This window comes from Lysinibacillus sp. GW247-5R2A, assembly GCF_059424475.1.
Map to the genome: position 1 here is coordinate 1 of NZ_JBWKZL010000011.1, position 114407 is coordinate 114407.

Genomic DNA, 114407 nt, shown 5'->3' on the forward strand with positions numbered 1-114407 from the left:
TTTTAAACATAAGGACCCTTCTTTCTGTATAATTTGGTTGTGGTGACTTAATTTTATCAGAAGTGGTCCTTATTTTTATGAAAAAATGTAAAGCGTGTGAAATTTTACTGACGGTAAAATTTCACACGCTTTTTAATTTAGAGGTGGGTTTTGTCCCAGCCTCTTTTTTATTTGAATAATGATAGGAATTGGCCGTAGCCTTCTTTTTCTAGATTTTCTTTTGCTATGAAGCGAAGGGATGCTGAGTTAATGCAGTAGCGTAGGCCTCCTAGTTCGCTTGGGCCGTCTGGGAAGACATGTCCTAGATGGGAGTCTGCTTCTTTACTGCGTACTTCTACTCGGCGCATACCGTGGGTTGTGTCGAAGTGCTCGGTTACTTCTTCTTTTTCGATGGGCTTCGTAAAGGCTGGCCAGCCACAGCCTGAGTTGTATTTGTCCAATGAGCTGAATAGTGGTTTTCCAGAAACGATATCTACATAGATGCCCTCTTCAAAATGCTCATCGAACTCATTGCGAAACGGTGGTTCTGTGCCATTTTCCTGTGTCACATAATATTGCATGTCTGTCAGTTCTTTTAAACGTTGTTCTTTATTCATGTTTATTCCCCCAGTGATGCTCTTGATACGCTCGGCGACCGCTTCCAACCGAATAGCGTTCGTAGTGCATTGGATTTTTCTTATAATAATATTGGTGATAGTCCTCAGCCGGGTAAAATATGCTAGCAGGTAAGATTTTCACCATGATCGGTTTATCAAATTTTCCAGAGGCTTCTAAATCAGCCTTTGAACGCTCTGCTAGTTGACGTTGTTCTTCATTATGATAGTAAATGGCTGTTGTGTAGGATTCGCCTCGATCATAAAACTGGCCACCTGCATCTGTCGGGTCTATCAAGGTCCAATAGATAGACAGTAGTTGCTCATAGCTATAAAGATCATCATCGTATACGATTTGCACGGCTTCTGCATGTCCAGTAGTTTCTGAGCACACTTGCTCATAGGTTGGATTGACAACATGTCCACCTGTATAGCCTGATAGCACCGATTCAATGCCAGGTGTTTCGTCAAATGGCTTGACCATACACCAAAAACAGCCTCCTGCAAATGTTGCATATTGCTTTGCCATTCATTTCACTCCTTATTCACCAGGGACAATAATTTCCAATAAAATTTTGTCATTTGGCAAGTCTAATTCTTTAGCACGGACGCGTGATCCAGATGCAATGTTAATGCGTGATAAATCAATATAGATTTCTGCTTTATTGGGGTTCACGGTAATCCATGAAGGGAATTCCACCGAATCCCGCATAATTTTCATCGTCGTCTCCGGCGGAATATTTAATAGCCCGACATTCATCCCCGTTTGCTTTAAAATAATATTGCCCTTGTCATCTACAATGGGTTCAAAATTCATGGAAATCGGGATTTCCGTGTAAAACACCGTGAGCGTGCTTCGTAATTGAATATCATCGCCGATTGTAAAATCAAGTGGTAAAGGCGAGCCTTTTGCTGCATCCTTTAAATATTTTTTGGAAATCGATTCTAATTCCTTTGTTGTGGTTTGCACCACGAGTACATTTCCTTTGCTTTCACTTTCACCTGCTGAACGCTTGGCAACATCGACTCCATCTACTGGTCTAGTTGCTAAAAAAACGACGAGGAGGATGGCAAAAAGCACTGTGCCTGCTAAGGCGAAAAACGCGACTTTCCATTTATTCATTTTGTCACTCCTCGAAGCCTATTGCCTTGTTAATCTTTTCTTCCATACCACACTGCTCCATTGCCGCTAGTATACGTTCTGTCATTTTTTCATATCCCTTTGCATTGGGGTGGAAAAAATCTGTATGATAGACGAGCTCTTCATTTGAATCAAATAAATCCTCCACCGATACATAGCAAGCATTGGAATCTTCACTCGCTACTTCCTCAATCACATTATTCCATTCTGTGATAATTGTATCGAATTCATTCGCCTCATTGGTCACAATCGAAAACGGATTATAGAAACCAATGAGTAGGATGGGCACTGTCGGATTTTTTGCACGAATGCCTTCAACGATTTTGCTATAGCGCTGCTTATACGTCCGCAATTCTTTATCGAATGCGTCACGCTTTAAATTAAACAAATCCTGTTTAACAACTTTCATGACATCATTGCCACCCATTGTTAAAGAAATGAGCTGCGCTTGTTGCAACTCTTCATCATAATGCCCTTTTTTCACTAATTTTAGTAGCTGATCACTACGTCTACCACGTTTGCCACGATTATCAACATCTACCTCGGAAATCGAGGGCCACGTAAGCAATGAATCTGTTAATCTTCCTACATAACCGTCTTGATTATACTCATCACCGACACCATCTGTTAATGAATCTCCTAGTGCCAGATAATGCAGTTGTTTTGCATTTTCTTCATCAATTTGCGATAAATCCTCTGCTGATGGCTCAAAAAAATGTTCAAAAATTTGCGTCAACATGTTCTTGGAGGTTTTTTCCTCTTCTACTGTTTGTTGCTCATCCTGCGTCATATCTTGCTCCGTTTCTGCTTGCTCACCGTCAGGCTCTGCTTGCGGATTCGGCTCATCGATTGATATTGCACAACCACTAAGTACTAAGACGGCCAAACATGACAACATAAATCGCCAAATGTCCATTTGACCACCTTCCATCCCTTTCTGTACCTTCTATTATAGAATAGTTCATACCCTAATGAAAAGTGACTTACTCTCTGTTCTCCATAATTTTGTGTTGTTGCCAAAATTCCTCTTTTCCAATTAGCCGTACAAGTATCCAGCTAAAAGGGCCAAAACGAAAAAAAGCCACTACATTTACTTATGTAGTAGCTCCTCACTATTATTCTGCAAAATAAATAAATCCGATGGCACCCGGTCCAGTATGTGTCGAAATAATTGGAGATGTAAAGGCAATCTCCACGTCATTAAAGCCAGTACCTTCGATTAACTCTTTTAATGGATTCCCCATAGTGATGAGGCCATCTGCGTGAGAAATACCGACAGCTTTGACTGTTTTCCCAGCCGTATCTGCTTGGAATTGTTTAAATAAGTAATTCACTACCTGTTTATGGCTACGCACCTTGGAAACAGGATTGTAAACGCCACCCTCTAAATTAGCAATAACTTTGATGTTCAGCAATGAACCGATAAAGCCTGTTCCTTTACCAATTCGACCGCCTTTAATTAGATTTTCAAGCGTATCCACAATTACATATAAATGTGTGTTTGCACGTACTTTCTCCAGACGAGCTACGATTTCCTCAACGGTTGCTCCAGCATCGCGCATTTTAATAGCCTCACGTAGCTGTATCGCTAAACCGATTGCAATAAAGCGTGAGTCAATCACCGTCACATCTGCGTCTGTCATTTGAGCCGCTTGTCGTGCTGACTCTACCGTACCACTCATACCACCTGTCATATGGATGGAGATAATTTGATCGCCATCTTTGCCTAGCTCATCATATAATTCCTTAAATTTACCTGGTGCAGGCTGTGAACTTTTCGGCAAATTTTTAGCATTTTTCATCAAGCCTAAAAAAGGTTGTGGCTCTAAATCCACACCATCTATATATGTTTCACCATCAATTTGAATTGTTAATGGCACGATATGTATGCCATGCTGTGCTACTTCTTCTTTTGTTAAATCACAAGTTGAGTCCGTTACTATATGAATTCGTCCCACTTCGACACATCCTTTTACTTCATTAAAATTTATTATATAGACTAATGAATCATTATGTAAACATGACATTTGTCATTAGGCCAAGCCTTGATTTCTTGAGAATGTAAACGCTACCTTTGATACTATAGCGTTTCCTTTATCTCTTGTCTATCAAAGCCCCTAAAAGAATATGACAGCCTTATGACATTTTTGATATGAAATATATGACAAATGTAAATGTTCATGTATAAATTATTGGGGTATAGTAAATACATGAACGAAAGGAGTGTTGTAAATGATTGATTCATTTGACTATAAATCTTGGAAGGAAGAACTGTGGAATGCCATTACACACGGTATTGGTTTTATTGCAAGTATTCCGGCTCTAGTTGTTTTACTGCTTACAGCTGTGCAAACAGGTAATGCTCTACATATTACTACTTTTAGTATTTTTGGTGCCTCTGTCATCATCTTGTTTTTAATGTCCACTTTGTTACACAGTATGCCAGAAAAATATAAACACTTTTTCGCTATTTTGGACCACTCGTCCATTTACATTTTAATTGCCGGTACGTATACGCCGTTTTTATTAATTGCTGTGGGTGGTACCCTAGCCATTACTTTATTATCTATTATTTGGTCACTCGCAATATTAGGTGTTCTTTTTAAATGTTTCTTTATTAATCGCTTTGAAGTGCTATCCTTAATTTTTTATATTGGCATGGGCTGGCTCATCATTTTTGCTATTAAGCCTGTTTATTTATACTTAGGATTTTATGGCTTTGCTTTACTACTTGCAGGTGGACTGTTCTATACGATTGGAGCTATCTTTTATGCTTGGCGCTCTCTACCTTATAACCATGCAATCTGGCATCTTTTTGTGCTAGCTGGCTGTGCTTCCATGTACGCTTGTGTGTACTTCTATTTATAAAAAAGTCGCTCCCTTCATAAGAGGGCACTGAAAAACTTATGTTTTCAAAGCGAACCTTTTTCAGATAAAAATATAAGGCACTTCTTGTTCAATTTTGAACAGGAAGTGCCTTATTTCTGTCTCACTGGATCTTCTGTTGCCATAGCCAAGAAATAGTTGAATGACATATCATACTTTGAGCGCTCTACTAGGTCGACGTCTGATACATCATTAATCGCTTTTAATAATAAGTACTTAAACATGCGAATTGGAGGAATGGTATTACGTCCATTGTCTAAACAATATTTTGTTTTTAGCTCTTCTAAAAAAATTGAAAATTCAACAAGTTCATTGATCTGGCGAAGCATATTATCTTTTGGCACAACAATATCGTAGATTGCCATGTATGGACTTAAATTAAGGGTTTCCTGATTTGAAATCATTGGGGCTCCACCTACATATTCATTCTTTTATTATAAAGGAAAGTGTGACTAAAATAATAGTATGATACATTGCGTTGTTTGCAGAAGCATCGCTCGACTCCTGCGGGAAAGCGAGACAGACGAGACCCCGCACGAAGCGAAGCGTTGGAGGAGACTCGGCACTCGCCCACGGAAAGCGAGCGGAATGCTTCGGAAAACAACAGTAGAGTCACAGTGCCAAATGAAAAAAAAGATATGGACTTTTACAGTGCCCTTCTTCATAAGGAGCGATTTTTTATGGATTCTCTTAAAAGCTCAATAGCTTCCCTTACTTCTTTTTCATGCTCCTCATTACTCATATTATTTCTAGCATGAAGTAATACTGGCCTCAAGGATTCAACGGATCGCCCAAATGCATTCATCCATTCATAGCGGGGCACCATCCAAGTATGGAAATGATGAGTCGTATCTTCGTTGTAAAAATAATAAACGTATTCAATGCCCAATACTTCCCTTTGAGCTTGTCTAATTTTTGTTAAGAGGTTGATGTAATCCAGTTTTTCGTCATTATTTAATTCATCCAAGCAATGGATATGACGCTTTGAAGCTAAAATAACTAATCCCTTAATTGGATAAGCTACATCCTGGTGGGCGTGAAAATAATCCGTTTCAATGACAACACCACCATTGGGCTCGACCTGTCCACGTATGATGGCACAGCTCAAGCAATCAACCTGAGCAATTGCACCACTTGATAAACGTATGTTGCGCATCAATATCTCCCCCTAAATATAGAAATAGCACGGTCTATTGAAACCGTGCTTCTCCCCTATTATTTACGCTCAAAGATTTGATATTGGAAAGTATAGCCTTCTGAAGCTGTTTCCGGCTGTTCAGCAGAAACCTCTACAAATTCCTCCTCATAGCTCGGAAAAAAGGTATCGCCCTGAAATGAATAATTGATTTTTGTAATATATAAGCGATCTGCCATTTCCATTGATAAACGGAAAATTTGCTCGCCGCCAATAATCATGATTTCCTCTACATCCCCTGCTATCGCTATTGCTTCTTCTAGGCTTGTCACAGTTTCAATGCCTTCTGCGTGATAATTTTCATCTCGTGTAATAACAATATTGCGACGTCCTGGTAGTGGACGCCCAATGGATTCAAACGTTTTTCGTCCCATAATCATTGGCTTGCCCATTGTTTTGTTTTTGAAATACTGCAAATCTCCCGGTAAATGCCAAGGCATTCCATTATTATAACCAATTACATGGTTGTCATCATGTGCCACAATTAAAGAAATCATACTGTCCCTCCAAATACTTTCTTCCCTTTTATTATAAACACAATTCGCTGATTTCACCTCTATTATGAAAGAATTTTCTTTTTCTAAAATTAAATCCTAGTAAAATTATATGAATAGTTTATAATAGAAGTAATAAACGTCACGATAAAGGACTGATGAGGATGACTACTTTAAGAAAAGAAGCTGTTCATTATATTCAAGATCAATATGTTGGTAAACCTTACTATCAAGTTACACCACAGGAAGCTCGCGCGATGCGTACGGTTACGCCATGGCAATCACCCCATAAGCCAACATTAGCGTCGATGCAAGATCAATCCATTACCGTGCGTGATGGGGCTCAAATTACGCTACGGCTTTATATACCTACTCATGACCATCCATTACCTGTTATTGTTTATTATCATGGCGGTGGCTGGGTATATGGCAATTTAGAGTCTGTTGATGCTGGCTGTCAGCTTTTAGCAGAGCAAGCGCAAGCAATTGTCGTTTCAGTGGATTATCGTTTGGCTCCTGAATTTCCTTTTCCAACACCATTACAGGATGCCTACGATAGCTTAATATGGGTACATGACCATATCGAAGCATTTGGCGGCGATGCTGCTCGGTTGACAGTGGCTGGGGACAGTGCCGGCGGAAATTTAGCAACGGTCGTGGCCTACTTAGCTGTAACCTCAGGTGGACCGTCATTGCAAGCACAAGCACTCATTTATCCTGTTACGAATGTGGATTTTACGACCGTTTCCTATCAGGCTTATGGAGAAAAGTTCGGCCTAGATAAACAGGGCATGCAATGGTTTTCTCAACACTATACAGATGACTCGAACTTTACAAATCCATTAGTGTCTCCCCTACTGCTCGAGGATGTAAGACATATGCCTAAAACTCTCCTCATTGCAGCAGAGGCAGATGTTCTCTTTGATGAAGGTTTAAGTTATGCCCAAAAACTGTCCGACGCTGGAATACCTGTGGAACATATAACCATGTCGGGTTTAATTCATAGCTATTTTAGCAAAATGAATTATTTTGAAGATGCAACAATCGAAACGGTGGCAAAAATTGCTGAATTCCTGAAATAAGTTTGGCTATCCCATCCAAACAGTGCGATAATAGAGCAAAACGTTTTTAAAGGATGACAACATGACACAAACAATTGTACTACAAGTAAAACAGCCTTTTGCTGATCAATTAAAAAAAGGCTACCCATTAATTTCAAAAGATGCAGTGGATGCACGACAACTACCTTCCGAGCAAGGGACTCTACTTAAGCTGATGGATCACCATAATCGTTTTATAGGTACAGGTTACTACGGTATTCAAAATAAAGGGATTGGCTGGGTCCTAACGACAGATATAAATGAAACCATTGATAAAGCTTTTTTCATTAAAAAATTCAAAAAAGCCATACAGCTCCGAGAAGCATTCTTCCAGAATGAACAGACAACAGCCTTCCGTGTTTTCAATGGTGAGGGTGATGGGATTGGTGGCCTAACGATTGATTTCTTTAATGGCTACTATATGGTGAGTTGGTATAGCGAGGGTATTTACTCATTGAAAGAAGTCGTTTATGAGGCACTTGCTGAAACTATCAACTACCAGGCCATTTATGAGAAAAAACGATTCGATAGTAAAGGGCAATATATGGAACAGGATGATTTTGTCATGGGGACTCCTGGCGAATTTCCAATCATGGTTAAGGAAAATGGGATGACCTATGCAGTCCATTTAAATGATGGTGCGATGACTGGGATTTTCCTTGATCAACGGGAAGTACGATTAGCTATTCGTGAGCGCTATGCGAGCACAACAAATATGCTAAATACCTTCTCCTACACAGGGGCATTTTCTGTAGCAGCCTCGCTTGGAGGAGCTATTAAAACAACAAGCGTCGATGTTGCAAAGCGCAGTTTAGCCAAAACGATTGAGCAGTTTAGCGTCAATCAAATTGATTATGAAGCGCAGGATATCAAAGTAATGGATGTTTTTCATTATTTTAAATATGCACAGCGTCACGAATTAAAATTTGACCTTGTTGTATTAGACCCACCAAGCTTCGCCCGCACAAAGCAAATGACCTTCTCAACGGCAAAGGACTATCCAAAATTACTGAAGGATACGATTGCGATTACAGCCAAAAATGGCATTATTGTGGCTTCTACAAACAACGCAAGCTTCGGCATGAAAAAGTTTAAAGGGTTTATTGACCAAGCATTTAAAGAGACTCGTACACGCTATAAAATTGTAGAAGAATACGGTTTACCAAAGGATTTCCGTGTACCTCGTGAATATCCTGAATTTAATTATTTGAAGGTCGTTTTTATTCAAAAAATGGACTAACTCATCTGGAATCACACTTGGCTGTGATTCTTTTTTTCTATAAAAAAGGCTTAAGAAGTATGTTCACTTCCTAAGCCACCGCTTTTTTAAAGTTTTTCGATAAACCAATCTCGTATATATTCCAGACGATTAATTCTTAATGTTGGCTTTCCGCTTCTTGACAGTTCATGATTTGCTTCAGGGAATCGGACGAATTTCGTTTCTTTTTTCCGATACTTCAAGGCGATAAATAATTGCTCCGCCTGTTCAATCGGACAACGATAGTCTTTTTCACCATGTAAAATGAGCAATGGTGTTTCAACATTGTCTACATACTTCAATGGCGAATGATGCCATAGCTTCTCAATATTTTCGAGCCCTGCTTGAATTTGCCAGTCTGTAAAGTAATAGCCAATATCACTCACTCCTGCAAAGCTAATCCAGTTCGAAATAGAGCGTTGTGTAACTGCTGCCTTAAAGCGGTTGGTATGGCCAACAATCCAGTTGGTCATAAAGCCACCATAGCTTCCACCTGTTACACCTAGTCGAGTTGGATCAATGAAATCATAGTGCTCTAAAGCATAGTCTACAGCGGCCATCAGGTCTTGATAGTCATTGCCCCCATAATCACCACGTACGGCATCCACAAATGTTTGCCCATAGCCATGACTTCCGCGCGGATTTGTATATAGGACTGCAAAGCCTTGAGCAGTCAGGATTTGGAATTCATTAAAATAGGTGTTGCCATACATCGCATGTGGACCACCGTGAATTTCAAGAATAAGGGGATATTTCTTTCCTTTTTCATAGCCCACTGGCTTCATAATCCAGCCGTTGACCTTCCAGCCCTCAGCCCCTTCAAACTCAATGCTCTCTGGCACAGCTAACTCTTTCGTCTTTAAAACGTCTTCATTGACTGTCGTCAATCGTTCTTTTTCACCCGTTTTTAAGTTAACGTAATATAAATCGCCCGGATTCGTTGTCGTACTTATGGCGACAACGGCTTGATCATTTTGAGCATCTAATGAAAAGCCATAAACGTATTGATCATCGTGAATAGCTGGATAAATTTCACCATCTACATTGCCAAAGTAAATTGCCGCATTGCCGTGATCCGTTACTTGGAAATAGAAACTATGATTATCCTTCATCCATTGTACACTTGGTGCTGCTACCCCTTGCAGGAAATCACCGATGACATAGTCTCCGACAGGGGCATCAAATTCACTTGTTGCACAGTTTAGCAGATTTTGTTCCATATCATAAATCCATAGCTTTGCTTGTGTGGCATTTTCAAACTCACGTTTTCCTCCAACAAAGGAAAGGAAGCGGCTATTCGGCGACCAGGACGTTTGATAATAGGAGCCAATCCCCTCTGTTACCTTGCGACTCTGTTTTGTTTCTAGATCAAATAAATAAATATCCGCATTAAACGAAAAATCTAAATCCTCTGCTTGATCTGCTAAGTACGTAAGATAACTGCCATTTGGCGACCATGTACTCAGATGAAAATCTTCGTTCACTTCTGTCACTTGCTCTAAGTCACCAGATTTTAAATCGACAATGGCAATGTGAGTATGCTGGTCCATATCCATAAATCCACCCGCATCTGACTTATGTTTCATCTTATCGATTTCGAGCGGCTTGAGTTCTTTTTCTTCTTTCTTGTCATCTTCAGCTTTATCTAAAATAGTTTCATCTTTACCTAACATAACTGAAAAGGCAATTTTCTCTCCACAAGGAGACCAGACAGGCGTTGACGCACCGTTTTTGCAATACGTTACTTGCTTCGCCTCTCCCCCTGTTTTCGACAGTACATAAATTTGCGGCTTGCCTGATCTTGTCGAAGAAAAAGCAATTTGACTGCCATCTGGCGACCAGACAGGAGAGCTTGTCCGATCGTCACCATATGTCCATTGCTGAGGACGTTTGTCTTTTAAATTTACATAAAATAAGTTAGATACATAGTCTTTTTTCTTCTCATCAATACGTGACTCTACATAAACTACCTCAGTCCCATCAGGTGAGAGCTGTGGATCTGCTACTGATTTCAAGCGATAAAGATCTTCTGGTTGAATCCCTTGTTTAGATGTCATGTTCTTGCTCCTTTGTATTGTCATTTTCTATGCTCTACTACAATATTTCGACACCCTAAGTATTATTCCTGCTACTCTATCGTTTTTTTTACTAGTTCCCAATCAGCGTTCAATTTTGTTCTGCGATAAAACTTATAAAAGGGTTCATTGGAACGAGCTTGGTTCTGATAGAGACGAATAATTTGTAGCAAAAAATCCTCAATATGATCACTCCCTACCCTTTTGGCGAAGAGAGTACCCGCCTGTGCCTTCGTCCCCATAGGGATGGCTCCTAAATAAACATCAAAGCTCTCATGCTGATAGACTAAACCAATATCATCATAGGTAGGATTATAGCAAGCCGATGCACAGCCATTCACATTGACTCGTACTCTTGCAGGAACAGTTATACCGTCCAACGCCTGATAGAGTTGTTCTGTTTGAGGGACTGCCTCCATTTTTTCACCATCACAAAAATCACATGCCTTCATGGCAATATGAGGTCCTGAGGAAGCAACAAACAGTCCAGCCTCCTGTAAGGCATCGGTCGCTTCTGTCAGTTCGCTAGAGGGGATCGATAATAATATGCTATAGGAGGCCGAATATTTAATGGCCCCCTTCTCCCCAACAATTTCAGCTATTTTTTGAAATTGAGCTGGCGTATAATGCTTATTAATAATGCCAGGGCTTACCGCTAATCGTGAATAACTTCCTTGCTGATTTAGAGTTTCAAACGTTTTATCTGGTATGTTTTGACGAAATGCATTCATTGTGATCGCTCCTTAAGAAAAAGGAGCTAGCAAAGCGCTAGCTCGAATGTTTTTAAAAATTGGCTGGGTAGAAGCCCTTCGCTAAAATTTGAATGGCGTCTGCAGCACGTACCCCTTCAGATGCCGCTGAAAGTGGAAGGATGACAAAGTGATCTTTTTTGACGGCATCCATTTCCTTCAATGCTGGATCATTTTTTAAGAATTTTATCTTTTGTTCAGCAGTTGTTTCACCATAATCAATGACAACCACCACCTCTGGATTGCGATCTACTGCATCTTCCTTCGATACCGTTGTCCATCCTGACTCCACATCTCCAAAGATATTTTGACCACCAGCGATTGTTACTAGCTCATTCATAAAGTTTTGACCAGCCGTGAATACATCTTTATCACCACTGTCAAAGACTAGCACACGTAAATTTTCACTGTCTTTTGGTAATTTCGCTTGAACTTCTTCTACATCTTTTGTCATTTGTTCAATTAATGCTTCGCCGCGATCTTCCACTCGGAATATTTCCGCGATATGACGAATATCCGTGAAGATATCCTCTAATGTTGGCTTTGTCATATTGGAAGCCGTATGTAAATACGTATGAATTCCTAATTCCTCAAGCTCCTCTGGTGTTCCAACACCTTTTTCACCAAAGCCACTTTTCCAGCCTGCATACAAGAAATCTGCCTCGGCATCAATGACTTGCTCCTTTGTTGGGTATTGATCTGAAAGAACTGGAACTTTATCGTAGGCTGCTTGAAGCGGCTCATAGATTTTATCATCTAAATAAGCTGTCCCTACCATGGAATCCTCTAAGCCTAATGCAAGCATAATTTCTGTTACATGCTGATTTAGGCTAATGGCCTTTTTAGGTGCTTCCTTATAGGTTTGGGTAGTTTCATTGTTTTCAATGATAACCTCAGTTGTTGACGCCTCAGACGGTTCAACTTTTTCAGCTTGCGTTGCTGATTCAGGCTTGTCCTTTGCGCCACACGCTCCTAATACAGCGATTAAGGCGATGACCATGACTAGCCATATACTTCTCCATTTTTTCATGTCCTTTTCTCCTTTGTTGTCATAAATATAGAAAGAAATCAGAGACTTCTTTGCTACTAGGATAATTGGAAGGGCATAAAAAAACCCTCTTGTCGCCAAGAGAGTTGCATAGTGAAAAAACGGTATTAGTCCCTTTATCACTATCCCCATCCTCGTGGTTCTTAGTTAACATACATATACTGGCAGGTATCCTGGCTTAGGTTCATCATCTATACGCCTTCCCATAGTAAAACTACAGTGGCATACCGTATAGACTCCCCATTTACAGTTGCGGGACAGCATCGGAATTGCACCGATTTCCCTTTTAAGCAAATGACAAAGGCCATTTGCACCAATATGTTCTATTTATGCTATTGATAGACTAGCAGTTCATGTATTAATTCGCAATCAATAATAGAATGCAAAAAATATAATCATCATTATATTAGCACTATTTCGACAAAAAGACGAATCATTTTACAAGAAATAGTTGTGCTAGTATTCTGATACAATGAGAAGATAGCTACTTAAAGAAACGAGGATTTATTATGTACAAGACGATTGGGGTTCTTGCTCATGTTGATGCAGGAAAAACAACCTTTTCTGAGCAAATGCTTTTTCATACAAATAGTATTCAAGCGCGGGGACGTGTTGATCATCAGGATGCCTTTTTAGATAATCATGAGCTTGAGCGCAAACGGGGCATTACGATATTTGCCGAGCAGGGACGCATGATTATTGGTGACGATACATATACGTTGATTGATACACCAGGACATGTCGATTTTTCCCCAGAGATGGAGCGTGCCATCCGTGTCATGGATTATGCCATCATTATTATTAGTGCAGTAGAGGGTATTCAAGGTCATACCGAAACAGTATGGCAGCTTTTACGAAGCTATCATGTCCCTACCTTCTTTTTTATTAATAAAATAGATCGTGATGGAGCAGATGTAAGGGCTGTGATGACCCAGCTCCATAAAGATTTTTCGGAACATGTATTGTTTGTAGATGAACCGCTTCAGGAAAATCATGTTTCCGGCACAATCATGGAGTGGCTGGCGGAGCGTGATGAAAAGCTACTGGATGCCTTTTTGAATGAGACATTGGAGCATGGCCCGTGCATCAATCAGCTACTATCGATGATTAAAAATGAATCCGCCTTCCCCTGCTTTATAGGTTCGGCATTAAAAGATGAAGGCATTCAAGATTTGATTGCTCAACTTCCACTCATAACGGGTACTCACTTCGAGCCGGAAGCACCATTTCAAGGAGAGATCTTTAAAATACGACATGATGGCCATCAGCGACTAACATTCATCAAGGCTTTAACAGGCAAATTACAGGTTCGAGATGAATTTACGTTTGGAGACCTTACAGAGAAAGTAACAGAAATCCGTCTTTATAACGGCAGTCGATTTGAAACTGTTCAGCATGTTGAGGCTGGTGAAATCTTCGCTGTTAAAGGGCTCAGCCAGGCAAACATTGGCGATCGCATTGGCAGTAACATGCTATCACAGCCCTATGAGCTGGTCCCTACATTACAGGCAAAAGTTCAATATGAGGGTGAGCAACATATTAAAGAGGTATTAAGGATTTTCCGTCTATTAGAGGCCGAGGAGCCCTCTTTGCGTGTCGTATGGCAAGAAAAGTTTCAGGAAATCCATGTGCATATAATGGGTGTCATTCAGCTAGAGGTACTGATTGAAGTATTATTGAAGCGCTTTACATTCAACATCACTTTTGGAGAGCCACAAATATTATATATGGAAACAATTGCGACAACCGTTACAGGCTACGGACATTTTGAACCACTTAAGCATTATGCAGAAATTCATTTATTAATGGAGCCGAATGAACGTGGGACAGGCATTACCTTTAGCAATGCCTGTCATGCAGATGATTTATCAGTGGGCAACCAACGCCTCGTAGAAAAGCACTTGTTTGAACGTGATCATCACGGCTTACTCACAGGCTACGCAGTAACAGATATTCATTTTACGCTCTTAACGGGACGTGGACATAATGAGCATACGTCTGGCGGTGATTTCCGAGAAGCCACTTTCCGAGCACTGCGCCAAGGACTGGAACAAGCACAGAACGTCCTACTTGAGCCCTATTATCGCTTTAAAATGAAGGCTTCCAATGACTTTATTGGCCGTATGATGACCGACATTCAACAGGCTGCTGGCACCTTCGACGACCCTGTACTCACTGAAACAGACGTTGTATTAACAGGACGTGCACCAGTAGCGACCTTCATGAGCTATAACACAATTTTTGCCGCCTATACAAATGGGAAAGGTGCGCTTACCCTTCAATTTGATGGCTATGATGTGTGTCATAATGCAGAAGAAGTAATAACTCAAATAGGTTATGATAAAAATGCCGACCCTGAATACAGTTCTTCCAGCATTTTTTGCGCAAAAGGCAAAGGCTATTCTGTCCCTTGGCAAGAGGCGCAAGCAGCCATGCATTGTCAGAGCTAAGTTTCATGTACTAGCACGGAAAATCTGTTGGACTAGTATTTCAGATGAAGGTAGAATAACCATACAAAAAATAAAGCAAGCCCTCCGCTTCATGGAGGGCTTGCTTTTATATGGCACCAACAGCTTTCTTTGAAGGCTTGTGCACCGGATAGGCAGGTTCAACCACCACATAACCTTGCGTATTCGTGAAGTCGATAACTACTTTTCCAGGCTGACTTTTTAATATTTGTAGCTGATCAATTAATGTTAATAATAGCTCGTGGCCGTTCCCGCGTGGATGCCAATTAAAGTGAAAATCATTTAAGTCCTGAACGGCTTGAAGAAACTGCGTGTATTCCTGCTGCGCAAATGCAATTAGTTTATCCTGATGAGGAATTTGCTCTAAATCGTTCATATACGTTTCATAAAAACGTATGACAATTGAGCATAGTAAATCATTGACACGTGCAGCGCTTAACACTGGATTGGGCTCCTGTGAAAGACGGTCAAGATTAGGCTTTGCTCGTGTTGAATCAATGCGTGTAATTAAGTGGTACTGCTCCCCATTCACCTCATAAACAATAGGGTTCGTTGGCATATACATCATAAAGCTATTCGTCTTCGTTTTCAGTTGATCTGTTAAATTCGCCTGAGCAAAAAGATGGCCCTCTACCTCCCCATTTTGTATCCAAATAATGTCTTTATTATATAAGATTTGCTCAAAAAAGCGATCGTTGCGAATCAGTTTCGTTGCTAATAATTGATCAATTAGTGATTCGACCACCATTCTTGTTTTCGCTTTCTTGGCAATTTCTGTCCGTGGCTGCTTACAAATCGTCATATCTACAAAAGGTGTTTCCTGTGTTGTCGTTGCATGAATATTCATCCTCTGTGCATCCCCTTTGCGTACATATTTTCAAAACAAAAAGGACTTCCTACTATGTTTGAGGAAATCCTTCGCTTTAATGTGCTTCATCACACAATGCCAAACAAACCCTAAGTAAATGCGAAGGAGTTCTAAAGTGAACCCTTTCATGAACTTTGGGCGTTTGACGTACTGTGACGAACAGAGCATTCTGTTTTGTCAACATGCCACCTCCTATTCCTCGTAGGTTTATGGTGTGTACTCGTAACTAGGCAGGTATCCTGACTCATGGTCATCGCCACTTTTCCCCTTCCCATCATTTGACAGTGGTTGCTGAAAAGTCGCTCACATTTACAGTTGCGGGACAGTGTCGGATTCACACCGACTTCCCTTTTAAGCAAATTGCACGCAATTTACACCTAGTACTACACGCTATTCAGTTGTGAAGGAATGCTGTGTTTTATACATTCCTTGTAGACTATTAAACTCAATTGTAAGGTAGTCTTTTTCCGATGTCAAATAACATAAAATCTTCCAGTTTCTATATTACTATCTTGCAATCTATTTAACTCAGATTGAAAAGACACTTTTTACTTGTTATTCTTTTGCCTCATAATGCGTTCATACGGCTAAATCGCATGCATTCCTACTAATTTTTAGATTACAATACGCTTACTATATAAAAATTATGACGATCATCATTGCCAATACTGTAGTTTGCGATTAACCGCCCCAGTTATAGAGACATTTTTTGAGGTCTACTAGTAAGCTAAAGCACCTATTAGTAAATAAGAACCTGCAATATTAACTTATACTGGTTAATGAATAAAATGCAATAATAGACAATACTGCAAAGGTTTGAATGATAATCCCAATCACGTTACAAATTAAACCAGAAATGGCTAGCCCTCTACCATTTTCATTTCTTTTAGAAATTTCCTTTGTTGCTATTCTTGATAAAACTACTCCAATAATCCCAAAAACTAATCCAATAAGTGGAACTATGATTGAAAGAATGCCAAGAGTTAATGAAATTATAGATTTACTATTCGTTTCTATTTTTTCAACGATTTTTCTCACCCCTCCCTACAAGGTTTTACTATTCACACTTCTTCAACGAACCAGTTCCGTTAATTGAATTTTAACAATCCATTTGAAAAATCCATTATTTAACAATATAAATAGGTTATGTGCAAAGTAATAAGACTAGAAAGCACCAATCAGCCTAGAGGCTTTTGAGTCACGAACTTTCAACGCAAAAAATCAATCAAGATTATTTGCATAATCGTTAATCAATTTCGCTTTTCGTTTTCTTCTTTTTCTCGCTAAAGTTGCGACTGAAATTCCCAGCTTTGCTTCGACTTCATTACAACTATTCGATTCCAATAGTTGCATTGCAGTGTCTAACAGTTTCTTATCAAATTTCTTTGGTCTACCTTCCCAAAAATCATCGCGTTGTTTTGCAATTGTTTTACCTTCTTGCGTTAGCTCTAAGATTAAATCGCGTTCTTTTTCAGCTATAGCCAATTACGAAATAAGGAGTTTTTTGCACTATTTTAAAGCTAGTTCGTAAATTCTCCTTTGTTTTAAACGTTCTAGCTTTCATATGATAAATACGTCATATTGCGAAATGAAGGCATTAAATTCGCTACTATATATACCCGAACTCAAACACGTTTACGGATGCGATTCCCTTGAACAACACAATTTTTACTATAAATGGTGGTATACTGTAACAAAGGAGGGAATACATAGTGGAATTTAAATTTGGTGGCGGTTCTGTTTTTCTACCACCCTTACAAATTACAATTATCGCAATCATCGTTATTTTCTTTTTAGTAAAGTGGAGCAAGGAATTAGAAACAAGACGTTTTACTATTTACTTTTACTTTCTAATTAGTACTTACATTGCACCAATCTTTTCTCGCAGCACAAAAGATGGTATCTTTCAGCTTTGGATTCCTTTAGGATTTATAGTAGTATTCTTTTACTTGTTTCGGAGTAAAAAAAATCATCCAGCTAAAATGAAAGCTAGTATTTTAGGACTTTCCATAGCATTATATAATATCATTCTTCAATATTTATGATGGATTTTCCTATTCCATTAAAGAATATTCTGCTTATTAGAATAGAAAAACTAGGAATTTGGGCACCTAGTTTTCAATAATCACTGTCGGCGCAACGATCCTTCATATTCATAGCTGGCACTGACTCTAGCATAATTATTGTCCATCATGTTGGTGCAAAACGGAGGACTCAACTCGTTGGCGCGTGTATGTTTCAGTTTAAGTTATTACTTTAGGTGATTGTGCAAGGTCGCTAGCAATTCGATAGGTTCTGCTGTATCTAATTCGGAACAGATTGAACGTGCCCTATCATCCCAGTGGAATATAATTTCATCATCATCGATATACATAATCGCATCATTCTTCATATGGTGACTACTTAAATACTTTATAAAATGAATATCATAAAATAATCATTGATTTTAAATCGAAAAATCAAAATAAAAAAGGCTTTAGTATAAACAAGGCGCTCTTTTAACTGTCTTTTTCGTGTCTTTTTTAAATAGTGGCGTACCAACCTTTTGGGAATGCCTCCACGTTCTTTTAACGAATAGAAAATCTATTTAATTTTGCCTCCGTAGCAAGCATGACCGTGTGAAGCTCATTCTGTCGGCTATCTTGGCCTCTTCTGAAGTAGAGACTACGTATAAAATTCTTGTTGTTTACGCGGGTAATTACCTGACTGCGGCTTCTCGGCAAAGTACAACATTGCGCTAAGCTACTAATCCAATCTACGATTTCTTGATGTGGAAGTAGCTCATTGTCAATGATCCCATCCACGATGTTGACCAATCGCTCATCATCCTCATCGCTAAAAATATGTCTACCATTATTGAGCTTCTCAGAAATAGCGACAAGAATCTCACCCCGCATGACGGTGCTGCACTCTTTACACTGCACCAGCTCGGCAAGAACATCGGCACCGTGAGACGCGCTGTGAGCCCAGCCTCCTTCTGAAAGGTAACCTCGTAGATCCTTCTCTTCTTTATAGTAACGGAGCATTGTATGTAATAATTGCTCAATCTCCACTTGAGTGAAAAATGGATTTTGTCTATGGCGTTGGACAATCAAAGCGATAGGCAAGGCAGAGAATGTCCTTGTAAAAACTGACTGATCCTCCTCGCTGCCGATATGATAAAACAAATGGTTCTTATCAGTCAAAACAGATAAGAAGCTACGCAACTCCTCTTCACTGAACCTATTCTCTTCCTTTATCCACATATAAAACATCGGATAAATGAGATTATCTCGTAATTCTGGCTGAGGATCACCGATAAATTGAAGTAACAAAGGGACGTAATCTTGATGCTGCTCACCTTCGCGTAACTGATACTCGTCCTTCTCTATTCTTTGCAAATCGAGCATCAATTTAGTTCTTATATCCTCACATGTTCTTTTTTCTTCCAACATAAAAATCCCCCTTTGGATAATATTACCTAAGGTAGTAAAAACGAGCAACTTTTTTCTTAGATAAATACCTCTGACATATCATAAATTGCTTTTAATGCAAAAATATATGTAATACGAAAGTTTCCATATACTTTTAACTACATCTAACAATATGGTCTTCCCTCTAAGCACAAAAAAAGCCTCGCATATAGGCGGGCTTTGGATGGGTTTTGCTTTTGATACGATAGTATACCATTAATTCGAGCCTAAAACATACTGTGCTAAAACACTTTGCACCTTATAAATATTGGTCGCCTTATTGAAGTTTTTTTGGATGGGTAATGAACTGCCTGATACCCATATTTTTAACTCCGCATCTAAATCAAATGTACCAGCCGTTTCTACTGAAAAATGGACAATATTTTTATAGGGGATGGAATGGTATTCCGTTTTCTTGCCAGTCACTCCTTGCTTATCAATGAGGATTAATCGTTTATTCGTAAAAATAAATATGTCTCTAATAATTTTATAGGCATTTTTAATGGTTTCGTTTGGAATTAGTAAATCATTGACCTCCTCCTGTAATTTTTCAAAATTCACCTCGCTTGCATTGCCAATTAATCCATCAAATAAACCCATGCTTTATCCCCTTTCAGCTTTTGTTTGTTTACTATATTATGATGAAAACTGGGCTACGACCCTCGTTTTTGTAATATTTATTCTATAAAGGAGATGGCTTATAGCGAACATTGCTAGTCATAGTCATGTCCCTATTAGCCATTGTTGTTTTAGGCTGTACAAATGAGGAGCTTGCAGGTGGGAAATTGGCTAAGATCAGCTTTTCTAACAGCGTTGAATTTGGTTTTGTGCATAGTGATTTTATGAAAGAATATGAGGATGAGAATTGTCTCAATCTATTCCAGGAAGGAATGACGACAGCAGTAAGAAATAAGGGAATTGTCAATATGGCTATCCCACAATTTGACGTACAAGTAGTGTATACGGCTGAAAACCAATATGGCTTTCATCTTTGGTTAGGGGAAGTAGATCAACAGAACGTAAAGGATACCTATACAATTTATAGCATCACTGAGGATTTGACCGCCCCACTCAGATCATTGATACAAAAATAAAAAACACCTTCCATTCAAAAAAGGAAAGTGTTTTTCGGTTTATTTTCATATTATTCGTTTTCTACGGCTTGGAAGAGCATTTGCGCATACTTGTCTGTAAAAGCAAAGCCACCTTCGCATTTACGGCTCTCATCAACAATTTCACCCGATTTCATCACGTAAATGCGATTACACAAATAAGAAACTGCCTTTAAATCATGCGAGATAAATAAAATCGCCACGTTTTTTTCTTTATTTAAAGTCACTAATAAATCGATTATCTCTCGTTGAATCAAGCGGTCTAAGCTCGAAACGATTTCATCACATACTAATAGTTGAGGTTCGACTAAAATCGATCTTAGTAAATTAACCCGTTGTCGCTCCCCTCCACTTAGCTCAGAAGGCAGGGCTTCTAAAATATCCGATGGGAGCTTTACCATTTCAAGCATTGTCTGTAGTTCGCGGTCCGTGAAGGACTTGTGTGCCACCTGTATGGGCTCGCGCAACAATTCCCTGACGGTCCACACGGGGTTTAAGGCAGCCGTAGCATTTTGAAAAATGATTTGGCAATTTTCATAAAAATACGAGCGATTTTGCTTCGTCATTAATTGATCTTCAAAAAACAGAGCCCCTTTTTCAGGCTTTTCTAGCTGCATAATTAGTTTGGCCAAAGTACTTTTTCCACTACCGCTTTCTCCCACAAGCCCTACGATTTCACCTTTTCCAACTGTTAGGTTTATATTCTTCAATATTTGCTGTCCTGCTCGATAGCTTTTATTCACCTGGTCAACATGAAGCAACAATATCAACGCCTCCTAAAAATGATGAGCGACAAGCCGCTTCGTATATGGATGCTTGGGCTCCTTAAAAATTTCCGATACTTGCCCACTTTCTACAATTTCACCATTTTTCATCACCAGCATGGAATCAGCAATCTTAGCAACCCCTAAATCATGGGTAATAAAGAGAATGGTCGTCCCAAGGCGGGCATGGAGATTTTTTAGCAATTTGATAAATTCTTGTTGATGGAGCATATCTAGAGCAGAGGTCGGTTCATCTGCCATTAAAACATCGGGTTCATTATAGAAGGCGCAGGCAAGCATGCAGCGTTGTAGCATACCGCCAGAAAGCTCAAATGGATAGCGTTGTAGCACATCCTCCGGTAAGTTTAATTCCTTTAAAATTGCCATGATTTTACTTAAAAATTCTTCTTCCTTATGTCCCACCCTCGAAGCCGTCAACCGATAGAGTTGCTGCTTCATTTTTTGAGTTGGTGAAAAACTATTCGTGGCATCCTGAAAAATGCTAAAGAAATGCTTTTTCCGTAGCTCCACACGCTCCTGTTCAGACATGTCCATGAGGTTTTTTTCATTAAATAAAATCGAGCCTTCCATACTTGCTCGTGCTGGCAGCATCCCAAGCAGAGCTGAAAGAGTCGTACTTTTACCACTACCACTCTCACCAATGATAGCCGTAATATGCCCTTTAGGCACAGTAAAAGTCAAACCTTGAATAAGGGATTTGCCGGATAAGCGAACAGCCAAATTGTCAACCTTAAACATGCGATCGGCTCCCTCCTTGTTTGAAAGTACCTCCAATAACTTGCACACATAAAATCGTTATAAAAATTAACAGCCCAGGGAAAAGCCCCATCCACCAAGCCCCCACAAGTAAATCATTTTGCGCTGTGTACAGCATTGTTCCCCATGATGGAGTAGCTGGTGGGACACCAATTCCTAAAAAGCTTAAGGAAACTTCAGTAAAAATAGCCCCAGCAAAATTAAAGATGGTCACCACAAATAACGCAGGGATACAATTACGCAATAAATGCCCAAAGAGAATTTTCCACAGCGGCGTGCGGAACATTTTCGCCATCTGCACAAATTCTTGTTCCTTTAACCGGATAAACTCAGAGCGGACGATACGAGCAGTAACAAACCAGCCTGTAAGCCCCATAATCATTGCCATTCGCCACACACTGCCCTGCATAATTGCCTGTAGAGCTAAGACGATCACTAATGAAGGAATGGTTAAAAAGGCCTCGAGAATACGCATCATTACAACATCAATGACACCGCCGAAATATCCGCTTATGCCCCCATAAATGATGCCAATTATGCTAGATAGCACAACGGACACAGTGGCAATGAGGAGCGTCACCTTTCCTCCGACTAATAAGCGCGAAAGTACATCTCTCCCTAGCTGGTCAGTTCCTAATAAATGAATGGCATTCGGTGCTTGATAAATTTGATTCATATCCATCATATTCGGCTCAAAAGGAGCTACTAATGAAGAAAAAATAGTCGTTGTACAAATGAGAGCTAAAAGTACAAGCCAAAATATCGGGTACTTCCGCTGTTTTCTCATACAAATCCCCCTCTTCTTAATCGAGGGTTCAAGCCAATCATCAAAATATCAATGACAAATAAACAGATGACCACAACAACGCCGATGATCAATATAGCCCCCATTAAAACGGGAAAATCCTTGAGCATGACGGATTTTACCAAAAGCTGTCCTAAGCCTGACCAACCAAATAATGTTTCGACTACAATGGAGCCTCCGAAAAATGATGGGATGGTCACACCGACATAGTTAATATAAGGAATGACAGCATTTCGTAAAATCATAGTTCGAATTTCACGTTCAGATACTCCATTCGCTCGTGCCACTTGTACATAGTAGCTATGATTCTCTATTTTCACACTATCCTGTAAAAAACGGGCAAAGATGCCCACATGAGAAATAACGAGAACTGCTAGCGGGAGTGCCATATGATATAAACGATCCACGAACCCTCCATCGCCCCGCACATCATTCATTCCCGAAGATGGGAACCAGCCTAATGTTATAGCAAAGACCATGATGAATAGTATACCTAGCCAAAATGGTGGTATCGCGGAGCTAGCAATACTAAAGATAGAAAGTCCACGGTCGAGTAATGAGCCCTCCCTCATGCCAGCCTGTAAGCCAAGCCAAATAGAGGCAATCGTTACTAGGACTAACGTTAAAACAACGAGCTGTAGCGTATTCGGTAAGCGCTCCAGTAAAATCGTCAAGACAGGTCTTCCTTCTTTAGCTGAGTACCCTAAATTACCTTGTACTGCTTCCCCCAACCAAGTCCCATACTGTATGAGTACGGGTTGATCGAGTCCAAAGGCTTGTTCAATACGTTCTTTCTCTGCCGTCGTTAATGTTTGGGCATTGCCTCCATAATAAGCTGCTGCGGGATTGCCAGGAGCGGCGTGCATCATGCAAAAAGAGAGGAAGCTCACGATAATGAGGACAATTGTCCCCATTATCACTCGCTTCCCAAGCCATTTAGCGATCATTCCATTTCCACTCCTCGACATTCCATAGGAAGCCTGCTCCATGGTGACCTAAAATTCGCTCTTTAACACCGCTAATTTGTTTATCGATACCATAGACAGCATCCACATAAGCAAAGTAGGCAAACGGTGGATCTTGAGCTAGCTCCTCCTGCAATGCCATATAGACTCTCTTCCGTTGCTCAGGATCGACCGTAGTACGACCTTCCTCTAGCAATGCGTCCACTTTTGCATTGGCATAGCTGCCGTAATTATAGCCAGCACTCGTGAGACTGGATTCTCCAGAATGGAAAAGGCTGTACGTATGATGGTCTGCATCATATGGACTTCCCCATCCAACCATAAAGGCTTCTGTTTCTTCAATAACAATATTGCTCCAATCCAGTGCAGCCACTTTCACATCTGCCCCAACAGCTTTATAGCCCTCCGCCACATAATTGGCCATATTCACACGCACAGTATCCGTAATGGGCGCGGTAATGGTAAATGTTAATTTTTGACCTTCTTTATAGCGGAAACCGTCATCAGCTAATTGCCAGCCTGCTTGCTCGAGCAGCTCATTTGCTTTTTTTACATCGTAAGTATAATGTTCGATTTTTTCATTCACAAAATTATGTTTTTGTAGTGGCGAATAAGCTTCTGTGCCGTAGCCATGTAAAATACCTTTTACGATGCCAGCTCGGTCCGTTGCATAGCTAATCGCCTTTCTTAGTGAAACATCCTTCCAAATCGGATACTTCATATTGAATAGAACGCCGCGATAATCAGCGGATTCAACCTCGTACATTTTTAAATGTTCTACTTTTGATAGTTCCTCAACCTGATTTGGATCAAGTAATGCAATATCCACCTCACCTGATTTTAGCTGTAAGGCACGCACATTGCTATCAGGAATAAATTTAAAAATGACCTGCTCAATTGAAGCTTTTGTACCATAAAAAGTAGGAAATGCTTTGAGTGTCAAGCTTGTCCCTTTATCCCATTGTTCAAACATATAAGGACCGGCACCGATTGGTTGTTGATTAAATGATGCAGTTCTCATTTCCTGTCCTTCGAAGGCATGCTTTGGCAAAATAGGCACAGTTAATTTGTCTAGCATCGGCGTAAATGGTTCATCTAATTGGAGGGTCATTGTCGTGTCGTCGATTTTTTTCATGCCCGTCACATGGATAAAATCAGATTTTAAATAGGAGCCGTTTGCATCATCAAGAATACTTTCGATGGTGAAAATAATATCGTCGACTGTTAAAGCCTGCCCATCATGAAATGTCACCTGATCATTTAACACAATTGTATAAGTCATCTGGTCATCTGATATATTAATACTTTTAGCCATATCAAATACAGGTACATTTTGTTCATCGAAGCGCATCAAACCTCTAAATAAAAAGGCATCCAAATTCGTTTCCTCTAAAAGTGGATTTAAACCTGCAAACTCTGACTCAGAAGCAAAAACAAGCTCATTCGCCTGAGAAGCTGACGAAGCAGATGACTGTTTCTCCTCGCCTTGACTGGACTCTTTCGTACAGCCTGCAAGACAAAGTATCATTAGAAGTATCCATACTGAAAACTTTTTCAATTCACTATCTCCTTTATCACAAGAAATTACAGTAATGCTGTCATATGTTCAAACATACGGTTTATTTCCTTGTGAAGTGTTCGTTGCTCTTTGGCGAGCCATCTACAATGAATCGCCTGATCTGTTAGCTTTGTTACGCTTGCCTGAAGAGATTGCTCCTGCTGAATCAAAGCCTGTAAATCTCTCATGTTTATATTATTCACAAGTGGTGACACAATCCATAAGGAACCGATATAGAGTGCCTTTTCGAGCAGGCCAAGCGCTGCAAAATTCATTTCCTGTGGTTTAAAATGGATGGAATCAAACGCAATAAGTTTATTCTCTACATAAACCTTATATTTAGATTGGTAGTCTTGATAATCAAAGACTTCTCCCCGCATTTCTCGGCCTGGTGCGATAATTTCACCCCAAATTAATGTCGAGCTCTCCTTCATGTGAATAGTTGTATCCGCTTGAAACTTGGCTCGTTCAAATGGAATGGTCACTTCAGGAAGCCATTCTAACCGTGCTTCATCAGCAATTTCAACCGTAATAGCCTGGGTACAATGATCACCTGTATGCGAAGGATAGATTTTCAATGCTGATTGTTGCTTAAGCCTTACTCGACTTTCTGGTGCCAGTTTGACATTGATTTCATTGCGGTCTCCCGCTACCATCCCACCAGAGGACTCCATCAAAAATACTGTAGCAGTTGGATCACTACCTTCATATAATTCACGGCTAGCCTTTAAGGGAGGCTGCTGGTACACATGAACTAGTCGTGTATAGCCCCTCCTAGGCTCAAAGGCCATTGCTAATTTGCCGAAATGATTGATCTTTTGTTGATTAGGCATGGTTGTCAACAGCTTCGGCACCTTCAAGTAGCATATGGTGCTGAATCCATTCAACCACCTTATCTACATTCGTTTGTGAACGAACATCTGCAAAAATATAGGGACGGCCACCACGCATTTTTTTCACATCCTGATCCATTATTTCTAGATCAACCCCAACATGAGGCGCCAACGATGTTTTATTGATTAATAGTAAGTCTGAACGCGTTAGCGCTGGACCGCCTTTACGTGGGATATCCTGTCCTTCTGCCACATCAATTACGTAAATATAGCCATGCACTAGCTCAGGACTAAATGTTGCAGATAGATTATCGCCACCACTTTCAATGAAAATAATATCTAAATCTTGGAAGCGTTTATTTAAATCATCAATCGCTGCAAAATTCATCGATGCATCCTCACGAATAGCTGTATGAGGGCAACCACCTGTTTCCACACCAATAATACGCTCCTCCTCTAAAACACCATTCGTTATTAAATATTGAGCGTCTTCCCTTGTATAAATATCATTTGTGATAACCGCTACATGATAATGCTCATGCATCACACGTGTTAATTGATCTACTAAAGATGTTTTTCCTGACCCAACTGGGCCGCCGATACCAATACGTATTGGTTTCATTGTTATCCTCTCTCTTTCTATGAAATAAATAATCTGGCATATAAAAACTCATGTTTCATGGATGCCAATTCAATCCCTAACGCATTATTCGTTAAATCATCCATCGTTAATGACATCACTGTTTGCGTTGCTTCTTCTACTGAAATCAATAGCTCATTCAATGCTTGGACACCTGTATTCTGACCAAACGGTACTGCACGTACAGCATTTTGTACTAGGCCGCTAATTGATGCATACATAAAGGTCATCACTGCGTGAAAGACATTGACACCTAGCGCCTCGCAATAGATTCCATAAAGCACGGCGTATTGTCCCTTCACTTCTTCACGCTCGATTTTCTCCTTCCACTGCGATAAAAAAGGATATTCCATAAGCGGTGTCACAGTTCGTACAAATTGCTTCCCTACATTAACACTCGCCTCTTTAGATTCCTTAGCAAGCTTCATAGCCCCACAAAGTTCATCGAGCTCTGTCAGTCGAGCAATATCCCTGTCTTTAGCTGCATGGAATGCTTCTTGAATAAGAATCGCATCTCCGTGCACTAAATTATGAAATAAATAGCCCTGACAAAATTCGATTAATTGTTCCTTTGTGCGAATGAGATCTTCTTGAATATACGTTTCCATACCATAGGAATGTGTATATGAACCTATCGGGAATGCCGAATCGTGAATTTGTAAAAGTTGCAGTATCGATAAATTAGTGAGAGTGTCCACGGTATTTGAACGGCTGCTTGAAACGTCTTTCTGTTGTTTCATAGTGCACCCCTATTTCATCTAATAATGGATTAATCGTATGATCTGCTCGTACGATGATTTCATTGTTTTCAATTAGGCAAGGTGTATGACGATTTCCTAATTCGAAAGCTGATTTTCCCATTTCATGCATGTCTTTGGGCGTAATAACAATGACAGGCTCTAATTTTGTACGAATGGCTATACGACGGTGATCATCCTCAAATAATAAATCGCCATATTTTAATGGTTCATCACCTTCTAGACGTAAAGCAATGTCTGTACCTTGATCTGTTTCTGTGCGAAAAATTCGTTTGCTTAGTTCCTCCCATTCTAGCTCAATCCATTCTGTTGTCTTTTGTTGATGTTCTTCTTCGTGGGCAATATTCCCAATGATTTTTTCGATTAACATATGTTTAGCACCTCAATATTTTTTTATTGGCTGTTACTCTCACTTTAATTGCTTAGAATAAGAAATATCGTTGAGCCATTGGTAGTACATCTACCGGCTCACATGTTGCTAATTCACCATCAATTTTTACTTCATATGTTTCTGGGTTCACATCAATTTCTGGCGTCTCGTTATTAAGTTTCATGTCAGATTTACGAATATTTCGGCAATTCGAAACCGTCCCAATCATTCGTTTTAAGCCTAATTTCTCTGGCAAGCCTTCTTCAACCGCAATTTTCGGTAAAAATGTCATGCCACAATTTTGAGGTCCTTGTCCATAGAAGCCATAAGTCTGACGGCCTTTCATTGGCTGTGGTGTAGGAATAGATGCATTTGGATCACCTGTAATACCATAAACGGCTATACCAGCCTTGATGACCACTTCTGCCTTTACGCCAAAGAACGCTGGTTCCCATAGAACAATATCGGCTAATTTTCCTTCTTCCAGTGAACCAACCTCATGGCTAATACCATGTGCGATTGCTGGGTTAATATTTAGCTTTGCCATATACCGCTTAACGCGATAATTATCGTGTTCCTTGCCCTCATCCTGTGACAAAGGTCCACGTTGCTTTTTCATTTTGTCCGCAGTTTGGAACGTCCGTATCGTCACCTCTCCCACACGACCCATCGCCTGTGAATCCGAAGACATGATGCTCAATATTCCTAAGTCCTGCATAATATCTTCTGCAGCAATTGTTTCAGGTCGGATACGTGAATCTGCGAATGCGACATCTTCTGGCACATCATGCTTTAAGTGATGGCACACCATCAGCATATCTAAATGCTCATCAATCGTGTTCGTCGTAAATGGTTTCGTAGGATTCGTCGAGGCTGGCAAAATATTTGGTAAAGATGCCATTACTAGCTGGTCAGGCGCGTGTCCACCACCAGCACCTTCTGTATGGAAAATATGAATAACACGGCCATCGATGGCATTGATTGTATCTTCCACAAACCCTGCTTCATTTAATGTATCGGAGTGCAGGGCTACTTGAATATCGTATTCGTCTGCAACGGTTAAGCTTTGATCCAGTGCGGAAGGTGTTGCCCCCCAGTCCTCATGAATCTTCAAACCGATGGCACCCGCACGAACTTGCTCGATAATTGGTGCTGGGTCTGAGGCACTACCTTTTGCAAGTAATCCCACATTCATTGGGAAGCCTTCCACAGCTTGTAACATGCGATGTAGATGCCATTCACCAGCAGTTAAGCTTGTCGCCTTTGAACCTGCCGCAGGTCCTGTTCCGCCACCAATAAAAGTTGTTGTTCCTGCTAATAGGGCCGTTTCAACTTGATCGGGACTAATGAAGTGGATATGTGTATCAATGGCACCAGCTGTTGCTATAAGCCCTTCCCCTGCATAAACCTCTGTGCCTACGCCGATAATCATATCCTGATCGACGCCGTCCATACTATTTGGATTGCCTGCTTTGCCAATGCCAATAATTCGGCCATCTTTAATACCGATATCAGCTTTCACAATACCTGTATAATCGATAATGATGACGTTAGTAATGACTGTATCTAGCACACCTTCATTGCGTGTATTTTTACCATTTTGCCCCATTGAAACACGCAGTGATTTACCACCACCAAAGACACCTTCATCTCCATAGGATGTATAGTCCTTCTCAATTTCGATCCACAAATCCGTATCGGCTAAACGCACTTTGTCGCCAACTGTAGGACCGAACATTTTCGCGTAAGCTTCATGTGTTACCTTCATTTTTCTTCCGCTCCTTTAAAGCCACCTTCAATTGCCTTGTCTAAAATTTCATCTTTATGGTGAGTTGACCCTTCTGTTAGCTTATTTAAGCCAAAGACATGCTGTTTCCCACCAAATTCGACAAGCTCTACTTCCTTTTCTTCCCCAGGTTCAAAGCGAACTGCCGTCCCTGATGGAATATTTAAATGCATACCGATTGCATCTTCACGATTAAATTCTAGAAATCTATTTACTTCGATAAAATGAAAATGTGAACCTACTTGAATCGGACGGTCACCTGTATTGGCTACTAGAACCTTTTTTGTTGCCCTGCCCACATTGATTTCAATCACACCATTTTTCGGTCGGATTTCTCCAGGAATCATCTGCCAACACTCCTTTACTGAATTGGACGGTGAACTGTGACAAGCTTTGTCCCATCTGGGAAGGTACATTCTACCTGTACATCTGAAATCATGTCACCGACACCTTCCATTACGTCCTCTGCTGTCAGAACATGCTTAGCATCACTCATTAGCTGTGCGACAGTTTTTCCATCTCTAGCACCCTCCATGATGAAACTACTAATAAGGGCAACAGCTTCTGGATAATTTAGCTTTAAGCCGCGAGCTTTTCTTTTCAGCGCAAGTTCTCCTGCCACATGGAGGAGTAGTTTTTCTTGTTCTACTGGTGATAGCTTCAAATCAATCTCTCTCTTTCCTATATTCAGAATTATCTTTCAATAATATTTTTCCAAGCATACTTCCTTTCAATTACATGAGCTTTTTACTACCATTTAGTTTTTTTAGCATTTAATTGTTGTCTTACAAATTATGATTTCGCAAGGGATATGCGAAGAGAAATAGAAATGACTTGTTGACCCGGCGAACGCGGGTTGCAATAGTTGAAGTGAGTAATAGAGGTAACAGCTAGTCCATTATAAGAAACTAAATTAAAAAATTCAACATTTTTATTTATCTGTGAATTTACAAGTTTTATAAATAACTCATAAAAAAAGAGGCTTATTTTACAGAAAATTGGTCAACTGTAAAAAAGCCTCTTATCCTATGGAGTAAAGGAACAATAAAATTATACTAAAAAACTTGTAAATTTATTTGTTTCGGATCATTATTTCAGGGCTATAAACCCTTGAAATTTCCCATGGGCCTCTTAAGCACCGAATTGATTGGTTAATTTTTGTAAACTATCAGCCTGCACACTTAAATCCTGTGTGACGTGATTGACAGCCTGCATGGAAGCAGTTTGCTCATCCATTGACTGCAAAACAGACTCTGTGTAATTCGATAATCGGCCCATTCCATCCGCAATAGTTATGACCGTTGATGCCACTTCATTTGCGCTACTGGAAAGCTGTTCGGCTGTTGCGGAAATGTCTTCAAGCTGGTTATTCATACGACTTACATGCTGTGTGATCGTCCCGAATGATTTTGTCGCCTCATCAATGACATAAACACCTTGCTGAACATTTTTCAAATCCTCCTCCACCGATGAAGCGACTTGTTTTGTATCATGTTCAATGCCTACTACTAAGTCAACAATTTGCGTAGCAGATTGCTTCGATTGCTCAGCTAATTGACGGACCTCTTCTGCTACTACTGCAAAGCCTTTACCATGCTCTCCAGCCCGTGCGGCTTCAATGGCAGCATTTAAGGCTAATAGATTGGTTTGATCAGTAATGGCTGTAATCATATCGGTCATTGATTTAATATCTGACATTTTTGTGGATAGTTGCTGCATCAGACTACTTGTTTTGTCAGTTGATGATGAAATAAATTGCATTTGTTCCTTTGCTACATGTAAAATGGCTACCCCATTTCCTGCAATTTCATTGGCCTCTTTGGCATGACTAAAAACATCCTGTGTAGCAACGGTAATACGTTCAATTCCATCGACAGTTTCTTGCATCGCCTGAGCACTATCACTAGCAGATTGTGCTGCTTGCTTCAAGCCATCCGATGTTTTCTCTATCTGCTGATCTACTTCCTCCACAGCTAGTGTAATTTCACTTGTACTTGCTGATAGTTCTTCAATACTTGTTGATAAATCCGTAGAGCTATTCGCAATTTTTTGTGTCATTGTTCGTAATTGATTTTTCATGTCTAAAAATGATTGTGCTAGCTGAGAGATTTCTCCATTATCATGTACCTCAATGACAACTGTATCCAATTTGCCTGAGGTAATCCCTTGTGCAGCCTCCGTTAGCTGTTTGATAGGCTGTATCACTTTAAAATGGACATAGACTGTGTACGAAAGTGTAATGGCAATTCCTAAGATGGTTAAAACGGTTGCAAGCCATTCTAATGTTGTTACATCGGCCAAATCTAAAAATAAAATAATAATCATTAACACATTTAAAGCTGAAAAGCCAAGTAAACTCTTATTGCGTAAACTCATAACAAATTCCCCCAACTAAAATATTACTTCCATACCAGTATTATAGTTGAATAATCCTGAAAAACATAAGAAAAAGCCCCCTTTTATATGAGTAAAGTTCTAAAAACTGCATAAAAAAACTGTAGACAGCCATAAAGGCATATCTACAGTCCATATGATTATTTTAAGTTCATGATGCTTGAGCCAGCGATACCTGGATGTGTCATTTCATAAGGGTCTAAAATTAGGTCCAGTTGTTCTTTTGTTAAAACACCCGCTTCAATACAAAGCTCACGGATTGAACGACCTGTTAGAATCGCTTCACGTGCAAGACGAGCAGCAACTTCATAGCCAATATGAGGGTTCACAGCAGTAAGTACCCCTACACTTTTCTCTACATATTCTTTCATACGTTCTTCATTTGCTTCAATATCTTTTAAGCAGTTTTCTGTAAACGCACGGAAAACATTATTCATAATGCTGATAGATTGGATTAGGTTAAATACTAATACCGGCTCCATAACATTTAACTCTAATTGACCAGCTTCAGAAGCTAATGAAATTGTATGGTCGTTACCAATCACTTGGAAAGCCACTTGGTTCAGTACTTCTGGCATAACAGGGTTTACTTTACCTGGCATGATTGAAGAACCTGGTTGGCGAGCTGGTAAAAGGATTTCCCCTAAGCCGGCACGTGGACCTGAAGCCATTAAGCGTAAGTCATTAGCAATTTTCGACATATTAATCATACAAATTTTTAACGCACCCGATACTTCTGTATAAGCATCTGTATTTTGTGTAGCATCTACTAAATGTGTCGCACCCTTTAATGGTAAACCTGAGATTTCTGCAAGATGCTCATCGACAGATTTAATATAATCTGGGAAAGCATTTAAGCCTGTACCTACAGCAGTTGCGCCCATATTTACATCATATAAGTTTGGACGTGTTTGACGAATACGTACAATATCACGGTTGATGACACGGCAATAAGCTTCGAACTCTTGTCCTAAACGAATTGGCACTGCGTCCTGTAAATGCGTACGTCCCATTTTAATGACATGTGCAAATTGCTCTGCTTTTTGATGGAAAACAGATTGCATATAATCCATCGTTTCTAATAATTCATCTATTAAATTTAACACAGCGATATGAATGGCTGTTGGGAAAGCATCGTTTGTTGATTGTGACATATTGACATGACTGTTTGGACTTACTGTATGATAGTCACCTTTTTCTTTCCCTAAAATTTCTAGGGCACGATTGGCGATAACTTCGTTTGCATTCATATTGATGGATGTACCTGCTCCACCTTGGATTGGGTCTACAAGGAATTCTGCATCCCATTTGCCATCAATTACTTCTTGTGCTGATTCGACAATTGCCTCACCAATTTCTTTTGATAATAGGTGTACTTCCATATTACTTAACGCAGCTGCTTTCTTCACAATCCCCATCGCTTTAATAAGTGAAGAGTGAATTGTGTAGCCTGTAATCGGGAAGTTTTCCGTTGCACGTAGTGTTTGAATTCCGTAATAAGCCTCTGCTGGTAATACGCGCTCACCTAAAAAATCTTTTTCTATACGTTGTGTTGACATCATTGTCGTCTCCTTTTATGTAATACTCACACTTGATAGTAGCTAATAAAAGTCGTATTGTAAACAGTCATTTTTCTGTAAACGAAAAAAATCCTTCAAAAAAGCAAAGAAATCGCTAAAAACCGAGCACATTTTAATAATGTCCTAGCATTATTAGCCGATAAAGGTTCGATACAATATAACTAGGCAACTGTATGCGATAGCGTTAAAAATTTCATTGTGAATCAAAAAAACCAATAGAATAACCGATTAGGTCCATTCTATTGGTTTGTTCATTCTTCTATTATTTATGCGATGTTACAGTAAAACGGCTATTTTGATGCTGAGGATTTTCAAGCTCATCCAATACTGCCACTGCATAATCTGCGTAGCTTACATAGCTTTCACCAGCTTCATTTACTAATAAATGATCGACTCCTGTTGTATAGTGACCCGTACGTGGACCTTCTGGATCAAAAAATGCTGATGGACTTAAAAATGTCCAATGGATAGCAGATTGTTGTAGGTCCTGTAGATTTTGTCCTTGATTTTGCGCAGTTGCTAGGAACATAGCTGGGAAATCAGGTGTTTCCATTACACGGATTTGTTTTTCAGGATCTACAAAAAGACTACCTGCCCCTCCCACAACCAGTAATTTTGTTTCAATGCCTTCGAAAATTCCGATTAAATGACGACCCGCTTTCACATGTAAATCTTCCTGACCAGCTGGTGCGCCAAATGCATTCACTACTGCATCGAAGTCTTTCACGTCAGCCTGTGTTAATTGAAACACGTCTTTTTCTATTACGGGGATAGCTGTTGTTACTTTTGCCGCAGAACGAACGATAGCTGTTACTTCATGACCACGTTGCACCGCCTCCTCTACTATTTTTTGTCCTGCTTTACCTGTTGCACCAATGACAGCAATTTTCATTGTATGTTCCTCCTTAAATTATAGTTGTAACCATTTTAGTTACAGGTTAGATACAGATAGACCATCTTCGCTTAAGTACGAAGCTGATCTAGCACATCCTGCAAAGTCTGTGCCTGTAGCTGTGCTTCCATTGCCTGCCAAATAGATGTGTACACATCTTCCAAAGTATGTTGGATTTCTCGTCCCACTGCACACGCTGGATTCGGCTCATCATGAATCGCAAAAAGCTGTTCTGGCCCATCGATTGCTTGATAAATTGCTAAAAGTGTTAAATTCTTTGGTTCCACTAAAAGCTCATACCCCGCAACCCCTGAATGTGATAAAAGTAAGCCTGCCTTTTTCAGAACACCAATCATACGTCTTACGACCACTGGATTTGTATTTACACTTCCAGCGATAAAATCGGACGTAAGTAAGCTTTTATCAGATGTTGTAGCAATTAGCGAAAGAATATGGATCGCCACCGAAAATCGACTGTTCACCATATGTATCACCACCTGTTGTAACTATTATAGTTACAGGTAAATAAAAAAGCAAGCACATTGCTTTTCGCTACCTGTTTTTATAGTTCCGTTTCTTGATTTATCTATACATACATTTAGATTTTATTGACATAAATCACTAGTTCCTGGCGTATTTGCCCATTGTCCTCATAAAAATCTAGATTATGAAATTCATATTTAAAATGACCTACTGGAAAAGTCACGCTTTCCCCCTGTGCTGCCGCAAGTATACCTGCCACGTCTTGTGATACCATATGTAATAATTCATCACCCGTGACTGAATCTATAAAGATTACGTTCATAAAAAAACACCTCCTCAGCCATTATAGCTTAGAAGGCGCTTACATTTATAGTCTTTCTTTATAGCCTTTAATACGGATTTCTTCAATCACTTGCATCATGTCGAACAGTTGTTGCCGGGATAAATTGGAGGTATTAGCGTCCTGCGCTTGTTGCTCGGAAACCTTTTTTCGTTCTAGATGATCGGACTGTTGCTCATTTTCTTCTACTTCCTGAAGGACCATTGTTTTCTTCACAACTTTCACCTCTACCATAAATTTGACCGACTACCCATTCCAAATAATGCTAACAATCCCACAATTACTATAATCAACTTCCTAGCTATCAGTCATCCAACTACTAGCCTATTTAGTAAAACATATATTTTGACCTAGTTATAGCTCCCAAAAAAACAGCAACCAAAATGGCTGCTGCTAATGTTAGACGGCTATCGGAGCTTTAATAGCGGGATGCGGATCATACCCCTCAATTGATAAATCCTCAAGCTCTATATCAAAAATCGATGCTTTATTTGGATTGATGTGTAACGTTGGTAGTTCCTTTGGCTCCCGAGCAAGCTGTTCTTTTACTTGTTCCACATGGTTCGCATAAATATGCGCATCCCCAATGCTATGAATAAATTCGCCTACCTCTAATCCACACTCATGTGCAATCAAATGTGTTAACAATGCGTACGAAGCGATATTAAAAGGACAGCCTAATAATGTGTCCAAGCTTCTTTGCATGAGCTGACAGCTTAATTTGCCATTAGATACATAAAATTGGAACATAACATGACATGGTGGCAATGCAGCTTTACTGCCCTTCGCACCTGCATTGATAACATCCTCAGGGTTCCACGCATTGACGATAATACGGCGTGAATCGGGATTATGCTTGATTTGATGAATGACATCCTGCAACTGGTCGATACTTTCCCCAGTAGAAGTTGTCCAATGCCGCCATTGCTTGCCATAGACATTGCCAAGCTCTCCGTATTTTTGAGCAAAGTCATCATCTGCTAAGACACGCTCACAAAATGAGGCTAACTCTTGCTGATACAATGTATTAAATGCGTCATCCACTAAACAACGTCGACCAAAATCCGTCATATCTGGTCCTGTATAGTCATCTGATTCAACCCATTTTTTAAATGCCCATTCATCCCAAATATGATTATTATGTTGCAATAGATAACGGATATTCGTATCCCCTTTAATGAACCATAATAATTCGCTCGCGACAAGCTTAAAAGGTACGCGCTTTGTCGTTAAAAGAGGAAATCCTTTACTTAAATCAAAACGCATTTGATAACCAAAGACGCTATATGTACCCGTCCCAGTTCGATCCTCTTTTTTCGTGCCATTTTCGACTATATGTTGTAGTAAATTTAAGTACGCCATTTCTGGATGCGTCATTTTTCTTCAACAGCTCCTTCCAGTTTGCTGTTGACCATTATACCATTTCATCACGTATTTTCGTATGATGAAATTATTTCATTAGAATCCAGAATGAGAAGAAGTGTTCTTCAGCTCTCTTGAAATTTCACTCTCTGTTGTGACAAAAAAGGTAGGAAGCAAGATGATATTTAATAAAACAGGTCCAACAATAACTAATAAATCGATGCCAGGACTAAAATAAAGACCGAATGCCGTAATCAAGCCCGAAAGTACAAGGAATACAATTTGCGCAACAATAATCATGATTGGCAATGATTGGTACATGTAATTTAGTTTACGGAACTGATGTAAATTGGCTGGGTTGTTGATGACTTTCTTTTTTAAGCGTCTTGATAAAATAAAACAAGCTAGCAATTGCACTACCATAAAACTAAAATAGATGATCGCGTAAAGAATAAATGGACGTTTCTGAATCGACCCATCAAAATGACCTACTCTTTGGTTCAATAAATCATTAACGGCTCCTTCATATACATATTGACGTTCACTTAAAAAAGTAAATGGCTCCATAAAACCGAGCGCTGTCCAATCCTTTGTGTTCACCGTCCAATTCGATAACTTACTCGCTAAAATTTTCAATTGAATCGGATCTTGCTCTCCAAACATCCCTACCAAAATACTATAGGGAATGGCAACTTTTAGCTGCCCATCTTGCTTTTCTTGGAATAAATCCTGAATGTAAAAAGTATAGGAAACATCCGATTTATTCGTGTCGTAACGAGCTTCTTCAATTTCCCAATGACTGGCTAAAGATGCTTGTATGCCATTTCTCATCTCCGTATAGGGTATATCTTTATGTAATCTCTTTGGAATTTTATAAACAAAATGGTTATCACTACCAATTAGACAAATTTCAACCTCGACTTTATCTTCATGAACCATTTTAGCCTTCGTGGTCAATGGGATCGTAATCAAAGCGATTAAGAAAAAAAGAATTAGTGTTAAAACGACTTTTTTCACGTCATCGTCCCCCTTTTCGTCATAATTATTAAACTTACACTATCATAGCCATGTCCGAAAAAACTATTTCGTCATTCCGAAAACGCAATAGTGGTTTTCCGAAAGCCTCTATTTCGGTATTCCAAATTTATCAATAATTAGCGATAATATATAGGAGTTTATTATCATCTAGCAAACAGAGGTTTCAAAATGAAAAAATGGACATATTGTATTTTTCTTACCTATTTAATGCTTGGCATCTACGTATTAGCGATTGCCATAAAAACACCGTTTATTAGTCTCACCCTTGATACAACAAATGGGCAAGCAGCTATTTTGGATAGCTATTACACTTCATGGGCTCATCAAAAAAATATCGAACGGGGTGATATTGTACTAGCTATTGATGGGCAGCCAGCTTTGGAAAATCGCTCTGTGCGATTATTCTCACTGATTAGAAGTGCTAAACAATTAACTATCCAAAAGGCTGATGGGACCATTCAAACAATTGATGTGAAGCATATTGATATGCCAGAAGAATTATATTTGCAAATTCTATTCCCGATCTTTTACTTTCTTTTAGCATTCGGTGTGGCCATTTATTTATGGCGACGCAATAAGGATAACCCTCCGACATTTTTATTGACTTTATTTTTGTTAACCTGTTCGTTGGCCTATATTAGTACAGGGGCATCGGCAAGGGGCAATCTTATTGGCCAGATTGTGATTGGCATATGTATTATTTTATGCATGGTGCTGTTCATTCATTTTTTACAGCACTTTTTCCGTTACCTTCAAATTAAATGGACTTATATGGACAGCAAATGGCTTTATTTTTCATCACTGATCATCCCAGGTTGCTACTTCCTGGAAGTTTTTAAACCTTCATTTCGAGAGATTACGCCTCTCCTGAACTTAGGTATATTCGCCATCCTTGTGCTATATGCTATTTATATTTTATTAACTAGTTATTTACGGACAAAAATGGCTAAAATTCGGTTGATTGCCATTGCCTTTATCATTCCATTTTTGCCATTCCTGATTTTTTTTGTGACACCTGAAATTTTAGGTCATAAGCCGTTATTACATGCTGATATTGCCGCGTTATTTTTATTATTTATACCTTTTTCATTTCTGTTCATCCAAGTGAATGAACGATTATTTGATATTGAATACCAATTATCACGATTACGTTATTATTCAACGCTAGCGTTTTTCAGTGCCCTTCTACTGACTACTGGCATCGCCCTTTTGTTTATGGGTCAATTATCTATTGTCCATGTTACAAGTATTTTTTTACTAGTATTCATGGTGATAATGGCTAGTTTTTACATTAAGGAACGTATTGATTTTAAGTATCGAAAAATAATTTTTTCTTCTACTGGAAATTATGTACATAATTTATATGGCGCCGTGCAACGTATGGGTAAGGCTAAAAATCAACACGAATTACTGGAACGCTTTAAGTATGAAATTACTGAAAAGTTAGGCACGACAGCCTTTCTTATCAGTACAGTCACAGAGGATACACCAGCTCCCCTGCTCGGAAGCCACTACACAAAATTGCTGCTGCATGATGCAGGTGACGAAAAAATAATGTTAGAAATAAAGCATACGCTGCAAAAGGAAGAATTATTATGGCTAGAGCTACTCGCACTGTATGTTTCAATGTCTATTAATAATTTACAGCAAATTGAAGATTTAGTACTCGAAGTTCAACATATGAAAAACACCAGTGATACACCGCTTCCTTGGCTTGATAAATTATTATGGAATATTATTGAGAAGGAAAAGAGTATTTTAGCACAGGAACTACACGATACAATTTTGCAGGAGCAGCTACATTTAGCAAGAGAACTTGATGTCCTAGCTGGCACCCCTATTATTCAAAAGGACACCATATTGGATATTCGTGAACAGCTCCTGAATGCCACAAAGGATTTACGAGAGTATTGTGAGAATTTAAGTCCACCATTACTGGATACTTTCGGCTTACAAATAGCCCTTAAAAAATTAATACAAAAGGTAAAAATACGGGCAGACTTTTTAGTAAGCTCTCAAATTGAACGAGTGGAATTTCACGATGCCACGCTCCATCTAGTCGTCTATCGCCTAGTACAGGAGCTATTAAATAATGCGATTAAACACGCTAATGCTACAGAAGTTTCACTAACTCTACGAGCGATACCTCGAGGCTTTATTCTACAATATGATGATAATGGGGTAGGCTGTGATATTGAGGATTTAATTCAGTCCTCAGCTTCCATGGGCATTAATGGAATTCGTGAGCGTGTCCGTGCCTTTAACGGGGACATCACCATCCAATCTAGCATCAATGAAGGCATGCATATTTTTATTCAAATACAAGAGGACGGGGATTCATATGATGAACATACTTATTATAGATGACCATCCTGTCGTTTTAGATGGTACAAAAACATTGTTACAGGATTTAGTCAATGTCCAGATTGAAACAGAGCAGGATAGTGCAGCAGTTTTACTAAGAATGGATACAGAAGCCTTTCAGTTATTTCTTATTGATATTAATATGAAACCGATCAACGGTATCCAGCTATCGGAAATGATCAAGAAAAAACAACCTGAGTCCCTCATTATTCTCTATACAGGCTACGAGCTTGCCGATTATTATGAGCTATTAATTGAGAAAAAGATTGATGGCTTATTATCAAAACTAGCAACAAAAGAGCAAGTCATCCAAACGATTCAAGCAGCCCTACGTGGCGAAATATTACTGGCAGCTGACTTTTTAGATTTTGTCCAGCAACGATCCAATTTGCCGAATACCCAGCAGGAAGTATTACTCAGCGATAAAGAACAGGAAATTTTACAGCTCGTCGCTCAAGGCTGTACAAATAAAGCCATTGCGTCTGCTATCGGTGTGACCCAAAGAACCGTAGAGAATTATTTATCGAAACTATTCGTTAAATTAAACGTTGAATCTCGTGCAGAGGCAGTTATTGTAGCGAAGGAAAAGGCTTGGATTGACTAATTCTAGAAGTCCGTTTCATTACTAATTGATGACAATTGTAAATTTTTCCTTACTAAAAACGGAATTTACTGGATATACAAACAATTCTGTACTATAATAAAGCTAATAATTACATTACTTCATTGCTACGATTAAAAACCTGTATTCAAAGGTAATACGGCTTTTGAACACGCTTTTTATATGTATTGAAGAAATTGATTGTTGAATTTTTTTGGGAGGGTGTTTACATGACACAAGGGACAGTAAAATGGTTTAACGCAGAAAAAGGTTTTGGCTTCATCGCAGTTGAAGGTGGCAATGATGTATTCGTACATTTCTCAGCGATCCAAACAGATGGCTTCAAAACTTTAGACGAGGGCCAAAAAGTTGAATTCGGCGTAGAAGAAGGCAACCGCGGACCTCAAGCAACGAATGTAGTGAAAATATAATATTCACCAAACATAGACGAGCAAATGAAAAAAGAGACATCCACTTTGAAGATGTCTCTTTTTTCATGTCCTTGCGCCAAGACTTATGATGGCAATATACAACGGATATCCCCCAAGCATGACCAACAGAATAAGCCCTTGCATAGGTACTGGCATATCTCCTCGATCGGAAATGGGAAATAAATAGGTAAAAGCCATTGTGAAAATCACAGTATACGGTAATCATAAAATCATTGTTGCATAAATCCAGCGATGATGCCCAAGCCATCTAGCGGCGAGCTTATATAAAAATATCGTCGCTACGCTAAGGCCTACTAATTGAACAAGAAGCAAGAAAAGATCCAAATTATCCGCTGTCCAGCCTGTAAGTCGTAGTAATCGATAATAATGGAGTTGCAATGCCATACATATAAAGAAAATCAAACCGTACAGCAGACTAACCATATTCAATTTTAGAAAAAAGGGCATGGTCATCGAGTTTTTCCTTTCATCGTATGGCTTCGCTTGAACCGGTTCAAGGTGTCCTTTCTATTTAAATGCGTTACTCCTTCTGCATCTAATGAATGGGTCCAGAGTCCCTACGCATAAGAATGCAAGCCTGCAATCACTAGATTAACAAACACCTGATTAAACACAATGATACCAAAGCCAATGATGGCAAGCCAGGCTGTTTTCTCCCCTTCCCAGCCTTTGGATAAGCGGAAATGGAGAAAGGCTGCGTAGAATAAAAACGTAATGAGGGCCCAGACCTCTTTAGGGTCCCATCCCCAATATCGGCTCCAAGCTATTTGTGCCCAAATCATGGCAAATAACAGCCCACCTAATGCAAATAGTGGGAAGCCAATGACAACTGCTCGATAGGAGATTTCATCCATTAATTGTGGCTGAACGCGACTTGTCCATGGCTTTAATATGGCACTCACCGATTTCCTTGTAACCAAACGAATGGCAACATAGAAAAGCGTACCCATCATAAAGGCCCAGACAATCGAATTTAACTTTTTAGCATCTATTTTATTTGTTATTTCGATTAAACCAGCTGCCTCACCATTTTCTGTGACTGCTCCTTTATTCACGATTAAGGGTTTCATGGAATAGACTGCTTTTTCTGATTGACCTTGCGCATTCTCAAATTGTACTTGTAGGTCATCCGCTGTTAGGCTGAAAAAAGTCGAAATGCCGATAAATCCAATGACGACGACCAAGCAATACAAGACGAATTCTAACGAATATGTACGGATGGATTTTTTGGTAACATCCAATGTTCTTAATAAAAATATTAATCCAGTGGCAAAGGACACTGATAGAATCGCACTGGAAAAAGCGACGGTCATCACATGTATCGTTAACCAGTGACTCTGCAAGGAAGGTACAAGTGGTGACACTTCTTTCGCGAAAACGCTTCCATAGCCAAGAATGATTAAGGACACAGGAATTGTAAATAAGCCCACTACGAGTTGCTTGTATAAAAAATGGATGATGAGATAACTCGCTGTAAGCATGATGCCAAAGAACGTCATAAATTCATACATATTGCTGACGGGTGCATGATCTACAGCTACCCATCTCATCACAAAATAAACGAGCTGCAGGACAAAGGCTGCATAAGTAAGGAGTATACCTAGCTTGCCAAACATCCTACCTTTCGATTTGACAGCAAGCCCTAATGGCACAATCGCAATCAGTAGTAGAATGAAGGCAATAAATAAGGCATTGCTACTAAAGGATAATAAGGTTTCTTGATTCAACTAAATCCCTCCAACGTCTTTTATTACGGAATTTGCTTCCAAATAATAAGAACGCTATAGATGACAAGAAGTGCCATATTTTCCTTTTAAATTTTTTATTTTTTAAAAATTGTTACATTTTTATGGCAAAAAAGGAAGAGGAGCAAGATGATGACAAGACATTTGACGATCTCTTGATTATCTGGTGAAACGGTCATACGCTGTCCATCCCCTAAGTAAAAGACATTCATCATTCCATGAAAAATAGCAACCGGCACAATAGATTGACCTACTTCTCGTATGATTGAAAGCACGATGGATAATCCAAAAAGGAGCAACAAATACGCAGGTATTCCTACTGCTGGCATTATATAGGTCTTATATAGTACAGCTATGGGTAGATGCCATAAAGACCACCCTACTCCAGTAAGGATAGCGGTCGGCCAAAAGCTATAGCGTTGCCGCAAATATACATGAAAATTGCCTCGCCAAACGACTTCTTCTAGTAAAGCCGAGCCTGTACTAATGGTGAGCCCTATTAGTAATAGCATACTCAGTTGAGATGGAGTGATGATGAGAAAAGATTGGTGATGCGTCAAGTAAAAATAACTATGAACTAGGAGACCTAACGAAAAAGGGATAAAAATACTGGCTAGGAGCCATGACCATTTAGGCTTTGTGAAGGAAAACGTTGATAAAATAGGTAGCTGGGTGAAAATCTTTTGAACAATAATCACTGATAGTAGTGGGATAATCATGGTAATGCCAAGAAATGCTCTACCATGCTCTAGGAAAGTCAGACAATAATGCGTCAAAACTGTGAGGCTATATATACAAAACATCGTCATGAGTAGAACATAATTTTTCATTAGTTTCCTCCTCAAAAAACAAATCAAACATTTGTTAATATATGGAATTCACTCATTATTAGATGATGGCATGCCTCTACCTACATCTTACAAAAATTTGGATTATAAGTCTATTTCTTTTTTGTATAGCATGGGAAAATAAGAGTGCGCACAAATGACATAACGTTATGTTTCACAAGGTGGAGGTTAAAATGAAACAAAATATTTATGACAACCCTGAATTTTTCCATCAATACAAGGAATTACGGCAAAGACCATCTAATTATAATCGCTTATTAGAGCAGCCTACTATGAAATCATTACTGCCCACTTTAACGGATTTAGAAATACTCGATATTGGCTGTGGCATGGGAGAATTCGCCCAATACTGTATCCAACACCACGCCAAGCATGTGACTGCTTTGGACGTTTCCAGTAATATGCTATCTATCGCTCAGTCAGAAAATGCACATCCACAAATTGATTATCAGCTTCAAGCAATTGAGGATTACGAAGCATGCGCCAATCGTTTTGATTGTATAACAAGCTCACTTTCGCTTCATTATGTAAAAAATTTTGAAGTAGTCATTGGACAAATTGCCGAAATGCTACGTCCAGACGGCGTTTTTATTTTCTCCGTGGAGCATCCGATTGCTACTGCTCGCCGAACGACGGAGGATAATTGGATTTATGATGAACAAGGTAAACGACTACACTATGCAATGGATGATTACCAAGAAGAGGGCATACGACAGCAAACATGGCTGGTAGACGGAGTAGTCAAATATCATCGCACTATTGCTACAATCATCAATACATTAATCGACCATGGCTTATCGATCGACAAAATGGTTGAACCTCTTCCAAGCGAGGAAGCTATTCAACAGCTTCCTTCTATTAAAAATGAACTTCGCCGACCATCCTTTTTATTTGTAAAAGCAAAAAAATAAAGGCAAGCCTCACCCTACTACAGTGGTGAGGCTATTTTTACATAAATAATTTCTGGGTCACCGTCATCCAGATTATGAATAACGCCGCTTTTGACAAACCCTAAGGTTTGAAATACATGTTGCATACTTGTGTTTGATTGATTTGTGGAGGAAAAAATCTTCAACGTTTTGCTTGTTTTTACATATGCATTTATTAAAGCAGAGGCGATGCCCTTTCTTCGCGCTGATGGCTTAACAATGACTAAGGAAATAAAGTCATAGCCAAAAAAGTCCTTAGTAGAAATTAAGAATCCCGTAATATCATCAGCAAAATGGTGAAGCAGACAACGTTTCTCCTCGATGGCTTGCTGAATTTCCTCACTTCTGGATGCGTTTCCAATCACCTCTTGATCGATTGCACATAGTGTCTGTAAATGCTCCAATCCTGCCACTTTTATATTGCTCAAATGTCCACATCCTTCATATAATAACTCATTACCTTTAGTTCTTCACCAAACCCTGTCGCCTGTTTCCCCTCATCTACAAACCCACATTTTATATAGAGTGCCTGTGCCGATACATTTGGGATATTTACGCCTAATACTAGCTCATTCATCAATGGAAAATGCTGACGAACAAAGTCTGGTAACAATTGGAGAGCTGCCTTTGCATAGCCTTTGCCCTGCTCATGATAATCGGTCGAAAATGAGCGAATTAGTATTGCCCGTTCATTCGAGGAATAAGGCTTCACCCCTTCTTTTTCATGTAACACAAAAAAGGTTACGAGCTTGTCTCCATCTAAAGCTAAAACAGCATGTCTACTGTCATCCTCCTTAGCAAGTTCAATGCTATCCTTTGGCGACTTTGTATAGCGAAGCTGCTCCTCTGTAATGGTATATTGATCTACTAACGATTGAGCCTCGTCCTCATAAAACTTCAATGTCAGAGCCATCAAAACTCCTCCTCGTAAAGTGCTGTAAACTCATATTCCCCCTCAACAAGCTGTTGTAAATATTCATCAAATGAAGAGGCGATGACCTCAAAGCTATCCGGATCATGGACATATCGAACCACTTGTCCCATTTGCCCCCCCTCAGCTGGCGAAAAATCAAGATACAAACTGGATGTTCCTCCATTATTCATGCAATCTGCAAAGCATAATCGTTCATTCAACGGTACATGCATATTGACCCTTTTATCTATGTCCACATACTCTAAAAAGTCCTGATAACGCTCAAAAATTGTTTCGCGCTGATGTTGAGCATCTGCTAGGATTTGCTCAACTGCCTTTAAATAATACGGATAATCCCCCAAATCGGAACCTAGTACAAGCACACTAATCGTTTCTTCTCCATGCTTACAATGGTAAGTACCGTTGACATCCTGAAGTAGTTCAATGAAGGATTGCGGACTTTGTGGAAATATTTCTAGTAAGCTTTCAATTTGTGCATCTGTGGCACCATTTGCTTTCTGTAATTGTTGTTGCTCCTCTTGCGGTAAATATTGTAGTAAATTCTTAAAATAGGCTGTATGCACGGCTATTCCTTCCTCTCTTAAAAAATATTCCCCGAAATGGGTAGACATGGTACAATTTATGCATTCAAACTAAAGGAGTTGTGCCTATGAGTGCGAAAAAGGCAGTAGACGTTAGAGCTTTGCTATCAATCTAGGGGTTGTAACGATACTTGCAACCCTTATTAAAGGGAGAATCATACATGGATCATTATTTACAAACATTTTTAACGGGTCAATCCATTACTTTACAGCAAATGGCCCCCGCTGACTTAGAATCATTTGTAGCCATTGAAAGTGAGACAAAAACTTTACTACTAGCTAATGATGAAATCCCCTTCCCCCAAACGATGGAGGACCATTCCGCGTTCTTTCGCTCTATCAGTGGAAAAAAAGATGAATTCTTCTTTGGTATTTATGAAAAAGCGACTCAGCAACTGATTGGTTCCTGTGGTGTTTTTGCTGTTAACTGGCAAAATAGCACCTGCTCTGTCGGCATTTCAATTGGACAGCAATGGCAAGGGAAAGGCTATGGCACGGATGCTATGAAAACACTTATTGAATTCATTTTCCAATACATGGCTATTCAAAAAATCAAACTGCAAGTATTCAGCTTTAATCCGGCAGCTATTCGCTCCTATGAAAAATGCGGCTTCACGAAGGAGGGCCATTTACGAAATGAAATATTCCGCTTCGGCACCTTCCATGACCTCATAGTATTTGGTTTATTACGTTCGGAATGGACCCAAGTCAAATAGTAGGTGTTCCCCAGGGAAGATACATAAATCATGTCTTCTTTGGGGTTCTTTCTTTAGAACAACTCAGACTGGATTTAACGAATTCAACCACGTTGTTCTATCCAACTGCCCCCATCATAGTCAATTACCTGGCCCCTCCCATAAGGCCATCACTAGTTGTCTATCAGCCCCTTTGCCATACTCGCTCCACCTCTAATAAAGTCAGCTTACGGAAAGATAATCGGTAGACATCAGGCATAGACAGCGTTTGCCAAAATGCATAATCATACTGTGAATCAAAGGATTGCATCATTAGCACCATTATATTGCCATGTGTACCAATAACAATGCTGTCATGGGGGTGAGAAAGAATAATAGATTGTAGGCTCTGTACAGCCCGTGTCATTGCCTGCCGATTGGACTCTCCTCCAGCCCATGCAAAACTCGGCACTTGCCAAACTCGTTGTAGCGCTTCCTGAAAATTTTCTATCGCTCCATTGGCAAGCTGTCGTTCCTTTAGTGCATCCACAATTTGAATTGGTACATCATGATACCTAGCAATACCCTGTACTGTTTGAATGGCTCTTTTATAAGGACTCGAATAGATTGCATCGATGTGTTGATCGTTAAATAAAGATGTCACTCGTTCCACATCCCTAATTCCATTTAATGATAGTGGACGATGATATTCATCCTCGGAATAATCAGCATGTGCATGTCTCACAAAATATAATTCTGTCATTCTTGGCTCCCCCACTCATCATTCGCTGCATCAAGGTAAATGAAATTACCATGCAAAATTGCAGGCTATCCCTAGCAAATATCCAAATAAACATCCCGATTAGAAAGGCTCGTTTCATTACATCAAACAAGGCAAACCACTTCAAGCTGTTGCTCAAACAATTCTATTATTGTATTCATGATTGCTATATGTAATTGCCTATCATTCATCCAAACGAATCAGCATTTACTCAACTTTTTGCCAATGTAGCAATCAAGCTAAGAAAAGATGATACGTTTCTTAGTTTAGTAAAGGTAATTCAGGCGGATGGTTCCCGTGAGGGCTACTTACCTTCACATGCTGCTAGTTTTTTTGAAAAACTAACGAACGACACAAAGTCACCTTTTCTTCCCCCTTCCATTATTCCATTAATTTCAAAAATTCTCAATAATTCTCCACACTCAATGAAATGTCCACATTTCTAAACAACATTAAAGCTAATTTGATAAAATGTGACAAGATACGTAAAGCGCCATAAATTGTTGGAAAATTCAATATCAAACAACAACTTTTTTCATAGTATAAATGGTTTAAGTAATTTCTTTTTCTCACTTAATTTTTTCTAAATCTAAACACGCAAATAACCCCAATAACTTCATCGTTAGGGTTATTATGCTTATAATTTATACAATAATTAGAAATTTTACTAAAACTTTTTAACTATTAAGAGAAAATAGTTTGTTTTTCACATAACAGGATGAAGGTCCCTATCTGTGACTAAATTACGAATTTGAATTACGATACACAATATGACATTTTTTTTAATATAAGTGATATACAATGAAAAAGTTGAATCGAGGTCATAGAAAATTAATTTTATGAATAAGGAAAAAAAATTAGGAGGAAAATATCTTGGTAAACTTATTGCTTAAACAATTCTTGAAGGCGGAAATTGAGATCAAACGTAGAATTATGTATAAAAAAGCAAAGGATCTTGGTTTCACTCATCCGGCTGTAGTAGATTACAGTCAAGAATTGGATGTCCTACTAAATAGATATTTAAAACAAGCACAAGCTTCCTAATCATAACGAGGCATATAATAGAAGAAAGTATAGATATGGGTAAAGCCAGACCTACATTCTGGCTGGTTTTATCTTTGCATTCGGCTAGCCAACCTCTACATGTATAGATCCCAATAAAGTAGGCGATGTTTTTGTTAAGAAGACATTTGGAGGTTGAATAATGCATGTATTCATCTTAACTTTTATGGTTGTTTCCAAAATATTATTGCCACCCCAACATTCAGTAGACCATACGGCACCCACACTTTGCACACCAACTGAAATAAATACACTATATCAATATCCAAACAACCAATTTCAATCGTTTCGTGATGAGGACGAATTTTATCAGCAACTTAATCGTACAATTTACGAGGAATATCCCCATGCTTCATGGAATATTCGGCAAAAAATGGCCTTTAGAGATATAGCAGAGGCGACAGAAAATTTTTATTTACAAACTAATAGTAAACAAGAAGCAATAGACCTCTCTCAACATACTTTTGTTCATCCCAATCGACAAGTTTATTTTTTAGCATCTTTTCAGCACAATACCGATGAGACCTATCGAAAATTTCTAGTCATCGACGCTGAAACACAATCAGTATTACTTGGTCAATCCCAATTCCAAGAGAGGACCAAGGACCTTTAATTCATTGTATGCATCGCATCTAGATTCTAGTAGTCATTTCAAAAAAATAGAAATTTTTTTTTAAAAAGCTTGCCTTGAATAGTAGATCTATTCAAAGCAAGCTTTCTTTTATAAGCTCTTTTGTTTGATGGCGTCTGTCATTTCTTCTATTAATTGTGATACCGAATATTCAACAGTGGCTTGTTGTCCATGTCTACGGACAGACACATTTTGATTGGCAGTCTCCCGATCCCCAATAACAAGGATATACGGTATTTTATGCAATTGTGCCTCCCGAATCTTTTTACCAAGCTTTTCCTGACGATCGTCAAGTTGCACCCGAATTTGTTCGTGTTGTAGGGCTTTTACTACTTGCTGGGCATAGTCCTGATGTGCATCCGCCACTGCAATGACTTGCACTTGTTGTGGTGCAAGCCAAATGGGGAATGCCCCTCCAAAATGCTCAATGAGAATACCTAGGAAACGATCAATGGAGCCAAACACTGCCCGATGGATGACAACCGGTCGAACTTTTTCATTGTGTTCATTAATATATGTTAAATCGAATTTCTCAGGTAGCTGGAAATCGAGTTGTACTGTGGCACACTGATGACTTCGTTGGATGGCATCTTTAATATGGATGTCGATTTTCGGCCCGTAAAAAGCCCCATCTCCCTCATTAATCGTATAGTTGATGCCTAAATTTGTCAGCACATTTTCAAGCGCCTCTTCTGCCTGACCCCATAACGACAATTTCCCCATATAGTCATCTGGACGTGTCGATAATTCTACCGAATATTGGAAACCAAATACATTGTACACCTCATCTATTATTTTTAGAGCCAATGCAATTTCATCCTCAATTTGCTGCGGTGTTGCGAAAATATGTGCATCATCCTGACAAAATGACCTAACGCGTAACAATCCATTCAGCGCACCGCTAAATTCATGGCGATGCACTTGCCCGAATTCCGCCATTCGTATCGGTAAATCTCTGTAAGAATGTAGGTTATTTTTGAAGATGAGCATATGTCCAGGACAGTTCATTGGCTTTAAGGCAAAGCTTTGATCATCCACCTGTGTAAAGTACATATTGTCTTTATAGTGATCCCAATGACCTGACTGTTCCCATAAACGCTGATTCATCATTAGAGGAGTCCGTACTTCTCGATAGTCATACTTTGCTTGTAAATTTCGCAAATAAGATTCCAGCTCATTCCGTAAAATTTGACCATTTGCTAAATAAAAGGGCATTCCCGGCGCTTCCTCTGAAAACATAAACAATGACAGTTCCTTGCCCAGTTTACGATGATTTCGCTTTTCTGCTTCGTCTAAAAACACGAAGTATTGTTGTAGTTCTTCTTTCGTTGCGAAGGCAACCCCATAAATACGTTGCAGCATTTGATTGTCGCTATCGCCTCGCCAATATGCACCCGATACATGCATTAATTGGAAGTGTTGTAATTTCCCTGTAGTCGGAACATGGGAACCTCGACATAAATCATAAAATTCCCCCTGCTCATAAATTGTCACCGTTTCATCAGCTGGAATAGACTCCAACAGTTCCAGTTTTAACGCATCGTGAGCAAAAAGCTCCTTGGCTTCATTCCGAGAAACCTCTCGTCGCTTGATTTGTACATTTTCCCGCACAATTTGTTTCATCGTTTTTTCAATTTGTTGTAAATCACTTGGTGTCAATGTATCTGCAATGTCTATATCATAATAAAAGCCGTTTTCAATCACGGGTCCTACCCCAAACTGTGCATGGGGGTATAGACGTTTGACAGCCTGTGCTAATAAATGGGCCGTTGAATGACGAATAACTTCAATTCCTTCCTTAGAGCTAGCATCATACAATGTAATTTGAGCATCTTCCATAATCGGGCGCGTCAAATCAACGATGGTTCCATTGACACTCCCCGCTACGGCCTTTTTGCGAAGCTCAGGACGAATCGCTTGGGCAATTTCGGTTAGTGTCACGCCTTTTGTAAATGCTTGCTGTTGACCATCTGGAAATTGAATGTGAATAATTTGATTTGACATGTTCTCGACTCCTTTAATTTTTATCAATTTTGCTCTGGTGTCATAGAAGTTCTAATTGTGCATACAATTTGAAAAACTATGGACCTGCCATAGACATGATCCTCATTCAGCTTTAGAATGGGGAGCAAAATAAAAAAACACATATCCGCCCCTACATAGGGACGAGTATGTGTTCATTACCCGTGGTTCCACCCAAATTCCCACTAGTAAATAGACTAGTGGCTCATTGACTTTGCTATAACGTTGCAAAAGACGGTGCAAGTTTCCAAGCACAGCTCCAAGGTAGTAAGAAGGGATCACAACATTAGGAAGCTTGCAGCGAATGCCTCCCTCTCTGAAAATGGTTGATCGAATCTCTTGTCCTTATCATGGCTCATTTCATTTTTGCATGAAATTGTTAATTACTATAACGAATCCAGTTTTTTTTGTCAAACCTTGAAATAAATAAAATTGTCCGTTTCAATGACAACAGTCGTTTTGGTCGAAATTTATAACACTTACATTTATTTCAACTCACATACATAACGCGTCTTACACGATATCTCTCTAACAAATGAGACAATGAGCCCTAAAGTCCAGCATCAAATTATTATTGTCAATTAATGATTTTTTATTTCTAAAGACTCATTTTCAGATAGCCACTGCATATGAATAATGGGCTTAGCATTCCGTTTAAAAAACTTCTCACTTTCTTTTTTCGTAAAGGAATAATACCCCTCTTTATTTAACTGCACATCCATTATATTTTGGGATTCCTTTTCCCCTTCAATGGTAATTTGCAAGGGCCCTAAATCATCCTTCTCATCCAGATAATATAAGCGTAATCCTTGATCAGAATTACTATGGTAGATCGCTTTCCAATGCTCACTCTTGGCGATATAATGCACTTCTTGCTCAGGACTCTGACAGGCTGTTAGCAGAAGTAGTAGAATCATTGGCACTATCCATTTCTTCATATTTTATTCCCCCTAACAATGCATGGTGACCATCAATCCTGTTGGTTTTTCTTCAAACACATCTTTGTATTCTGTAAAAATAAAGCTGAGTCCCTGTATGTTATCTGGTAATGGCGGCGTCACTACATATTTATTACTTACATGCCCATCTGAGCCACTTGCTCCTGTATGGCGGCATTCATAATGTTGGTCTATAAATAACCCTAAATAATGGCGGTTTAATCTTTGACGAATATCTTGATAGGAATCTTCCTCATAATCCCAGTCAATCAAAAGCTGTACGACACTTGCATTTTCGTATTGGCGTACATAGGAAATCGTATAGATTCGATCTCCCACTTCCTGAGATTGTAATACCGGAATATATTGACGAAATCCAACTGGCTCGACACGCGATTGATAGTATTTTTCTGATTTAATCACACTGAAAATCATAGCTAAAAATGTGTCATCTAAACCATATTTTTGCGCCCATTGCTTCATCATTTCATCTGTTGGGCTATCTTTCGTATGAGCAGAGAGCTCTTTCCGTTGACATAAGAGCGCACATATTTGCTCATCTATTGCCAATCGTTTTTGGTGTGTGCTTGGCATTTCGTTCATCTACATTCTCCTCCATCCTATAAGTCCCTCTTCTTTCTATACGTTATTCCCCTCATTTAGTTCCATAATCAGCCTAATTTTACTTTTTAGCACTAATAAAAAAAGCTACCCCATTTGGATAGCTTTTTTCTAGTTAATTGATGACAACCTCATTATGCCAGCTAGTGGAATCTGATAATTGATATGTAATCATATTGGCCGTGACGGCAAGGATAACACCTGCTCTAGATGATCTATGGGAAATATCGGGATTTTCCAATACAAGAACTGCGTACCCTTCACCTCGCCCTTGATCATCGATTGCATTGGGTGCATGAATCTCAAAGGTTGAGTAGGACTGATTTTTTGTTGCATAAAGTAGTCTCTCCTCACGATACACACCATTCTCCTTTAGATTATAGCTAACAGGCATCCACCCATCAGACCATTCAACACTGCCAAGGATTTGACGTTTCCTACTAGCAAGTTTGCCGATAGAATACGTAAAATATATTTTCATTATCGCTTGATCTAATTCATTTTTCCCTTCTGAGGTGGCCGTTACTTCAAGCATAATTTCATTCTTCGAAAACTTTTTCATTAACACTAAAGCCACAGTGATAACACAGATAAATAGTACTATACCCATTATGATAATTGCCATTAGGTCCCTCCTAGTATCACGATTGCTATTACTATAATATTACCATGATTTAGGAGGAATTAGTGCTTTTCAGCAAACAATCTTAGGAAATGACACAGGCATAAATGATAAGACAAAATTAGCGTGTCGTCTGTCTATTGACCTTGTTGAAGTTCCGCGATTAAGGTAAAAGGTATCCGTAAATATTCATATTGAATCTTCACCTTTTTAATGTCGGCTGCTTTGACTTGAACCGCATAATGCTGTGGCTGCTTGCCAATTGCTTGTTGATCTATGTATGAACGAGGTAAAATTTTAACTTGCGTTAATTTATGAAATGACATATTGGGATTTCCCTCTAGTTTTGTTTCGACCTCAAATGGTTCAGACTTACTAATGACAAGCTCAGCACTGTCAGGAAGTTTTTCATTGGCAAGTAGTTGTGTAAGTTTAATTTCACGTAATCCTTTATTTTCAATCGCAATGATCTTGACCGCTTCATTGCCCTGCTTACTTGTGTAACTTTGAATGACAAGCGGTGGGTTACTCTTTAGATAAATCATAAATACGGCGCCCACCACAAGCACACTTAGTAATAAGGCAAATACTATTTTTTTCATATGTTCCCTCTCTTTCCGCTTTATCAGTATAACAAAAAACAACCTGACTTTTTAGAAGTCAAGCTGTTTTTGTAGTCGTAATTCATCTCGTATCGCAATGCCATCATTGCCGATAAGTGGAATGGAAGGCTTATAGGCTCTTGCCTTTTCCACCGCATTAGGCAAGATTTCGATGAAGTAATATCCCCTTTTTTGATAAAACTTTAGGGCATGTAAATTATCATTCGTTGTAATAAGTGTAATGCTTGTACAACCGTTATCCAAAGCTATTTGTTCTACTGCTTGAACAAGCGATGAACCGATACCTTTGCCTTCTTCAAGACTATCGAGAGAAATGATTTCACAGTCTTGCTTACGAATAATGTAAGTAACAAGCCCTATCATCTCTTGATGGTCATTGACAAAAGCGAAGCCCTCTAATTGACTACAGTCATAAACGCCACTTGAAATGACCATTTCTGTAGTTCCCCAATGCTCCTTAAAAAAATGAAGCACATTTTGTTGTGGTAATTGTTGAATATCAATGATGGTCATGTCTGAACTCCTCGTTAAATGGATAGATGAAAAACACCTGCAATGGCCTTTTGAATGCCTAAGAAAACTGCCCAGGAAAGAATACCTAGACCAATAGCAAAGACAATATGAATAGAGGATTTCATCGCCATGTAAATAACAAACAGCATGCACATAGTTGCCGGTAAACCTACAATGACACCAACTGTAAAGCGTTGAATATGCTCGCTCGATTCACTTTGCACCGTTAGCCAAATGATACTTAAAATACTCACTAAAGGTAATGCCGCAATAATTCCGCCATAGGAAGGAAATCTTCGGGCCACTTCTGTGACGACACCAATAATGGCTGCCGAGCTAAGAATTTTAAACAATGTATACATTATTTCGCCACCTCACTTAGACGTCGGAATGCCTGTAGGATGGCCTGTTGTTCCTGTTCTGTTAGCTGATTAAGTGCATGCTTAAGCTTTTCTTCATCTAATTCTGAGTTTTTCTTCAGTATTTGTAAGCCCTCTACTGTCAAATGAAGAATAACCTTACGTTGATCGTCACTCGCACGTTCTTTTGTCACCCAGGCATGTCGCTCTAGTTTTTTCACATGCTCTGACGCTGTATTAGGAGAAATATTTAATAACCCTGCAATATCGCGTACTGTTACCTCTTCTTCCTTTTGAATCATCTGTAAAATCCGCACACTTTGGTGAGAAATCACATCTTCATGTGTTGTATGTAGATGATAAAAGATCGTAGTAAAATACTCATTTATATTTGTAATCATGATGGTACCCCTTCTATATATCGTTGAATACGATTATATCGTAATTAACGATATATTAAAAGTACTCTCTATAAAGTTTATATTTTCAGATAGTTTACTAGAGCAAAAATGGCAAATGGAGGCGATGAGAAGAACCAACTTAGAAAGTTATGATGATTCACGTTAACAAAAATTTGCTATTTCATTTTCATAAAAATCTATTTTTTTGCACATCTTGCTAAATATCACCGATTGCTACTTGTAGACATGGAGGTTCTACAGTATTATGACTCTATTCTGAATTTAATTGAGGGCAATCTATGTTATACATTCTGTATTTTTTAATAGGCGGCACCATCATGGTGTTAGCGCTGTTACTAAGCCAATCCAACTATTTATTTCTTTCTGGTGTCATTACGGCCCTGCCGATTTTGACCTTGATTAACATGGGCATGCAAATGAAAAACATGAAAGCATCTACCTTTCATACAGTGCTACAAAACACCGTGTTCGGAGCAATCGGCATGCTATTATTTACGGTACTCGTCTTCCTTTTAACGAACTGGTTTAAGCCTGGTACTTCGGTAATGAGTGCGCTAGCAGTCTATGCTTTGTTTATGCTTTCTGGCAAATATATTTTATCGATGTTCGCCTAACAAGAAAAAGGAGCTATCTTTTGACAGCTCCTTCGCATTATTTACATTAGCCCTATCTGTTATTGACTAACTTTTGATGATTCTCACATAAACACCCTTCTCAAACTTTTTAATCGCAAGGGTATTTCTTTCTTTTACATAGTCTGATAAGTCGCTTGCCTTATACAATTGTTGGTGATGATATACACTTGGATCAATCAATCGTACTTTTTGTCGACCATGAATATCAAAGTTTTCTACATCTTCAATCACTTCTACCTTTTCATGAAGCTGTTGTAATAGGTGTTGAAGTTCCTCATCATTTGATGTTTTTATCTGTTGCCATACCGCTTCATCATCTTTCTGAAAATCGACCATGGATAGAACGCCTCTTGCTACGGCGAGCTGTAGCACATGTGCTAGCTTATTCGTTGCGAAAATATTGAGTGGTTCCATGAAAAAATCTATCACTTCTTGATAATACGTATTCACAAACCATTCTGCACTATCGATCGTTTTCACACATAGCTTCCCTTGATAAACGAATACATCCTGTAAAAATCGTTGAATATCTTCGAATGAGGCTTGTCCGTAATGAAACATATCTCTTAATGTATAATCTACTCGATCTGCACATAGTTCTGGTGCTGGTTGCTCCAGCAAAGACCATCTCGTTATATCAAATAAAATTTTCTCCATATCATAACCGTATTTGCTAAGAATTCCGGAGATTGCAGATGGCTGAATGACGTCTAGCAATATCGTATCGTGATAATCTTCCTCCGTATTTTCAAGGACCACATCAACTACATGCGAAAATGCGGTATGAGAAACGTCATGTAATAACCCGGCAATTTGTTCTTCCAGTGATCCACCATATCGTCTAATCAGCAGCATAACACCAATTGAATGCTCGTATCTCGTAATGGTCCATTGACGATTCACCAAATAGCCCGCTCCAGCTTGATGAATTCCTTTTAAGCGTTGAACAGGCGCTGACTGAATAAGTTCCTCCAGCACACCATCTATTTCGAATGCTCCATATAAAACATCTTGAATGAGCATTTATCTATTCCTCCGTACAATTCGATATTACAAAAACACCACCACAATGCGAGATTGGGTAAAATTGTAGCTGACAACGATCCTGCAGGCTAGTTTTTAGCTCCTCATGGACAAAATAGAACTCATCATCATCCCAATAGCCTTTGCTAGCCTGACGGCATTGTTCTAGCTGCTCTCTTGTTTGAAAGGCAACATCGCCTATTAAAATTTTACCTTCGGGTGTTAGTTGCTGTAATAATTGCGTGATATACGTAACCTTCTGCTCATCAGTAAAATGATGCAGGGCATACGTACTAACAATTGCATCATATTGTTTGTTCATCAGTGTGGCAGGTAGACCATTCGATAAATCCCATTCGAGTAAGTTAGCCTCTGGCATTTTTGCCTGTGCAATAGCCATCATCTTCGAAGAAAAATCAAAGCCATCAATCTTGTGCCCATGCTCATAAAGTTTAGCTGTTAAAACACCTGTCCCAAAGCCAATATCTAATACAGTCGATGCCGGAACTTGCATGACCTCTTTAAAAATTTTATTTAAAATGTCTTTATAGCCCGCAAATGGGTATTGCTGATTTTCTTCACTAAGTTGAACGGTTTGGTCATAGCCATCCGCCCATAGATCAAAACCTTGTTGATTTAATAGCATAGTGCCTCCTAAATTGAATAAATTCTCCAAGCATTGTTTTGTTGACTATTCATTTTCTGTGTCATCACAATTCCTCCTTTATTAACCAATTCATTCCATTATAGCAATCATTTATATACCGAACAATTCAGATAATAAATAAAGCCATTTGCCCTATGATAAGGGTCAATATTATTATAATTTAATGAAAACAGGAAAAGCCCAGACCATAAATTTAATGGAAGGTCTGGGCTTCTATTACATAAAATTTTAAAACTTATGATAAATCATAAGTGCTCTTAATAGTACCCGGTAATTTCGCTCCAATGGTAAATCCATTTAAAGTTACACCTAAAGTGTAAAATCCGTCTGTTTCAATCGTTGCAGAAGATGCACTTGGTGTGTTACTTATTTTTGATTTTCCTTTTCCTGATTGAGTCCATGTCCAAGCACTTACTCCATAAATATCAGATACGATATTAGTTATACTATCAGATTTAAATCGTTTTACTTTACCAGCATAATAATACTTATAATCAAAAGTTATGCGTTTAAACTGGAGCAAAGATGTAGCACCCCACCCTGTGAAAGGCGAATACCAATCCATTTTTGCAGAATCATCATAATATTTAGTGGCAGCTGCTGCAGCTAAAGAATTAAAAGGTTGATCTTGAGAAACTGTTAAAAAATTAGAAGGGGTATCAGCTTCTTCGCTATCTACCAGCTGCAACTCTTTAATAAAAACCTCTAAGTCTTCTACAGAATCGAACTTAATAATATGCTCTTCAGGTATCGTATTTATATCCACTTCTTCAATATTATACTTTTGTTGAATTTCTCTAAGCTCTTGTTCAGCTGTAGATACTTCTTCATGTGTTACTGTCTCTTGCGCATTAACACCCTGTGCGGATGCAAAACTTAATACTGAAAATGAAGCTACTGCTACTAATAGTGGTTTTCTCATAATATAAAATATTATCCTTTTTTACCAATATTTTCTTAATCCATTTCCAAAATATTACCATTTTTATTTTTTTATTATATAATAATTATAATGGATAGTTAGAATATAAAAGGAGGTGGCTAAATGCAAGTTACAAATAAAAAGGGGTTATTATGGATTAGCATTATCATGACTTTATTGTCCATTTTCTTTGTATCTTATGGTACCAATAAATTTGGAGCCCCTTTTCAATTTATAAGTTACATCGGTGAGAATGAGTTATCATCTGTATTTTCTTTATTTACAAAAAATGGTATTACTTCAATTCAATTTAATATACTTTATTTCTTTATAGATGTTACACTTATTTACTTTATTCTTTTTTATGGTAGAAAAATAATTAGTTTATTAAAAATAAGCTAACAATCCTAAATTTCTCTTAAGAAGCTCTAGATTTCAAGACCAACGGGCTGTTATATAGATTATGAGCATAATATGTTAATGAAGTAAATTTCAAAGTCAATTGGGTCATACGCATGTTTAAATACTTATCACCACTTCACTGGTCATTTGACTATTGAAAATCAAGCGTAACTTTTGATAAAATTAAAAAATCAAGATCATTCACTTTTTAGACTAAAAATAAAATACTTATATAAATCAACAATCCTTAAGGGAGGGATCGAAATGTCCGCATTCACTTGTAATGCATGCTCTAGAACGGCTTCTGAGGTCAAAGAGGTCTAAATTAAGTTATATCCATAACAGAAATTGAATGATCTCTTAGGCCAAATGCTTTTAAAAATAGCCTATAAAACAGGAGAGATTTCAAATGGAAAAACAAACTATTCAGCCGTTCTTAACGGTCGCAAACTATCACTTACTGGAACAGCAATTAAGTAAAATTTTACATGCCCTTACCACAACGCAGGACAAAAGTGTCATTCTTGCAGTACGGGGACTTGTTGAAACGGAAATCACTACCAAATTAGAGTTATCCACCGAGGAAACACAGCTTGTTGAACAGCTTTTCACCGTCACAGATCGTGCGCAGGGCGATGCCTTGTTAGAGCAGTTAAAGCCCTATGTCATACCGTTTAAGCCAGTAACAGCTAGCACGCTCAAATCATTGTTTAAAAAGGAGAAAAAGCTGAAGCTACCTAATTTAGATGAACTTGATTTTCAACAAATTTGTTACCTAGCATGGGATGATGTTGGGACACATCGAAAATACGTTGTCCTCGAACAAGACGACAAACTACAGGGAATTAAAGGGGTATTTTCCAACAATACTGTTCGCGGTATTTGCGCCATCTGTAATCGTCATTCAGATGTTGGCTTATTTACGACTTCCATTAAAGGGCACGTCGTTGGTACATTTACTAACCATAGTAATTATATTTGTGCAGATAGCCAAACATGTAATGAGCATGTATCAGATATGAATAGAACGCGCGAATTTTTCCAACGAATAACCCAAAAATAGATGAAACAAGGGCAGGAATGTTGTGTAAGCAACATTTCTGCCTTTTTAATGGCTAGTGCAAATTGACTCTTGTAGTGGCATAGCTTGAATGAAAAGTGACACTTTCCCCTTCTCTCCATTCCTGATATTCAACAACCAAAACAGTTAAATCGTCTTGCTGAAGATTTCTTTCAAGAGTAGTAAGCGTTACTGTATTTTTGTCTACCCTTTTGATGACACTATTTCCCTCCCACATCCTGCTTGGAAAAATTTCAGCCCTCATTACAAACACAAAAAAATCACCTCCTCTATAAAGAAACTATAGGAGGAAGGTGATTTTAATCAAACTCATCTAAAATTATTTTGCCATAAGTCACATAAAGCTTTATTAAATATCGGCACTACCTTTAGCGTGACTCTTTTGGTGGCTGGCATACATCACATTTTCGTTGATGTTTATTTTTAAATTTAGTAAATGTTTTTTCAAAGTTACTACCACATGCACATTTGAATAGTAACTTTTGAGAAAACCCGTGATATTCCGTTGATAGCAACTTACTTTCCGAATTGTTCTCAACAAATTCTTTAATTTTACCAATCGTCCAACGTTTATTCATTTTCTTACACCTCCATATTTTCTCGTTCTGCGGAGGCTTTTCTTGGCATCCGTTCAAGGTCTTAATTAACTTAAGCTCCTCATTATAACATGAGCTGGCACACAAAAAATAGATGGAAGCTATCTTATTCAACGTTCGTATTCGTCATGTGTTCTTTTTGGGGACTAGCTAAAATCATTTAAGCTAAATGGCGTGATGGAAGATAGCAAAAAGAATTAACGAATACGAGCCTTACGGAATCCATCAAATATATTAATGGCTACAGATAAAATAAATATGATGATTTCCCCGCTAACTACCCATAGTTCAAATTGCTTCGTTGTTGTGCTAAATAATTTACTCATGTGAGTTATAAATTCTTGGCTCATTACATTCGGATTACTGATTATCACAATAAAGACAACCGTTGATAATAGCTCAAGAATAGCATGAAAGATGGCTATTTTTTTCGTCCATTGTCTTTTGAATAATTTGTAGAGTGCTAGCCCAATTTCAAGTGCGATAATAACTATTATAATGGGCCAATAACGAAGCAAAACATCCTGATTAAATGCTGGTGTTACAAATTGGAGTCCATTTCTTCCGCCTTCATAGATTCCTAAAAGGTGATTGGCATTAAAGTAAAGAGTTGCCCAAATCGCCGTCCACATTAAATAGCCAAATACTTCAAGCCTCGTAATCGCCTTTTTCTTAGGAATATAAAGGACGTTTTTCAAATCGTCAGGGGTCCATTTTTTAAGACTCGTTGACAATGGATGCTGGTCTTTTTCTTTATCCGTTCGTTCAACAATAACAAATACGAGCGTTAGCCAAAAAAAGACGTGAATTCCTACTTCGATGATTCTAAATATTCCTTCACCTAAAAGTGTGAGAACAGCATTGATAACATCTTCTTCTCCACCAAAACCAATAAAATATTCAGCCACCATCGAGATTAACGCAATGACAGCGGCAATTGGTAAGATCATTTTTAATAACGATACATATACATCAAAATAGCGTGGGCCAATTAAATGCATAGGCTGATCTCGATAACCACTCGCTAATTCTGCTGGATTCCCTAATTTTTCAAGAACATCCTTTACATCATCATCCCTGTAATCATCAGACAACATATCGCTAATTGTTGAGCGTAACTCTAGTGCGATATCCTCACGATTTTTTTCCGGCAACCTCCGTGTGACCTCTTGAATATAAATATCAATCAGATTCATCTTTATCCTCATCCCCTTTTAATAACTCATAAAGCTGTTTTGAATTATTAATCCATTCATTTTTTAATTGCAAAAAGATTTCTAATCCATATTCACTTAATACATAATACTTTCGCGGTCTGCTCTCAGATGTATCCCAGCTGCTCGTCACTAAATCCTGTTTTTCTAATCGGCGAAGCAATGGATATAAGGTACTTTGATCAATGTTAATGCCCGAATCTTCCAATAACTGAACAAGGGAATACCCATACTGGGGTGTTCGTAATTGACTCAATACGGCTAATGTCAGCGTTCCTCTCCTAAGTTCTGTCGATAATGAATTCAGTAGTGTACTCATTCACCCACCTCAATTTTTATACTATATGACATACAGTGTATAATTCATACTATGTATCGTACACTATTGTTGTTACAATAACAAGCGAAATTAAACACTATTGTAAAAATAATCTATATGTTCCGTACACAAATCTTTATTGTTGAAAAGAAAGATACTTTTGCACAAAAAAAGAGGATAAATAGTGGAAACTACAGTTTATCAAGAGCATTTGATCAAGGTAAAAAACTTTTAACCATACTGGATAGATTTAGACAATTGCATAAAAATAGCCCTCCACATTTGATTGTGGAAGGCCTTTTTATTTACGATAAAAACGTTTAGCTAGAACTATTCACGTGCTTTTCGAACTATACTTATATGGTCAAAGTATACTCAACTGTTCTAATTCTACAAATATACGATACAGCCTCTCGCCTCTAATTCGTCTAACCAGCTCGGGATTTTTAATTCATGATTCCATCTTAAATCTAGTCGTTCTAAGCTTTCCATTGCCAATAATGATTCCGGTAATTCCTTTAAATCATTACTTCGTAGATCTAATTCTATTAGATTTTTCAAATGGCCTATCGATGCCGGCAATGTTTTCAATTTATTTTGTCTGAGATTTAACCGCCTTAATTTTATACATGTATGTAATGAATCAGGTACTTCCTGTAATTGATTGTCTTCTAACTCTAAAACCCGTAATAAGGCTAGTTCTCCGATTTTTTCAGGCAGATTAGTCATGCTATTTTTTTTCAAATGTAATTCTCTTAAATCCGTTAATCTACACAAACTTTCTGGCAACTCCGTTAATCGATTATTCATTATTCGCAGTTCTACCAATTTATTCAAATTCCCTATTTCCTCTGGTAGTTCACTCAACAAATTATCACTTAAGTTTAAATATCTTACTTTTGTAAGCTGGCCGATTTCAGGAGGAATCGATTGCAATTGATTATGATGAAAATACAAATAGTCCTCCATATTCACTAATTGACCAATTTCTGGAGGAATGAGGTCAATATGATTATGCCCTGCATCTAACATTCTCAGATTCTTTAAGTTCGTGATTTCTGCTGGCAAATTGTGAATGCTATTGACTGAAATATTGAGTATTTCTATACTCGTCAATTGAAAGATTTCTGTAGGTATTTCCCTCAAATCGTTATCAAATAGATTCAAATCCTTCATTCCCTTTATTTGGGATTCATTAAAATCAGGTAAAATTTTTAAATTCATCTGTGCTAAGTTCATTTTCATGTTCATCTTCTCCATAATTTAATTTTGAAGCTAATGTAAAGAGAGTTTTGGACGATAATAGGATATGTATGGTAAATACAAAAAAATTAGGAAGGTGGAAACTTTTATGATAACATCGAGAAACTCATCATCAACTATGCAATATTTAATGACTCGTCGATCTTATAAACAAGGTATCACACAGCAAAAACAAAACAACCAAAACAGTAACGACATTAACCGCACTTCTAAAGAGAAACAAGAGAGAATCGATAATGTGAATAAAATTATTGAAAGCAGCAAAACCTCTAAACTCACAACTAAACAAATTGACACACTTAAAAATGCGGCTAAGGATGGATTGTTGGGCTCTACTAGTAATAAATTAGGACCATTAGCGCAACATAATCTCCAAAATATTTTATCAAAATCTAAGTACTTCACCACACAAAAAGCTTATCGAAATTCCATCTAATCGCATAACCATACAAACACCCACCCTCTAAATCTTTTAGAGGGTGCTTTAACATTGGGATTAAATAAAGTGTTGCACAATAGTCCCTTTTCCGTTGTATGATTCTATTTCAGCATATGCTCCGTTTATAAAAGTAATTTGTGGTGGCACATGCCCACAATCAATGTCATAGATAAGAGGAATTTGTAGCTCCTCGGAAAGTTCTTGATACACATCTTCGATAGTATAGTTTCCAACGGATGGATTCGCGGCACTTCTACCAAATAGAATACCTGAACAATTATTAAACCATCCAGCTAATTTCATTTGTACAAGGGATCTGCGTAGATCAGTCGTGGATAATTCGCAGTTTTCAAAGTACCATATAATAGATTCACCTTGAATATGCGTTTCTTGAAAGCTTTGAACCTCACCGAATTTCGTTCCAATTAAATGTCTGATAGTATCTATACATCCACCAAGTAAACGCCCTTGAATGTTTACCCTCTCCACTGATGTAGATTGCCATTTCGTTTTTTCCGTAAAATTAAAAACATAAGGCGAGGTGCTATCGAACTGCCATTCTTTTTGATAGTAGTCTGACGAATGCTGTACGATGGATTCGCCTTTTTTTAAGGATAAAATGGATTGCCACATGGCAGTTGTATCATCAGAATACTCTCCTCTTAAATCTACTAAGTTCGTTCCATGTGCAGTAGCGATACCCGTTGTTAATGTCATTGCCAACAATAATAGACTAACATCTGAGTACCCTAATACCCATTTTGGCTGAATATTGGAGAAATCAATATTTTCAAGTATTTCAATAAGAAGCTCTCCACCCCATGGAGGAATAATAATATCGATATCATCATTAGCCATCATGTCATGAAACTCTTCGGCACGCTTCATAGCAGAGGCAGATTTTGCCTTATCCTGAGTCCAAGCAGTTTCTCCACAAATGACTCTAAACCCCTTGTTTTCCATACGAATACATGCTGTTTTCAATAAATCATGAAGTTCAACGGGTACACCAGAGGAAGGTGCTGTAACTCCAATGGTCATGTCCTCTTTTAAAAATGGATAGTTGATCAAATGAATCACCCCTTAATTTTGTATCATTTTAACACAAATTGTATCCTGTTTTTAACACAAAATTCATATCTTTAGAGCCGTGAGCTGTTCACCTACTACCACTCTTGGTTTATGTTTATTTATTAAGCCAACTGGATTCCCATCAAACTTACTGTCTGTAAAAAGAACCATTCACTTTATGCTAGCAATCATTTCACTACCAAATGACGCTCCCTGTACAGCCTTATTTCCTCGGTAATCCGTTCATCCGCTATTATTTCATATGCTGCCATGATTTATATTTCCCTAATCAATTAGTTTACTCGCCTAGGAAATAAGAAAAAAATTTCCCGGGTAAGCGCAGGAACTGACATTATCGATTCATATTCCCGCACTAAGCGACTGATTTCAGCAATCTTCTATTTGCATGAAATAAATAGGAACTTTATGGACGAAATATTCATATTAAATTTTTCAAAAGAAAGGATGGATTAGATGAATAGCATCTCTCCTATCTATAACTTTACATATTCTAGATGATAGAAAGGAGGGATTTATAATGGGTACAAACTATGAAAAACACGATAATTTATCATTCGCACTAATCGTTGTCCTATTCATACTTTTAATTATTGTCGGCACTAGGCGCTAGCTTTGTTCAACATAAATGTCGGGCAATAATAAATAGTCTCCATATAGCCTTCCTTCTTCGAGGTAAAATAATCATAACAGCCTTTTCTATGTTTACCATAAAAGGGTCGCCCCGAAAATTGACCCTTTTTTATTTCTATTTTTCCTAACTGTCCAACAACAATAGGATTTCGTATTTCATGCTAGGTTTTGAAGTACGGAAAATTTATGAAAAAAAAAGACCTGGACTCTAAAAACGAGCCCTGAGCCTATTGCCACTAGATGCTCTTGTTTATTGTATGAAGATTGGTAGTAGGAATAGTAATAGAGAGCAAGCGATTAATACAAGAGTTACTTTTTTGGGTAATACTTTTTGATGGGGGCCTTCATAAAAGCCTGAGAATTGTAACTTATTACGATACAGGATGAATAATATGATGTATATTGCAATCCCTGGGAACCAGCCAATATCCTGATCCAACTTTGTTTGTAAAGTGGTATAAATGCGTTGGACCGCTCCCCACATAAGACATCCAAAAACTATAAAAATAACAATGATTCTTATTAATTCTAAGAATACACTTCTTATAAACGACCTTCTCTCACTAACTTTAATCACCCTCTATATGCCTTTCGAATAGTCGAACAAACTAATGGACCAGCCATTGTAGGAATACAAATCTTAGCCTATATGCATAGACAACGCCCATGCGCCAATATCTTTCATTTCATTAAGGGCTAGTTATATCAAACTTTATCTACGGTCAAATACAAGATTGGCAGCAAGACATGTCAAAACACTTGCCATGAACCATTGTTGGACTTTTAACCACGTAGGACGTGTGCCCAATAATTTGGCAACTCGACTAGCTACCAAAACAATAATGAGATTGACTATAAAACTCACGGTGATTTGTGTTAGGCCCAATATCCCCCCCTGAATCAGTAAAGAACCCTTAGTGGGATCTTCAAATTGAGGTAATAGTGATACATACAAAATGGCAATCTTAGGATTTAGCAAATTCGTCATAAGTCCCATTAAAAATAGTTTGCTTGGTGGTTCTATAGAACCTGTTCGAGGTTCAAGAATAGATGTTGCCCCAGGTTTTATCGAATTCCAAGCGAGCCATAATAAATACACGGCTCCTGACCATTTCACCAATTCATATAAAAATGGAACCGTAATGAACAGCACTGTAAGTCCAAACATTGTAGCAATTATGTAAATGATAAAACCTAACATTATCCCTAATAAAGATATGAATCCTGCCATCCGTCCTTGTGTAATAGAACGAGAAATGAGATACATCATATTCGGTCCTGGCGAACAAACCATCCCAAGTGAAACCAGTGCAAAAGCTATCAAAGTACTAAAAGTTACCATACCCATTTTTCTACCTCTCTAATTTAGAAAAAAAACTTATGAATGAATTAATTTCAATAACCCAATTTCTCTATCCATAAAATTATTGCCTAAAACAACTAATGGTATTGTACCCTTTCAATCTACGAAATGAATAGGAGAAATATCATGGACCGCCAAATTCCTTTCGCGATTGAAATAAGGTAACGAATTATTTTTCTTTTCCAAAAAGGTACAGATTACTTTTCATCAATCTCTTTTCGCCATATACTTAAATCACTAAAAGGAGGTTAGACAATGAACCATCGTCCTTTACACCAATGGCAAAAAGAACATCATCATCGAGTAAAAGATTTCCATAAAAATCACGCGTTAGCCTTAGAAAATGGCGAGAATGGAAATGGGCTGCTAGCTAAGTGGGAAAGATTTGTATACAACAAAGGAAAAGCACTTTTTAAATCTGCAAAATAATTTTACTAATTATTAGCTGTTCTATTATAGGACAGCTCTTTTTTGTTTCTTAATCTTCTCTTTCTTCGATTTCATTAAAAGGCAGAAACGCTCTTATTACCTCGTTTCTGCCTTTTGTTTTAGTCTTTTCTGTTTTTCTTCATTGCCTCAGCTACTGCAGAAGCCTGTGGATCGTCTTCTTGATAAAGCTCTTTAATAATATTGGCGTAATCCGTACTATTCCGATTTTGACTTAATTTATAAGCAGCCTGAACCTCTTCTACCTTTATTTTAAATCCTTTTATTCCTTTTATCTCTTTTTGTAACATTTCAGGAGATAGCTTTTCCCACAGGACAGGGTTTTCACGGAATTTCTCATATTTTTCTAGTAATTTCGATAAATCCTGTTCTAATTCCGTACCTTCCATAATACTTGCTTTCCCATAAATATGAACCGCTTGATAATTCCAAGTAGGTACATTCTCTTGTTCATACCAAGATGAAGAAATATAAGCATGTGGACCATTAAAAATAGTTAATAGTTGATCTGTCTCCTCGAACGTTTTCCATAATGGATTACCGTAAGCTAAGTGACCCGTTAAGTAATAGTCATCCTGATCTTGATTAAGCAGTAATGGAATATGGGATGCTATGGGTCTCCCCTTACTTATCGCTACAATTGTCGCAAATGAATTCATTTTAATAAATTCTTGTATTTCTTTCATATCTGTTATTTTATAATACTTTGGAATAAACATATAAACCCCTCCTCTTTTCAATCATTGTGAAATAAAAAAATAACAATCGTCTTAATTGTTTACAGTTTCCGTTTCACCATGTAATTTGATTATAAAAGGTTGATTGCACCTATTAACAGTGCCAAATATGTAATTTTGGAAGGAGCCAGTGAAACGTATGATTGAAATTACCCCCATATTAAACAATGAAGAACCACTTTATTTTCAGTTATATAAATATTTAAAAGTTGAAATTCAACATGGCAACATCGTCGCTAAAACCAAGCTGCCCTCTCAACGAAGTCTAGCACAACACTTAAACATTAGTCGTAATACTGTAGATACGGCCTATCAACAACTCCTTGCAGAAGGTTATGTGGTAAGTAAGGAACGACAAGGTCTTTATGTTGTAGAACTGGAGAAGCATTATTTTCAGAATTCTGTTTTAAAATCCGTTGAGATGCCCCAAAAATCTAACCAAATAAAAGATAGTGCTGCCACTAAGTTTGATTTTAAATATGGAGATGTTAATGTAAAAGATTTTCCCTATAAAATTTGGCGTCAATTGAGTATGCACAGCCTTCATGAAGAACAGAGTCACCTTTTTATGTATGGAGATGCACAAGGTGAGCTTAAATTAAGACAATATATTGCAACCTATCTTTATGAAGCTAGAGGAGTTAAATGTTCAGCAGATCAAATTGTCATTGGGGCAGGTTTACAATATCTTTTAGGCGTGCTATGTAACATAATTGGGAGAGACGAGCTTTATGGGATGGAAGATCCAGGGTATCATCGAGTTCGCTATCTATTTAAAGATCATCACATCAAGATGAAGCCCATACCATTAGATGAAAAAGGATTGAGTATTACCCATTTACGAAATAGCCACATAAAAGCCATTTATGTGACGCCATCCCATCAATTCCCAATAGGTCATGTGATGCCTATTTCCAGAAGACTAGAATTATTAGAATGGGCAAAAGAAGAGAATGCCTATATTATAGAGGATGATTATGATGGTGAATTTAGATATGCCGGTAAGCCAATACCCGCACTTCAAGGATTGGATTCATGTGATCATGTAATTTATATGGGGACCTTCTCTAAATCCTTAATTCCATCCATCAAGATAAGCTATATGGTATTACCTAGAAATTTAATAAATGTATATAGTAAAAACAGTTATTATGTTCAAACCGTATCGAGATTACATCAACATACTTTACAACTATTTATGGAAAGTGGGCATTGGGAGAGACATCTTAATAAATCTAGAAACAATTATAAGAAAAGATATGAAGCCCTCATAAAAGCCATTCACCAAATATTTGGCGATAAGATGAAAATCTATGGGGACAGTGGTGGTCTGCATTTACTGCTAGAGCCCAATAATAATATGAGTGAAGATGAACTTATTGAAAAAGCAAAAATCGAAGGAGTAAAAGTATATCCAACCTCCATTTTTTACGCCACCCCTTCGGAGGAATTAGCTCCAAAAGTAATGCTTGGATTTGCCAACTTAAATGAGGAAGAGATTTCTCAAGGTATTGAGCTATTGAATAAGGCTTGGTATGAATGAGCGTTTTTTCTAAAGATTTTTGTGTTACATGTCCTTTACATATATTGTTGGGAATTAGATGGCGTATGTCCTTTCCCTAGCTCCCCTTCTCTGCATGGTAAAATAAGTTTATCTAGGCGGATATATAGTGGATGCTTAATTCAAATTGCTTTAAAAAGATAGAAGCTTACGGGTAAAGGACAAAGGATTGCCTGTTGTTAACCATTGTGCACTTGTCGCACTAATTCCAAAATCTCTCATCACATCAGTCATGGCCATATTCATGGCTGTTTCTCCAAAAAGTCCTACAAATGCTGCCATCATTAATAATGCAATCATTGGTTTTGAGTTTCGTTGCTGTTCTGTATTCATCATTACTCCTTCTAATTAGGTCACATTATATTAGACCAGTCTATATAATTTAAGTTCAAAAAATAAGTTCTAAGCTCTTATAAAAAGAAACTTGGAACTATTTTTTGAAGCATATTGATGGGTTCATTCGATTTCTCTGTAATGGCTAATACTAAAACGCCTATGATAGTTGAGCAAAGGGAAACTGCTAGTGCATTTGCTTTGTCTGTAGACATACCTGATTCAACAAACTTATTAGAATAGACTTGTTGAACCTTCCTGTAATTCTCTTGACAAACTACCCGAATCTCTTCGTTCATAAAAGCTGACTCCATTGAAATCAATGCAAACGGTGGCATATTTAACATATCGGGCGTGTCCAGATATTCAAAGTTCTCACTCAAATGATTTAAATAATTTTTCACCGCAATTGTTGGATCAGGGTCTGAATTTAAGTGTAACTGAATGTTATCCAGTAGCCGTTGTGATGACGACTCAACAACTTCCTTCACAAGCTGATCTTTACCATCTGGAAAATAGTGATAAAGTGAACCCTTTGGTGTCCCTGATTCTTTCAAAATTTGATTTAAGCCTGTCGCCTGATAACCTTGCAAATGAAAAAGTCTTGTAGCCGTATCAATCAAATGATCCCGTGTTGAATTATTTTTATTTTTCATTGTTTCCCTCATTTCTATAGTGACCGGTCTACTTTAAATTAATCAATTTTTTTAATATTGTCAAGAACATTTAATTTGATTAAGTGCATGTATGGCGCTCTATAGTGCCGAAAAATGAACGTCTGAGATAAACCAAATGTATCCCCTACTAATCGGGATTATTCTTATTTTTTGCCGCTCAATCCTTCACCAAACAGCTTTAAAAGATTGGCAATGTATTGAATGGTAATATCCCCTATCACTCCATACCGAACACCGCCCCTTTTGCTGACAACAGATTTCCAAAACATAGAATGGCGGTCTAATACTCACATTTCAGAACAAAATAAAAACACCCCGAAGGATGTTAATTATTCGTATTGCGTTTGAGTTGATTTTCAATACCAGCTCGATCAATTTGAATCCAGTATTCTACTATTTTTTCATCTTCTATTCTATAAACCGCGCTCGCTATTTCAATAACCGGAAGATTGGTTGGCTGAAATCCATCGACCTCTCCAACATGCGTACCAGCTTGTTTCCAACGTATATATACTTTCTGATCTTGTACTATACATTCTTGTATTTCTAATGAAAAATCGCCATACGCGTCTATCATTTCTTTTACATGGTCAGCATAATCCTTTGGCGTTCTTACAACCGTTATTTCTTCTTCTGAAATAACTTGGTGTGCCAATACTTGGTCTGCCATTAATTCAGTTGCATAATCTGGATTTTTTCCTGAACGTACTTCTTCAAAAAATGTCTTAACAATATGCTCTGGTGTCATTTAAACCCTCCATTGTTATCCATGATGGCGAGGAAACCTACATCCCCCAAGCATTATCATAATGCAAGAATTCCCGAATTGGAATCTTATTCTACCAAGCCCACTCATCACCACCTCAAGCTCTACTCTCTCAATCTGTTGCTTGTTGGCTGTTGGATGTCGTTTCAAAGCACAAGAAATTGCCTCCATCCGACGATGAAAGCTTAAAAAATCGAGGTAATACCTCCCGTTTATTAAAAGATACTAGTAATGGATACAAATACTGAAAATAAAAATACCCCAATAAGGAACCAGCCATTAACTTTTCTTTCTTTTTGAAATTCTTTCAATCCTAAAATTAAAAGCAAAACACCTAAGAACAATATCATTAAGAAATTTAACCGATAATCACCTGTGATAATTCCGTAAGTTGAGAATGATACTACTAGGATTGAAAAAACAATTTGTAAGATTGTTAGCAAAATGACCATCACCTTTTAAATAATGTACTTTTATTATACAAAACAAAAGAAAATATGGATATAATTACCACTATCAAACCCTTTAATATTAATGAAAATTTTTACTATCACCGTAATGTGTCTCCCTATTACTCTATACATTTCACAATTGAAAATTTAGGTTATAATAGAAATCATTATAGTTAATAGGGGTAATGAAAATGAATATAAAAATAACAGAAGTTAACGGACAAAAAATAGCACTCGTTCATGAAGATACTATTTTATTGAAAGATGAACAAAGTGCTTTGGACTTAATTATGACGACTAGCTATGAAACAGGCAGTAATCGATTGGCACTAAATAAGGAAGCCATTTCAGAAGATTTTTTTAATCTTAGTACAAAACTTGCAGGTAATATCCTTCAAAAGTTCGTTAATTACCATATTAAGTTTGCTATTATAGGTGATTTTTCAGTTTATAGTAGTAAAGCACTGAAAGATTTTATTTATGAATGTAATAAAGGAAACCATATATTTTTTGTTCCCACTGAACAAGAAGCAATTGAAAAATTATCTAATGCAAAATAAAACATTAGCCTAATACGTTTCAAATAACAGGGAAATTCTTACCCAGTCTATCGTCTTTGTTCAGTAGGTTTTTAATAGAAGGATTTTTTGTGTAAAAACTATCCCGCTTTTATTTTTAACCCCGTCCTCGCTTAGAACGGGGTTATGCTTGTTTGAATATTAAATTGCATTCGTTCAGAACTATTGTTTAGTATGGTGCGAGATACATGGCAAAATTAACAAGCCACCAAAATAGGCGACTTTTGGTTAAAATTACTCCAAATCCCATCTAGACTTCCATTATTTAGTAGGCTATCATAAAAATGAGGTGATACTTTGTCGGTCATTTTTACATATACCAAATATATTCTAATGATTCTTTCTGCTATTCAATTAACAAGGGTCAGTCCAGAATATTTAGAGCCAATACTACTTTATGAGTATCTCATATTGATAGCATCTTGTTTTTTTCTTGGCATTTTGGAGGATTTTTTTAAGCCTAGTAAAAAAACAAATATTTTAGTGCGCATAGCCATTACCATTGGTACTCTAGTTTTATTGTTAACATCAGTTTCTCTCAAATCTACCGCTACCATTATTTTTTCAATCATAATGTTTAGTGCATTCAGTTTCTCAGTATTTTTAGAAATTAAGCAAAAGGATTAAAACCCCTTTTGCTTTTTCCACTCTTCATATTTCATACTCGGTATCACAACGACTAATGGCTTTACCTCTATGCAAGCTTTATTGAAAGCTTAAATTATCTCAAGTTTCAAGGTATTTCGATTGACTATGATATATTCACCTGTTGTTTTGTTCATAACTTGAGAGACTTCCTTGGTATGTGTTATCTCTAACCAATCATTTTGTATATCCACCAATATTTTTATTTCCACATCACTTTTTCCATATTTCAAACCACTATAGGAAATTTTCGTCATCACACTCACCCCTTTTCTAAATATTTAAGCACTGACTGCTGGTCTGCAGTTGTTCGCTATTGTAATAGATTTTGCTAGAAACTTGCACATGATAAAATACTGATAAATCCATATTTAAAAGGGAGTCTAATTCGCTTGCGAACTGATCTCCCTTTAATTTTACTTTTTTTACATTTCGCAATCAACAACAGAACCCGTTATTATAAGATACAGACAAAATGGTTTGTTCACGAAAATTCCACCAAAGAACTATTTTGTAATAATGACCATGTAAATAAAGGACTATACACATATATAAACGCATTTTCCAAGGGGAAACTAATAGTTTACACCCTATGCAACGATACGGTTCTTTAGTTTTTTTATGCAAATAAATATACTGTGGATAGGAGTTGATCATATGTATTTTTCTTCAAAAATAAAAGAAGAACGTCAAAAGCATAATATGTCACAACAACAGCTTGGAGAAAAACTTAATATTAGTAGACAATCTATCTCCAAATGGGAACGAGGAGAAAGTTACCCTAGTATTGAATTGTTAATTAAGTTAAGTGACATTTTTGATATTACGCTTGATGAATTAGTAAAGGAGGATCATTCTTTGAAAGAGAAACTCATCAAAGATAGCCAAAAATTAGTCTATCCAAGATGGAAGTTATTCTTTGATATTCTTCTAATTATTGGATTCTTATTCATTCTAGCTAAAATATTCATTGTCATAGGAAATAAGTTATTTGATTTAAATATTGTGTTCCTAAAGGATTCTCTATTCTTTCAAATTGCACCATTTTTTATGACGATCATTGGAGCAATTGGCAGCGAATCTCTAGCTAAAAAATACAAATAACCATTTCAGTACTATCATCATACACATATCGTATAGGAGAGCCCCTTCAAACTATCTGATGGGGCTTTTTTCAATATATGTCTTCTTCAAATTTGCTTCGGCAGTTTCTGAAAGGCTTTAACTATTTTCATGACTAGCTATCACATTTATGAATAGTAAGGTAAAGCTAAGCTGATCACATAGACCCTAATTATATATCTAATGATCGCTCCTATCCCTAATGGCTTTTTTTATTGTCTCGTCTAACAAAAATATACTTTATGTAGCCCTATAATTGATAGGTTAACACCCCCATCCTTGTCTACAGCTAACATACTATGTATTGTAGAAAGGAGGGATATATTATGGGATACTGTGGAAATGTAGGCGGCATAGAAAATGGTGGCTATTATGGCGGCGGATCTAATAATGGCTCAACATTTGCCCTAATTGTTGTTCTATTTATTCTTTTGATCATTGTCGGTGCAACTTTCTTAAAAAGAGAAGAAGACTGTTAATACAACCAACGAGCTGTAGCGTGTGTATCGCTACAGCCTTTTATTTCTAGAAAAACTACCTGACCTTTAACGTCTATTTCCATGTATTTTTAATACATAAAATATAGTATTAAGCCATTTGGTTTAGCTTCGTGTATCCCATTTTGTACCCTTATTCTAATTGCCTATTATGCCATTCTCTATTATGGAAATGGCTCCATTTTTTAATTTACTTCCCTCCCAAAATCCATTGACCATATCTTGCAATGTGTAGGATGCTTCTATGGAATACGAGAACATAAAGTTCGGTAGGTGTATCTTTTCTCTATTAATAGAAGAATAAAATGAAAATCACTCATTATTTTTCAAATGAGTGATTTGTGTGTGTATTAATTATTATCTTCTATCTATTTCATTGCATAAATTAAGCATATGATCATGTGGGCAGTGGTTTAAATTTATACTTAGAATACCCATCCGATTGTAGTAGTACTAGTTCAGCGTGATTGTAAATTCCGAGTTCGGTGCACCCGCAAATACAACCGATCCGTTCTTCGGCAGCTTTACTTTGTTATTGCCGCTCACAACAGTAAAATTGACGTACTGTCCTTCTTCATCATACACTGCGAACGAACTATTTGCTGGTAATGACACTGTCATCGTTTTCCCAGCTGCCGCTTCTGGGATCGTCAACCATTCTGCATGACCATTTGCTTGTAGCTTCACTTTGGATGATTGGCTTGCATCAAGTGATTTTACGTTGGACCCACTTACGTATAACAATCCGCCCATCTCCATATATTCATTACCGTCTTCTGTATAGAAACGAGCTTCCGACGTATCACGCCCTGCCGATACAGGGATCTGAAGCTGATGCGCAGCCGTGTTCGGACCTGTAATTTTTCTGCCATTCCAATAGCCATCTAGACCTTCATTACGGTTAATTTCTGTTGTCAGCATCATTGGTAAGAGATATAGAGCAGAACTATATTTTTCATTTACGAGATAATACTTAGCCCCTTCCCTTTGTGCCCATGCGACAGTCGTTTCCTTCGATAGCATATTGTCTTCTAGTTTCTCAGCCAAATATTGAGTTACCGCTACTTGCCCTAAACCTGGTAACGAAATAAATGAGCTCTCCACTAAATATGTTCGGTTATTCTTTTCTTTGATGAAGTAGAGCTTGGAAGTGCCTGTTTCATGAATGAAGCTTCCATCCGCAGTATAGACATATTTTTCTTCTGAATTACCGGGTAAGAGTAATTCTCCATTCTTTGTAATTTCTATGTTGAAATGACTGAAACTATTGCCGTAAAAACCCGCTTTCTTTGCTATATCTTCAGGCATTTTGGCCTTGACCGGCTTGCCAAAGGATTTGTTCGGCTTGATATCCTTGATGACGCCCTTTTCTTTAAGCGCTGCGAGCAGTATGTCTGTCGCCATCAGTTGATTTGTTGAGCTACTACCGCCAGATGACAACACAGCCACTGCCATCTTCTGCTCAGGAAGTACGACCAATGAAGCATGTTGTAGTCCTGTATCTCCACCTTTAGTCAAGCCCTTTATCCCGTATTCACTGAATGGATATAGTTTCACACTATCCCAGCCAAGACCATAGTTGATAATATTATCTCCATCCGCTGGCCACATTCCTTTTTTATATTCCTCTTGCTCCATTGCCTTGACGGCCTTATCAGAGAGAATTCCTTTTCCCTGTCCCATAAATATTTGTGAAAAACGCACCATATCTACTGCTGTGGATGAGATTCCTCCCGTTCCAATCACATTCACCGATTCAGCAGGAAGCTGCCCGTCGTACGTTGGAAAATAAAGCCCAGCAAACTTGTCGTTTTTCCCTGTGTTCTGCGGTGTTTTCGTATGATTGAGCTTTAAGGGTTCCATAAACTGCTGTTGTATAAATTCGGTAAAGCTCATTCCACTTACTTTTTCCACCATAATCTCAGCCAACGTAAAGCCGTCGTTGCAGTATACTGAGAATGCACCAGGGTCCGCTTTTAAGCTCTGGTTGGACAATTGTCGCAACAAGTTATCATGGGCATAGGTATCATTGTCATCAAATAAAAAGCTATTGCCGTACCCAGTACCTTGCAAGCCGGAGGAGTGGTTCAGCAGCATACGTGGCGTAATGCGTTTGTAACGCTCGTCTTTCATCTGAAAATCAGGAATGTAATGAACGACTGGAACATCTAAATCAACTTTTCCCTCGTCGACCAATTTCATCACAGCCGCCGTTGTATAGATTTTACTAACTGAACCAATTCCGTAAAGAGTATTTTTAGTCAGCGGCTGTTTTCCTTCCAGATCGTTCTTGCCTGTTTGACCCGACAAAATAACTTTACCATTATCAATTAACGCATACTGCACACTAGTCGTCCCATAGGACTGCGTGAGTAAATTTGCCTTCTCTGCTGCTATTTTTTTCAGTTTATGGCTAGCAACTTCTTGGCTCACTATAACCGCAGTCTGATTGTCAGAAACTGCCATAGCTCCTGTTGGTAGGCTTATCGTTAACGCTAAAGTAGCAGCTAACACCCCGGATAATTTATTTTTCATGAAAAAAATTTCCTCCTTAGTGAAGTAATAGATTTTAAGAAAATATTTCTTAGAAAAAAGAAATATTTTCTATAAATAGAATATCGTAGTATACTATGTTCGTAAATACAATGATAGACTTATGCCCTTTCAGGCTTAAGACCTACAATTAACGACGTAACTTAAAATGACCAGCTTGGCTAAATTGGTTTTGCTGGTCATTTCTATTAGGCTAGCTACAATATTTGTGACTTGTGCTATTAAATTATTACTTTGTTTCTGCCTCTTCAAGCCAAGCTGCTAATTAGGTCGAAAACTTTAAACGTACAAGCTTTAGAAAATAACGGATATAAATACACCTTCTGTACACACTACTTTCAGGAGGTGATTTATAATGGCGAACAACAATCAAAACTTTAACTCAAAAACTCCAAATGCCATGAGCCAGGAATTTGGAAATGAAACTGATGTAAATCAAATTAAACAACAAATCCAACAGGCTGAAGCTAAGAAAATGCAAGCTTCTGGTTCAACGAATTCGATGAGCCAAGAATTTGGAAATGAGACGGATGCTAATGAAATCAGACAGCAAATTCAACAAGCTGAAGCTAACAAAAAATTTGCGTCTGGGCGATTTTCAAACGAAAACAATACAAAGTAAATTTACTCAACATCCACAACCGGCAGCCTTTGCCGGTTGTATTTACATTCTTTATTATAAAGAATTATCCCTCAAAGTTATTTGTTCAGTAAGCTTTTTGAAGTATAAAATGAACTCCACATTGTTTCTTCCTACAAAAGATGCTGAAGAGATTTCAAAGTGGCTTTTTGTTTTAAAACATCTCATCCTAGTTAAAATATTAAAAGTAATAAGTAACATTCTATTGCATACATTGATATTGGTGCCTCGCACGCACTTTTTATTAGCTGTGGCGTTTAGTAAAAGCCGCAGCTTTTTTAATTTTGTAAGACGAAGAACTAGCTAGTGCCAATAGACGAAGCAACAAGCAAAACCTGTTAATGGTACATATTCATAATTATTTTTTTATAGAATAAAAATAGGCATTTGTCCCAAGTTAAAGGGTGATCTGGCTCTGTTTGAAACGCATGTTTCGGATTTACCAGATAAACGGAATTAACTTTTTTGTTTTCCGTTTATATACTGTCAATTGTTCTCCATACTTGCATAATCGTCGGATTTAGGAATATACCCAAATATAAATACTAAAATTAGACCAAGTGGGATGATAGCAGCGGTAGTTATTTTGACTGTCTATGGAAGCAGGCTTTAAAAGCTCAATTTCATCATAGTATCGAAGTGTCTTCAACGTAAGATGTGATATTTTCGAGAATTCACCAATTGAAAGCATAATCATCACCGCCCTTAATAAATTACTTTAAATATAATGTTTCAGGAAGGTCGATAAATATAGCTATATTTTAATACTTGCGTAGCTAGTCTTCGATTAATTTTTTACTGGCTGCTGCCTGAGCTTCAAAAAAATAACCAGGTACTCCATTGAGCGCCTGGTTATTTTTGTTTAGAATTTTTGAATAAATAAGCTTCCATCAGATTGAATCTCAGCATAAAACACTTCTTCTATTTCTTTTATATGTGCCTTGCTTAATTCTTTTCTTAACCAATCTCTATTTTTACCTACTTCCAATAAATTTTTAGGTAATAATTTTCCATCCGTAATTATTTCAATCGGTAAATAAGTCGGTGGCGAAGGATATATGTTTAAGTCACTTTTTTGTGTCCCTTGATACTCAGGTTTTTTGAGAATACTAAGTCTACCATCGGGTTCTAGTATGGCGAAATCAATTTCTGTTATTGAAAAGATTTGATTTTGCCTAATCAACATCGTTAGGTCATCGATATTGATACCTGTTCTTTTTAATGCTTTTCTGTCGATCTTTCCATGTTTTATAATAATTGTAGGTTGACCATCAAGGATTACTCTAATTTTCCCTGACTTAAGACTAATATAACTAATAATTATAGTAAGTAAACACCAAATTACTAGGCTAAGTAAATCCTTTGTGTAATCTTTTGTACTAAGAATAACCATATTTGCAGCCATGGACCCTATTGTTATTCCTGTTACATAGTTAAAAAAAGTTAAATGACTTAATTGTTTTTTTCCTAAAAGACGTGTAAGAGCCAGAAGGACAAAAAAAGTTATAATTGTTTCAATAGCTATTTGAAAGTAGCCTATATCGTTCATTGTTTCACTCCTATCCATAATAGAATGGTCAACTTTTTAAGAAAATACACAAATAGCCCAGGCTCAAAATTAATGGAGTGCCTGGGCTTTAATAAGTTTCTACTTGTACTTGGCATAGCGTAGATGTTGATATGCCATTGAACACTGTGCTGTCTATAGTCATGTTCATCCTTTTTTGATAGGTGAATTGTTCCACAATGAAACTTTGACTCATTTGAAGCGTATTTAAATATAGGAAGAAAAAGTAAATAGATATAACATGAAAAAATCTAGCTTCCAACGTTAAAAGAAGTCTCATCTTTCTACTAATGGTGCAGATTAGTTCAGCAATCATAATAATACTGTGTTTGATTATGAAGGAGGAGTAAAAATGGATAATTTTTTCATCATACTTATGGTCTTGTTTATCATTATTGCGAATATGATTGCGTTTATAGCTTACAGAAAAAAGAATAATCTTTATTTTTCTGCGTTCATCCTATTACTACTAGCAGTCTTTTTTGGTGCTATTGGTGGGTCTTTAGCGGTAATGGTTATTCGCGATCCTTTTGCGTTGTTTTATGGCATGCAAATAGGATATTTTTTATTGATCAATAGTGTCATCGTTTTGATGGTCGCCATTTTAGCTACTGTCATTAAAAAATATAATAGTAGTAAAATGTAATTTTATGCTAATTGGACTGTACATTTACAAAGCCCATTCCCAATTGGTAACAGACTTTAGCATCTTTATCGCTATATGAAGCACTCATGGACGCTATCATAGCTTTTGCACTTTATAAAGAAGAGATTAATTTAGGTTCGTATAACTAAAGAAAAAGAAGCATTCCTTTGTCTGAAAGAAACACTCCTTTGGTCATCATACTATTTAATCTTAGTTCGACATTGATTATCCTCTCCATCGTGGTGCTCTTAAACCGTTAACAGTAAATGTTGACACCACCAAACAAAACCTAATCAAGCTAACGATCGCAGTATATCATCGATTTTTTTGCTGTTGGAAATAATTCCATTATTCATCCATGTTAGAAAATCCACCTCGTAAACATGGTTGTTTTTAACAGCCGGCAGATCGCGCCACTCTGGCATCTCGAGCAGTTCCCTCTCCTTCCCTTCTTCCTGGCTATGCCATTTATCGAAAGTAATGAACAGGTGATCTGCGGTTAGCATACGCAGGTCTTCTACAGTGAGAGTGAACATACCCGGCCTATTCTCTTTTGAAGCTACACCTACTGCGGAGTGGGAGTGCAAACCAACATCGCTATAAAGAACTGTTGAAACAAAGGCTTGCCCTCCTTCCGTATATTGGATGATTTGGTCCGCCGAAATACGCAAAAAAGCAACACTCTGCCCTTTCATCAGATGACTCAGCGTTTGACTCGCACTCCTTGCTTTGAAATCATAATTTGCGATAGCTTCATCGGCCAACTCTGCCCGCCCGAAATAATCACCGACGGTCCGCAGCAGTGTACGCCAATTATTGGTCTGCTCTCGCAGGATGCACGTGTTAGAGATGCGTCGGCACTGTGCATATTGCTGTTGTTCGTAACGATCCACAAGCAATATCAAATCTGGTTTATAATAGGAAAGCTCTTCAAGATTGTTGCTGTTTTCCTCAAAAGTCGGAATATCGTTTAAGCCTAAATAGTCTTGTTTTCCCCATTTCTCATGCCGATATTGGGCGATAGGCTCCATATCCAGCGCGACGATGAAATCCTCCAAATATGGCGCTACTACTCTAAGCTTTCCCTTGTGACTGAGACGGTATTGTCCGGGCGATATGCCTACCGTCTGCTTGAAACGGCGGCTGAAATAATATTCATTGCTGAAACCTGCATGTAGCGCAATATCGAGCAACTTGTCATCGGCGCTCGTTAGCCACTTCTTGGCTTGATTAATCCGTACTTCATTCAAGTACTGGAGGGGTACTTGACCAGTAGCTTCTTTGAACAAACGGGTATACTTCCAACGATCAATACCTGCGAGGGAGGCCAGCTCTTCCACGGTCAGCAGCTCACGGTAATATTGGTGAATGTGCCGTATACTGAGCTCTATCCCATGATGCTCGGTATCTGTTCCCTTCTCTTCAATTGCTTGCGCATTTTGGTGGAATAGAAAGAGCAGCAACTCTTGGAATTTCACAAATCGTTGGAATAGCTCGAGCTCGTCGCTCGCTCTGCGGAGTCCATATAACTCATTAAGGAGTTCCATTGTCTTTGCGAATGGTGAGCAGGCAAGCTCTTGCTTATCCGGAAGTAAACCAGAAGCTGCATCATAGCCTCTCGCTTCGAAACACAGCTGGTAGTAACTGCAGTTCGAAATCTGTTGATCAATAGCGAAATATTTGCCAGGCACCTGTAAATAACATTTTCCTTGTTCCGTGCCACTCATAATAAAGAAAAGTTCATAGCTTTCCTTATCGTTACTATTGCTGCCATCCGAAGCATTCATTTCGGCTTGGTCGCCTACAACGATGAAGCGGATGGATCGCAGCATATATTGGACTAATGGAGCCATCTCGGCTTGTTTGCACTGTTCATTATCCATTGTTCCTAACAACCGCCCTTTAATTGATATTCATTCTCAATGAATATAGTGTAAATCAAAAATAGCCGCCCATCAACCTTAAACTGTACTTTTTTAAATTGAGAAAAAAAGTTGAAGTACTAAAAAAGAACAGGAAAAAATGCAGTCCAAATATACAGGCTAGCGATTACATATACAAAAAAATGTAACCATCATGTTATTGGGAAAGCTGAAAATGGTAAATTGCCTAGAGGAATGTATAAATCAGTAGGTTTAGATGTTGCATTAAGTGGCTTAAAGCGTAGTCAGAGGAAACGTTGTCGTACCACTTTTCGTATAACTAGAGTTGCAGTTTACAAAATATGCGAAAAACAAATACAAGACGTTCGTCAGAAGGTGAATTAAGTTTAGAAGGTAAAATTGTCAATGGAAGTTGAAAAAGCTGCCGCAAATATAGACGGCAGCTTCAAAAAAGTTTCTTAAAATTGTCCTTACTGATGACGATAAGTCATGCCAAGGAACGTAATCACCCTATTTCGTATTAAGGAGCCAGTAATCGAAGTAAATCGTCCAGCTTCAGCCCGTTAGCCGTAATGGCTCCCGTCTGCCAATAGGATCTCTCAACTGGATATACATGGCCGTTCTTAAATGCAGGAACGGTCTGCCATAACCGATCTGCCTTCATTTCCTCCAGAGCTTTCGCGTTGCTCTCTTCCTCCCATGTCCCATTGGATGGAAGCAAAATAATATGGTCCGCGTCAAGCTCTGGAATGACCTCCTTCGATAAGACGATATTGCCCTCTGTCATGGCCTCGGCGAACCCCGGAGCCTTCAGTCCAAGATCCTCATACAAGATTTGTCCAACAAACGTGTTATGAATGCCGAAAATATTTATTGATTTGTCTACGACATTCATTCGCAGAACAACAATCTTCTCATCGCCGATTGCCGCGTTCAGCTTAGTTTTCACATCCGCAATACGTGCATCGTAATCAGCAAGAACCTGCTCCGCCTTATCACTTAGTCCAAGCAAATCGGCGATTAAGGTCAATGTTTTGCGCGTATCCACCAGTACATCATCCGGCAAACGGAACGTCGGTGCAACCTTAGAATAGAGCTCGTATTGTTCGGCATCTACCTCTCCAGCGCCGATAATCAGGTCTGGCTCAGATACAAGCAAAGCTTCAATGTTCCCAGTCACGTCGAACAATGGCACATCCAGCTTCAAATAATCCTGCTTGCCCCACATTGGGTTATAATATTGCACAATGGGCGTTACCCCAAGTGCAACCAAATAATCTTCACGATAAAGCGCTGAGACTCGCTTCGGATTTTTCGGAATCTCTACCTCTCCGAAGCCATCTGTTACGACACGTGTTTCGGTCTGAACCGAGCCTTCGCTTGACACTGCCGTTGCATTTGCAGGCTGATCGGTCGTCCCCACAGCTTGATTGCCTGTCGAGGCGCAACCTGACATCGTAATCATTCCTGCAGTTATAAGCGATATCCATCCTGTTTTCATAAGCATCCATCTTGCCATGATTAAATTCACTCCCGTAATTTATGTATAGTAGCAAAACAATTCGATTACTTAGAATGATAATCATTATCGTTTAGCCTGTGTAGATAGTACCCCAAATTGGTTTACATAATCAATACACATTCTCTACGACTCGCTTTATACAAATTCGTCACTTCCGTATAAACGTAAAATAATAAAAGCATTCATGAACCAAACGGACATCATGACATTTTGCGGTGGTTTGGCCCTAAAAAACAGATGCGAACACCTTACATATTATTCATCTATAAAGGTGCCCCTCTCCAAAGTCTATTTATAAACATTAAACCACCCCATCTGATCAATTATCTAAAGGGGTGGTTAGTCTTAGCTTTATTTCTAAAAACCAACTTGAAACTTCATAACACGGTGTAAAAATGCAACACACTGCGCTCTCTTGACAGGTTCATTCGAATGGAATTTACTGTTATCACCAAGTGTCATCTCTTATATATACTAACAATTTTCTCGTTTAATAAAATCTCTTTATGAATGCACAAAAAAATGACAGAAACATAACATAGTATACGTCTGTCGAAGTTTATTATTTGTAGTTCAAATACTAATGAAGATAATTAGAGCTACAGTTTAGTGACTCTAGTTTTATGTCTATTCTTTACAAAAATCTACAAATTTCTTTGCCTGTATTAAGGACATATCTGTTTGTTCTCTCACAAACTTCACCGCTTTAATTTCGCCGACGGACTTTATCTTCTCTTTTACTAAGGCAATCAGTTCCTCATTATAGATTTTAGTATAATCCATTTTTCCGACCTCCTCTAATCGATAATACCTGATACGACTACTTTAACCATTTCGTTTCAAATATATATTTTTATCCAAATCCTTTACCCCACAATGCACAATCTCCAATTGCAATTCCTAATTCTGAAATTTCAAGGATCTTCAAGTAAAGCGCCAGATTGTTGAAAAAGCAAAGATTTAAAAAATAATCTTCTATTCGATTATCGCATACCGATGGAGAAAAACTGATTGCAAAATTTATTAAAGATATGTGGAGTGAGTTTGTCTTTATTACAAAGTACCCGAAAGAAAATAGACCCATGTATACAATGCCTGCGGAAAACGGATTAACCAAGTCATTCGCCCTCTTATTTAAAGGTCTTGAAATTACATCTGGAGCCCAACGAATTCATGAATAGGGCCCTTGCGTATTAGAATTGATAGAATAAGTTAAAAGGAACAATTTCACAAATAATAAAAAATAGATTATACTGGACTTACTATCATTTAAAAAGGAGCATTACCTATGACCGAGAATCATCAAACTGAAGTACCCCCAAAAAAAATCAGCTTGCAAGAGGCAGTGAAACAGCAGCTTGAAAACAAAAAAAACCGTTCCTCTGCTAATCAAGGAAAAATGAATCACGACCTTTCAACAAAAAAAATGAAAAGCCAGCAAACGAAAAAAACAAGCAATACCCGTAGAAAAATGGGTGTCTAATTTACGGACAATATCGGAAAGACATATTACAGGAAAAGCTGTTAATATTGTTAAGGTTTGAAAAAGGGACAATTACCAAAGATATCCTATAAGATATTTAAAAAAACCCTTCCCCACGGTATTAAAGTGAGGCTAACAGCTGGACAGGTTGGACGCATACAGGAAATCCACTCTAAATAAAAGAAGTGAAGAAGCATTCAAGGGTAAACTGTTCCCAGTATGCTTTTTCACTTCTTTTATTCTTTTCATTATATTTGATTTAGCTCAATGCCTCGTTTGTTGAATAAATAACTTTCATAATTTTTATGATTTTATTGTTAACACATTCAACTCATTTCTACAATGAAACTAACTATCGACATTGAATTGGTAAGGTGTATTACCCTATTTTTCAACCAAAGATGTTATTATTTTTCTCATGTTTTTATAAAGTAATTATATTTCGATTTCAGAAAACTCTTTAATACACTAGATAATTAAAAAATCTATTGAATTTTAATCATTTCACTTCATTGGAATATACCTTCTTTTATTACAACGAGTGAAGTAAACCCATAAGAGATTCGTATAAACTGCTACAGCCTTATTATGACTAAGACAATATTGCTTTAACGAACGATGAGACAATGTACTTGTAGAACTCTTCCTCGGTGACGAATTGAGACTGATATTGCTGGTGAATCAGCTCGCTCATCTGAAAGCCGTAGCACGTCGAGAGAAAAGACATGGCGGCAAGACGCGAATCCTGACTCGGTATGATTTTTTTCTTCTGCAGTCGTTCAAAATATTCAACCAGCAAAGAGTGCAGCTTCACCGGCGGCTCGGCCAGCACTCTGTCTAATTCAGGAAATATTCCTTTTTCGCGGATGCCAATCAAAATAATATCCGTATTTTTATGGAAAAACAAGCGGTACTGCTGGCTTACATTCAGCAGATCAACTTCTGGATTATCGGTCGCTTCCTCCATTAACAGTTTCTCAAATTGCGGGATATCCGAATGCCTTTCAATGATAGCTTCCAGTATGCCTTGCTTGCTTCCAAAATTCCGAAAAATTGTAGATTCATTGACTGTAGCCTCCGCTGCAATGGCTTTAGTGCTTACTCCCCGATAGCCATTCTTTTTTATGAGCCGTGTCGCGGCTTCGATGATTCTGTCTGAAGTATGCATTATATTACTCCTTTTGCATATGTTAAGCCTATTATACAACAAGTTATACATATACAATAGGATTCGGGAGCTCATCATCTTCGTAAACGTTTATTTAAGGTAAATCACTTCTTTTTTCCCAGCGACTTGGTTCCGTAATCTTAACTTCATCAGGTACCAATTGCGTGAGCGTGCCTAATTTATCGAACGTAATCTGGATTCGGTCAGAGGGCAACAGCCATTGTTCGGTCTCGATGGCGCAGCAATCCGGTATCGTACCCATTCCTATAATCGTGCCTGGGAGCGGCGTGAAAACTTTGAGAATCTCCTCCATCACCTTTGCAGGGTGCGCGGAATACTCGGATGTGCTTCCCTTCCAGTGCAGTCTCTCTCCAATTCGTACATCCACATCCAGTGCCAGCGGGTTATCGATTTCATCCGGTGTAACCAGAAATGGTCCTATTCCTTTGCTGTTATCAAAATCTTTGCACCGTGTTGGTCCGGTCAACGCCTGAAAATCTGGCCACTGCACATCGCGAGCAGTACTGTCGTTAAAAATTACATATCCAGCAATGCAGTTCCCCTTCCCTGTAACAAAGGCCAGCTCCGGTTCGATATCCAGATAAGAAGAATACGAAGGCCAGTGAATTGTAGCCCCATCGCCAATCAATGCATTATGGTTACATTTGTAATAACTGAAAGTTACTTTATTCGGTTCTTGCTGGAAATTTTCTGCAATTTTTTGTATAAATTCTTCTCTTTCCGCTCCTGTGTATTCTCTTTGCAGCAGATTTACACCAGCATTTCTCAGATGTCTTGGCGTCAATCCGAAATCAATAAGTGCAGCCGGGTTCAAAATAGGTGGCAGCAATTTTACTGCTGCAATTGGACTGATTTCATTTTCATTAAATTGATGCAGCTGTCTAACAGCGTATTGCATCAGCTCCTTAGCGACAGTATGGCTTGCCGGCAAATGTTGTAGATAGCTGTCCATACTTTGTAGACTGTCAACGAATGTCCCCTGCTTTTTCATGATTGCGGCAAAAGACACGACAAATTTCTCGTTAATGACAAGCCCAAAAAAAGATTCTTTCGAAGTTTCGGTGTGAAAGGTTACCAGTTTCATGTTTGAAGCGCCTCCATCCATGTAGTGTGATGTTGTTCAGTTATTATCATATTACATAGATTGGATGCACGCAAGTGCTCGCTTGCTTTTTATTTTCCATTCTCTATAATAAAGATGTAGTCAGTGTGACTAACTCCAAAAAACATATATGCAAAGGAGAATTGTTATGCAGTATAGAAGTATTATTCAAAAACCTCGGGTTAAATTTTTTGAAGTCGCGGATGGCGTCTTTGCCGGTATTTCGCCGTATCGTGGCATCAGTTGGGCCAATGCTGGGTTTATCAACAAAGGAGAAGGTTTGGTGTATGACACGTTCTTTGATCTGTTCCATGCGCAAGAAATGCGAGATGCTTTTAAGGAAGTAAGCAATGGCCGCTCTCCCGCCTATGTAGTGAACTCGCATTATAACAGCGACCATACATGGGGGAACAAAGTGTTTGAAGAAGCCTGCATTATTATGCATAAGGAAGCTGCCAGGGAGCGTCTTACTGAGAATATCACGTGGATGGATAGCGTCATCAAAAGAGGGAAGAATTCTCCGGAATCGACTCAGGGAGAGCAGTTTTTTGCAGCAGAATTTGAAGGATTTGACCTGGAGGGAGTAGAATGGGTGCACCCGAATATTGAGATAAAGGACGATATCAACATACGGCTTGGCGATACGGAGGTTATGATTTACAATGTAGCTCCTGCCCACTCTGACAGTGATTTGCTGTTATGGATGCCAAAAGAAAAAGTGCTGTTCGCCGGCGATGTCGTGTTTAACGGTTGTACGGCATACAGTGAAGAAGGAACCCTCAACTGGATACAAGTACTTGATCGCATTATTGATGACATTAAACCTGAAATTGTTGTTCCAGGACATGGCGCCATATGCGGCCTAGACTTCGTGAAGGAACAGAGAGATTATCTCTTGAACTTGATAAGCGAATTCAACAAGCATTACAATGACGAGATTGATTCCTTATCCCTGACTAAGGAAATCGATATTTCCCGCTTCCTTCATTGGATTCAGCCAGAACGTTTGTATGTTACGGTGGATATTCTCTTAAAAAGTAAACGCGGGTTGCCTTCTCTTCCCAATTGGAACGAGGTTCCTACAAAACTGGAAGACATGAAAGCTTTTTTATCCGAGAAATATGGCAATCGTATCAAGCCATGGGACCCTATGAGCGTGTGGCAAGAATAGAGTAAGCATCTACAGAGGCTATTGGATTTGTATATCTCTTACCACAAATAATACAAAGAAATTCTATAAATCTTGAAAATTTTTCTGATTACGAGGCAATTACCAGTATTATTAAGATTAAAGGAGGAAGCTTTAGACTTCTCAGATTAAAAGAATACTTGAGATTAATTATCTTAATACGATTACTACAGAAGTTGTTGAAGCAGCACAAGAAAGTTTAGTTATCGGAATTAAATATAGAAACATACTAACATTAGTAGTACAAACCAAGGCCATGGTTTGTGCTACTATTTTTTTATATTTAAAATGCAAAACAACACCTAAAGTGACACATTTTTAATGTATAAACTTGTCTAAAATAAAATTTATCTTCATTCAAAAGATAGATTTCATCTTCTGTTAACGCTCTTGGAATTTCTGCATTCAGATGTTCCGCAGTAATTGCACTTGCAGAAACTGATTGTACCCCATGTTAGTAGGAAGGATCGAATGCCGTATGAAATACCTTATGGGCCTGAGGATAAAATAAATAACACTCTCCTAAAAAAACCCTCAATCATCTAGCATAAATTCCACTTCCCTTTAAACCAAGTATTTCCGTTACTTTGAGCACAAAAATTCAGAATCACAATCAAATTTCAACCCAAATATCAGAATGATCTAAAGATGTTGTTCCACAATCTGACCCGTTTGTGGAACAATAAAAACCCTGCATACCAAAACACAGGATTTTACTTAAATCTATTTATTAACGTCATATTTACATCCAATTCTAATTGCCTTTTCATTGAGTAAATAGTGTTTCTAGGAAGATCTGTTTCTCTGTGAATATTCACTACTGATTCATTTTGTTTTAATAATTGGACCACAACATGATCAGTCCTTTCCCTTTGCTTCAGCATGATATTTTCTAGGCTCAAAAGCTTGCTGCGAACATTTACTTTTATAAATAGAAGGAAACCAATATTATTTAAAATTTTAAAGAAGATGAGACCTGTGTACCATCTTTTTTAATGAAATTGACCAAACTCAATTGTATACTAAAAGTTAGTAATGAAATTATTATGGTACCAAATCTAGATATGATAAAGGATGATCAATTTGATAAAACCTAGAATCGGAATGGTAGGACTGGGTGGTATCGCTCAGAAAGCATATTTGCCTATTCTTTCAAAAGAAACAGATTGGACATTTGTGGGTGCATTTTCACCTAGTAGAGAAAAGAGAAAAGCAATCTGCAATCAGTATCGTATACAAGACTTTGATAGCTTACCAGCATTAGCTCAAGAGTGCGATGCCATGTTTGTACACAGCTCCACAGAATCACATTATGAAGTAGTTTCAGAACTGCTTAACAAGGGGATAGATGTATATGTCGATAAACCATTGGCAGCATCTATTTCAGAGGCGGAAAAATTAGTCGAATTAAGTGAAAAATTAGGACGAAAGCTTATGGTTGGATTTAATCGTCGTTTTGCTCCTATGTATATAAAAGCAAAGGAAAAAGCGAATAAAATGGCTTGGGTACGTGTTGAAAAGCATAGAACGGATAGTGTGGGTCCATATTCTTACGAGTTCACCATGTTAGATGATTATCTTCACTTAGTCGATACAGTTCGTTGGTTAAGTAATGGAGATCTAAGTGTCCAGTATGGGCATGTTCATACAAATGGTGAAAACCAACTTTTATTTGCCCAGCATATGTACGAAACTTCTCAAAATATCTCCTTCACCACTGCTATGCATAGAAAAGCAGGATCGAATTTAGAACAAATAGAATGGGTAACAGACGGTGCAATTATCCGTGTGAAAAATATGAATACAACAGAAATCGAAGAAGAAAATGCAGTTTCTACAACTGTTTCTTCTACTTGGGAAACAACTCTAAAACAACGAGGCTTTGAAGATGCTGTCCAGCATTTCATTTATTGTATTCAAAATGATGAGCAACCTCTTGTGGATGGATTAGAAGGTTTAAAATCTCAGCTACTTGTCGATCAACTACTAAAACAAAAATAATTAATATTCTTATGTAACTGGTGTACAAAACTGATTTTAAAGTCAGCTTTTAACGTGAAAATAGAGTTATTCTTTTAAAACCTCAAACAAGTATAACCCCGTTCTAAGCAAGGAACGGGGTTACAAATAGAGGAGTTTAATTTTGATGCAGGATACTTCTCTACACTAAAAAATTTAAAAAATAGTTTAAAAACTAAATTTCACTCTACACAACAATCGTCTTTAGCATGTTAAAAAAAAGCAACCCGTTAGTAAAATAAGGTACTTACGTTATAGCATCGATAAATAAATTGAAAAATATAATAATCAATAAAAATACATGTATCCACACTGTACATTTTACGATTAATACCGCCCAAACATTCTTTCGAAAACTATAGTGAAGAACAATAGAAAAAAATAAAAGACATACTATTCCACAAAGGACACTACCATCTAAAAACAATAAACCTGAATTTATCAATACCGATATAATAAATAAAAAGGTATATACCTTATATATCCTTTCTTTTCTTTGTCTCTTGTGTTGAAATTGATATAGTATTTTTCACCTCGTACACTCCATTGAATACTTTACCTGTCAAATCTTAACAATGGTATGTCAACACTAAACTGGACAAAAATTATAAGGTCTGTTGCTTGAATTCCACTGGAGTTAAATAGCCTAGTGTCCCGTGAATTCGAATGTTATTGAACCAATGAACATAATCATCAAGTTCAAGAGCGAGCTGTTCAAGAGTAGCGAAATGTCCTCCGTTAGCGAATTCGGTTTTAAATACCTTAAACATCGCCTCAGCCACGGCGTTATCATAAGGGCATCCCTTCATGCTCAGGGATCGCTGGATTCCGAATGTTTCTAGGGCTTTTGAAATGAGCTTATTATCAAACTCTTTTCCTCGGTCTGTATGAAACATTTGTATGTCGTTCAAGTTACCTAGCCCTTATTTTTTATGTCCAACTTAGTGTAGCCGATTCAAAGAATCCCTTTTGAAAAAAGATTGATCAAAAGGGATTCTTCTTTAGCAGTTTTAAGTTAGGTTTTATAAAAAAGTTTGATTACTTTCTACCTGTGTTGCTCCACAATCGCGCCCGATTGTTGAGTAACAATGAATCATTAATTAAACAATGACTTTTTCTTATATTTCTAGGCAAAAGGTAATCCAGTGTCTTTTTTGACTGGTAGTGCATCAATGTCCGTTCTTGACCCAATTATTGGATGGTCTTTATGCTAGGGTCTTAATATTTCTCCCTTGTCCCATGAAACAATTAATCGATTCAATCTTCTTAGCCGAGTTTCTTCTTTTTTAGCACTCATTACCCACCAAATAGAATCTCTTCTGTACGAAGGTGGAAGCTGATTAAAAAATTCCCAAGAACTTGGATTTTTTCTAATTTCATCCTCACATTCTTTCGTTAAAGTAACGTTCCTATGAACGGAAGAATAACCTGTTTGATCCTTTCTTTGATTGAAAACAGTCAATCCCTCAGGCCTCATTTGATTGTGTTCTATCAGTTTATGCACCTTTTGCACATTAACTTTACTCCAGAGGCTATTAGGCTTACGTGGAGTAAAGCGAATTTTATAGCAATCTTCATCAACTCTTTTTCGTATCCCATCAATCCAACCAAATGACAGTGCACAATCTACTGATTCGGACCAAGTGAGACTTGCTTTATTGGTCTTTTTCTTAACAAAAACTACCCAAATTTCACTAGCTGTTTGGTGATGAATATCCAACCAATCAATAAATTCTGTTTGATTACTAAAAAATAGCACTTCACTCATTTTTCCAGCCATTCTAAAATCATTTGATTAAGCTCTTCAGGTCTTTCTTCTTGAATCCAATGACCAGTGTTTAAACTCTTAATGTCTATATTAGGTACAAAATCTTTTATATTTGGAAGCGGCGGAATAATATCTTTCTCACCATAAATCATCAATGTTGGCTGATGAAGAATAGGAGATACGTCACCTAATAAATACCAATTACGATTTAAATTTCTGTACCAATTGATGCTTGGAGTGAAACCTGTCTTATTGAAGGCTGTGATATAAACAGAAAGATCATCATCGCTCATAACAGGTTCACCTAACGGCTGGGTTGCTTTAGCTAGATTAATCATTTCCATTCCTTCAACAGAGCCTTGTGATGGAACATTCTTTCGATATAAGTTACGAAGAAATTGGGCTGCATTTTCGTCTAATACAGCATCTGCAACACCTGGTTGTTTGTTAAAGTGAACAAAATAGTAATCATCGCCAAAAGCTTCTTCCATAAAATCAATCCAAGGTCTCTCTCCTCGAACTTGGTAGGGCAAGCATAAGTTAATCATTTTATTAACACGTTCTGGATGCAGCAAAGCCATACTCCAAACAACACTTGCGCCCCAATCATGGCCCATAAAAATGGCATCTTTGTATTGGTAGTGATCCAAAAGAGCAACAAGATCACCCGTTAAATGTTCAATATCATATTTTGTGACTTCTTTTGGACAAGAAGACTTTCCATACCCTCGTTGATTAGGAATAATAATGTGATAACCTGCTTCTACAAGAGGAGTCACTTGATGTCTCCAAGAAAAGGCATGCTCTGGCCATCCGTGGCAGAGAACGATAGGTTGCCCCCCATTTTTTTGTCCAGCTTCAAAAACCTCTAGCTCCACACCGTTACCCGAGATAAGTGTTGGTGTTGGAAATTCATAATTGTTTGTCATTTAACATCCTCCTAATTAAAATAAAAGTATCTTACAATGACAATATTATCATGGACGTTTGACAACGGTCTGTCAGCTTTGAGAAACTCACTTAATGATATTTGTCAGCCATCAATCTGATTTTGGAAGCAATTTTTTTGCGCATTTCTTTTGGAGCTAAGACCTCTATATGCTCTCCAAAACTAAATATGAGAGAGAACAACCATTCTTTTTCGGGGAATGTAGCTGTAACAAGAAGTTCACCTGTTTCTAACACCGCAATATCTTCTTTATTAAAAACATCCTTCACACGAGACTTCATTTGAGGGGAAACTTTTAAGACAATTGTTGTCATTGTTGTTTGTTCATTTAATAATGCTATAATCTCGTGATAGGATTTTTCTCGACGTTCAAATGAGTGATTTTCAATGTGAAAATCACTTATACGGGAAACTCTAAATATTCTGAAGTCTTCTTTTAAAAGACAATAAGCAAATAAATACCAAGTATAATTTTTAAATATGAGCGACATAGGCTCAACTTGTCTTTTGCTGACGATATTATCATAATTTCTGTAGTCAATAGTCAGTAAATTAGTCTGTGTAATAGCTTTCCTTAGCGTCTTAACTAATGCTTTTTGATTTGGAGAGTCTCCATAAGGATGTAAATCAATGATGATTTGTTCCATATGCAGCTTTAGATAATCTACCTTGTTTTCAGGAATGATATTTTGTAGTTTTTCTATGGATGATTCTAACTCAATGTCGTCAACTGTGAAATTAATATCCTTGAGAACAGAAAGAAGGGAGGACAGGTTATTAAGAGTTAGTACTTGATGATTTAATTTATAACTCTCATAAATGCTGAATCCACCATTGTTTCCGGAATGGGAAATGATGGGAATACCAGCTAGATTGATTGTTTCAATATCTCGGTAAATAGTCCGGACCGACACTTCAAATTTCTCAGCCAATTCATTTGCTGTTACACGATTTCTATTAAGTAACATCACAATAATGGTTAACATACGTTCTATTTTCATCTTGTTCTCCTTAAAAATATAATTTTATATTATGTAGTAGAATCAATTTCATAATACGCACTTTTAAAAAATCATAAAGAAACAGAATTTCGATGATTTCTTAGAAAAACGTATAAATAGCTAATTATGCTACAGAAAGTTGTAGTTGGGAAAGCCGATCAACCGACCTTTTCATCACAACATCTAGGATTGGATGAATGTCAATACCGGATAAAACCGAATTAAAACGTTGAGTAGGTTCCAAATCGATAAAACTTGCATGTCAAACAGGCTTTCTTGTCGTATAATGGACATAGGGGTATCTCTCCAGTCTGTTAATGTGTGTGTCGTAACTCTCATTAAACAGGATTTGGGGAGGTACCCTATTTTTTTGTCGTTTTATACTTAGAGCCCAAAGGGCTCAGAGATATGAAATTGATTCATCTACATTTAAATTTTAAACTAACCTGCTTCGTTAGTTTAAGTACATTAATTCACACTATAACCTAAATTTTAACATAATTACCCTTAATTTCCTCAACGATGTTATTCAACAAACGGGCCCTTAAATGAAGAAAGACGCATTCCTCCTTACTAAAGAAATGCGCCCGATTGTTGAAAATCGTGGATGACTTGATTTCTTTCATAAGGTTCTGCTCTCACTACTTGCCCTTTAACGCCTTCATAGGTCGAAATTCATGCATTATTTTTTCGTTTCATAGCAATAAAAAGGAAGGTTAAGAGACTGTTAACTGCCAATATCGCGATTAAACATTGAATGAGAAATTCCACGTCTGGAAGAAAAAGACCAACCGTCCTCCATGAAATATCCAAACTATATGTGAATGATGGAATCAGTCCGACAGCCAAAATGGCGGATAGGATTCCCGTAGACACCCATACCTTTTTATTTATTGTAATTCTACGTTTTAAACGGATTAAACTAATTACAGATATAAAAGCCAACAATAATATAACACCAAGCGTAATCCATTGCGTGCTAACGTTTAGTTGTACTAAATCCGGATTTTCCCCATTCATAATGGATCGAATTCCCTCCATTATGCTTAAATACGAAACAGCTTCTAATTCATGGTATTTATTCATTAAAAGAACGGCACCTAGACCTCGTTCCGGGATAAAGAATATTTCTGATTTATATTCAGGCGTTGCACCCGTGTGGTAAGGATACTTATTTCCCCATCTTGGGAAGTGCCAGCCCAGACCATATCGTCCACCATTTTCTGGTGGTGTTTGTAGTTGTTTCAAACTTTGTTGTGATAGTAATTGTCCGCCGTCTAGCATGAATTTTATAAATTTGGTCAGGTCACTGGCGGTTGATGACATATAACCATAAGGCGCTCCCGATTGATCATACAATCCATCACCTTTAACAGGTAGGCCAAACCATGAATGAAAGCCGGGCACAAATCCTCTTTCCACTGCACGTTCATAATCGGCAGACGTATTGTTCATACCAAGAGGAGAGAAAATATGAGTTTCCATAAATGCTGAGAATGACTGGTTGGACACTTCCTCAATAATAGCTCCTAAGAGTAAATAGTTAGCTGAATTATATTCATATGCCTCACCCGGAATACGGCTTAACTGTACTCCGCTCAGTTCTGTCACTGCTTGAGTAATACCATTCTCTTTATCACGTCCTTGTCGATCTGTCACTTTCATTCCATCATAAGCGCTAATACCGCTTGTTTGTTCTAATAGATGTCGTACGGTGATTGATTTTGTGCCATCTGTTTGATAAGTAAACCAAGGGATGTACGTTTCTATCGGTTCATCTAGTTTGATTTCTCCATCTTCTACCAACATCATAATAGCAAGTGAAGTCAAAGGCTTGCTTACTGACCCTATAAGAAAAGTCGAGTCCTCCGTTACGACTGACCCGTCACTCATTGTCCCCCAGCTATCCTGAAAGATGGTCTGACCGTTATGTATTACTTCCAGCGAAGCCCCAGGAATATAATACTTTTCTAGCGCCTCGTTCATAAATGTTTCGATTTGTTGAGCAGTATCATCACCTGCAGCAGCTAGAGAAAGTGAAGGGGCGATGAGTAGAAAGAAGAATAAACATATTACTAATCTTTTCATATTATTACCTTTCATGTTAATTTACTTGTATATTCAGGTGAACAGATAAACTGTTAAACAGAATGAGACTTGCTTAAATAAAGCTCAAGGAGCTCAATTAATAATCTATATGAGTGGTCGATATCAAATTGATCGTCGATAATTTTCTGAAGGGCTAGCCCGTCGAAGCAAGCTAATAGTATACTGGCAAGCGCAGAAGCATTATGGGAATTGCCAACTAAATGCTGCAACGGTACAGAAAGACTATCTTTCCCATTCTTGAGAATAGACGCTACTTGCTGTTCAAGATGGCCACTTTCGCTTTTTATTCCTAAAGAAAAAATTTCATATCGCCAACGATACCAGTCGGGATTGTCTACCGCTCTGGATTTGATTTCAAGTAGAACTGCCTCAGTATCTACAGAGTCATCAGGCTGTCCGTTATATTGCCTTTGGTAATGCTTTTGAATTTCATCTTGTACGGAAAGCAACAGTTCTTCTTTATTTTTAAAATAATAATGAACAAGTCCCGATGTCATATCTGCTTCGTTTGCGATATCTTTGATTGAAGCGTTGGCATATCCTTTTCTTACAAATACTTTGTAAGCCGCCTCGATTAACCGTTTTCTTTTGTCCTGTGTACTCATACAATTCCTCCTTTTTTGGTTGGTTGACCAATAAAATTGTAACACTCTATAGAATAAAGTCAATAATTGGATGTTGTTTAATTTCTTACATAACTTTACTCAAAAATCTGGCCCATTAATGAAAGCGAGCGCTGATTCTAGTTACAGAATCGCGCCCTTTAAAAGAAAAAGACGCGTTCCTAAATAAAAGCGCACGATTGTTGAGTACCTTATTGAAAATAAGTACCCGTTAGCTTAATAAACATCTGTTGTTCTTCATCCAAAAAAAGTTGCAGTGGATAAATTTAATAGTGGTACTACTATTATCGCTAAACCTAAACTTACTTCACAACTTACAATATAAAACATTTTTTCATTATATTCCAATATTATTGATAACGCTTTCTAAACATGGTATTTTTATATAAAGGAGGTAATTATATGAGATATTTATTTGTATTCATTTTTTTATTAATAGGTATTTGGCAGCTAATAATAACCTGGCGAACATTCACAGGTCTCAAGAAAGACGGAGATAAAAGTACTTCTCCTTTTATTATACTAGGCCTGTGGAATAGTTTACTATTTGCCATAATTTTTATTGCTGTTTCACTCGGATGTTTCTTCATCAATTTTTAAATATTTCTACTTAAAATTTATTTGGTTTGTTCATTACTTTACAAAAAATTTGATAAGCCAATCTCGTTTCTGAGACGTCTTAAGCATTATATTAAGTATCGAACCAATACACGTACAAACCAAAAATCCAAACAAAGCATACATGAGTAATCCCATAAAATACCTCCAAACTTCTACTATGTAATCTTTTACTATAAATTCTTATTCAACTAAACTGCCTCGTTAGTTCAATAAGAAAAATGAGCTACCCAAGCAGCTCAATTCACTTCAAGTAAAGCACCCCATAACCTGCACCGTTAGTTAAAGTGTCATTCTTCACAATCTGACCTATATGTTAACATAAATATCCAGATCTTTTAAAAGAGGTGTTCAATTATATGCCCTTCAATGGAAGAAGGCGCATTCCTTATTAAAGAAATGCGCCCGATTCTTGAAGATCATTCCAACATTATTACCAAAGAAAAAAGCACACCTATATGTAATAAGATTAAAAAAGATTTAGTTACCAATTCTATTTATAAAAACTTCAGGAATGCTTTGTAAGTTTTTTACTTACATAAACATATTTAAGTAATATACAAAAACCATGCTTTGACATTGTCTAAAGCATGGTTTTTATTTGAACTAATATAAAAATGCTAAGTTGATTTTTAGATCAGCTATTTATTGAATTCATTAACTGGAAGAAGTATTCAGTTTTATGAGTCTTATTTAGGTTATACCATGAATGCAATGTGTCGGGTGTAAATACATCTAATTTTTTCAGTACTTCCATAGTAAATTCTAGAGGTGCTACCCCTGATGCAGTAATCAAATTCACACCTGATACCGCAGGTCCCATCTCATGAAATTTTTCTCCTTTATAATTAGGACAGACCATTTTAATATACTCTAAGTCATTGCTTGTGTGTTTTCTAGAATCTAAGTATCCCATATTCGCGAGAGCCTCAGTTGCACCACAAATTGCAGCAACAATAGTACCAAGTTTTAAAGCTTCGCCAATTCTTCTTAAGATAGGTTGATGAATATCTTCTCTCCAAGTAGTCCCACCAGGTAAGACTAAAAGATCTTTACTCTTAAGCGTACATTCATCAAGAGAAATATCTGGTTGTATGCTCAGTCCTCCCATTGTAGTAATCATTTCTTTATTAGCTCCTACTGTAACTACTTTTAATGGGGCTAAATCTTTTTTGAAATATCTCCCTGAGTTTAGTTCAGCAATTAAATATCCATATTCCCAGTCTGACATTGTATTAAATACATAAAGATAAACTTTTTTTGTTTGCATTAAATAACTCTCCTATCCCAATTGATATACCTAGTATAATACAACTTCCCTGACAACTAACGTCAGGGAAGTTGTATTATACTTGATGAAATTTTATTAATTCCGACAGAACTTCAATCAGTCTTTTCTTAAGACTTATTGGCTCAATAACTTGAATAGATTTACCATACGGTAAAAGTAAATATGGTACATATGTATGTATAATATCCTTTTCAAGAAGAAATACTGCTTGATTAGAAGTACGTTCTTGTAAATAATGTCCTAAAAACCAATGTTGGCAAATATCTCCCAACGTACCTGTATTCCCATTAATAACTAAAGAAGTAATCCCTTCCTTATCTTCTATAGTTGGAAGGAGGTTTTTCATAAAAAAGTCACGTGCTGAAAAATTTTCTGGCCGGTTAAACTTATTTTCGGTTAGCATTAGACTTTCAATTCGATCAATTCTAAAACTACGGATATCATTCCTAAGATGACAAAATCCAATCACATACCACTTATTATTCCAATAGATAATTCTGTACGGATCGACCAATCTATAATTTAATTGCTTTTCGCCACTTTTATGGTAAAGAATTTTTACTGAGTATACGTCAGCTACGGCCTGCTCCAACTCCTTCAAAAAAGGTTCCATAGAGAGTGAACCTAATCGACTTATTACTTCAAGACTAGTTAAATGTTGATTTATCTTTGTTTCCTGCTCTTGATTTGAGTATTTACTTAGTTTTGAAATGGCCCTATTTAGTGCTTCACCTCCATAATATCCGGCTTCTTCTGCAAAAACAGCAGCGTGGAATAGTGAAGTTTGCTCCTCAAAATCAAAAAAAAGAGGAACTTCAATAAAATTATTTAATAAAGTATATCCACCGTTATGTCCTGTGTCTGAAATTATTGGTACACCACTTGTTGAAAGTGTATCAATATAACGATAAACAGTCCTTATATTCATCTCTAACTTTTCTGCAATTTGTTTTGCAGTAATTTTTTCACCTGAACTAAGCATCCATAGAATTGCTAACATATTGTCAATTTTAGGCATATAAATCCACCTCTATTTGGAATTTACTATCTATCATATAAGTTTATTTTACTTAATTAGTAATAAATAAATTTTACAGTATTTATCATTAGAATTTAACTTATTCTATGAATTAGACTATTCTGTCTTGTTAATTTAAGTATAATTCTTCATAATCTAATTCTATTTTTGGGCATAACTCATCAACTGTGTTATTCAACAATCTGGCCCGTTTGTTGAACAAAAAAAACCTGCATGTCAACACAGGATGTTTAATCAAACTTTAATATAAATTATCGAACTTTGTTTTAAATGATCAAATTTTTTTATAAAACTACAACATCAGTTTCCAAGACATCAACCTTTCCGATTTATTGTTTTTCTAAATAACGATAAATCGTAGTACGAGATACACCCCACTTTTCCGCAACATCTTTAATCGGTGTCCCACTTTCAATTAAAGCTTTCATCATTTCAATATCTTTTGATCCATACTTCTCTGGCCGCCCACCAAGTCGCCCACGAGCTTTAGCAGCTGCTCGTCCAGCAGCCGAACGTTCTTCAATCAGATTTCGTTCAAATTCCGCAAACGCTGCGAACAAGTGAAACATCAGTTGTCCTGTTGCATTGCTTTTGTCCATTGTTAGGTTTTCTTGCAGACTATGAAAACCAATACCTCGATCATTTAAGCTGTTAACAATTTGAATCAAATCTTGCATGTTTCGTCCTAATCGGTCCAATCGCCAAACTACAATAGTATCACCTGTACGAGCATACTGAAAAGCTTCCTCTAAACCAGGGCGCAGTTTTTTTGTCCCACTCATTTTGTCATGAAAAATTTTCGTACAACCATACTGAGTTAAAGAATCAAATTGTAAATCTAAATTTTGCAATCCTGTTGACACACGCGCATATCCAATCAACACCAAAAATCACTCATTTCTCATTTTTTCCTTCTTTTTTTATTGTAACATAAGATAATTATTGAATGGTTAATGGACATAGAATAATGAACGGAGTTTTGTTACATTTCAAAAGCAAAAAAACGCCCTTATTGATTTTAAAAGGAGCATGTTCAGAAAAGGACGAGTTTTGGAACAGAAGTTGATTATACAAGATTGTTCTGCAATCGGGCCATATTGTTGAATAAAGAAGTAATTATATAATGCAATTGATATTGTTAAAGACTACAGATAAACTAGAGGGGGAAAATTAAGGAATAAACATAAATGGAGGTTGTTATGGGATACATTATGGATTTAAGAAAAATAGTTGGCAGTCGTCCATTAATTATGGCTGGGGCGTGTGTAATTCTTGTAAATAGTAATAATGAGATATTGTTACAACTTAGAAAAGACAATAATTGTTGGGGGTTAGCTGGTGGTTCTTTGGAAATTGGGGAATCATTAGAACAAGTAGCTAAAAGAGAATTATATGAAGAGACGGGTTTGACTGCAAATATTTTATCATTATTCAATGTCTACTCTGGAGAAGATTTTTACTACAAGTATCCACATGGTGATGAAGTATATAATGTAGTGACAGCTTACATATGTAGGGATTATGAAGGGGTATTAAAAAGAGATGAAAATGAAGTAGAAGAATTAAAGTTCTTTAAATTAACTGAAATTCCATCCAACATTAGTCCACCTGATTTACCAATAATTAAAGAATTTTTACAGAAGTGCTTCTTAAGCTAAAACAGCTAAAAGAGGTTAAGTGTTATCCAATTATAGGGCGCTATTCCAGAGCAACGATAAAAGCCAATTTTCTCAATTTTAATGATGAGAAATTTGGCTTTTTATATTCTACTTATCGTTAGAATAGATGGAAAATGACTCCTAAAGTGACACTTCAAGCTCCTTCAACTGGCGAATCTAAATTTTGATCACGGAAACTAACCCTCACAAAAACCAAATCAATATGTATTGACTCCTTTAATTGAACAACTTTTAACGAACAACTCAATACATTGATATTACAACATTTCGTTTTGTTCAACTAAAGTCTACTTAAAATGAACCGTTCGATACCAATATGCTTCCCCATAAAAATTCAGCAATATTTTGTCCAATAATAAACATGTAGATATTCCTCAAAAAACCAGGTACATAAAGTAGTCCCTGGTTTTTATATAAAACTAAATTGAATTCGCCATTTCAACAAGTAACTCTTTTTTGATGGAATCGGCATATTTATTATGAACGCCAAACATATACTGCAAATTGTTTTTTTCAAAGACAAAGAAATTGTATATTTGATGTTCAAAATAAACTCCCTTACTACCATCTTTGAGTGGATAGCTTTCACCTTCAAAGTCCAATTTATGTTTTAAAGACCGAATGTCAATTTTAAATAAATTCTCCTTTATATCTTTATCTACAAAAATTAAGTTTAAAGTGGTATTTAAATTATAATCAGAATCTATATAAAATTTGCCGAATTTGTGTGCAAATGAAATGGTAGGAGGAATTGTAGGTAACTTTACTTCAGTATTATAGTATTTTTCAAACTCGTTAACAGCATTTTCTAGGGGCTTATATCCTCCCTCTGAATATTTATCCTCCACAGAAGGCGATTGAGTATTTGCATAAACATTAACACTAAAGGTAAAAATAAAAATGCAACTAATTATAAATAAATTATTACAAACTTTTTTAACCATTTTGCTACACTCCAAATCTTAGGAAATCTAAAAATGATGATTCTGGGGTACAATTTGGGGTACATACTATTCCTTACCCCTCCCTTCACCCTTCCGTGTTAAATCTAATAATTTAATGAGCTACAACAAACACTGATATATCAACGTTTTACAACAAAAAAACACCCGTATTCAATACGAGTGTTTCGGATATTCTATGACAACCACTTCGGTGGTGTGTTTTTTTCCCAATAAATATCGCCAAGGTTATAGTGTGCCATGAAGTTGTCCTCGACGCTGTGATAGTGGAAGTTGTAATAATAGCCTTCCTGCGGTCTTTTTTCAGTACGTACGTGGAAGCGGATGACATCTGATCCTGTGTCATTGTTGATGACATTGAAAATTTTCTCACCATAATTACCACTTGGTCTTTCAGAGATGGTTAAAGATGCTAAGGATTGCTCGTCCAAACTAGCGACCGTCATGGCAATCGCCTCCTCCATTTTTGGGAAGATGATGTTGTCAAATTCATGGCTAATTTTAGGACCAATTTTTGTACCAAACTTTATGTATGATTGCTCTCTCGCTGCATCCATAAGCAAGGCATTATAATCAATTGCTTCCTCTTGGATATGAAGCTGCTCGTCACTACTATAATCAGGCTCAGCAGCTAGAGCTGTGCTTGTCCCTGATGCAGGACCGATAGATGCACGATTCGAAGGATTTTGATCGAATGCTTCCCATATTTCATGCGTTGGCGTAATTAAACCAAATGTTAAAAACGCAACCATTATGACAATACTTTTTTTAACCCACGTTTTCATTCAGTATCACCTACTCTTTATGTACAAATTGGTAATTCTCCTATTATTATATACGTTCTCGCCATTAAAAGGTTTCATATTTCTATAATTCATTGTACAATATTTATGAATAATGTGTCGGTTTTTTAAAGGAGGTACAAAGCATGAGCATCGTAATGGGTATTGGACTTTTATTAATGTTAGGTTACTTATCATCTTTATGTTTCACGGACTAATTTTTTTTATTTTGCATTATGCACCCTACAACGCCCCCAAAGCCTGTTACATACGGCTTTTAGGGGTTTTTTATTTTTTCTTTAACTTGCATAGTAACGCAAAACAATGCATGGAGTTGGGGCTAATTTTGAAACTATATTGGGGCTAATTGGGACTAAAAAATTACTTGGCAGCGTGTTAAGCAAAAACATTAAAATTAATTACGAATATTATCACAATGAAAAGTAGACATACTATTGCTAATATAAACGGCTTTTTAAATCAATTAAAGGATTCCAACTTTTCTATATTTCTTGCTGAAAAGAAGGCTCCTAGCATTAACCGAGTATAATCTAGTAAGCTAATATCCATATAAACTCCTATAACATTCATCAAATTTTTTTCTTCCTCTACTTGGGGATTTGAAGAAGTACCACCCAAAGTAGAATATTCACTAACTGAATTCCGTCGAACACTTGAACCAATCATAAAACTTATGAGAGATTGGGGAGAGCAGTATAATTTGAAAAAATAATATTTTATTTGAGTAAAATAAATATTAAAAACAACCAGGTCTCTTATGTATGACCTGGTTGTTTTATCGATTATTTAACGTATTGTGTCTTTTTATTAAACGAAATTAGTGCTACACCTACTACACATATAAATCCAATAAATATCAATAAAAATCCTATTGGAATAAGAAAGAATGGTTCTTCTAATGTACCATCAGGTGCTACATTACTCCCTTTCACCATAAAGATTAAAAAACTAAGTACGCCTAATAAGATTGGCATTGATGCAATAATATATTTTTTCATAACCTATTCCCTCTATCCTAAATATTTTTATGTAAAAAGGTTTAATTCCTCCACTGCATCTTTCTACAACTTGCTGTAACCAGCATAAACCCACAACATATTCTAAGTCAATTATTTTTTATCGATAAACAATAAATTTTTATTCTAATTCAACCAATATCAAATTGACATTTTAAAATTCTAACTATAAAATGACCATAATCTCTAGTGATAATTTGGAAGGGTGATTTGTATGAACTATGAAGATTTTATGCAATGGAAAGGTTATTTGTTTTTAGATAATATAGTAGAGCTAGGGACAAACTCTTTGAGAGTTTCTATTTCTAAAGCTTCCGTTAGCTCTGAAAGCGAGGATATAAGTTTTGAGGAATATACTATAAATGATGTCTATCCTATTGAAATTGACAAAACATTACCGGTCATACATATAGAATTCGATTCATATGTAGCCTATACTGTTTTTGACGAATCATTTCATTTTGTAAATCAAGAAGATGCTTTCTTGGGTAATTCAGTACGTCTTTTTACAAAATCAATTTATTTAGATTTCATACGTAAAGGAACTATAGCTCTCGATATATATTCCTACAAGGAGCTATTCCATTACCAGATTGTTTGTTTAGACCATATAATTGATATTGTTTCATTTGATAAACCTACTATTTTAAACAAATAAAGTTTTTAAAACAGTCAACGAAATTTGTTGTCTGTTTTTTATTTCTATTAAAAACAAATGGACAATTCTATTAAATTCTTCTTCTATTCAATAAACAAAGTATAATCTCTCTATCTTTTGCATATTCTATTAATTAGAAAACTAAAGGAGGACCTTGTAGTGAGCAATTCAGAAATTGATAATCTCATAAAAAGTAAAATAGTTAATTCTCTTTCTACATCTCTCCTAAAAAATATCAAAACTATTAAAAACTCACTAGGCAACAGCAATGATATTATTATCCGAGAATTTTTGATTGGTAAACCGATCAAGGTCACAATAGCTATTATTTATACGGATGGTCTAGCTGATAATACCTCGATTACGGACTTTTTATTAGAGTCTATTATTTCTGATTTTGAGGTGACGTCTGAAACTACAGTACAAGATATTGCACTACGATTAAGGACATATTGCTTGACTGTCGGAAGTATAAAAGATGTCTCAGATTTTCCTTCTCTGTATAACGCTATTCTGAGTGGAGAAACCATTCTATTAATAAATGGACTTGCATTAGGTATTTCTACTAGTACTAGAAGTTCCAAAGATAGAGCAATTACAGAGCCAGCAACGGAAGCTGTAATTAGAGGACCTCGAGAATCTTTTACGGAAACATTACGAACCAATACCGCTTTAATCAGACGTAAAATTAAAAGTCCAAATCTTTGGATAAAGTCAAGAGTTATTGGTGAAGTTACTCAAACTGAAATAGCTGTTATGTATATTAATGGTATAGCAAATGAGAAGATAGTTAAGGAAGTACTGAATAGATTAGATCGCATTGACATTGATGGGATTTTAGAGAGTGGCTATATCGAACAATTAATTCAAGACTCTGAGTTTACTTTATTCCCTACTGTTTATAATTCTGAACGACCAGATGTAATAGCTGGAGAATTACTAGAAGGGAAGATAGCTATTTTAGTAGATGGTACGCCATTTGTTTTAATTGTACCTGCATTATTCACATCTTTTTTGCAATCTGCAGAAGATTATTATCAGAATGCAATTGTCAGTTCGTTTATTCGACTTATTCGATTTTTAGGTATTAGCCTTGCATTAGTTGCCCCTTCTCTCTATATTTCTCTAACGACTTTTCATCAGGAAATGATTCCAACACCGCTACTTATTAGTATATATGCACAACGAGAAGGTGTTCCATTTCCAGCATTTGTCGAAGCTTTAATAATGGAAATTGCATTTGAAGTTTTAAGAGAAGCAGGTTTAAGGATGCCTAGAATGATTGGGCCCGCAATTTCTATAGTCGGAACACTAATTATTGGTCAAGCAGCTGTTGAGGCGGGAATTGTTTCTGCTGCAATGGTCATTATTGTAGCCTTGACAGCCATTTGTAGTTTTCTTTTTCCAGCGTATGGCCTATCTAACTCTATTCGTATTTTACGTTTCCCATTAATGGTGTTAGCAGCGATGTTCGGACTGTTTGGCATATTTATAGGTCTAATGCTTTTAATTATTCATCTATGTAGTTTACGTTCCTTTGGTGTTCCGTATATGAGCCCATTCGCACCTTTAATACCAAAAGATCAAAAAGATGCTTTAATTATTTTCCCTCGAGGTTCCTTACTCACACGTCCAAGATTGATTAGCCAAATTAATAATATAAGAGGCCGTAAAAATAGGTAATAAATAACTGTTAAATGAGGTTACCTTATGAAAAAGAAAACAATCATTATTTCATTGATCTTTCTAATGTTAATTTTAAGCGGCTGTTGGAGCAAACGTGAATTAAGTGAATTGGCTCTAGTTGCTGCATTCGGCATAGACTACATTGATGATGAATTTGCCATTTCAGTACAGGTTATTGATCCTAGTCAAGTCTCTTCTAAACAGCCATCAGGTGGAAAATCTCCTGTAGTTACCTATCATGCTAATGGAAAAACTGTATTTGAAGCTGTTAGAAAAATATTAGCCTTATCTCCTAGAAAGTTATATTTTGCACATTTACAATTAGTTGTTATTGGAGAAGAATTAGCTAAAAACGGATTGCGCGATACCGTTGATTTTCTAGCAAGGGATCAAGAGATACGAAATGATTTTACGCTTATTGTATCTCAGCAAGCTACTGCAAAGGATGTCCTAAATGTTTTGACTCCTATAGAAAAAGTCCCTGCAAACAGGATGTTAAATTCACTTAAAGTTACACAGGATGCATGGGGCTCCACTTTAGACGTCGATATAGAAGATCTAGTAACAGATTTAGGAGTAAGTAATCAATATTTTGTTTTATCAGCAATTGAAGTACTTGGTGATAAAAGTTTAGGAATTGATCAAACAAATGTTGACAGAATTGAAACGCCTGTAAAATTGAAGTTTACTGGTCTCGCCATTTTTAATGAGGATAAATTAGTAGGCTATATGGATGAATATGATAGTAAAAGTTTTAATTACTTAAATGATAAAATTAAATCCACAATTGAAATTATCTCTTGTCCTTCAGATGGGGAGTTAACTACCGAAATAACTCAATCTAACACTAAAACAAAAGGAATAATTAAAGACGGTAAACCTACAATAAACGTTAGCATCGACATTGTTCAAAATGTCGCAGAGGTTAAATGTGATATTGACTTAACAGAACTAAAAACGATTGATTGGATTAATCGTCAAACGGAAGAACACATTAAGAAAAATCTTGATAAAGTGCTGAATACGCTTCAAGAGAATTATCGAGCAGATATACTTGGTTATGGAGAAGCGATTCACCGAACAGATCCTAAATTCTGGAAGAATATTAAAAACGACTGGGAAGAGATATATCCTGGGGTGGAAGTAAATGTAAAAGTTAATGCCAATACACAAGGTTTAGGAACTTTGCAAAACTCTAAATTAAAGGAGTAAAAAACGATATGTTAATTGCCCTGGGCATATTAATCATTTCAATTGCTGTTGTTGTAATTGAACTTCCTAAATTAAAAAAAGGCGGTTCAAAGCTAACTTGGGCATTCTCTATTTTATTAGTCATAGGAACATCTTTAAATATTGCTATAAGTTTAAATGTCTTCATAGTTAGCCCATTAGACGGTATTATGTATATTTTTGAACCTATCAGTAACTTTCTAATAGAATCATTGTTAAATAAAAATAACTTATAAGAGGCATTTATTATGGAAAAACAATTGATAAGCTCCCGTCAATTCACAATAATTGTTATTCTCTATACCACTGGAACAGGAATATTAATAATACCCGCAAGCATAGCTTTAGAAGTACAACAAGATGCTTGGATTGTAGCAATCATAGGTACTCTATTAAGCTTACTTTTAATAAAGCTATATATCACTTTATCAAAAAAAATGGAAAACCTTTCTATTATAGAAGTAACTGAAAGGTTTTTAGGAAGCTTTGTTGGAAAATTTGTTTCTCTAGGATTTGTGCTGTTAACACTTCTGTCGTCAGGTGAATTATTATACTTCATTGGCAATTTCCTACAAACCGAGGTAATGCCCGAAACACCGCCAGTAGTATTTGCCATACTTTTTAACTTTATTATTTTATTTGCAGCATATCAAGGTATAGAAGTTTTTGCCCGTACTTTGGAAATACTTTTTCCCATTTTTTTATTCATATTTATTATTTTTTTGTTCTTCGTTTCTCCGCAAATTGATTTCAAACATGTACAACCTGTTTTCGAAGTAACCATTCCACCATTAATATATAGTATTTTACATTTCATGGGTTTGTTTTCTTTCCCGTTAATTGTTCTATTAATGATTTTTCCTTCTGCTGTTAATAGCCTTCAATCTGGTAAAAAGGGCTTTTATATCGGTACATTAGTGGGTGGATTTATTATAACTGCTTTTATTGCATTATCAATTTTAGTATTGGGAGTAACCAATACATCTTTAAGAACATTCCCAAGTTATACATTGGCTCAAAAAATTTCTGTCGGAAACTTTTTACAACGCATAGAAATTATAATGGCTTTTATGTGGATGGTCACAATATTTGTAAGAGCATTTATCTATTTCTATGCTTCTTTAATCGGTGTAAGTCAACTGCTTAAAATAAAGGATCATAGACCATTAATTTTACCACTTGGCATGATTACCATAGCTCTTTCTCAGATTGTTCATGCGAACATCATTCATTCTGATAAATACAACCAGCAAACTTGGCCCCTTGCTATAGCTATCTTTGCTATTTTATTACCACTATTATTGCTATTCGTAGCTAAATTCAAAAGATTAAAAGAAAAAGGTATTGATAGCACTATTAATGAATAATACATCATCTGAAATTATGAAAGCCTCCTACAATGGGAGGCTTTTTCATCATGTACTTATTTATTTACTGTACTTAAGGTTGGCAAGTGTATTAATCTATTGTAATCTTCTCTACTTTTCTTCAAAATCCGTCTGTTTTCATAGAATTTTCAAATTTAGAATAAAAAGAAATTTTATTTGTACTAATTCATTTGTATTTTTTACTATTCGTTAACACACACTTATATCACGATTCACTTATAGTTTTTCAATACGAAATTCCAATACAAGAACTACATTTTTAAGGGAATATTTCAAGGTTGTCCGATAGAATCGAACTTTATGAATACCTGGTTGGATATTTTCCTGTAATCGGTATTTATAGATACTTTTATCTGTCAATATTTTTAATAAAGATTGGGGATTTATATTACATGGAGTCAATATGGTTAGAGTATGCCTGGGCATTACTAATTCTAATAGGTTTAGAAGGGTTGTTATCGGCAGACAATGCTTTAGTACTTGCAGTTATTGCCAAGCATTTACCAGAAGAACAGAAAAAAAGAGCTATTAATTACGGAATCATTTTGGCTTTCATTTTCAGATTTGCTGCACTTTTTGCGATTTCCTTTATTGCAAATGTATGGCAGATCCAAGCAATAGGAGCAGCATATCTTCTTTATCTGGGACTAAAACATGTTATAAAGGCACTGTTTGGAAAAAATAATATTCATAAGGTCGAGGAAAAGGAAGTCGCGGGTAAAGGCTTTGGTCCAACTGTTGGGAAGATTGCTTTAGCGGACCTAGCTTTTGCAATCGATTCAATACTTGCTGCAGTTGCACTAGCTCTTGGGCTTCCTGATTCCCCCCTAGATGATTTTGGAGGCATGGATGGAGGGCAATTTATTATTGTTGTTATTGGAGGAATTGCAGGACTAGTCCTAATCAAATTCGCAGCAACTTGGTTTGTACAACTACTTGAAAAACGTCCAGCTTTAGAAACAACAGCATATGCAATAGTTGCATGGGTTGGTGTCAAACTATCGATAATAACTCTTGCCCACGAGGATATAGGCGTTTTAGATCCTCATTTCCCTCATAATACTTCTTGGACTTTGATTTTCTATGGAGTATTAGTAGGTATTGCCCTAATTGGATGGTTTGCACCTAGCAATAAGTCAAAGCCAAATGGAGATACGTTATAAATTAACTTATCGTTTGAGCATTTTTTCTTTAATAGAAGATTAGCTGTTTAAAAAGAATTTATATTTACGATAGTATTTTAAAGTATTTTTGTTACCTCTTGGGGCATTTCTTCAAAAAGAGGTAATTCACTCTTTAAAGAGACACAAACATAACTGTAGTAAATTGATATACTCTCACCCTCTTAGTGTGTGAGTAACGTTATTGACCAATATGAAATAATCTCGTAAGAGGTTAGCTTCTTATTAAACTATCTATAAGTTCAATTATTTTTTAACAGAAGTTTTAAAATATTTTTTGTAAACTCTTCATATGACGTATTCTTTCCACGCTGGTTATACCACTTTCGAATCGTTTCTACTAACCAAAACGGCACAGAATTTCCATCTATTAAATGATAGTATTGCTCATATCCTTTTTTTAAATGCTCCCATCGATGATCATTACCTTGTAGTGTGTATTCAGAGACATCAATTATTTTTGCCCTTCCGTTTTGTAATAAAATATTTTTCAAATGAATATCACGAGGGTTAAGTCCCTTCTTCCGAACATATTCTCTTGCTTCCTCCACTTCATTTACAACTTGTTTTGGAATATGAATACCCTGAAGAATGCAGTCAAAGAGCGTTTTTCCTTCTTCGTAACTTAAAACCAGATATTCGTCGTATGAAGCAAAACATGTTGAAAAGTAGGGTGATTCTTCTAATACTTGATAAACAGTTGCTTCAACTTTTACTTTGTGTACTTTGTCTTTGGCATATATTTTAAATGCATAAGCCGGGGCGGAAAGAGACTGAAAAACAGCCGCATCTGTACCAACACCTATACACTTCAAATCATCACCTTCACCACATATGGTTACCGGCTCGTTATTTGGATTTGAAAAAACTTTTATTTTAGAAAGAGGGCCTATAGCTTTGTCCCAGTCGTTTTCCATATCATCTCTCCCATCATTTGCATTGAAGAAAACTACAATTTCTAATTTTTTTAGTAGGGATTCAATAACGCTTTTAACACCACTCAGTTTATACATTGATCTTTAACTAACATCCTTTAAAGATTAGGTGGTACTATCTTCCTCTTCCTTCTTTTTTCACCACTTTCTAAATATCAAACTTAAATCCCAAGTTCTTTACACTTTCTCTTTAATTTTAATACGTTGGGAACTATTATAAGTTCCAACATACATTTCTCCTTATGGAAGTATACTGATTCGTTAGCTGTAGAAGAACCAGTTCTCCTCTCTTCCCCCTCCATCAGTAACCTTTACCCTTGACTACCTTCATTAAAAACCTGCAAAGCGATTTGATGTGGCTCTATTGTTTTTTTAATACTGTCAAATCAAGTGGTTCATCAGTTTTCACAATAGAACAAATTGTTCTCTGTGGAGCGATAGACTGCTCCATATTAGCCCATAATCTTTTGTCGATTTCAAAACACAGAATATAATCATCTGCTACAAAATTTATACTATTAAGCTGTGGAGCAAATTTCTCATAATGATTTATTATATAGTCTGCACCTAGCTCTAATGAAATAAAAGCCTTGAATAATCTTAAAGATTCAAGTCGTTCTAAACTAAACCCTATAATAGAATCAAAAAAAATTAAACCTGAAAATATTAACCCTTTCAACCAATCAGTATAAAAACGCATCCTTCTTTATTGTCAATGATCTGCTCGAGGAAATTTTCATCTTCTTCATTAAAGAGTCTTCTTCAACAATATGGCCTAAAAGGAAAAAACGCGTTCCTAAATAAACGCGCCCTTTAATGGAATAACTAAAATATGAGCTTATTACTTAAATCGCATATAGCTTATTGAACTAACGTTTCCGTTAGTTCAACAAGACGAACACACCCCCTTTGCTATTTCACCTAAAATTTTTTTCTTTATCATCAGTGTTAATTGTATGATTGAGCTTTGGCATATACGTACTTCCACCTGCTAGCATTTCCTTTGTTTCAACATCATAAATTGCATAATTACCTCTAAATTCCTTTTTTGTGTCTTTAAAGGAATAAAAGAAATAAACTTGCCTATCGGGGCTAACAGTCTGATGATAGCTAATATCTATACCAGGGTACGTACGAAGAATATTTCCATCAAAAGTTATATAATTTAATTTTTCTACCTCATTGAACATTAATTTTTTTCTAACATTTACAGATGCATCAGGCATTTCTTTAAAAAGAACAGTATTCAAATGCCTTTGCTGTTGCTTTGGCTTCTGCTTGTATGTTTGATAAACCTCCTGATGTATAGGGTACTTTAGATCTCTTAATGCCTGGTAAAATTCATCTACAGTTTCTTCAGCAACTTTTTCCTTATTTGCAGGATGTACATATTCATTTTTATCTGTTTGTGTCTGTGAATAAACAGGACTTCCTAAAAACGTAGAAAAACAGAACAAAAATATAAAAACAAACGAAATAATTAAGAATGGATTCTTCATTTAGATTACTCCCTTTTTAGAAGTAAAGTACCCAAAATGTTCTTTTACTATCCTGCTTCGTTAGTTAGTGAGAAACGTCGCTACCATACTCTATATTTCAACAATACTATCCAATTTTATTAAAAACGTTCCTCAACAATCTGGCCCTTTTGCATGAAGAAAGACGCTTTCCTTATTTCAGAAAAGCGCCCGATTGTGGTAAATGTTAATAGATATTATTTCGTTTTTTTGACTTAATAACAATAAAAGATGGTCTACGCTTTTCATTTATTGATTCCGGCATTTTCTCTATTCCTGTCAAAGTTGATTCTGGTTCAATCATCTTATCCAGCGAAAACCCGTGTTCAATCAAAGTATTTACTAAGGTAGAAATGGTTCTGTGATAAATAACCACACTATATTCACCAAACCAGTCGTGTTCTCTGATTCCTTCTTCTTGGTAATTATCTAATGCCCAGTGTAATTTATGACCATCCTCAGTTTTTATCCAGTGATCGCTTCCCTTTCGAGCTGTTGCTATCGGATGTACAGCTGAGAAGATAAATTCTCCGCTGTTATTTAACATACTATTAATTTTTTGAATCAATGCTGGGTAATTTTCAACGTAATGTAAAGAGAGCGAACTTATGATTAGATCAAATTTTTGTTTGGTTAGTCCCAAATCCTCCATAGGTAGACACATAAATTCTATGTTGTTATCTCGGTATAACTTTTTAGCCCGTTCAATCATATTCTTTGAGATGTCTACACCTATTACGTTTTTCGCACCGTTTTCTATACAATACTTTGAAAAATGACCATCACCGCAACCTAAGTCTAATACTGATTTCCCTTTCAAATGCGGAATCAATGATTTGATTGCTGGCTGTTCTATGAAGTCATTAGCGGTAATTTCACTTTCGCGCAAGGCTGTGTAAATTTTGAAAAAATTTGGATTGTCGTAAATATTTTGTTTCACTTAACTCCCTCCTTGGTTAAGGATACCATAGTTGTGTTTTACAAAAAAATGGCCCGTTGCGGTATAGTTAAGCAATATTTTCACCAAAACTTTAAGTAATGAACAAGCGTGTTAATTCCTACAAACTTTACAGCCATAATTGCAATTATAACTAAAATACTTAATAATACCCCTGTAGCTTTTTTACCAGAATTAGCCATGTTATCACCCTTCCTTAAATCATATTTCTTCGTCAAACGATAAATTTATTGGCT

General features: G+C 37.1%; 128 protein-coding genes, 6 pseudogenes and 2 riboswitches (1 of these 136 running past the window's edge). Of the genes and pseudogenes, 41 read left to right on the forward strand and 93 right to left on the reverse strand.

The window, feature by feature from the left end; translation table 11 throughout:
- Positions 1-167: 167 nt before the first annotated feature.
- The 5 genes from msrB to AC07YC_RS16505 form a co-directional block, all read right to left on the reverse strand.
- Positions 168-596, reverse strand: coding sequence for a peptide-methionine (R)-S-oxide reductase MsrB (gene msrB, locus AC07YC_RS16485; protein ID WP_336634760.1), 429 nt, complete (start codon positions 594-596; stop codon positions 168-170).
- Positions 589-1122, reverse strand: a complete 534-nt coding sequence (msrA, locus tag AC07YC_RS16490; protein ID WP_494919890.1) for a peptide-methionine (S)-S-oxide reductase MsrA — start codon at positions 1120-1122, stop codon at positions 589-591. Before msrA ends, msrB begins: the two co-directional genes overlap by 8 nt.
- Positions 1123-1134: 12 nt before the next feature.
- Positions 1135-1716 (reverse strand): YpmS family protein, encoded by a 582-nt coding sequence (locus AC07YC_RS16495; RefSeq protein ID WP_008174801.1) that lies wholly within the window; start codon positions 1714-1716, stop codon positions 1135-1137.
- A 4-nt stretch (positions 1717-1720) separates the two neighbouring features.
- A complete protein-coding gene (locus AC07YC_RS16500) occupies positions 1721-2632 on the reverse strand; it encodes a GDSL-type esterase/lipase family protein (RefSeq protein WP_494919891.1) in 912 nt (303 codons plus the stop codon).
- Positions 2633-2849: 217 nt separating this feature from the next.
- Positions 2850-3692, reverse strand: a complete 843-nt coding sequence (locus AC07YC_RS16505; protein WP_494919892.1) for a DegV family protein — start codon at positions 3690-3692, stop codon at positions 2850-2852.
- Between the two features lie 274 nt (positions 3693-3966).
- On the opposite strand from AC07YC_RS16505, the gene trhA reads away from it, so the two are divergent.
- Positions 3967-4602, forward strand: a complete 636-nt coding sequence (gene trhA, locus AC07YC_RS16510; protein ID WP_258268620.1) for a PAQR family membrane homeostasis protein TrhA — start codon at positions 3967-3969, stop codon at positions 4600-4602.
- Between the two features lie 122 nt (positions 4603-4724).
- Here the strand turns inward: trhA and AC07YC_RS16515 are convergent.
- The 3 genes and pseudogenes from AC07YC_RS16515 to AC07YC_RS16525 all read right to left on the reverse strand — a co-directional run.
- Positions 4725-5024: pseudogene (locus AC07YC_RS16515) on the reverse strand (transposase); the annotation flags it as partial.
- Between the two features lie 257 nt (positions 5025-5281).
- On the reverse strand, positions 5282-5776 hold the full coding sequence (locus tag AC07YC_RS16520; protein ID WP_494919893.1) for an HIT family protein: 495 nt from the start codon (positions 5774-5776) through the stop codon (positions 5282-5284).
- A 59-nt stretch (positions 5777-5835) separates the two neighbouring features.
- Complete coding sequence (locus AC07YC_RS16525; RefSeq protein WP_494919894.1) at positions 5836-6312, reverse strand: dihydrofolate reductase; 477 nt, start codon at positions 6310-6312, stop codon at positions 5836-5838.
- Between the two features lie 161 nt (positions 6313-6473).
- Here AC07YC_RS16525 and AC07YC_RS16530 point away from each other — a divergent pair, with 161 nt between their 5' ends.
- Both AC07YC_RS16530 and AC07YC_RS16535 read left to right on the forward strand, forming a co-directional pair.
- Positions 6474-7391 (forward strand): alpha/beta hydrolase, encoded by a 918-nt coding sequence (locus AC07YC_RS16530; RefSeq protein ID WP_494919895.1) that lies wholly within the window; start codon positions 6474-6476, stop codon positions 7389-7391.
- 61 nt (positions 7392-7452) lie between these two features.
- Entirely contained in the window at positions 7453-8649 is a 1197-nt protein-coding gene (locus AC07YC_RS16535; RefSeq protein WP_494919896.1) for a class I SAM-dependent rRNA methyltransferase, read from the forward strand.
- A gap of 86 nt (positions 8650-8735) precedes the next feature.
- Here the strand turns inward: AC07YC_RS16535 and AC07YC_RS16540 are convergent, their stop codons facing one another.
- The 3 genes from AC07YC_RS16540 to AC07YC_RS16550 all read right to left on the reverse strand — a co-directional run bounded on the left by AC07YC_RS16540 (position 8736) and on the right by AC07YC_RS16550 (position 12521).
- The gene (locus AC07YC_RS16540; RefSeq protein ID WP_494919897.1) at positions 8736-10724 is read right to left on the reverse strand and encodes a S9 family peptidase; all 1989 of its coding nucleotides are present in this window, start codon (positions 10722-10724) and stop codon (positions 8736-8738) included.
- Positions 10725-10795: 71 nt separating this feature from the next.
- Positions 10796-11473 (reverse strand): precorrin-3B methylase, encoded by a 678-nt coding sequence (locus AC07YC_RS16545; RefSeq protein WP_494919898.1) that lies wholly within the window; start codon positions 11471-11473, stop codon positions 10796-10798.
- Positions 11474-11525: 52 nt separating this feature from the next.
- The gene (locus AC07YC_RS16550) at positions 11526-12521 is read right to left on the reverse strand and encodes an ABC transporter substrate-binding protein (RefSeq protein ID WP_336634768.1); all 996 of its coding nucleotides are present in this window, start codon (positions 12519-12521) and stop codon (positions 11526-11528) included.
- A 164-nt stretch (positions 12522-12685) separates the two neighbouring features.
- Positions 12686-12872, reverse strand: a riboswitch (cobalamin riboswitch).
- Positions 12873-13048: 176 nt separating this feature from the next.
- Here AC07YC_RS16550 and AC07YC_RS16555 point away from each other — a divergent pair.
- Positions 13049-14989 carry a GTP-binding protein gene (locus AC07YC_RS16555; protein ID WP_494919899.1) on the forward strand — a complete coding sequence of 647 codons (1941 nt, stop codon included), beginning with the start codon at positions 13049-13051 and terminating at the stop codon, positions 14987-14989.
- Positions 14990-15095: 106 nt separating this feature from the next.
- Here the strand turns inward: AC07YC_RS16555 and AC07YC_RS16560 are convergent, their stop codons facing one another.
- From AC07YC_RS16560 to AC07YC_RS16570, 3 genes are all read right to left on the reverse strand, one after another.
- Positions 15096-15854, reverse strand: a complete 759-nt coding sequence (locus tag AC07YC_RS16560; protein ID WP_494919900.1) for a hypothetical protein — start codon at positions 15852-15854, stop codon at positions 15096-15098.
- Positions 15855-16087: 233 nt separating this feature from the next.
- Positions 16088-16271: riboswitch (cobalamin riboswitch) on the reverse strand.
- Between the two features lie 366 nt (positions 16272-16637).
- Positions 16638-16913, reverse strand: a complete 276-nt coding sequence (locus AC07YC_RS16565) for a DUF4190 domain-containing protein (protein ID WP_494919901.1) — start codon at positions 16911-16913, stop codon at positions 16638-16640.
- 183 nt (positions 16914-17096) lie between these two features.
- Positions 17097-17360 (reverse strand): hypothetical protein, encoded by a 264-nt coding sequence (locus AC07YC_RS16570; protein WP_494919902.1) that lies wholly within the window; start codon positions 17358-17360, stop codon positions 17097-17099.
- A gap of 227 nt (positions 17361-17587) precedes the next feature.
- On the opposite strand from AC07YC_RS16570, the gene AC07YC_RS16575 reads away from it, so the two are divergent.
- Positions 17588-17920, forward strand: a complete 333-nt coding sequence (locus AC07YC_RS16575) for a hypothetical protein (protein WP_336634773.1) — start codon at positions 17588-17590, stop codon at positions 17918-17920.
- Positions 17921-18442: 522 nt separating this feature from the next.
- Here AC07YC_RS16575 and AC07YC_RS16580 read toward each other — a convergent pair.
- Positions 18443-19264 (reverse strand): DUF2785 domain-containing protein, encoded by an 822-nt coding sequence (locus AC07YC_RS16580; protein ID WP_494920017.1) that lies wholly within the window; start codon positions 19262-19264, stop codon positions 18443-18445.
- A gap of 279 nt (positions 19265-19543) precedes the next feature.
- Positions 19544-19927 (reverse strand): PH domain-containing protein, encoded by a 384-nt coding sequence (locus tag AC07YC_RS16585; protein ID WP_008174827.1) that lies wholly within the window; start codon positions 19925-19927, stop codon positions 19544-19546.
- 125 nt (positions 19928-20052) lie between these two features.
- On the opposite strand from AC07YC_RS16585, the gene AC07YC_RS16590 reads away from it, so the two are divergent.
- Entirely contained in the window at positions 20053-20421 is a 369-nt protein-coding gene (locus AC07YC_RS16590) for a YhfM domain-containing protein (protein ID WP_494919903.1), read from the forward strand.
- 50 nt (positions 20422-20471) lie between these two features.
- Here AC07YC_RS16590 and AC07YC_RS16595 read toward each other — a convergent pair whose 3' ends face one another.
- The 20 genes from AC07YC_RS16595 to AC07YC_RS16690 all read right to left on the reverse strand — a co-directional run bounded on the left by AC07YC_RS16595 (position 20472) and on the right by AC07YC_RS16690 (position 37763).
- Positions 20472-21203, reverse strand: coding sequence for an ABC transporter ATP-binding protein (locus tag AC07YC_RS16595; protein ID WP_494919904.1), 732 nt, complete (start codon positions 21201-21203; stop codon positions 20472-20474).
- A gap of 12 nt (positions 21204-21215) precedes the next feature.
- Positions 21216-21962: an ATP-binding cassette domain-containing protein gene (locus tag AC07YC_RS16600; protein WP_494919905.1), complete on the reverse strand. Its 747-nt coding sequence runs from the start codon at positions 21960-21962 to the stop codon at positions 21216-21218.
- Positions 21955-22767: an ABC transporter permease gene (locus AC07YC_RS16605; protein WP_494919906.1), complete on the reverse strand. Its 813-nt coding sequence runs from the start codon at positions 22765-22767 to the stop codon at positions 21955-21957. The genes AC07YC_RS16600 and AC07YC_RS16605 overlap by 8 nt, the downstream gene beginning before the upstream one ends.
- Positions 22764-23732, reverse strand: a complete 969-nt coding sequence (locus tag AC07YC_RS16610; protein ID WP_336634779.1) for an ABC transporter permease — start codon at positions 23730-23732, stop codon at positions 22764-22766. Before AC07YC_RS16610 ends, AC07YC_RS16605 begins: the two co-directional genes overlap by 4 nt.
- Positions 23722-25308, reverse strand: coding sequence for an ABC transporter substrate-binding protein (locus AC07YC_RS16615; RefSeq protein ID WP_494919907.1), 1587 nt, complete (start codon positions 25306-25308; stop codon positions 23722-23724). The genes AC07YC_RS16610 and AC07YC_RS16615 overlap by 11 nt, the downstream gene beginning before the upstream one ends.
- A 26-nt stretch (positions 25309-25334) precedes the next feature.
- A complete protein-coding gene (locus AC07YC_RS16620) occupies positions 25335-26141 on the reverse strand; it encodes an urease accessory protein UreD (RefSeq protein ID WP_494919908.1) in 807 nt (268 codons plus the stop codon).
- Entirely contained in the window at positions 26134-26763 is a 630-nt protein-coding gene (gene ureG, locus AC07YC_RS16625; protein ID WP_008174842.1) for an urease accessory protein UreG, read from the reverse strand. The genes AC07YC_RS16620 and ureG overlap by 8 nt, the downstream gene beginning before the upstream one ends.
- A 17-nt stretch (positions 26764-26780) precedes the next feature.
- Positions 26781-27521, reverse strand: a complete 741-nt coding sequence (locus AC07YC_RS16630; RefSeq protein WP_336634781.1) for an urease accessory protein UreF — start codon at positions 27519-27521, stop codon at positions 26781-26783.
- Positions 27463-27909, reverse strand: a complete 447-nt coding sequence (locus tag AC07YC_RS16635; protein ID WP_494919909.1) for an urease accessory protein UreE — start codon at positions 27907-27909, stop codon at positions 27463-27465. The genes AC07YC_RS16630 and AC07YC_RS16635 overlap by 59 nt, the downstream gene beginning before the upstream one ends.
- A gap of 52 nt (positions 27910-27961) precedes the next feature.
- Positions 27962-29677 carry an urease subunit alpha gene (gene ureC, locus AC07YC_RS16640; RefSeq protein ID WP_336634783.1) on the reverse strand — a complete coding sequence of 572 codons (1716 nt, stop codon included), beginning with the start codon at positions 29675-29677 and terminating at the stop codon, positions 27962-27964.
- Positions 29674-30042, reverse strand: coding sequence for an urease subunit beta (locus AC07YC_RS16645; protein ID WP_008174848.1), 369 nt, complete (start codon positions 30040-30042; stop codon positions 29674-29676). Before AC07YC_RS16645 ends, ureC begins: the two co-directional genes overlap by 4 nt.
- A gap of 14 nt (positions 30043-30056) precedes the next feature.
- Entirely contained in the window at positions 30057-30359 is a 303-nt protein-coding gene (ureA, locus tag AC07YC_RS16650) for an urease subunit gamma (protein ID WP_036080666.1), read from the reverse strand.
- Positions 30360-30826: 467 nt separating this feature from the next.
- Positions 30827-32071, reverse strand: a complete 1245-nt coding sequence (locus tag AC07YC_RS16655) for a methyl-accepting chemotaxis protein (protein WP_494919910.1) — start codon at positions 32069-32071, stop codon at positions 30827-30829.
- Positions 32072-32229: 158 nt separating this feature from the next.
- Positions 32230-33651 (reverse strand): aspartate ammonia-lyase, encoded by a 1422-nt coding sequence (gene aspA, locus AC07YC_RS16660; protein WP_336634785.1) that lies wholly within the window; start codon positions 33649-33651, stop codon positions 32230-32232.
- A gap of 280 nt (positions 33652-33931) precedes the next feature.
- Positions 33932-34561 carry an NAD(P)-dependent oxidoreductase gene (locus AC07YC_RS16665; RefSeq protein ID WP_494919911.1) on the reverse strand — a complete coding sequence of 210 codons (630 nt, stop codon included), beginning with the start codon at positions 34559-34561 and terminating at the stop codon, positions 33932-33934.
- A gap of 71 nt (positions 34562-34632) precedes the next feature.
- Positions 34633-35046: an Rrf2 family transcriptional regulator gene (locus AC07YC_RS16670; RefSeq protein ID WP_025117200.1), complete on the reverse strand. Its 414-nt coding sequence runs from the start codon at positions 35044-35046 to the stop codon at positions 34633-34635.
- Between the two features lie 113 nt (positions 35047-35159).
- On the reverse strand, positions 35160-35366 hold the full coding sequence (locus AC07YC_RS16675) for a thymidylate synthase (RefSeq protein WP_336634787.1): 207 nt from the start codon (positions 35364-35366) through the stop codon (positions 35160-35162).
- A 45-nt stretch (positions 35367-35411) separates the two neighbouring features.
- Positions 35412-35600, reverse strand: coding sequence for a hypothetical protein (locus AC07YC_RS16680; RefSeq protein WP_336634788.1), 189 nt, complete (start codon positions 35598-35600; stop codon positions 35412-35414).
- Positions 35601-35783: 183 nt separating this feature from the next.
- Positions 35784-36761, reverse strand: coding sequence for a thymidylate synthase (locus tag AC07YC_RS16685; protein ID WP_494919912.1), 978 nt, complete (start codon positions 36759-36761; stop codon positions 35784-35786).
- Between the two features lie 81 nt (positions 36762-36842).
- Positions 36843-37763, reverse strand: a complete 921-nt coding sequence (locus AC07YC_RS16690) for a hypothetical protein (protein ID WP_336634790.1) — start codon at positions 37761-37763, stop codon at positions 36843-36845.
- A gap of 189 nt (positions 37764-37952) precedes the next feature.
- Here AC07YC_RS16690 and AC07YC_RS16695 point away from each other — a divergent pair, with 189 nt between their 5' ends.
- The 3 genes from AC07YC_RS16695 to AC07YC_RS16705 all read left to right on the forward strand — a co-directional run bounded on the left by AC07YC_RS16695 (position 37953) and on the right by AC07YC_RS16705 (position 41180).
- On the forward strand, positions 37953-40151 hold the full coding sequence (locus tag AC07YC_RS16695; RefSeq protein WP_494919913.1) for an ATP-binding protein: 2199 nt from the start codon (positions 37953-37955) through the stop codon (positions 40149-40151).
- Complete coding sequence (locus AC07YC_RS16700; protein WP_336634792.1) at positions 40126-40752, forward strand: response regulator; 627 nt, start codon at positions 40126-40128, stop codon at positions 40750-40752. The genes AC07YC_RS16695 and AC07YC_RS16700 overlap by 26 nt, the downstream gene beginning before the upstream one ends.
- 227 nt (positions 40753-40979) lie before the next feature.
- Positions 40980-41180 (forward strand): cold-shock protein, encoded by a 201-nt coding sequence (locus AC07YC_RS16705; RefSeq protein WP_053485982.1) that lies wholly within the window; start codon positions 40980-40982, stop codon positions 41178-41180.
- 222 nt (positions 41181-41402) lie between these two features.
- On the opposite strand, the gene AC07YC_RS16710 is transcribed toward AC07YC_RS16705, so the two are convergent.
- The 3 genes from AC07YC_RS16710 to AC07YC_RS16720 all read right to left on the reverse strand — a co-directional run bounded on the left by AC07YC_RS16710 (position 41403) and on the right by AC07YC_RS16720 (position 43776).
- A complete protein-coding gene (locus tag AC07YC_RS16710; RefSeq protein WP_494919914.1) occupies positions 41403-41585 on the reverse strand; it encodes a hypothetical protein in 183 nt (60 codons plus the stop codon).
- Positions 41586-41758: 173 nt separating this feature from the next.
- Entirely contained in the window at positions 41759-42928 is a 1170-nt protein-coding gene (ccsB, locus tag AC07YC_RS16715; RefSeq protein ID WP_494919915.1) for a c-type cytochrome biogenesis protein CcsB, read from the reverse strand.
- A gap of 95 nt (positions 42929-43023) precedes the next feature.
- On the reverse strand, positions 43024-43776 hold the full coding sequence (locus AC07YC_RS16720; RefSeq protein ID WP_494919916.1) for a CPBP family intramembrane glutamic endopeptidase: 753 nt from the start codon (positions 43774-43776) through the stop codon (positions 43024-43026).
- 191 nt (positions 43777-43967) lie between these two features.
- On the opposite strand from AC07YC_RS16720, the gene AC07YC_RS16725 reads away from it, so the two are divergent.
- Entirely contained in the window at positions 43968-44705 is a 738-nt protein-coding gene (locus tag AC07YC_RS16725) for a class I SAM-dependent methyltransferase (protein WP_494919917.1), read from the forward strand.
- A 17-nt stretch (positions 44706-44722) separates the two neighbouring features.
- Here the strand turns inward: AC07YC_RS16725 and AC07YC_RS16730 are convergent, their stop codons facing one another.
- The 3 genes from AC07YC_RS16730 to AC07YC_RS16740 are packed head-to-tail and all read right to left on the reverse strand — an operon-like array spanning position 44723 to position 46220.
- Positions 44723-45151 (reverse strand): GNAT family N-acetyltransferase, encoded by a 429-nt coding sequence (locus tag AC07YC_RS16730; protein WP_494919918.1) that lies wholly within the window; start codon positions 45149-45151, stop codon positions 44723-44725.
- On the reverse strand, positions 45148-45636 hold the full coding sequence (locus AC07YC_RS16735) for a GNAT family N-acetyltransferase (protein ID WP_494919919.1): 489 nt from the start codon (positions 45634-45636) through the stop codon (positions 45148-45150). The genes AC07YC_RS16730 and AC07YC_RS16735 overlap by 4 nt, the downstream gene beginning before the upstream one ends.
- Positions 45636-46220, reverse strand: a complete 585-nt coding sequence (locus AC07YC_RS16740) for an SMI1/KNR4 family protein (protein WP_494919920.1) — start codon at positions 46218-46220, stop codon at positions 45636-45638. Before AC07YC_RS16740 ends, AC07YC_RS16735 begins: the two co-directional genes overlap by 1 nt.
- 179 nt (positions 46221-46399) lie before the next feature.
- Here AC07YC_RS16740 and AC07YC_RS16745 point away from each other — a divergent pair, with 179 nt between their 5' ends.
- Entirely contained in the window at positions 46400-46954 is a 555-nt protein-coding gene (locus AC07YC_RS16745) for a GNAT family N-acetyltransferase (protein ID WP_494919921.1), read from the forward strand.
- Positions 46955-47117: 163 nt separating this feature from the next.
- Here the strand turns inward: AC07YC_RS16745 and AC07YC_RS16750 are convergent, their stop codons facing one another.
- Positions 47118-47675: a histidine phosphatase family protein gene (locus AC07YC_RS16750; RefSeq protein WP_494919922.1), complete on the reverse strand. Its 558-nt coding sequence runs from the start codon at positions 47673-47675 to the stop codon at positions 47118-47120.
- 891 nt (positions 47676-48566) lie between these two features.
- On the opposite strand from AC07YC_RS16750, the gene AC07YC_RS16755 reads away from it, so the two are divergent.
- Positions 48567-48737 (forward strand): aspartyl-phosphate phosphatase Spo0E family protein, encoded by a 171-nt coding sequence (locus tag AC07YC_RS16755; protein WP_025117185.1) that lies wholly within the window; start codon positions 48567-48569, stop codon positions 48735-48737.
- A gap of 160 nt (positions 48738-48897) precedes the next feature.
- A complete protein-coding gene (locus AC07YC_RS16760) occupies positions 48898-49368 on the forward strand; it encodes a hypothetical protein (RefSeq protein ID WP_336634801.1) in 471 nt (156 codons plus the stop codon).
- A 108-nt stretch (positions 49369-49476) separates the two neighbouring features.
- Here the strand turns inward: AC07YC_RS16760 and thrS are convergent, their stop codons facing one another.
- The 8 genes from thrS to AC07YC_RS16800 form a co-directional block, all read right to left on the reverse strand.
- The gene (gene thrS / locus AC07YC_RS16765) at positions 49477-51390 is read right to left on the reverse strand and encodes a threonine--tRNA ligase (RefSeq protein WP_494919923.1); all 1914 of its coding nucleotides are present in this window, start codon (positions 51388-51390) and stop codon (positions 49477-49479) included.
- 599 nt (positions 51391-51989) lie between these two features.
- Positions 51990-52346, reverse strand: coding sequence for a hypothetical protein (locus AC07YC_RS16770; RefSeq protein WP_336634803.1), 357 nt, complete (start codon positions 52344-52346; stop codon positions 51990-51992).
- Positions 52347-52358: 12 nt separating this feature from the next.
- Positions 52359-52949 carry a hypothetical protein gene (locus AC07YC_RS16775; protein WP_494919924.1) on the reverse strand — a complete coding sequence of 197 codons (591 nt, stop codon included), beginning with the start codon at positions 52947-52949 and terminating at the stop codon, positions 52359-52361.
- A gap of 133 nt (positions 52950-53082) precedes the next feature.
- The gene (locus tag AC07YC_RS16780; protein WP_258268586.1) at positions 53083-53592 is read right to left on the reverse strand and encodes a hypothetical protein; all 510 of its coding nucleotides are present in this window, start codon (positions 53590-53592) and stop codon (positions 53083-53085) included.
- 134 nt (positions 53593-53726) lie between these two features.
- The gene (locus AC07YC_RS16785; protein ID WP_336634805.1) at positions 53727-54191 is read right to left on the reverse strand and encodes a hypothetical protein; all 465 of its coding nucleotides are present in this window, start codon (positions 54189-54191) and stop codon (positions 53727-53729) included.
- A 51-nt stretch (positions 54192-54242) separates the two neighbouring features.
- A complete protein-coding gene (locus AC07YC_RS16790; protein ID WP_336634806.1) occupies positions 54243-54725 on the reverse strand; it encodes a GNAT family N-acetyltransferase in 483 nt (160 codons plus the stop codon).
- A 14-nt stretch (positions 54726-54739) separates the two neighbouring features.
- A complete protein-coding gene (locus AC07YC_RS16795; protein WP_090001629.1) occupies positions 54740-55087 on the reverse strand; it encodes a DUF3147 family protein in 348 nt (115 codons plus the stop codon).
- Positions 55087-55485: a MarR family winged helix-turn-helix transcriptional regulator gene (locus AC07YC_RS16800; RefSeq protein WP_025117176.1), complete on the reverse strand. Its 399-nt coding sequence runs from the start codon at positions 55483-55485 to the stop codon at positions 55087-55089. The genes AC07YC_RS16795 and AC07YC_RS16800 overlap by 1 nt, the downstream gene beginning before the upstream one ends.
- On the opposite strand from AC07YC_RS16800, the gene AC07YC_RS16805 reads away from it, so the two are divergent.
- Together AC07YC_RS16805 and AC07YC_RS16810 are read left to right on the forward strand one after the other, a co-directional pair.
- Positions 55484-55651, forward strand: a complete 168-nt coding sequence (locus tag AC07YC_RS16805; protein ID WP_494919925.1) for a hypothetical protein — start codon at positions 55484-55486, stop codon at positions 55649-55651. The two genes, AC07YC_RS16800 and AC07YC_RS16805, sit on opposite strands and share 2 nt — an antisense overlap.
- Positions 55652-55784: 133 nt before the next feature.
- Positions 55785-56120: a hypothetical protein gene (locus tag AC07YC_RS16810; RefSeq protein ID WP_336634807.1), complete on the forward strand. Its 336-nt coding sequence runs from the start codon at positions 55785-55787 to the stop codon at positions 56118-56120.
- A gap of 66 nt (positions 56121-56186) precedes the next feature.
- On the opposite strand, the gene AC07YC_RS16815 is transcribed toward AC07YC_RS16810, so the two are convergent.
- From AC07YC_RS16815 to AC07YC_RS16825, 3 genes are all read right to left on the reverse strand, one after another.
- Complete coding sequence (locus tag AC07YC_RS16815; protein ID WP_494919926.1) at positions 56187-57164, reverse strand: HD domain-containing protein; 978 nt, start codon at positions 57162-57164, stop codon at positions 56187-56189.
- Between the two features lie 4 nt (positions 57165-57168).
- Positions 57169-57810 (reverse strand): class I SAM-dependent methyltransferase, encoded by a 642-nt coding sequence (locus AC07YC_RS16820; protein ID WP_336634809.1) that lies wholly within the window; start codon positions 57808-57810, stop codon positions 57169-57171.
- A 256-nt stretch (positions 57811-58066) separates the two neighbouring features.
- Positions 58067-58753 (reverse strand): hypothetical protein, encoded by a 687-nt coding sequence (locus tag AC07YC_RS16825; protein ID WP_494919927.1) that lies wholly within the window; start codon positions 58751-58753, stop codon positions 58067-58069.
- Positions 58754-58876: 123 nt separating this feature from the next.
- Here AC07YC_RS16825 and AC07YC_RS16830 point away from each other — a divergent pair, with 123 nt between their 5' ends.
- Together AC07YC_RS16830 and AC07YC_RS16835 are read left to right on the forward strand one after the other, a co-directional pair.
- Complete coding sequence (locus AC07YC_RS16830; protein WP_336634811.1) at positions 58877-59155, forward strand: hypothetical protein; 279 nt, start codon at positions 58877-58879, stop codon at positions 59153-59155.
- 409 nt (positions 59156-59564) lie between these two features.
- Positions 59565-60218: a FusB/FusC family EF-G-binding protein gene (locus AC07YC_RS16835; protein ID WP_336634812.1), complete on the forward strand. Its 654-nt coding sequence runs from the start codon at positions 59565-59567 to the stop codon at positions 60216-60218.
- Between the two features lie 52 nt (positions 60219-60270).
- Here the strand turns inward: AC07YC_RS16835 and AC07YC_RS16840 are convergent, their stop codons facing one another.
- The 5 genes from AC07YC_RS16840 to AC07YC_RS16860 form a co-directional block, all read right to left on the reverse strand.
- Complete coding sequence (locus AC07YC_RS16840; protein ID WP_494919928.1) at positions 60271-60489, reverse strand: hypothetical protein; 219 nt, start codon at positions 60487-60489, stop codon at positions 60271-60273.
- 115 nt (positions 60490-60604) lie between these two features.
- On the reverse strand, positions 60605-60814 hold the full coding sequence (locus tag AC07YC_RS16845; RefSeq protein WP_025117169.1) for a hypothetical protein: 210 nt from the start codon (positions 60812-60814) through the stop codon (positions 60605-60607).
- A 215-nt stretch (positions 60815-61029) separates the two neighbouring features.
- The gene (locus AC07YC_RS16850) at positions 61030-62028 is read right to left on the reverse strand and encodes an HAAS signaling domain-containing protein (protein ID WP_494919929.1); all 999 of its coding nucleotides are present in this window, start codon (positions 62026-62028) and stop codon (positions 61030-61032) included.
- Positions 62015-62365: a PadR family transcriptional regulator gene (locus AC07YC_RS16855; RefSeq protein ID WP_336634815.1), complete on the reverse strand. Its 351-nt coding sequence runs from the start codon at positions 62363-62365 to the stop codon at positions 62015-62017. Before AC07YC_RS16855 ends, AC07YC_RS16850 begins: the two co-directional genes overlap by 14 nt.
- Positions 62366-62755: 390 nt before the next feature.
- Complete coding sequence (locus AC07YC_RS16860; RefSeq protein WP_494919930.1) at positions 62756-63610, reverse strand: leucine-rich repeat domain-containing protein; 855 nt, start codon at positions 63608-63610, stop codon at positions 62756-62758.
- A 106-nt stretch (positions 63611-63716) separates the two neighbouring features.
- On the opposite strand from AC07YC_RS16860, the gene AC07YC_RS16865 reads away from it, so the two are divergent.
- The gene (locus AC07YC_RS16865) at positions 63717-64064 is read left to right on the forward strand and encodes a hypothetical protein (RefSeq protein WP_336634818.1); all 348 of its coding nucleotides are present in this window, start codon (positions 63717-63719) and stop codon (positions 64062-64064) included.
- 60 nt (positions 64065-64124) lie between these two features.
- Here AC07YC_RS16865 and AC07YC_RS16870 read toward each other — a convergent pair whose 3' ends face one another.
- Positions 64125-65138, reverse strand: coding sequence for a S66 family peptidase (locus tag AC07YC_RS16870; RefSeq protein WP_336634819.1), 1014 nt, complete (start codon positions 65136-65138; stop codon positions 64125-64127).
- Positions 65139-65676: 538 nt separating this feature from the next.
- On the opposite strand from AC07YC_RS16870, the gene AC07YC_RS16875 reads away from it, so the two are divergent.
- Positions 65677-65769 (forward strand): YjcZ family sporulation protein, encoded by a 93-nt coding sequence (locus AC07YC_RS16875; RefSeq protein ID WP_336634820.1) that lies wholly within the window; start codon positions 65677-65679, stop codon positions 65767-65769.
- Positions 65770-66501: 732 nt separating this feature from the next.
- Here the strand turns inward: AC07YC_RS16875 and AC07YC_RS16880 are convergent.
- The gene (locus AC07YC_RS16880; RefSeq protein WP_494920018.1) at positions 66502-67131 is read right to left on the reverse strand and encodes a LysE family translocator; all 630 of its coding nucleotides are present in this window, start codon (positions 67129-67131) and stop codon (positions 66502-66504) included.
- A 276-nt stretch (positions 67132-67407) separates the two neighbouring features.
- Here AC07YC_RS16880 and AC07YC_RS16885 point away from each other — a divergent pair, with 276 nt between their 5' ends.
- Positions 67408-67581 (forward strand): hypothetical protein, encoded by a 174-nt coding sequence (locus tag AC07YC_RS16885; RefSeq protein WP_336634822.1) that lies wholly within the window; start codon positions 67408-67410, stop codon positions 67579-67581.
- Positions 67582-67700: 119 nt separating this feature from the next.
- Here the strand turns inward: AC07YC_RS16885 and AC07YC_RS16890 are convergent, their stop codons facing one another.
- On the reverse strand, positions 67701-68318 hold the full coding sequence (locus tag AC07YC_RS16890) for an FMN-binding negative transcriptional regulator (RefSeq protein ID WP_494919931.1): 618 nt from the start codon (positions 68316-68318) through the stop codon (positions 67701-67703).
- A gap of 157 nt (positions 68319-68475) precedes the next feature.
- On the opposite strand from AC07YC_RS16890, the gene pdxR reads away from it, so the two are divergent.
- Positions 68476-69879 carry a MocR-like pyridoxine biosynthesis transcription factor PdxR gene (pdxR, locus tag AC07YC_RS16895; RefSeq protein ID WP_494919932.1) on the forward strand — a complete coding sequence of 468 codons (1404 nt, stop codon included), beginning with the start codon at positions 68476-68478 and terminating at the stop codon, positions 69877-69879.
- Between the two features lie 150 nt (positions 69880-70029).
- On the opposite strand, the gene AC07YC_RS16900 is transcribed toward pdxR, so the two are convergent.
- From AC07YC_RS16900 to AC07YC_RS16915, 4 genes are all read right to left on the reverse strand, one after another.
- A complete protein-coding gene (locus AC07YC_RS16900) occupies positions 70030-70230 on the reverse strand; it encodes a hypothetical protein (protein WP_494919933.1) in 201 nt (66 codons plus the stop codon).
- A gap of 77 nt (positions 70231-70307) precedes the next feature.
- The gene (locus tag AC07YC_RS16905; RefSeq protein WP_494919934.1) at positions 70308-70886 is read right to left on the reverse strand and encodes a TetR/AcrR family transcriptional regulator; all 579 of its coding nucleotides are present in this window, start codon (positions 70884-70886) and stop codon (positions 70308-70310) included.
- Positions 70887-71232: 346 nt separating this feature from the next.
- Positions 71233-71655, reverse strand: a complete 423-nt coding sequence (locus AC07YC_RS16910; protein ID WP_494919935.1) for an ester cyclase — start codon at positions 71653-71655, stop codon at positions 71233-71235.
- 233 nt (positions 71656-71888) lie between these two features.
- Entirely contained in the window at positions 71889-72125 is a 237-nt protein-coding gene (locus AC07YC_RS16915) for a DUF3953 domain-containing protein (RefSeq protein WP_336634827.1), read from the reverse strand.
- A gap of 191 nt (positions 72126-72316) precedes the next feature.
- Here AC07YC_RS16915 and AC07YC_RS16920 point away from each other — a divergent pair, with 191 nt between their 5' ends.
- Positions 72317-72685, forward strand: coding sequence for a DUF4180 domain-containing protein (locus AC07YC_RS16920; protein WP_494919936.1), 369 nt, complete (start codon positions 72317-72319; stop codon positions 72683-72685).
- Positions 72686-73098: 413 nt separating this feature from the next.
- On the opposite strand, the gene AC07YC_RS16925 is transcribed toward AC07YC_RS16920, so the two are convergent.
- The gene (locus tag AC07YC_RS16925; protein WP_494919937.1) at positions 73099-73275 is read right to left on the reverse strand and encodes a hypothetical protein; all 177 of its coding nucleotides are present in this window, start codon (positions 73273-73275) and stop codon (positions 73099-73101) included.
- A gap of 144 nt (positions 73276-73419) precedes the next feature.
- Complete coding sequence (locus tag AC07YC_RS16930) at positions 73420-73605, reverse strand: hypothetical protein (protein ID WP_336634829.1); 186 nt, start codon at positions 73603-73605, stop codon at positions 73420-73422.
- Positions 73606-74005: 400 nt separating this feature from the next.
- On the opposite strand from AC07YC_RS16930, the gene AC07YC_RS16935 reads away from it, so the two are divergent.
- Positions 74006-74452: a helix-turn-helix domain-containing protein gene (locus AC07YC_RS16935; RefSeq protein ID WP_372427124.1), complete on the forward strand. Its 447-nt coding sequence runs from the start codon at positions 74006-74008 to the stop codon at positions 74450-74452.
- Between the two features lie 344 nt (positions 74453-74796).
- On the forward strand, positions 74797-74949 hold the full coding sequence (locus tag AC07YC_RS16940) for a YjcZ family sporulation protein (RefSeq protein ID WP_081937001.1): 153 nt from the start codon (positions 74797-74799) through the stop codon (positions 74947-74949).
- Positions 74950-75420: 471 nt separating this feature from the next.
- Here the strand turns inward: AC07YC_RS16940 and AC07YC_RS16945 are convergent, their stop codons facing one another.
- The gene (locus tag AC07YC_RS16945; protein ID WP_494919938.1) at positions 75421-77502 is read right to left on the reverse strand and encodes a serine hydrolase domain-containing protein; all 2082 of its coding nucleotides are present in this window, start codon (positions 77500-77502) and stop codon (positions 75421-75423) included.
- A 373-nt stretch (positions 77503-77875) separates the two neighbouring features.
- Here AC07YC_RS16945 and AC07YC_RS16950 point away from each other — a divergent pair, with 373 nt between their 5' ends.
- The gene (locus AC07YC_RS16950) at positions 77876-78142 is read left to right on the forward strand and encodes a gamma-type small acid-soluble spore protein (RefSeq protein ID WP_336634832.1); all 267 of its coding nucleotides are present in this window, start codon (positions 77876-77878) and stop codon (positions 78140-78142) included.
- A 586-nt stretch (positions 78143-78728) separates the two neighbouring features.
- Here the strand turns inward: AC07YC_RS16950 and AC07YC_RS16955 are convergent.
- Positions 78729-78851 (reverse strand): annotated as a pseudogene (locus AC07YC_RS16955) (MerR family DNA-binding transcriptional regulator); the annotation flags it as partial.
- A 171-nt stretch (positions 78852-79022) separates the two neighbouring features.
- The gene (locus AC07YC_RS16960; RefSeq protein ID WP_494919939.1) at positions 79023-79709 is read right to left on the reverse strand and encodes a DUF421 domain-containing protein; all 687 of its coding nucleotides are present in this window, start codon (positions 79707-79709) and stop codon (positions 79023-79025) included.
- Positions 79710-80079: 370 nt separating this feature from the next.
- Here AC07YC_RS16960 and AC07YC_RS16965 point away from each other — a divergent pair, with 370 nt between their 5' ends.
- A complete protein-coding gene (locus AC07YC_RS16965) occupies positions 80080-80373 on the forward strand; it encodes a 3-isopropylmalate dehydrogenase (RefSeq protein ID WP_336634834.1) in 294 nt (97 codons plus the stop codon).
- A 293-nt stretch (positions 80374-80666) separates the two neighbouring features.
- On the opposite strand, the gene AC07YC_RS16970 is transcribed toward AC07YC_RS16965, so the two are convergent.
- The 3 genes from AC07YC_RS16970 to AC07YC_RS16980 all read right to left on the reverse strand — a co-directional run bounded on the left by AC07YC_RS16970 (position 80667) and on the right by AC07YC_RS16980 (position 84561).
- Complete coding sequence (locus tag AC07YC_RS16970) at positions 80667-82256, reverse strand: helix-turn-helix domain-containing protein (protein WP_336634835.1); 1590 nt, start codon at positions 82254-82256, stop codon at positions 80667-80669.
- Positions 82257-82776: 520 nt separating this feature from the next.
- The gene (locus tag AC07YC_RS16975; RefSeq protein WP_336634836.1) at positions 82777-83775 is read right to left on the reverse strand and encodes an ABC transporter substrate-binding protein; all 999 of its coding nucleotides are present in this window, start codon (positions 83773-83775) and stop codon (positions 82777-82779) included.
- Between the two features lie 630 nt (positions 83776-84405).
- Positions 84406-84561 (reverse strand): hypothetical protein, encoded by a 156-nt coding sequence (locus AC07YC_RS16980; protein WP_162832712.1) that lies wholly within the window; start codon positions 84559-84561, stop codon positions 84406-84408.
- Between the two features lie 209 nt (positions 84562-84770).
- On the opposite strand from AC07YC_RS16980, the pseudogene AC07YC_RS16985 reads away from it, so the two are divergent.
- The 3 genes and pseudogenes from AC07YC_RS16985 to AC07YC_RS16995 form a co-directional block, all read left to right on the forward strand.
- Positions 84771-84953: pseudogene (locus AC07YC_RS16985) on the forward strand (amino acid--tRNA ligase-related protein); the annotation flags it as partial.
- 113 nt (positions 84954-85066) lie between these two features.
- A complete protein-coding gene (locus AC07YC_RS16990; protein ID WP_494919940.1) occupies positions 85067-85261 on the forward strand; it encodes a hypothetical protein in 195 nt (64 codons plus the stop codon).
- Positions 85262-85318: 57 nt separating this feature from the next.
- Positions 85319-85441, forward strand: a complete 123-nt coding sequence (locus AC07YC_RS16995; protein WP_494919941.1) for a DUF2196 domain-containing protein — start codon at positions 85319-85321, stop codon at positions 85439-85441.
- A gap of 412 nt (positions 85442-85853) precedes the next feature.
- Here the strand turns inward: AC07YC_RS16995 and AC07YC_RS17000 are convergent, their stop codons facing one another.
- Both AC07YC_RS17000 and AC07YC_RS17005 read right to left on the reverse strand, forming a co-directional pair.
- Positions 85854-86429: a TetR/AcrR family transcriptional regulator gene (locus AC07YC_RS17000; protein WP_494919942.1), complete on the reverse strand. Its 576-nt coding sequence runs from the start codon at positions 86427-86429 to the stop codon at positions 85854-85856.
- A 94-nt stretch (positions 86430-86523) separates the two neighbouring features.
- Positions 86524-87534: a fumarylacetoacetate hydrolase family protein gene (locus AC07YC_RS17005; protein WP_494919943.1), complete on the reverse strand. Its 1011-nt coding sequence runs from the start codon at positions 87532-87534 to the stop codon at positions 86524-86526.
- Between the two features lie 166 nt (positions 87535-87700).
- Here AC07YC_RS17005 and AC07YC_RS17010 point away from each other — a divergent pair, with 166 nt between their 5' ends.
- From AC07YC_RS17010 to AC07YC_RS17020, 3 genes and pseudogenes are all read left to right on the forward strand, one after another.
- Positions 87701-88723 carry an MBL fold metallo-hydrolase gene (locus tag AC07YC_RS17010; protein WP_494919944.1) on the forward strand — a complete coding sequence of 341 codons (1023 nt, stop codon included), beginning with the start codon at positions 87701-87703 and terminating at the stop codon, positions 88721-88723.
- Positions 88724-88788: 65 nt separating this feature from the next.
- Positions 88789-88958, forward strand: a pseudogene (locus tag AC07YC_RS17015) (AAA family ATPase); the annotation flags it as partial.
- A gap of 866 nt (positions 88959-89824) precedes the next feature.
- The gene (locus AC07YC_RS17020) at positions 89825-90742 is read left to right on the forward strand and encodes a Gfo/Idh/MocA family protein (protein WP_494919945.1); all 918 of its coding nucleotides are present in this window, start codon (positions 89825-89827) and stop codon (positions 90740-90742) included.
- A 623-nt stretch (positions 90743-91365) separates the two neighbouring features.
- On the opposite strand, the pseudogene AC07YC_RS17025 reads toward AC07YC_RS17020, so the two are convergent.
- The 6 genes and pseudogenes from AC07YC_RS17025 to AC07YC_RS17050 form a co-directional block, all read right to left on the reverse strand.
- A pseudogene (locus AC07YC_RS17025) lies at positions 91366-91671 on the reverse strand (transposase); the annotation flags it as partial.
- Between the two features lie 299 nt (positions 91672-91970).
- Positions 91971-92540 carry a YdeI/OmpD-associated family protein gene (locus AC07YC_RS17030; protein WP_494919946.1) on the reverse strand — a complete coding sequence of 190 codons (570 nt, stop codon included), beginning with the start codon at positions 92538-92540 and terminating at the stop codon, positions 91971-91973.
- Positions 92525-93457, reverse strand: coding sequence for an alpha/beta fold hydrolase (locus tag AC07YC_RS17035; RefSeq protein ID WP_494919947.1), 933 nt, complete (start codon positions 93455-93457; stop codon positions 92525-92527). The genes AC07YC_RS17030 and AC07YC_RS17035 overlap by 16 nt, the downstream gene beginning before the upstream one ends.
- Positions 93458-93548: 91 nt before the next feature.
- Positions 93549-94478: a helix-turn-helix transcriptional regulator gene (locus tag AC07YC_RS17040; protein WP_494919948.1), complete on the reverse strand. Its 930-nt coding sequence runs from the start codon at positions 94476-94478 to the stop codon at positions 93549-93551.
- 675 nt (positions 94479-95153) lie between these two features.
- Positions 95154-96566, reverse strand: a complete 1413-nt coding sequence (locus tag AC07YC_RS17045; RefSeq protein WP_494919949.1) for a serine hydrolase domain-containing protein — start codon at positions 96564-96566, stop codon at positions 95154-95156.
- A 53-nt stretch (positions 96567-96619) separates the two neighbouring features.
- Positions 96620-97192, reverse strand: a complete 573-nt coding sequence (locus tag AC07YC_RS17050; RefSeq protein WP_494919950.1) for a TetR/AcrR family transcriptional regulator — start codon at positions 97190-97192, stop codon at positions 96620-96622.
- 1005 nt (positions 97193-98197) lie between these two features.
- On the opposite strand from AC07YC_RS17050, the gene AC07YC_RS17055 reads away from it, so the two are divergent.
- The gene (locus tag AC07YC_RS17055; protein WP_494919951.1) at positions 98198-98353 is read left to right on the forward strand and encodes a hypothetical protein; all 156 of its coding nucleotides are present in this window, start codon (positions 98198-98200) and stop codon (positions 98351-98353) included.
- A gap of 112 nt (positions 98354-98465) precedes the next feature.
- Here AC07YC_RS17055 and AC07YC_RS17060 read toward each other — a convergent pair whose 3' ends face one another.
- The 3 genes from AC07YC_RS17060 to AC07YC_RS17070 form a co-directional block, all read right to left on the reverse strand.
- Positions 98466-99098: a type 1 glutamine amidotransferase family protein gene (locus AC07YC_RS17060; protein ID WP_427485408.1), complete on the reverse strand. Its 633-nt coding sequence runs from the start codon at positions 99096-99098 to the stop codon at positions 98466-98468.
- A 76-nt stretch (positions 99099-99174) separates the two neighbouring features.
- Positions 99175-100137 (reverse strand): helix-turn-helix transcriptional regulator, encoded by a 963-nt coding sequence (locus tag AC07YC_RS17065; RefSeq protein WP_427485409.1) that lies wholly within the window; start codon positions 100135-100137, stop codon positions 99175-99177.
- 350 nt (positions 100138-100487) lie between these two features.
- Positions 100488-101042 carry a recombinase family protein gene (locus AC07YC_RS17070; RefSeq protein ID WP_494920019.1) on the reverse strand — a complete coding sequence of 185 codons (555 nt, stop codon included), beginning with the start codon at positions 101040-101042 and terminating at the stop codon, positions 100488-100490.
- 315 nt (positions 101043-101357) lie between these two features.
- On the opposite strand from AC07YC_RS17070, the gene AC07YC_RS17075 reads away from it, so the two are divergent.
- Positions 101358-101816, forward strand: coding sequence for an NUDIX hydrolase (locus AC07YC_RS17075; RefSeq protein WP_494920020.1), 459 nt, complete (start codon positions 101358-101360; stop codon positions 101814-101816).
- 440 nt (positions 101817-102256) lie between these two features.
- Here the strand turns inward: AC07YC_RS17075 and AC07YC_RS17080 are convergent, their stop codons facing one another.
- A complete protein-coding gene (locus AC07YC_RS17080; protein ID WP_494919952.1) occupies positions 102257-102781 on the reverse strand; it encodes a carbon monoxide dehydrogenase in 525 nt (174 codons plus the stop codon).
- 194 nt (positions 102782-102975) lie between these two features.
- The gene (locus AC07YC_RS17085) at positions 102976-103584 is read right to left on the reverse strand and encodes a YpjP family protein (RefSeq protein ID WP_336634856.1); all 609 of its coding nucleotides are present in this window, start codon (positions 103582-103584) and stop codon (positions 102976-102978) included.
- Positions 103585-104200: 616 nt separating this feature from the next.
- On the opposite strand from AC07YC_RS17085, the pseudogene AC07YC_RS17090 reads away from it, so the two are divergent.
- A pseudogene (locus AC07YC_RS17090) lies at positions 104201-104314 on the forward strand (winged helix-turn-helix transcriptional regulator); the annotation flags it as partial.
- A 70-nt stretch (positions 104315-104384) separates the two neighbouring features.
- Here the strand turns inward: AC07YC_RS17090 and AC07YC_RS17095 are convergent.
- A complete protein-coding gene (locus AC07YC_RS17095; protein WP_494919953.1) occupies positions 104385-104600 on the reverse strand; it encodes a DUF3955 domain-containing protein in 216 nt (71 codons plus the stop codon).
- Positions 104601-104832: 232 nt separating this feature from the next.
- On the opposite strand from AC07YC_RS17095, the gene AC07YC_RS17100 reads away from it, so the two are divergent.
- From AC07YC_RS17100 to AC07YC_RS17125, 6 genes are all read left to right on the forward strand, one after another.
- Positions 104833-105276: a hypothetical protein gene (locus AC07YC_RS17100; protein ID WP_494919954.1), complete on the forward strand. Its 444-nt coding sequence runs from the start codon at positions 104833-104835 to the stop codon at positions 105274-105276.
- Between the two features lie 159 nt (positions 105277-105435).
- Positions 105436-106959 (forward strand): spore germination protein, encoded by a 1524-nt coding sequence (locus tag AC07YC_RS17105; RefSeq protein WP_494919955.1) that lies wholly within the window; start codon positions 105436-105438, stop codon positions 106957-106959.
- Between the two features lie 27 nt (positions 106960-106986).
- On the forward strand, positions 106987-108174 hold the full coding sequence (locus AC07YC_RS17110; RefSeq protein ID WP_494919956.1) for a Ger(x)C family spore germination protein: 1188 nt from the start codon (positions 106987-106989) through the stop codon (positions 108172-108174).
- Between the two features lie 8 nt (positions 108175-108182).
- On the forward strand, positions 108183-108428 hold the full coding sequence (locus AC07YC_RS17115) for a hypothetical protein (protein ID WP_336634861.1): 246 nt from the start codon (positions 108183-108185) through the stop codon (positions 108426-108428).
- A 12-nt stretch (positions 108429-108440) separates the two neighbouring features.
- Positions 108441-109559, forward strand: a complete 1119-nt coding sequence (locus tag AC07YC_RS17120; RefSeq protein WP_494919957.1) for a GerAB/ArcD/ProY family transporter — start codon at positions 108441-108443, stop codon at positions 109557-109559.
- A gap of 413 nt (positions 109560-109972) precedes the next feature.
- Positions 109973-110743 carry a TerC family protein gene (locus AC07YC_RS17125; RefSeq protein WP_494919958.1) on the forward strand — a complete coding sequence of 257 codons (771 nt, stop codon included), beginning with the start codon at positions 109973-109975 and terminating at the stop codon, positions 110741-110743.
- A 260-nt stretch (positions 110744-111003) separates the two neighbouring features.
- Here the strand turns inward: AC07YC_RS17125 and AC07YC_RS17130 are convergent, their stop codons facing one another.
- The 5 genes from AC07YC_RS17130 to AC07YC_RS17150 form a co-directional block, all read right to left on the reverse strand.
- Positions 111004-111678, reverse strand: coding sequence for a serine/threonine protein kinase (locus AC07YC_RS17130; RefSeq protein WP_336634864.1), 675 nt, complete (start codon positions 111676-111678; stop codon positions 111004-111006).
- A 379-nt stretch (positions 111679-112057) separates the two neighbouring features.
- The gene (locus tag AC07YC_RS17135; protein ID WP_494919959.1) at positions 112058-112375 is read right to left on the reverse strand and encodes a hypothetical protein; all 318 of its coding nucleotides are present in this window, start codon (positions 112373-112375) and stop codon (positions 112058-112060) included.
- Positions 112376-112613: 238 nt separating this feature from the next.
- Complete coding sequence (locus AC07YC_RS17140; protein ID WP_494919960.1) at positions 112614-113195, reverse strand: hypothetical protein; 582 nt, start codon at positions 113193-113195, stop codon at positions 112614-112616.
- Positions 113196-113400: 205 nt separating this feature from the next.
- Positions 113401-114153 carry a class I SAM-dependent methyltransferase gene (locus AC07YC_RS17145; protein WP_494919961.1) on the reverse strand — a complete coding sequence of 251 codons (753 nt, stop codon included), beginning with the start codon at positions 114151-114153 and terminating at the stop codon, positions 113401-113403.
- 219 nt (positions 114154-114372) lie between these two features.
- A protein-coding gene (locus tag AC07YC_RS17150; RefSeq protein ID WP_494919962.1) for a helix-turn-helix domain-containing protein crosses the window boundary here: on the reverse strand, positions 114373-114407 show its final stretch. It continues 835 nt past the right edge of the window; only the last 35 of its 870 coding nucleotides appear in the window; its start codon lies beyond the right edge, outside the window; the stop codon is at positions 114373-114375.

What these genes read in the sequence shown, in the direction of transcription:
- AC07YC_RS17110 (WP_494919956.1), top strand. Translation starts at nt 106,987, where the DNA reads ATGAAAAAGAAAACAATCATTATTTCATTGATCTTTCTAATGTTAATT.
- AC07YC_RS16930 (WP_336634829.1), bottom strand. Translation starts at nt 73,605, where the DNA reads ATGACGAAAATTTCCTATAGTGGTTTGAAATATGGAAAAAGTGATGTG.
- AC07YC_RS17080 (WP_494919952.1), bottom strand. Translation starts at nt 102,781, where the DNA reads ATGGTTAAAAAAGTTTGTAATAATTTATTTATAATTAGTTGCATTTTT.
- AC07YC_RS16950 (WP_336634832.1), top strand. Translation starts at nt 77,876, where the DNA reads ATGGCGAACAACAATCAAAACTTTAACTCAAAAACTCCAAATGCCATG.
- AC07YC_RS16620 (WP_494919908.1), bottom strand. Translation starts at nt 26,141, where the DNA reads ATGCCTAATCAACAAAAGATCAATCATTTCGGCAAATTAGCAATGGCC.
- AC07YC_RS16535 (WP_494919896.1), top strand. Translation starts at nt 7,453, where the DNA reads ATGACACAAACAATTGTACTACAAGTAAAACAGCCTTTTGCTGATCAA.
- AC07YC_RS16530 (WP_494919895.1), top strand. Translation starts at nt 6,474, where the DNA reads ATGACTACTTTAAGAAAAGAAGCTGTTCATTATATTCAAGATCAATAT.
- AC07YC_RS16555 (WP_494919899.1), top strand. Translation starts at nt 13,049, where the DNA reads ATGTACAAGACGATTGGGGTTCTTGCTCATGTTGATGCAGGAAAAACA.
- AC07YC_RS16925 (WP_494919937.1), bottom strand. Translation starts at nt 73,275, where the DNA reads ATGATTGAAAAAATAATGGTAGCGGTAGATTTGAGAGAAACTGATGTT.
- AC07YC_RS17115 (WP_336634861.1), top strand. Translation starts at nt 108,183, where the DNA reads ATGTTAATTGCCCTGGGCATATTAATCATTTCAATTGCTGTTGTTGTA.
- AC07YC_RS17100 (WP_494919954.1), top strand. Translation starts at nt 104,833, where the DNA reads ATGAACTATGAAGATTTTATGCAATGGAAAGGTTATTTGTTTTTAGAT.
- AC07YC_RS17065 (WP_427485409.1), bottom strand. Translation starts at nt 100,137, where the DNA reads ATGCCTAAAATTGACAATATGTTAGCAATTCTATGGATGCTTAGTTCA.
- AC07YC_RS17045 (WP_494919949.1), bottom strand. Translation starts at nt 96,566, where the DNA reads ATGAAAAGATTAGTAATATGTTTATTCTTCTTTCTACTCATCGCCCCT.
- AC07YC_RS16775 (WP_494919924.1), bottom strand. Translation starts at nt 52,949, where the DNA reads ATGAACGAAATGCCAAGCACACACCAAAAACGATTGGCAATAGATGAG.
- AC07YC_RS16915 (WP_336634827.1), bottom strand. Translation starts at nt 72,125, where the DNA reads ATGGTCATTTTGCTAACAATCTTACAAATTGTTTTTTCAATCCTAGTA.
- AC07YC_RS16825 (WP_494919927.1), bottom strand. Translation starts at nt 58,753, where the DNA reads ATGAGAAAACCACTATTAGTAGCAGTAGCTTCATTTTCAGTATTAAGT.
- AC07YC_RS16760 (WP_336634801.1), top strand. Translation starts at nt 48,898, where the DNA reads ATGCATGTATTCATCTTAACTTTTATGGTTGTTTCCAAAATATTATTG.
- AC07YC_RS17085 (WP_336634856.1), bottom strand. Translation starts at nt 103,584, where the DNA reads ATGAAAACGTGGGTTAAAAAAAGTATTGTCATAATGGTTGCGTTTTTA.
- AC07YC_RS16880 (WP_494920018.1), bottom strand. Translation starts at nt 67,131, where the DNA reads ATGGTAACTTTTAGTACTTTGATAGCTTTTGCACTGGTTTCACTTGGG.
- AC07YC_RS16885 (WP_336634822.1), top strand. Translation starts at nt 67,408, where the DNA reads ATGAACCATCGTCCTTTACACCAATGGCAAAAAGAACATCATCATCGA.
- AC07YC_RS17035 (WP_494919947.1), bottom strand. Translation starts at nt 93,457, where the DNA reads ATGACAAACAATTATGAATTTCCAACACCAACACTTATCTCGGGTAAC.
- AC07YC_RS17050 (WP_494919950.1), bottom strand. Translation starts at nt 97,192, where the DNA reads ATGAGTACACAGGACAAAAGAAAACGGTTAATCGAGGCGGCTTACAAA.
- AC07YC_RS16790 (WP_336634806.1), bottom strand. Translation starts at nt 54,725, where the DNA reads ATGACCATCATTGATATTCAACAATTACCACAACAAAATGTGCTTCAT.
- AC07YC_RS16525 (WP_494919894.1), bottom strand. Translation starts at nt 6,312, where the DNA reads ATGATTTCTTTAATTGTGGCACATGATGACAACCATGTAATTGGTTAT.
- AC07YC_RS16540 (WP_494919897.1), bottom strand. Translation starts at nt 10,724, where the DNA reads ATGACATCTAAACAAGGGATTCAACCAGAAGATCTTTATCGCTTGAAA.
- AC07YC_RS17010 (WP_494919944.1), top strand. Translation starts at nt 87,701, where the DNA reads ATGCAGTATAGAAGTATTATTCAAAAACCTCGGGTTAAATTTTTTGAA.
- AC07YC_RS16820 (WP_336634809.1), bottom strand. Translation starts at nt 57,810, where the DNA reads ATGCTATTAAATCAACAAGGTTTTGATCTATGGGCGGATGGCTATGAC.
- AC07YC_RS16630 (WP_336634781.1), bottom strand. Translation starts at nt 27,521, where the DNA reads ATGAAACAACAGAAAGACGTTTCAAGCAGCCGTTCAAATACCGTGGAC.
- AC07YC_RS16780 (WP_258268586.1), bottom strand. Translation starts at nt 53,592, where the DNA reads ATGGCAATTATCATAATGGGTATAGTACTATTTATCTGTGTTATCACT.
- AC07YC_RS16590 (WP_494919903.1), top strand. Translation starts at nt 20,053, where the DNA reads ATGTCCCTATTAGCCATTGTTGTTTTAGGCTGTACAAATGAGGAGCTT.
- thrS (WP_494919923.1), bottom strand. Translation starts at nt 51,390, where the DNA reads ATGTCAAATCAAATTATTCACATTCAATTTCCAGATGGTCAACAGCAA.
- AC07YC_RS17060 (WP_427485408.1), bottom strand. Translation starts at nt 99,098, where the DNA reads ATGCAAACAAAAAAAGTTTATCTTTATGTATTTAATACAATGTCAGAC.
- AC07YC_RS16960 (WP_494919939.1), bottom strand. Translation starts at nt 79,709, where the DNA reads ATGAACGATATAGGCTACTTTCAAATAGCTATTGAAACAATTATAACT.
- AC07YC_RS16900 (WP_494919933.1), bottom strand. Translation starts at nt 70,230, where the DNA reads ATGAATACAGAACAGCAACGAAACTCAAAACCAATGATTGCATTATTA.
- ureG (WP_008174842.1), bottom strand. Translation starts at nt 26,763, where the DNA reads ATGAAACCAATACGTATTGGTATCGGCGGCCCAGTTGGGTCAGGAAAA.
- AC07YC_RS16605 (WP_494919906.1), bottom strand. Translation starts at nt 22,767, where the DNA reads ATGAGAAAACAGCGGAAGTACCCGATATTTTGGCTTGTACTTTTAGCT.
- AC07YC_RS17120 (WP_494919957.1), top strand. Translation starts at nt 108,441, where the DNA reads ATGGAAAAACAATTGATAAGCTCCCGTCAATTCACAATAATTGTTATT.
- AC07YC_RS16745 (WP_494919921.1), top strand. Translation starts at nt 46,400, where the DNA reads ATGGATCATTATTTACAAACATTTTTAACGGGTCAATCCATTACTTTA.
- AC07YC_RS16875 (WP_336634820.1), top strand. Translation starts at nt 65,677, where the DNA reads ATGGGTACAAACTATGAAAAACACGATAATTTATCATTCGCACTAATC.
- AC07YC_RS16635 (WP_494919909.1), bottom strand. Translation starts at nt 27,909, where the DNA reads ATGTTAATCGAAAAAATCATTGGGAATATTGCCCACGAAGAAGAACAT.
- AC07YC_RS17005 (WP_494919943.1), bottom strand. Translation starts at nt 87,534, where the DNA reads ATGAAACTGGTAACCTTTCACACCGAAACTTCGAAAGAATCTTTTTTT.
- AC07YC_RS16710 (WP_494919914.1), bottom strand. Translation starts at nt 41,585, where the DNA reads ATGGCATTGCAACTCCATTATTATCGATTACTACGACTTACAGGCTGG.
- AC07YC_RS16725 (WP_494919917.1), top strand. Translation starts at nt 43,968, where the DNA reads ATGAAACAAAATATTTATGACAACCCTGAATTTTTCCATCAATACAAG.
- AC07YC_RS16800 (WP_025117176.1), bottom strand. Translation starts at nt 55,485, where the DNA reads ATGATTACAAATATAAATGAGTATTTTACTACGATCTTTTATCATCTA.
- AC07YC_RS16845 (WP_025117169.1), bottom strand. Translation starts at nt 60,814, where the DNA reads ATGAATAAACGTTGGACGATTGGTAAAATTAAAGAATTTGTTGAGAAC.
- AC07YC_RS16815 (WP_494919926.1), bottom strand. Translation starts at nt 57,164, where the DNA reads ATGCTCATTCAAGATGTTTTATATGGAGCATTCGAAATAGATGGTGTG.
- AC07YC_RS16610 (WP_336634779.1), bottom strand. Translation starts at nt 23,732, where the DNA reads ATGATCGCTAAATGGCTTGGGAAGCGAGTGATAATGGGGACAATTGTC.
- AC07YC_RS16750 (WP_494919922.1), bottom strand. Translation starts at nt 47,675, where the DNA reads ATGACAGAATTATATTTTGTGAGACATGCACATGCTGATTATTCCGAG.
- AC07YC_RS16545 (WP_494919898.1), bottom strand. Translation starts at nt 11,473, where the DNA reads ATGAATGCATTTCGTCAAAACATACCAGATAAAACGTTTGAAACTCTA.
- AC07YC_RS17125 (WP_494919958.1), top strand. Translation starts at nt 109,973, where the DNA reads ATGGAGTCAATATGGTTAGAGTATGCCTGGGCATTACTAATTCTAATA.
- AC07YC_RS16580 (WP_494920017.1), bottom strand. Translation starts at nt 19,264, where the DNA reads ATGCTCGATTTGCAAAGAATAGAGAAGGACGAGTATCAGTTACGCGAA.
- AC07YC_RS16560 (WP_494919900.1), bottom strand. Translation starts at nt 15,854, where the DNA reads ATGAATATTCATGCAACGACAACACAGGAAACACCTTTTGTAGATATG.
- pdxR (WP_494919932.1), top strand. Translation starts at nt 68,476, where the DNA reads ATGATTGAAATTACCCCCATATTAAACAATGAAGAACCACTTTATTTT.
- AC07YC_RS17140 (WP_494919960.1), bottom strand. Translation starts at nt 113,195, where the DNA reads ATGAAGAATCCATTCTTAATTATTTCGTTTGTTTTTATATTTTTGTTC.
- AC07YC_RS16940 (WP_081937001.1), top strand. Translation starts at nt 74,797, where the DNA reads ATGGGATACTGTGGAAATGTAGGCGGCATAGAAAATGGTGGCTATTAT.
- aspA (WP_336634785.1), bottom strand. Translation starts at nt 33,651, where the DNA reads ATGATGTCAACACAACGTATAGAAAAAGATTTTTTAGGTGAGCGCGTA.
- AC07YC_RS16855 (WP_336634815.1), bottom strand. Translation starts at nt 62,365, where the DNA reads ATGAGTACACTACTGAATTCATTATCGACAGAACTTAGGAGAGGAACG.
- msrB (WP_336634760.1), bottom strand. Translation starts at nt 596, where the DNA reads ATGAATAAAGAACAACGTTTAAAAGAACTGACAGACATGCAATATTAT.
- AC07YC_RS16705 (WP_053485982.1), top strand. Translation starts at nt 40,980, where the DNA reads ATGACACAAGGGACAGTAAAATGGTTTAACGCAGAAAAAGGTTTTGGC.
- AC07YC_RS16945 (WP_494919938.1), bottom strand. Translation starts at nt 77,502, where the DNA reads ATGAAAAATAAATTATCCGGGGTGTTAGCTGCTACTTTAGCGTTAACG.
- AC07YC_RS16990 (WP_494919940.1), top strand. Translation starts at nt 85,067, where the DNA reads ATGACCGAGAATCATCAAACTGAAGTACCCCCAAAAAAAATCAGCTTG.
- AC07YC_RS16665 (WP_494919911.1), bottom strand. Translation starts at nt 34,561, where the DNA reads ATGAAAATTGCTGTCATTGGTGCAACAGGTAAAGCAGGACAAAAAATA.
- AC07YC_RS16550 (WP_336634768.1), bottom strand. Translation starts at nt 12,521, where the DNA reads ATGAAAAAATGGAGAAGTATATGGCTAGTCATGGTCATCGCCTTAATC.
- AC07YC_RS16805 (WP_494919925.1), top strand. Translation starts at nt 55,484, where the DNA reads ATGATGGTACCCCTTCTATATATCGTTGAATACGATTATATCGTAATT.
- AC07YC_RS16830 (WP_336634811.1), top strand. Translation starts at nt 58,877, where the DNA reads ATGCAAGTTACAAATAAAAAGGGGTTATTATGGATTAGCATTATCATG.
- AC07YC_RS16675 (WP_336634787.1), bottom strand. Translation starts at nt 35,366, where the DNA reads ATGAACGTAATCTTTATAGATTCAGTCACGGGTGATGAATTATTACAT.
- AC07YC_RS16890 (WP_494919931.1), bottom strand. Translation starts at nt 68,318, where the DNA reads ATGTTTATTCCAAAGTATTATAAAATAACAGATATGAAAGAAATACAA.
- AC07YC_RS16860 (WP_494919930.1), bottom strand. Translation starts at nt 63,610, where the DNA reads ATGAAAATGAACTTAGCACAGATGAATTTAAAAATTTTACCTGATTTT.
- AC07YC_RS16770 (WP_336634803.1), bottom strand. Translation starts at nt 52,346, where the DNA reads ATGAAGAAATGGATAGTGCCAATGATTCTACTACTTCTGCTAACAGCC.
- AC07YC_RS16785 (WP_336634805.1), bottom strand. Translation starts at nt 54,191, where the DNA reads ATGAAAAAAATAGTATTTGCCTTATTACTAAGTGTGCTTGTGGTGGGC.
- AC07YC_RS16850 (WP_494919929.1), bottom strand. Translation starts at nt 62,028, where the DNA reads ATGAATCTGATTGATATTTATATTCAAGAGGTCACACGGAGGTTGCCG.
- AC07YC_RS16520 (WP_494919893.1), bottom strand. Translation starts at nt 5,776, where the DNA reads ATGCGCAACATACGTTTATCAAGTGGTGCAATTGCTCAGGTTGATTGC.
- AC07YC_RS16970 (WP_336634835.1), bottom strand. Translation starts at nt 82,256, where the DNA reads ATGGATAATGAACAGTGCAAACAAGCCGAGATGGCTCCATTAGTCCAA.
- AC07YC_RS16720 (WP_494919916.1), bottom strand. Translation starts at nt 43,776, where the DNA reads ATGAAAAATTATGTTCTACTCATGACGATGTTTTGTATATATAGCCTC.
- AC07YC_RS16685 (WP_494919912.1), bottom strand. Translation starts at nt 36,761, where the DNA reads ATGACGCATCCAGAAATGGCGTACTTAAATTTACTACAACATATAGTC.
- AC07YC_RS16655 (WP_494919910.1), bottom strand. Translation starts at nt 32,071, where the DNA reads ATGAGTTTACGCAATAAGAGTTTACTTGGCTTTTCAGCTTTAAATGTG.
- AC07YC_RS17075 (WP_494920020.1), top strand. Translation starts at nt 101,358, where the DNA reads ATGGGATACATTATGGATTTAAGAAAAATAGTTGGCAGTCGTCCATTA.
- AC07YC_RS16645 (WP_008174848.1), bottom strand. Translation starts at nt 30,042, where the DNA reads ATGATTCCTGGAGAAATCCGACCGAAAAATGGTGTGATTGAAATCAAT.
- ureC (WP_336634783.1), bottom strand. Translation starts at nt 29,677, where the DNA reads ATGAAGGTAACACATGAAGCTTACGCGAAAATGTTCGGTCCTACAGTT.
- AC07YC_RS16495 (WP_008174801.1), bottom strand. Translation starts at nt 1,716, where the DNA reads ATGAATAAATGGAAAGTCGCGTTTTTCGCCTTAGCAGGCACAGTGCTT.
- trhA (WP_258268620.1), top strand. Translation starts at nt 3,967, where the DNA reads ATGATTGATTCATTTGACTATAAATCTTGGAAGGAAGAACTGTGGAAT.
- AC07YC_RS16735 (WP_494919919.1), bottom strand. Translation starts at nt 45,636, where the DNA reads ATGGCTCTGACATTGAAGTTTTATGAGGACGAGGCTCAATCGTTAGTA.
- AC07YC_RS17130 (WP_336634864.1), bottom strand. Translation starts at nt 111,678, where the DNA reads ATGGAAAACGACTGGGACAAAGCTATAGGCCCTCTTTCTAAAATAAAA.
- AC07YC_RS16975 (WP_336634836.1), bottom strand. Translation starts at nt 83,775, where the DNA reads ATGGCAAGATGGATGCTTATGAAAACAGGATGGATATCGCTTATAACT.
- AC07YC_RS16905 (WP_494919934.1), bottom strand. Translation starts at nt 70,886, where the DNA reads ATGAAAAATAAAAATAATTCAACACGGGATCATTTGATTGATACGGCT.
- AC07YC_RS16585 (WP_008174827.1), bottom strand. Translation starts at nt 19,927, where the DNA reads ATGGGTTTATTTGATGGATTAATTGGCAATGCAAGCGAGGTGAATTTT.
- AC07YC_RS16935 (WP_372427124.1), top strand. Translation starts at nt 74,006, where the DNA reads ATGTATTTTTCTTCAAAAATAAAAGAAGAACGTCAAAAGCATAATATG.
- AC07YC_RS16795 (WP_090001629.1), bottom strand. Translation starts at nt 55,087, where the DNA reads ATGTATACATTGTTTAAAATTCTTAGCTCGGCAGCCATTATTGGTGTC.
- AC07YC_RS16835 (WP_336634812.1), top strand. Translation starts at nt 59,565, where the DNA reads ATGGAAAAACAAACTATTCAGCCGTTCTTAACGGTCGCAAACTATCAC.
- AC07YC_RS16910 (WP_494919935.1), bottom strand. Translation starts at nt 71,655, where the DNA reads ATGACACCAGAGCATATTGTTAAGACATTTTTTGAAGAAGTACGTTCA.
- AC07YC_RS17030 (WP_494919946.1), bottom strand. Translation starts at nt 92,540, where the DNA reads ATGGCTGGAAAAATGAGTGAAGTGCTATTTTTTAGTAATCAAACAGAA.
- msrA (WP_494919890.1), bottom strand. Translation starts at nt 1,122, where the DNA reads ATGGCAAAGCAATATGCAACATTTGCAGGAGGCTGTTTTTGGTGTATG.
- AC07YC_RS16700 (WP_336634792.1), top strand. Translation starts at nt 40,126, where the DNA reads ATGATGAACATACTTATTATAGATGACCATCCTGTCGTTTTAGATGGT.
- AC07YC_RS16670 (WP_025117200.1), bottom strand. Translation starts at nt 35,046, where the DNA reads ATGGTGAACAGTCGATTTTCGGTGGCGATCCATATTCTTTCGCTAATT.
- AC07YC_RS17055 (WP_494919951.1), top strand. Translation starts at nt 98,198, where the DNA reads ATGGAAGAAGGCGCATTCCTTATTAAAGAAATGCGCCCGATTCTTGAA.
- AC07YC_RS16980 (WP_162832712.1), bottom strand. Translation starts at nt 84,561, where the DNA reads ATGGATTATACTAAAATCTATAATGAGGAACTGATTGCCTTAGTAAAA.
- AC07YC_RS16810 (WP_336634807.1), top strand. Translation starts at nt 55,785, where the DNA reads ATGTTATACATTCTGTATTTTTTAATAGGCGGCACCATCATGGTGTTA.
- AC07YC_RS17040 (WP_494919948.1), bottom strand. Translation starts at nt 94,478, where the DNA reads ATGAAAATAGAACGTATGTTAACCATTATTGTGATGTTACTTAATAGA.
- AC07YC_RS16920 (WP_494919936.1), top strand. Translation starts at nt 72,317, where the DNA reads ATGAATATAAAAATAACAGAAGTTAACGGACAAAAAATAGCACTCGTT.
- AC07YC_RS16500 (WP_494919891.1), bottom strand. Translation starts at nt 2,632, where the DNA reads ATGTTGTCATGTTTGGCCGTCTTAGTACTTAGTGGTTGTGCAATATCA.
- AC07YC_RS17000 (WP_494919942.1), bottom strand. Translation starts at nt 86,429, where the DNA reads ATGCATACTTCAGACAGAATCATCGAAGCCGCGACACGGCTCATAAAA.
- AC07YC_RS16695 (WP_494919913.1), top strand. Translation starts at nt 37,953, where the DNA reads ATGAAAAAATGGACATATTGTATTTTTCTTACCTATTTAATGCTTGGC.
- AC07YC_RS16865 (WP_336634818.1), top strand. Translation starts at nt 63,717, where the DNA reads ATGATAACATCGAGAAACTCATCATCAACTATGCAATATTTAATGACT.
- AC07YC_RS16965 (WP_336634834.1), top strand. Translation starts at nt 80,080, where the DNA reads ATGGATAATTTTTTCATCATACTTATGGTCTTGTTTATCATTATTGCG.
- AC07YC_RS16600 (WP_494919905.1), bottom strand. Translation starts at nt 21,962, where the DNA reads ATGTTTAAGGTTGACAATTTGGCTGTTCGCTTATCCGGCAAATCCCTT.
- AC07YC_RS17095 (WP_494919953.1), bottom strand. Translation starts at nt 104,600, where the DNA reads ATGAAAAAATATATTATTGCATCAATGCCAATCTTATTAGGCGTACTT.